We start from the raw sequence: 106841 nt of genomic DNA, 5'->3' as shown, positions 1-106841 counted from the left end.
CCGGGGCCAGGGGCGTATCCGCGTCACCGCGTCACTTGACGGAGCCGGCCATCACCCCTTGCACGAAGTGCCGCTGGAAGGCGAAGAAGACCGCCACGGGCACGATCAGCGAGAGAAAGGCACCGGGCGCCAGCACGTCCATGTTGCTGCCGAACTGGCGGATCTGCGACTGCAGTTCCACCGTGAGCGGCTGCGCGGAGCTGTCGGCGAACAGCAGCGCCACCAGCATGTCGTTCCACACCCACAGGAACTGGAAGATCGCCAGGCTGGCGATGGCCGGGCGGCCCACCGGCAGGACGAGCCGGGTGAAGATCCGCCATTCGCTGCCGCCGTCCATCCGGGCGGCTTCGAGCATTTCGCGCGGTATCTCGGCGAAGTAGTTGCGCAGCAGGAAGATGGCGAAGGGCAGCCCGTAGGCCACGTGGAAGAGCACCACGCCCGGGATCGTGCCGAACAGACCCAGCTGGCCGAAGAGTTTCGCCACCGGCAGCAGCCCTACCTGCACCGGCACCACCAGCAGCGCGACCACCAGCAGGAACAGCCAGTCCCTGCCCGGGAACTCCAGCCAGGCGAAGGCGTATCCGGCGAGTGCGGCGATCACCACGACGAGGGTGGTGGTGGGCACCGAGATCAGCACGGTGTTCCAGAACGCGTGGGTGATGCCCGCGTTGCCGAGCAGAGTGGAGTAGTTGTCGAAGGACAACTGTCCCGGGCTGGTCAGGACCGTCCACCAGCCGCTCGCCGAGTTGTCCTGCGTCGTACGCATCGAGGAGAGGAAGAGCCCGGCGAGCGGGGTGACCCAGACGAGGCTGACGACGACGAGGAACGCCTGGACCACGCCGTTGCCCAGCCACCCCCTCAGCCGCCCGGCCGGTCGCCTGCGCATGGGGGCTGGGGCCGGCCTTTGCTCCTTCGCGGGGACGGTGGCGGTGGCCGCGCTCATGACTGGCTCCTGCGGAAGCGGCGGACGTTGAAGACCATGGCGGGGATCACCAGGAGGAGAAGCAGGACGCCAAGCGCGCTGCCGAGGCCCTGGTTGTTGCCGCCGCCGAAGGAGACCAGCCACATCTGGGTGGCCAGTACGGTGGCGTCCTCCTGCACCGGTCCCGGCGCGATGATGTACACGAGGTCGAAGACCTTCATCACGTTGATCACCAGGGTCACGAACACCACGGTCAGCACCGGCGCGAGCAGCGGCACGGTGATCTTGCGGAAGACCTGCCACTCGTTGGCGCCGTCCATCCGGGCCGCTTCGAGCGTGTCGCGCGGCAGGGTGGACAGCCCGGCGCCGATGAGCACCATGGCGAAGCCGGTCCAGATCCACAGGTACGCGCCGATGATGGCCGGGGTGACGAGCGCCGGCCCGAGCCACGAGATGCCTTCGTAGGGCTGGGCGAAGTTCGCCGCCGGCAGCCGTACGGTGTACGAACCCGGCGCCAGATCCTGGAACCGGTAGGAGCCGTCGGCCGCGGTGGTGGCGGTGGCTACCGTCTTTTCGTCCCGTACGGCCTCGACCCGCATCTGCGGCAGTCCGCTCTCGGTCTTGTCGACCGTGCCCTGCTTGCCGCCGCCGCCCGGCGCGAAGTCCAGGTAGACGACTCCGCGCAGTTCGTCGCGGCCCGCCTGCTGGGTGGCGCCGGGGAGCGCGTTCTTCGCCCCGGCGGGAAGCTCTTTGGGCTGTACACCGACGAGCCCGAGGTTGACCGTACTGCCTGGGGACGCCGCTCGATCCGTACCGTACGAACCGTCGGCTGCCCTGGCCAGGCCCTGCCCGTCACGGGCGCGGGCGGTCGGGTAGGAGGAGGCGCCCTCGAAGGCGTCGTGCACGCCGACCACCGTCGCGTTGAGTACGCCCTTGTCGGGGTCCTCCTCGTACGCCAGCCGGAAGATGATGCCCGCGGCGAGGAAGGACACGGCCATCGGCATGAAAAGCAGCAGTTTGAACGCGGTGGCCCAGCGGACCTTCTCCACGAGCACGGCGAGGATGAGTCCGAGCCCGGTGAGCAGGGTCGGAGCGACGACCACCCAGATGGTGCTGTTACGGATGGCCGTGAGTGTGGCCGGGTCGCGGAACATCTCGGAGTAGTTCTCGCCGCCGACGAACCGGGTGCCCGAAGCGTCGAAGAAGCTGCGGCCGACCGAGAAGAGGACGGGGTAGACGACGAGTGCGCCGAGCAGGAGCAGCGCGGGCAGTACGAACGCCACGGCGACGATCCGCATGCGCCGCCGGGCGCGACGCCGGTGGTCCGTATGCCTGTTGTGCTTGTTGTGCTTGTCGTTGGACCGGGGGTCCTTCGCTGTGCCGGGTCCCGCCGTTGTGCCTGATGCGGTGACCGTGGTCATGACGGTCCCTCAGCCTTCGTACGACTTGGCTGCCGCGTCTTCCAGCCGGCTCGCGGTGGCGCGCGGGTTGGACGGGTCGCGCAGGAAGTCCTGGAGGATCTTCCACTCGCCGGTGCCCTTGGTGCCGCCGAAGGACGCCGGGGCCTGGTCGGACATGTCGAACCGGACCGAATCGCCGGCGTCCGTAAGGGACTTGGCGATCTTCCGGGTGGTGTCGTCACCGTAGGCGGCGGGTTCGACCTTCTTGTTCGGGGACAGGAAGCCGCCCGCCCCGGCCCAGACGGCGGCCGACTCGGGGCTCGCCAGGTATTCGAGGAACTTCATGGCGGCCTTCTGGTTCTTGCCGTCCTTCAGGACGACCGCCGCGTCGCCGCCGCTGACCACCGGTGCCTCGCCGCCCTCGACCGCGGGGAAGGGGAAGAAGGAGACGCCCTCACCGGGCTTCTTGCCGAACTGGTCCTTCGCTATGCCCGCGACGAAGTCGCCCTCGTACACCATCCCGGCCTCGGGCTCGGGGCCGAAGACCTTCTCGACCGAGCCGGGGAAGTCGGTGCTCAGGGCGCCCTTCTGGCCTCCGTTGATCAGTTGCTTGTCGGAGAAGAGCTTGCCGAGGGTGGTCAGCGCCTTCACGACGGTGGGGTCGGTCCACTTGATCTTGTGGGCGGCGAGCTGGTCGTACTTCTCGGGGCCCGCCTGGGAGAGGTAGATGTTCTCGAACCAGTCGGTGAGCGTCCAGCCGTCCTCACCGGCGACCGAGAAGGCGGACAGGCCCGAATCCGACACGGTACGACCGGACTTCAGCATCTCGGCGTACGTCGTAGGCGGCTTGACGCCGGCCTGGTCGAGGGCGTCGGGGCTGTACCAGACGGTCGACTTGTGGGCGGCCTTGAAGTACAGGCCGTAGAAGTCGTCGCCGACGCTGCCGTACTTCTTCCACACACTGGCGTAGTTGGTGTCGACGGACTCCTCGGTCGTACGGGAGAGCGGCTCGAGCCAGTCGTTCTTCGCGAACTGCTGGAGTACGCCGACCTGAGGCACCATCACCACGTCGGGGGCGTTGCCGCCCTCGATCTTGCTGCCGACGACGGTGGAGACGTTGTCCCCGGTGGACACGAACCGGGTCTTGGCGCCGGTCTTCTCGGTGAAGGCGTCGAGCACCTTCTGGAAGTTCTTCTGCTCGGTGCCCGACCAGACACCGGCGACGGTGATCGTCTGGCCGTCCAGTGCCTTGTCGCCGCCGCCCGCGGTGGTGACGGGGCCGCCGCCGCAGGCGGTCGCGCCGAGCGCGAGGACGAGGGCCGTGCAGCACGCGAGCGTGGTGGTGGTGCGTCGTTGCGTCGTCATCGTGAAAGTCCCATCGAGTCGTCGGTGTCGGTGTCGGTGTCGGCGTTGTGGGAGGTGTTGTCGCTGACCCACCAGGCGGCGGTGGATCCGGGCAGCAGGCCGGCCGGGCAGGGCCCGCTGGCCAGCAGAGGGGCTCCGGGGACGGGGGCGGGTACCGGGGCGGTCCCGAAGTTGACGGCGCAGACCAGGCCGTCGCCGCGGACGAAGGACAGCACTCCGGGTGCGCTGTCCAGCCAGCGCAAGGTGCCTTCGCCGAGCTGCGGCAGGCTGTGGCGCAGCTGAAGCCCGTCGCGGTAGAGGTGCCAGAAGGAGCTGGTGTCGGCGAGCGCGCGGTCGGTGGCGTGCTCGCCGAACCAGTCCGGCTGCGGCAGCCACGGCTTGACGTCCACGGCGTCCGCGCTGAAGCCGAACGGGGAGGCGTGGCCCGACCACGGCAGCGGCACCCGGCAGCCGTCGCGTATCCGGGCCCGGCTTCCGGTGCGGCGGAAGATCGGGTCGGTGAGCACCTCGTCGGGCAGGTCGAGCACTTCGGCCAGGCCCAGTTCCTCGCCCTGGTAGAGGTACGCCGCGCCGGGCAGCGCGAGCATCAGCAGTGCGGCGGCGCGGGCGCGGGCGGTGCCGAGGCCGCTGCCCTCGGTGCCGTGTTCGCCGTAACGGGTGACGGTGCGGACCTGGTCGTGGTTGTTGAGCACCCAGGTGACGGTGGAGCCGGTGCCGGCGATGTCCTGCATGGCCTCGGAGACGACCTTGCGGAAGTGGTCGGCGTCCCAGGGGGCGCTGAGCAGGTCGAAGAAGAAGGCCTGGTGCAGTTCGTCGGGGCGTACGTACAGGGCGTGTTCGCGGGTCGTCGGTACGGACACCTCGCCGACCAGCAGCCGCTCCCGGCCGTCGCGCCCGGTGTACTCCTCGCACACCGACCGCCAGTGCCGCCACACGTCGTGCACTTCGGGCTGGTTCCAGGCAAGCGGGTTGACGGAGTCGCGGGTGCGGGCGTCGGCCTCGGGGTCCGGCGAGTCGGGCAGTTCGGGGTGCTTGAAGAGTCCGGCGGCCACGTCGATGCGGAAGCCGTCGACGCCACGGTCGAGCCAGAAGCGCAGTACGTGGTCGAAGTGGGCCCCGACCTCGGGGTTGCGCCAGTTCAGGTCCGGCTGCTCGGGCGTGAACATGTGCAGGTACCACTGGCCGGGGCTGCCGTCCGGCTCGGTGACCCGGCTCCAGGCGGGGCCACCGAACATCGCGTGCCAGTTGTTGGGCGGCTCCTCGCCGCCCTGGCCGCGCCCCTCGGCGAAGTGGAAGCGGGCGCGCGCCGCGCTGCCGCGCCCCGAGTGGAGCGCCTCGCGGAACCACGGGTGCTCGCTGGAGCAGTGGTTGGGGACGATGTCGAGCAGCACCTTGATGCCGAGCCGCCGCGCGCCGGTGACGAGCCGGTCGAACTCGCCGAGGTCTCCGAAGACCGGGTCGACGTCGCAGTAGTCGGCGACGTCGTAGCCGTGGTCGTGCTGGGGCGAGGGGTAGAACGGGCTCAGCCAGATGCCGTCGACCCCGAGTTTCTTGAGGTACGGCAGTCCCGCGCGGACGCCGGCGAGGTCGCCGATGCCGTCCCCGGTGCTGTCCAGAAAGCTACGGACGTACACCTGGTACATCACCGCGTCGCGCCACCATTTGAGCATCACCCGTTGACCTGTTTTCTACGTGAAGGGGTGCGCGCGGCCGGAGACCAGAAGAGGTGAGCCGCGCTGTTATGCATGCATGTTAAGTAGGTGTGACGAGAGGGTGTCAACGACTGAACAGAAAGCGCCTCGAAGTTGGGGGATTATGCCCGTATTTGACCCTGACCTAGGCGCGTTCACAGACCGGGCCCTCTACCTAACACGTAACTAGGTGGTCGGGGTCAGCCCTGGCGGCGCGCGATGGCGGCCAGTTCCCCGGCCAGCCTGCGCACAGCCGCCGCCGGCGACTGATGCTGCGTCATCGCGTCGTGTACGACGGCCTGCACCGCCAGGCTCACCTGGTCGTAGCGCGGGCTCTTGGGGCGCGGCGCGGCCGCGAGCACACTCGTACGCAGGGCCGGCAGATACGGATATTTCCGTACCAGCTCGGCATCCCCGTACAGACCGGCCAGCACAGGCGGCAACGCGCCTTCGGTGAGTACCTTGCGCTGCACCGGTTCGCTGGTCAGATACGCGATCAGATCGGCCGCCGACTCCGGGTGCCGGGCATGCGCGTTGACCGCGAGATTCGAGCCGCCGAGCACACTCGTGCCCGGCCCGTCGGCGCCCGGCAGCGGCACCGCGCCGAACTTCCCCGCGACTTCGGAGTCCTTGCCGGAGATACCCGCGTAGGCGTACGGCCAGTTGCGCAGGAAGAGCAGCCGGCCGTTCTGGAACGCCTCTCGGGACTCCTCCTCCTTGTACGTCAGCGCTTCGCGCGGGATCCACCCGTCGCGCACACCACGCGCGAGGAAGCCGAGCCCGTCCCGGGCGCCGGCCGAGTCCACGGTGACGCGCTCGCCCTCGTCGCCGAGGATGCTGCCGCCCGCCGAGTACACCGCCTCGGCCGCGTTGACGGTCAGCCCTTCGTACGGCAGGAACTGACCGGCGTAACCGCCGAGCCCGTGCTTCGGGGCGATGGCGCGCGCCTGGCTTTCCAGCTCCTGCCAGGTGCGCGGGGGCCGTTCGCCCTCCCGGTCCAGGATGTCCTTGCGGTAGAAGAGCATCCCGGCGTTCGTGACGTACGGAACGGCGTAAAGCTTGTCGTCGTACGTCGCCGTGCCCACCACCGGCGGCAGGAAGCCCTTCAGAGGGAAGCGGCCTGGGTCGAGCGGGGAGATCCATCCGGCGGCGGCGAACTCCGGGGTCCAGGCGACGTCGATGTTGAGGATGTCGAACCGGCCCCGGCCGGAACGCAGCCCGGTGACCATCTGCGCGTGGGTCTCGTCGGCGGAGTCGGGGAGCTCGACGAGGGTGACCTTCTCGTCCGGATGCGTACGGTTCCAGCCGTCCAGCAGCGGGCCGAGGTAGTCCGTGAGGTCACCGGCCGTGGCGAGGGTCATCGGGCCACGCCCGTCGTCGCGCGCCCCGCCACCGGGCGCGTCCGGGACTGATGGGACGGATCCGGCCACGACGACCGCGGCGACCAGCAGGCCCCTACCGGCGGCACGTATCCACCGCATAGGTTCCTCCCTGTACACCGGCGCCGAGCACCCTCGGCGTGACGGGCCATGTATACCCGTTAGGCATGGGCGATACTAGGGCCTGCGGCAGAATGACGAGGCGATCCGGACCACACTGCGAACCGCGGCCGGAATCACTGCGCAACAAGCATGCAGACGAAGCCAAGGACGCGAAGGAGGAGAGCACGAGTGCGGCTGCCCCTCCTGGCTCTCCTCGCGCGCGGACCGGCCCATGGTTACGAACTGAAACAGGACCTTGAGCAACTACTGGGCGCCGAGTACCCTCAGCCGAACGTCGGCCAGATCTATGTGACTCTGGGGCGGCTGGAGAAGTCGGGCCTGATCGAGGGCGAAGAAGTCGCCCAGTCGAGCCGGCCCAACAAGAAGGTCTACCGGCTCACGGATGCCGGGCGGGAAGCGCTGCAGGCCTGGTTCGAGGAGACCTCGGACGAGCCCCGGGTGCGGGACGACTTCTTCATGAAGCTCGCCCTCGCTCCCCGGACCGGCCTCGCCGACCAGATCGCGCTGATCAACAAGCAGCGCCGTCAGTATCTGAACACCATGCGCAATCTGTCGAAACTGGCCGCCGCCGACAACCGGGAAAACCCCATCGCCCATCTGCTCGTCGAGGGCGCCATTCTGCATCTGCAGGCCGACCTCGACTGGCTGGAACGCTGCCAGGAGGAGCTGGAATGAGCGACACCCCCGTTCCCGCTCTGCGCGCAGAGGGCCTGGTCAAGACCCACCACGGCGAGGGCGCGCCGGTCCGTGCCGTGCGCGGTGTGGATCTCTCCGTACGGCAGGGTGAGTTCGTCGCCGTCACCGGGCCGTCGGGCGCCGGGAAGTCCACCATGCTGCATCTGCTCGGCGGGCTCCAGCGGCCGGACAGCGGCAGCGTCTGGCTGGACGGCGCGTGCACCGATTCCTACAGCGAGGCCCGCTGGGCGGTGGAGCGCCGCCGCCGGATCGGCATCGTCTTCCAGTTCTTCAACCTCGTGTCGAACCTGACCGTCGCCGACAATGTGGAGCTGCCCGCCCTGCTCGCCGGTACGTCCCCCAAGCGGGCCCGCGCCGAGCGCGAGAGCCTGCTGGCGGAGCTGGGTCTTCAGGGCAAGGCGCGCAGCATGCCGGGCGAACTGTCCGGCGGTGAGCAGCAGCGCGTCGCTCTGGCGCGGGCGCTGGTCAACCACCCCGGGCTGCTGCTCGCCGACGAGCCGGCGGGCAGCCTCGACAGCAAGGGCACCCGTGAGGTGATGCGGCTGCTGACCCGCTTCCACCAGCGCGGCCAGACGATCGTCCTGGTGACCCATGACGCGCGGCTCGCCAGCGCGGCGGATCGCGTGATCAGCTTCTACGACGGCCGGATCGCCGACGACGCGGAGCTCGACGACGACGCGGGCTTGCCGGGTACGGGCATATCCTCCGTGCTCGAACTGAAGGACTGAGCCGTGCGAGCCACCCTGCGCTGGGCGCACGCCGATCTGCGGACGCATCGCGGTGAAGCGCTCTTCATCGTCCTCGCCACCGCCGGAATCGTCGCCTCACTGCTGCTCGCCACCGCGCTGTTCGGTTACGCCACCAACCCCTGGCAGCGCGTCTTCAGCAGGGCCAACGGCGCTCACCTGTGGATCCACACCGGCCCGTCCGCCGACGCGGCCCGGCTCGCCGCGCTGGACGGCGTCGAATCCGTGTCGGGCCCCTACCGCACCGCGTCCGCCACGGTGGAGTCGCGCGGGACCCGGGCGACCGTCGAACTCCGCGGCGCCGATGACACCCCGCCCACCACCGGGCGTCCACTGCTGGATTCCGGGCGGTGGCTGGACCCCGGCACGCCGGACGGCGTCGTACTGGAGAGGGATCTCGCCCGCGCCCTGTGGGTGGAAACCGGCGACAGGCTTACGCTCCCGGGGAGCCCGCGCCCCCTGACGGTGCTCGGTGTCGCGAACCATGCCGAGCCGCGGTACAGCCCGGGTGAACGGTCCGGCACGGTGTGGGCGTTGTCGTCGGTCGTGGAACGGGTCGGCGAGCGCACCGGGCAGGTCGTGGGGCTGCGGCTGAGCGACCCCGGCGACACGGACTACGCCGTACAGCGATCCGTCACCGAGCTCGGGGCCGGGGCCGTCACCCAGGTCTCCAGCTGGCAGCAGGCGCGCGCCGAGGCGCAGGGCGACACCCGGCTGCTCGGCCAGGTCCTCGGACTCTTCGGGCTGGGCGCCCTTCTCGCCGCGGCGCTGGCCGTGTTCGGCGCGATCAGCACCCGGATCCGGGGTCATCTGCGGGACATTTCCGTACTGAAGGCGATCGGCTTCACGCCCGGCCAGGTGGTACGTGTCTTCCTCGCCCAGCATGTGGCGTTCGCGCTGCTGGGCGCCGTGCTGGCGACCGTACTCATCGAGACGCTCGGCAGCGGCATCCCGGGCAGGCTCGGCGACGCGGTCGGGGTGTGGCAGGGACTGCCCGGCCATGCCGCGGCGCTGCTCGCGGTGCCGGCCGGCGCGGTGCTGTTCATCGGCGCCACCACGTGTCTCGCCGCCTGGCGGGCAGGCCGGGTTTCGCCCGTACCGATGATGCGGTCGGCGGGTCCCGCCGGGCGCCGGCTCTCCGGTCCGGCCCGCAGGGCGCTGGGGCTGCGGCTGCCGCCGGCCCTCGTCCTCGGTCTGCACCGGACGTTCACCCGCAGTCCCCGCTCGATGGCCACGATCGCGCGCCTCGCCCTGCCGCTGGTGCTGATCACGGTCGCCCTCAGCGCGTGGACGACCGTCGAGCGGTTCGAGAGCGAACCCGAACAGCTCGGTCTCACGGCGGCGCTCACGGCCCGCGCGGACAGGGGACTCGACGACCGTGAGGCACGCGCCCTGCTCGAAGCCGACGACCGGGTCCTGGCCGCCCACCCGGGCGTGGAGGTGGCGGCGCTGGTACCGGGCCAGACCGGGACGATCGCGCTGCGCGGTCTCGGTACCCGCGAGGAGCCGTATCCGTTCACGCTGGCGGCGGGCCGGACGGCGCAGGGGCCCGACGAGGCGGTGGCCGGGCAGGGGCTGCTGGACCTGCTGGACGTACAGGTCGGTGACTGGATACGGATGACGGTCGGCGGGCGCCCGCAGATCCTGCACATCGTCGGCCGGAGCATCGAGCCGGAGAACGCCGGCCGCGTCATCTCGACGTCGCTCGACACCCTGCGTGAGAACGACCCCGGGCTCCGGCCGGCGCTCTATCAGCTCCAGTTGCGCCCGGGCGCGGACCCGCACGCCGTCGCCGCGGCGCTGACCGGGGCCTCGGACGGCCGGCTGGACATCCGCGAAGTGACCAACCCGGCCGGGGGTCCGGCCCCGCTGCGCGGCGTCGTACTCGGACTGATCGCCGTACTCGCCCTCATCGGGCTGACCGAACTGTCGACGGTGATCGGCGGCAGCGTACGGGAGGGCGAGCGGGACCTGCTGGCGCTGAAGGCCGTCGGACTGTCACCGCGCCAGATCACCGCCGTCACGGTGACGGCCGTCGCCGGCACCACACTGGCCGCCGCCGTCGTCGGGGCGGCTCTGGGAGTGCCGCTCGCCCGCCTGCTGATCGACGCCCAGGGCCGGTCGAGCGGCATCGGCGCGGGTATCGCCCAGACCCCGTCGCCGTGGCTGCTGCTCCTGCTGGGCGCTGCGGCCGTACTGGGCGCGGCCGCGCTCGCCACCCTGCCGGCCGCCCGCGCCGCCCACCGCCGGCTGGCGGACACCCTGAGCGCGGTCACCTGAGGCGGGGCCGGCCGCTCAGGACGATCTGGCGATGTGCTCGATCACGGCCATGGCCACGGCACCTACGTTCCCGGCGATCGGTGACCTGGCTCGGCGCAAGGGCGCTGAAGCCTGCCTGCTCGCGGCTTCGCAGGGCTCGAACGGCCCGTCATGCGTCGACGCCCGCCTGCTGGTTCTCGATGGTGAACGCGCTGCCGGTATGGGACAGCCGCAGGAGCCGGGCCAGCGCGCGCGGTACGGCGCACAGCCGCAGCTCGGTTCCGTTCGCTTTCGCCGTACGGGCCGCGGCCAGCAGCGCGTTCAACCCCGAGCAGTCGCAGAAGGTCAGTCCCGCACAGTCCACCAGGACCCGCCGACGCGTGGCCACGGCAGCCTGAAGGGCCTCCCTGACATCCGGCGCGCCGACGACATCGAGGTCCCCCGCCACGGTGATCCGGCAGCTGTCGGGTCCGGTGGCGTGAACGCCGACCTGGATCGTGTCGTTCACGGCGCCCCCTCGGAAAGGCGGACGGGTTGTTCATCCAGAGAAACCCCTGACCGGCTGTCCTGTCCACCCGTGAATATCTTGACAATCGCGTCGGTGCGTTCTATCCAAGGTTTTGAAGAAAGTTCCTCCATCTCCGCAGGTCAGAGCGGTTGGAGGTGGGCGCGAGGGCCAGCCCCGAGCCATCTGGCCACCGACGTGTGACCATGAAAACGACGACGCACGCGGCTCCGCCCGGGCATGGCGCGCCGCCGTGGAAGTGGAGCGCAGGGTGAGGAGAAGGCAATGGCACGTGCAGTGGGTATCGACCTCGGTACGACGAACTCTGTGGTCTGCGTGCTGGAGGGCGGCGAGCCCACGGTCATCACCAACACCGAAGGCGCCCGGACCACCCCGTCGGTGGTCGGTTTCGCGAAGAGCGGTGAGGTGCTGGTGGGTGAGATCGCCAAGCGGCAGGCCGTGACCAACATCGAACGCACCGTACGATCGGTGAAGCGCCACGTCGGCGAGGCGCAGTGGCGTTTCCCGGGACACGGGGACATCGACGGCAAGCGCTACACCGCGCAGGAGATCTCCGCGCGGGTCCTGCAGAAGCTCAAGCGCGACGCCGAGGCCTATCTCGGCGAGGACGTGACGGACGCGGTCATCACGGTTCCGGCGTACTTCAACGACTCGCAGCGCACAGCGACGAAGGAGGCCGGGGAGATCGCCGGCCTGAAGGTGCTGCGGATCATCAACGAGCCGACGGCCGCGGCGCTCGCCTATGGCCTCGACAAGGAGAACGACCAGACCATCCTCGTGTTCGACCTCGGTGGCGGCACGTTCGACGTATCGCTGCTGGAGATCGGTGAGGGTGTGGTCGAGGTGAAGGCCACCAACGGAGACACTCACCTGGGTGGTGACGACTGGGACCAGCGGATCGTGGATCACCTGGCCAAGCAGTTCAAGAACGCGTACGGCATCGACCTGTCCAAGGACAAGATGGCCACGCAGCGGCTGCGCGAGGCCGCCGAGCGGGCCAAGATCGAGCTGTCGGCCGCGACCGAGACCACGATCAACCTGCCCTACCTGAGTGCGTCGGCCGAGGGCCCGCTGCACCTGGACGAGAAGCTCACGCGCTCGCAGTTCCAGCAGCTGACCGCCGACCTTCTGGAGCGGTGCAAGGCCCCGTTCCACAACGCGGTCAAGGACGCGAAGATCAAGCTGTCCGACATCAACCACGTGATCCTGGTGGGCGGTTCGACCCGTATGCCTGCCGTGACCGAGCTGGTCAAGGAACTCACCGGCAAGGAGCCGCACAAGGGCGTCAACCCCGACGAGGTCGTCGCCCTCGGCGCCGCGCTCCAGGCCGGTGTGCTGAAGGGTGAGGTCAAGGACGTTCTGCTGCTCGATGTCACGCCGCTGTCTCTCGGTATCGAGACCAAGGGCGGCATCATGACGAAGCTCATCGAGCGCAACACGACGATCCCGACCAAGCGCTCGGAGATCTTCACGACGGCCGAGGACAACCAGCCGTCCGTGCAGATCCAGGTGTTCCAGGGTGAGCGTGAGATCGCGGCGTACAACAAGAAGCTCGGCATGTTCGAGCTGACCGGTCTGCCGCCGGCCCCGCGCGGTGTCCCGCAGATCGAGGTGACGTTCGACATCGACGCCAACGGCATCATGCATGTGGCCGCCAAGGACCTGGGCACCGGCAGGGAGCAGCGGATGACCGTCACCGGTGGCTCGGCGCTGCCGAAGGACGACATCGAACGGATGGTCCGTGACGCGGAGCAGTACGCGGAGGAGGACCACAGGCGCCGCGAGGCCGCCGAGACGCGCAACCAGGCCGAGCAGCTCGTCTACCAGACGGAGAAGTTCCTCAAGGACAACGAGGACAAGGTTCCCGGTGATGTGAAGAGCGAGGTCGAGACCGCCGTCACCGAGCTGAAGGAAAAGCTCAAGGGTGAGGACACCGCCGAGATCCGCTCGGCCATGGAGAGGGTCGCGGCCGTCTCCCAGAAGCTCGGCCAGGCCATGTACGCCAACGCCCAGGCGCAAGGACAGGCGCAGGGCTCCGGTGGGGCCACGGGCGGCGCCGGCGAGAGCGGGGCGCGCGCGGAGAGCGGCGCGGAGGAGGACGTCGTCGACGCGGAGATCGTCGACGACGACAAGCAGCAGGGAGGCGCGGGATGAATCGCCCGACCGACGGTCGCGGCCACCCCGGTGTGCCGTCGCTGGAGATGGTCCGGAACGGGCGAAGGCGCGGCTCCCAGGATTCGCTTCCGACCCGTGGCGCCGCCCGGCGCGAGGAGCAGGCCGAGCGGACTGAACGGGCTGAGCGGGCTGAGCGGGCTGAACGGGCTGAACGGGCTGAACGGGTGTCGGCCGGCCGGAGCGGGACCGACCTCGTACCTCAGCCGTCCCGTGAGGAGGCGCTGCGTGCACAACTGCGGGAGCGCACGGCCGACCTTCAGCGGGTGAAGGCCGAGTACGACAACTACCGCAAGCGGGTACGCCGCGACCGTCTGGCGGTCCGCGAGATCGCCGTGGCCAACGTACTCGCCCGGCTGCTGCCCGTGCTCGACGCCCTGGCGGAGGCCGACGAGCAGGGCGAGGTGGAGGGCGGCTTCGAGCGCGTCGCCGAGGTGCTGTGGTCCGAACTGGCCGCACTGGGCCTGGAGCCGTTCGGGACGGCGGGCGACCCCTTTGATCCGTTCGTGCACGAGGCCGTGTCGTACAGCGATTCCGACACGCTGGAACGCCCCGTCTGTACCGAGATCCTGCGCCCCGGGCACCGGGTCGGCGACCACCTCCTGCGTCCCGCCCAGGTAGCGGTCGCCGGACCTCCGACGGGCCCGTGAAACCAGAGGCCGGAGAGTCAGGGCGTACGACCACATCCGCCTGGGTGGTCAAGCGCCCTGGGCCGATCGCGTCCGCACCGCTGCGGCTCGTGGAGCGTGGGATTCCGGAGCCCGGCCCGTACGAGTTGTTGGTGCGTGTGCGCGTCTGCGGGGTATGCCGGACCGATCTGCACCTGGCCGAGGGAGACCTGGCCCCTCGCAGACCGCACTGCACGCCGGGCCACGAGGTGGTCGGGGAGGTGGTCGCGTGCGGGCCCGCCGACGGGCATGGGTTCCGCGTCGGTGACCGGGTGGGGGCGGCCTGGCTGGCGGGAACCTGCGGGCAATGCCGTTACTGCCGGACGGGACGGGAGAACCTGTGCCCCGGCTCGCGCTACACCGGCTGGGACATCGACGGCGGATTCGCCGGCCACATCATCGTCGACGCCCGGTTCGCCTACCGGCTGCCCGAGGGGTGGAGCGACGAAGAAGCCGCTCCCCTGCTGTGTGCGGGGATCATCGGCTACCGGGCACTTCGGCGGGCCGACCTGCCGCCGGGCGGCCGGCTGGGCATCTACGGATTCGGAGCCTCGGCGCACCTGACCGCCCAGCTCGCCATCGCCCGCGGAGCCGATGTCCACGTCGTCACCCGCTCATCGACGGCGCGGCGACTGGCCCTGGAACTGGGGGCGGCGTCCGCCGGAGCCGACGCGCCCCCGCAGCCGCTGGACTCCGCGATCCTCTTCGCCCCGGCCGGGGACCTGGTGCCGGTCGCGCTGGCGGCGCTGGACCGGGGCGGCACGCTCGCGATCGCCGGGATCCACCTGAGCTCCATCCCGCCGCTGGAGTACGCCCGCCACCTGTTCCAGGAACGGACCGTACGCAGTGTCACCGCGAACACCCGCGAGGACGGCCGGGCGTACCTCACCGAAGTGACGAAACTGCGCCCCACGGTGCGGGTGACGACCTATCCCATGCGGCTGGCCGACCACGCCCTGGAGGACCTGGGGGCGGGACGGATCACCGGGGTGGCCGTGCTTGTCGCGCAATGAACGCGCAGTGAGCGACTGCGCCACTCGGTGCATCTTGCCGACCGGCTCGGCAGAGCCACACCGCTGCGGGGTACCACTTCCGCATGGCTGGTATCGAACTCAAGAGTTCCGCATTCAACGACGGGGCGCTCATCCCGCGCCGCTACGCCATGGAAGGCGAAAACGTCTCCCCCGACCTGTCCTGGTCCGGAGTGCCGGACGGCACGTCGGAGCTGCTGTTGCTGTGTGAGGACCCCGACGCGCCGAGCGGGACCTTCGTGCACTGGCTCGTCACGGGCATCAACCCCGCGAGCACCGGCGTGGAGGCCGGACAGACGCCCGACGGCGGGCAGCCCCTGATGAACGGATTCGGCGAGTCCGGCTGGGGAGGCCCGCTCCCTCCCCCCGGCGACAAGGCTCATCGGTACTTCTTCCGCCTCTACGCGCTCGCGGAGCCCGCGGATCTGGCCGACGACGCGAGTGCGGCGGACGTGCACGCGGCCGTGGACAAGCAGCAACTGGCGAGCGGCACACTGGTCGGCCTCTACCAGCGCTGAGTCAGGGGCGTTCGCCATGGGCTTCCGGACCTGCGGCGGCCGGAGGACCGCGCGTAGTGTGTCGGCGGCGACGTAGGTCTGGTCGGTCGCACCGCCAGTCTCGACTGCTGCGAGGAGAGGACCGATGACGACAACGGCCCGTGCGAGCGTGCAGCACGAAGACGAGCAAGTGCGCGTCACACGCTGGGACTTCGAGCCCGGCACGCGTACCGGCCGCCATGTGCATGAGTATGACTATGTGGTCGTGCCCGTGGTGGACGGCCGGATCAGCGCGGTCGCGCCCGACGGTCGGTGACCGAGTCGCAGCTGCGGGCCGGTCAGTCGTACGCCCGCCCGGCGGGTGGCGAACACGATGTCGTCAATACCGGTGGCTCATGGCTGGCGTTTGTGGAGATCGAACTCAAGCCACTACGGTCCGTGACCACCTGATGCCGATAAAATTGGGGCATGGGCCAGGCCCTGGTGACGCTCCTGCTGAGCGGCGACGTGATGCCGGGCCGGGGTGTCGACCAGATCCTTCCGCACCCGGGCGATCCGGAGCTGCGTGAGGGCTACATCCGGGACGCCCGCGATTACGTCTCGCTCGCCGAGGCCGCCAACGGCCCGATCCCCGCGCCCGTGGACCACACCTGGCCGTGGGGGGTGGCGCTGGACGTGATGGAAGCAGTCGCACCCGACGTCCGGGTCATCAATCTGGAAACGAGCATCACGACAAGCGATGATTTCGCTCCCGGCAAGGCCGTGAACTACCGGATGCACCCGGCGAACGTACCGTGCCTGACCGTCGCGCGGCCCGATGTGTGCGCGCTCGCGAACAACCACGTACTCGACTTCGGATACCGCGGCCTGGAGGAGACGCTGGACGTCCTGCGCGCTGCGCGGCTCGGGCCCGCCGGCGCGGGGCGGGACGCGGCCGAGGCGCGGCGGCCGGTGGCGGTCGCCACGAAGGGCGGCGGGCGGGTGGTCGTGCTGTCGTGCGGGATGGCGTCCAGCGGGATCCCGTCGCGCTGGTCGGCCACGGAGAACCGGCCGGGCGTCGATTTCGTACCCGATCTGTCGGTCCGCAGCGCGGACGCCCTCGTACGGCGGCTGCGGGCGGTGCGCCGGGACGGTGATCTGACGGTCGTCTCGATCCACTGGGGGTCGAACTGGGGGTACGCGGTGGCACGGAGCCAGATCGCGTTCGCACGGCGGCTCGTCGACGGCGGTGTGGACGTGGTCCACGGTCACTCCTCGCACCATCCGCGCCCGATCGAGGTCTACCGGGGCAGACTCATCCTGTACGGCTGCGGGGATCTCGTCGACGACTACGAAGGAATCACGGGGTACGAGCGCTACCGGGACGACCTGCGGCTGCTGTATTTTCCGTCGCTGAACGCGGGCACGGGCGAACTGGCCGGTCTGCGGATCGCCCCCATGCAGGCCCGGCGGATGTCGCTGCACCACGCGTCGGCGCGGGACGCCGGGTGGCTGTGCGAGGTTCTGACCAGGGCAGGCGAGGCCTTCGGTACGGCGGTGGAGCCGGAGCCCGGCTCCGACGGCTTCCTCAGGCTCGGCTGGTCCGCCCCCGTCGTACGACGTCAGGAGAGTTGAGCCGCGAGGGTGTTGGCCGGGGGTCGGGCTCCGAGGTGGTGTGCGAGGTCGAGCAGGTGCGGCAGGCGCAACACCCGTCCGCCGGAGCCCGGCAGGGGGACGTGCAGGGGATCGGTCCAGCGCGTGGGTATCGAGTCCAGTCCGTGGTACGCGCCCGCCAGAGCGCCGGTGACCGCGGCGACGGTGTCCGTGTCACCACCGAGGTCGATCGCGGCGCGTACCGCCTGCTCGTAACTCGCCGTGGTACGCAGGGCCCAGACGGCGGAGCCCAGGCACGGCCAGACGGCACCGTTGAACTCGGTGGCCTGATCGGGGTGCCAGTCGTCGGCGAGGACCGTGGCGTATCGCGGGCGGTGGTCGGGGTGGACGTGGTCCAGGATGCCGGAGAGGGCGGCGAGGGGCTCGGTGCCGTCGAGGGTGACCCGGATGAGTTCGTGGAAGACGGCTGTTCCTTCCCAGGCGGCGCGGTCGCCGTGGGTGAGGGCAGCGATGCGGCGGGCGGCGTCCATGGTGTCCTCGCGGCCGCCGGCCGCGAAGTAGACCGCCGAGGTGGCTGCCCGCATCAAGGAGCCGTTGCCCGCGGCGTGTTGGCTGACCTGGAAGTGGGTTGCGGCGGCCAGGTCCCACGGCATGCCGTTGGTGAGGACGTCCTCGGTCTGCAGGCCGATGTCCTTGGGCTCGGACGCCGCCCATCGCTGGAAGCGCGCGAAGATGTCCGGCAGCTCCAGGCCGCCTCGCTCCAGCAGCGACTCCCCCACCAGAACGGCCATCTGTGTGTCGTCCGTGGCCTCGCCGGGGTCCCAGCCACCGCCGCCGCACATCTCGCTGTCTTCGCCGGGTTCCGGGAACCGCGCGGAGAACGCCCCCGCCGGCCCGAACTCGAAGGGGCCGCCGAGTGCGTCACCGACGGCGGAGCCGATGACCGCGCCGGCGGTCCGCTGTATTCGTTTCACGGCGTCAGCCTATGGGACCCGACATCGCACGGGATGAGGCCCGTCCGTTCAGTCCGCCGTCGGCACGCTTGCCGTGACGGGGAGGAGTAGCGCCGTAACGTTGTCGTGCCCACCTGCGTCCAGGGCGTGTCCGACGAGCGTTCGGGCGTCTTCCAGAAGCCCGCTGCCCGGCGAGGACGCGCGCCGGGAAGGGGAAGTCAGCGCACCCCGCAGTTCACCGGCATCGGGCAGATACCGCCACAGACCGTCAGTGCACAGCAGCAGCCGCCCCGGCACCGACGGCCGGTAGCTCCGGATGCTCGGTAGCGGTTCGCCGGCGTCGGCTCCCAGCCAAGCGGTGAGAGCCTCGTAGTCACCCGTGTCGTCCTCGGTCAGCGCCATCCCTGGCCCCTCGTCGGGCAGCCAGTAGGCGCGGCTGTCGCCGATCCAAGCGCACCAGATCCCTTCCGGACCGGCGATGCCCGCCACATATGTGCAGGCCGGTGCCGCATCGACCGATGCGGCCAAGGCGGTGACCGCGCGACTCGCCCGGACGGCGGCATCGCTGAGCGCGACCTCCGGCAGAGCAGCCGCCCCCAGCCGTGCCGCGAGGGTTGTCATGCCGACTTCGGCCGCGACTTGAGCGGCTCGTTCCGCGCGTGGCGACATGGAAACGCCGTCGCAGACGACACCGATCGTCCACCTCCCGGTCGTCGTCAACGCCATGGCGTCCGCGTTGGTGCCGCGTCGCTTGCCCCGGTCGCTGACTCCCGCCGCACCGTCATCCGCCGTAATCTCCATGTGCGAGCGGAAGGCCGGCTGCGCCTCACCGCAGTCCCAGCAATAGCCGTCGGGCGCAATCGTTCCGCCACACATCACACAGCCTGGATTTTCCGTCATCAATCGCGAATCCTGTCAGATCCGCCCTGCGGCGCCCTGGCGGCGCGGATCTCTTCGGCTCGCACCAGGCCGGCGTAGCGGAAAGTAGTGAACTCCCTACATGTCCGGTACGTACTGACCCACGAACACCGCTGACCGGTCACGCGACGAGGGGGCCCCATGCAACCGTTCGTACTCAACTACGCTCGCCAGAATGAAGGGACGGGGGCGGGCATCCCCGTTCCGTACGGATACAGCCCCGCTCTCCAGCTGAACGTGCTGTCCGACGGGCGTCCCGCCATCAGCGACCGGGCGCTGCTCCTGGCGACCAGCACCACGACGTCCACGGCCGGTTCCCAGACGCACTTCGACGACTGACCGGCCGGCACGCCGATGACGGTGTTGATTCTGACGTGCCATCAGGACGTTACGACCGACCTGGTGGTGGCCAGGCTGCACGAGCGGGGCGTCCCGCTGGTGCGCCTGGATCCCGCCGATCTCCCCGGCGAGGCCGGCCTGTCGGCCGAGTACGTCCGTGGTGACTTCCACTGCTACCTGTCGGCGGACGGGCGCGTGGTCAGCTCCGAGGCCCTGACCTCCGTTTGGGTACGACGGCCCGGTGAGCCCGCGGCGCACGCCCCGGAGCCGTCGCAGTGGCTCACCGCCGAGACCGGACAAGCCCTGTACGGGGCGCTGTACTCGACCACGGCACGCTGGATGAACCATCCCCGACAGGCGGCGCAGGCCCGCCTCAAGCCCTGGCAGTTGCGCTTCGCCCACCAGAGCGGCTTCGCCGTGCCGCCCACCGTCATCACGACCTTCCCGCGGGTGGCCCAGCAGTTCGCGGCGCAGTACGGGAAGGTCGTGGTGAAGTGCCTGTCCGGGCCGCCGCGCAGCGAGCCCCCGGTCTCCCTGCCCACCGCACTCGTCGAGCCCGGTACGGATTTCGCCGACGTCGCGGCCGGCCCCACGCTGCTTCAGCGGTACGTACCCAAACGGGCCGACATCCGGCTGACGAGCGTCGGTGACCGGACGTTCGCCGCCCGGAAGCTCTCCGCGCCCGGGCAGGTCGACGGACGCTACGGCGATACGGGCCACGTGTGGGAGCCCGTCGGCGTACCGGACCGCATCGCGCGGGCGGTTCGCGACTACACGGAGCTGGCAGGCCTCGCGTACGCGGCTTTCGATTTCGCCGAGGACACCGAGAAGGTCTGGTGGTTCCTGGAGTGCAACCAGGGTGGTCAGTTCGGCTTCGTGGAACTGGAGACCGGCCAGCCGATCGCGGAAGCGGTCGCGTCCTGGCTGGCTCCGCAGACGTGAGAGTCGTTCACGGCGGCGCCGCCGGCCCCCTGAACAGGGCGCCGTCACACCGCGTAGTAGGGAGCGGCAGGATGGACCGTACGGAGAAGGGCGAGCGTCTGTGATGCGTCGAATGGGACCGAAAGCGTGGGGGCGGCCGCACCCGCCTTCCGGCAAGAGCCGTCGGCTGCGCTTCGATTACCCGCGCCAAGGCCGTCGCGGACTGTTGCGGTTTGTTCCGTCGTGGCGCCAGTTGCTCGGTCTCTCGCTGATCTGTTGCGCGGCGGTCGCCGCTCTGGTCGGTTACGTCTACTCCACTGTGCAGATCGCCGATGTGAACGCCACCGCGCGAGCCGAAGCCAATGTGTATTACTGGGCCGACGGCACCCAGATGGTCAGTGTCGGGGCGATCAACCGGCAGAACGTCCCGCTGTCCGACATCCCGCCGTCTCTGCAGAACGCCGTGATCTCGGCGGAGAACGCCGACTTCTACAGTGACCCGGGATTCTCCGTCGGCGGCCTGGGCCGGGCCGTGGTGAACATGGCGCGCGGCGGGGAGATCCAGGGCGGTTCGACCATCACGCAGCAGTATGTGAAGAACACGTATCTGACGCCGGAGCAGACCGTGGACCGCAAGTTGCGTGAGCTGTGCCTGGCGGTCAAGCTGTCCAGTTCCCTGTCCAAGCGGGAGATCCTCCAGGGGTATCTCAACACCAGCTGGTTCGGCCGCAACGCCTATGGGGTGCAGGCCGCCGCGATGGCCTACTACGGCATGGACGCCCGGGAACTGGATCCCGGGCGCAGCGCGCTGCTGGCCGCGCTGCTGAAGGGAGCGGAGCAGTACGACCCTTCCTTGAGCGAGGCGAACCACCGCCGGGCTGAGGCCCGGTGGAAGTACGTCCTGGACCGGCAGGTGGAGCTCGGCCACATGTCGTGGCAGGAGCGGGCGAAGTACACCGTCTTCCCGGAGCCGCGCCCGCAGTCGGTGTCCACCGGGCTGTCCGGCCAGACCGGTTACCTGGTGGACGTGGCGAACAAGTACATCGAAAAACGTACCGGGCTGACCGCCGAGGATCTGGGCCGCGGCGGATACAAGATCCGTACGACCTTCGAAAGAACCAAGGTGGAGCAACTGCGGCAGACCGTGGACAAGGTCACGGCGCAGACACTGGATCCCGAACGCCGGGCCGCCGACCGGGATGTCCAGTTCGGCGCCGCGTCGATACGCCCGGGCGACGGGGCAGTGCTGGCGCTGTACGGGGGCTCCGACGCGACGGAACACTTCACCAACAACGCCGACACCGCGGGTGTGCCGGTGGGTTCGGCCTTCAAGCCGTTCGTCCTGGCCGCCGCTCTGCAGCACGGTGTCCGTTCGGCCGGTACGGTCCTGCCGCGGCTGCCGGTGACCGCCGACAGTTTCTACGACGGGACCGGCGCCTTGACCACCGGAACGCCGTGGCTGCTGCCGGAGCGATCCGCCACCGGCGCCCTGTCCTTCTCCACCGGCTTTCCCACCACTTTGCGCGAGGCGCTGGTCGCGGGCGGCGACGACGACGGCGACGGCGACGGCGGCAACGGCGGCGACAGTGTCTACAGCCGGCTCGGTGAGGACATCGGCCTGGAGAAGGTACGGGATCTCGCGGTCAGTACGGGCCTGCTTCCGCAGAGCATGGCCCCCTTGGAGCGGTCCTTCTCCGTCGGCACCTCCACCCCGAGCGCCATCCGGATGGCCGACGCCTACGCCACCTTCACCGAGGACGGCCGGCGGACGGACCCGTACTCGGTCACCGCGGTCACCTACCGGGGCACACAGCTGGAGGGGCTGGAGCTGCCGCCCGGCAGGCAAGTCCTGGAAACCGAGGTGGCCCGTGAGGTCTCCAGGGCGATGCGGGACGTGGCGGTGGACGCCCTGGGCCCGGACACGCTGCGCGCACTGGCGACGCCCATTGCCGCGGGCCGCACCGGCGACACCGACCGGCTGCCGGCCGCCTGGTTCATCGGCTGCACCGAAGACATGTCGACCGCCGTGACCGTCTTCCGGGACAAGCCGGGCGAGGGTGGTCTGCTGCCGGTGACCGGTGTGGGTGGGTCCGGGGCGGAGCGGGGCGACTTCCTGCCGCTGCAGGTGTGGTCGTCGTACATGACCGCGGCACTGTCCGGACCGTAACGCTGTACGAGAAAGAGGCCGACGTCCGAAAAGGACGTCGGCCTCGGCTTGTTCCACCGCTGCACATGGCCGGCGTCGTGGTGGCGGCGGCGTACCGCCTGCGGCCCGCGGCGACTACCGCGAGTGCGAGGGCTGCGCGGGGGCGGAGTGCGGCGAGATGGACGCCACCGGGGCCGTCTCGCTCAAGTGCCCCACGTGTGTGCGGGCCCGGTCGGCGGTCTGGGCACCGGCAATGGCAGCGGTCGCCGGAGCCGACGCGGGCACCTGACTCTTGCGCTCGTCAGGCGCGTTCGCCACCGAAGACCACGTACGGAGCCGGTGGCTGGCGGCCTCGTCGAGAGTCACGGGCGCTCCGCGCTGCTCGGCCAGCCGGCTCGCCTCCCGGCCGAGCGCGGCCACGTCGTCCCAGCGCAGGGTCAGCACTACGGAGAGCTCAGCACCGCCACCCGGAAGCCCTTGCATCATCGATTCCATGCGATCAGCCATGTCCGCTCCTGTCGTTGGCACAGAGACGTACGCAAGGTGTGGGCGACATGTTCAAGGAGCGTTCTGAGCCATGGCCGGGAATGCCCGTTGACAGTTCGTACGCACCCACTGATCGTAAGCACATGCTTACTAATTCTGAGTACGCGGACTTCGACCGCACACGACGCCTCCACGCGCGGGCGGTTCGGGACAGCATCGCCCTCGTACGCCGGGTGACCCCCGAGGACATACCCCGGCCGACCCCGTCCCCGAATGCGGCCACCGGCCTGCCCCACGGCGCCGCAGTGCGCGACATGACATGTTGAGGTCCTCCTGGACGCCTGGCCAGGACCACGGCCGCGGCGGCCCGGTGCTGGTCAGCGTCACCGACTTCAGGCTCCACAGGATCACGGACCTGCCCGGTGTCTACCGCGCGGCCCGCCGGCTCGTGGCGGACTGGCCGGAGCTGGAGGGGGCACACGGGCTGTGGCTGTGGACCGTCCCCACAGCCCGTCGGTGCGGCGCCGTGGCCGTCTGGCGCGACGCGGCCGCCCTGCACGGCTTCATCGCCTGGCCGCCGCACGTCGCGATCATGCGCCAGTACAAGGGACGCGGCACCCTGGCCTCAACCACCTGGCAGGCAGCGGGATTCGACCCGGTAAAGACCTGGCACCGCGCGCGAGCCACCCTCCGGGACGGGCGGACAGGCGCCCTCTGAACACTGCGCATCCCTCATCACGCGGTGGGTGGCGCGGGGCTGCGTAGCGAGTTGCGCGGGTCAGCCGGCGTGCGGCCGTGGCAACGAGCGCGAGACGCTGCGGCGCCGCCTCGGGCAGCCCCATTGCCGCGGGCTGCCCCTTCCAGGTGGCGAGCCGGGAGGCGGCGTGGGCGCCGGCCCGCGCCGCCGCACCCTGGCCTACCGCATCCGCCGTTTCACGGAACTGACCGGGAAGAACCTCGCGTCCACGGCCGACCACACCGAGGTGTGGCTCGCCGTGCGGGCGGCCCAAGCCCTCGGTGAACTGATATGAGGGTGGCTGTGTCACCGCCCTCAGGGTGTGTGCCGGTTACGCGCTCGCTGTGCTGGGCGCCGCAGCCGGCTCCTCCGTTGCCTGGTCGTTCTTGACGACGCGGTAGTAGACGGACTTCTGCTGCTTGGTTCGTTCGCTCTGGTTCTTGGCGACCGATGCCTCAAGGGCGTTGCGCACCACCGTGACGCTGAGCGTGCGTTCGGGGTGTGCCTGTGCCAGCTCTTGGGTGACTTCGGCTGCCGACCGGGGCTCCTCGTGCTTGGCAAGGACGGCGACGACGAGTTCGCGCAGGGGAGGCGAAGTCTTGTTCGCCTTCGCTCCGGTATTCGACTCCGCCGTCTTCCTGGAACGCTTGTCGGTGCCGGGGTTTGCCTTTGCGCGGCGCGCGGCGGGAACCGTTACGGCCGGTGCCGCCGCGGCCGCCTTACCCGCCTTGGCGGTCTTGGCGGGCTTGGCCACCTTGGACGCCCTGGCTTTCTTCACGTGCGAAGTGCCCAGCGCCGCCTGCATGCTGACCAGCAGTTCATGGTCCTTCTGCAGTGCCGCGAGCTGGTCCTGGAGGGCGGCAACCTCGGCCGTGATGCGTTCTTGTTCTTTGGTGTTGCGCTCCAGGTCGGTATCGACCTGCTGTGCGTATTGGGTCTGCAGAGTGGGGTTGCCTTCTGGCATGACAGCTCACTTTCCTTGTACAACTGTTGGGGCCGGATGCTACTCACTTTTGTGGCTCTTGCAGAACCTCCGGTGCGGAACTCCCGTGCCACCCCTGATGACAAACACCCAACCGGCAAGCGCCGGAATACCCAAATCGGCTGCTACCACGCTTCTTTGAACGGTGACTTCGCTAACGGGCGTACGGAGCACGGACAGCTACGATCGCGGGTCGCCGTGAAGATCGATCTCAGGGGTAACCAAGATGGCAAAGCGCACAAAGGGCAGGCTGGCGGTCCTCGGGACCGTGAGCGTACTGACCGGGGCTCTGGTGGCAGGGGCCGGTCTCATCGACTCGCGTCCCGAGGCGAAGGCGGCGGATGTGTCCGGCCGGGCCACGGCCGAACTGCGGCACTGGCCCAAGCCCGTGGCGGACCGACTCGGCCACGTCATCTCGAAGAACGCCCACAAGGGCGCGTACGCCGTGTTCGACGCGGACAACACGACCTACCGCAACGACCTTGAGGAATCCCTCCTCCCCTTCCTGGAGATGCGCGGGATCGTCACCCGCGAGTCGATGGACCCGTCGCTGAAGACCATTCCCTTCAAGGACACCACCGGCCACAAGGAGAGCCTGTACAGCTACTACAACAGGCTGTGCGAGATTGACGACCAGGTCTGCTACCCGTGGGTGGCCCAGATCTTCTCGGGGTTGACGCTGAAGCAGCTCAAGGGGCATGTCGATGACCTGCTCGCGTACGGCAAGCCGATTCCGGCCGAGTACTACGAGGACGGGAGACTGACCAGGACCGAGGTCAAGGCCCCCGAGTTCCTGACGGGCATGCAGGAGTTGTACAAGACACTGCGGCACAACGGCATCGAGGTCTACGTCGTCAGCGCGGCCAGCGAGGAACTGGTCCGCATGGTGCTGGCCGACCCCCGGTACGGATACCACGTCAAGCCGCAGAACGTCATTGGTGTATCGATGCTCCTGAAGGACCGTGCGACCGGCGATGTCACCACAGCCCGCAAGGAGATAGCAGCCGGCGCATACGATCCCGCCAAGCTGAGTGACCGCGAGCTGACCCCGACGCTGTGGGCGCCGCTGACATGGTTCGAGGGAAAGCCCGCGGCGATCAGGACCTACATCGACGAGTGGCGCAAGCCGATTCTGGTGGCGGGTGACACGCCGGTGAGCGACGGCCCTATGCTGTTCCACAGCACGGATTCGAAGAATGCCGGCACGAGGCTCTGGGTCAACCGCAAGGACAAGTACCTGAAGCAGATCCAGGACATGCAGCGGTCCAACGCCGCCCGCCAGCGGGAGCTCGGTGGGCCGGTGACGGCCGACAAGCGGTGGCTGGTCGTCAAGCCCGAAGAGATTCGCTAGTGGCCTGACCGGCCGCATGTTTGGAAACTCGGCTGAGGCCTACGCGCTTACGAGAAACCCGTCGAGTGACACGTAACGACACTTGGAGGTGCCCCATGGGCATCATTGCCTGGATTCTCATCGGCCTTCTCGCCGGTCTCATCGCCAAGGCGCTGCTGCCGGGCAAGGACCCCGGAGGCCTCATCATCACCATGCTGATCGGAATCGCCGGCGGACTGCTCGGTGGCTGGCTCGGCAAGGTGATCTTCGGCGTCGACTCCATCGACGGCTTCTTCGAGGTGTCGACGTGGGTCGCCGCCATCGTCGGATCGCTCATCCTCCTGGTGCTGTACCGCTTGGTGGCAGGAGGCCGCAGCCGGTCGCGCGCTTGAGCACGCCGCTACAAGGCGTCGTTCTCGTTCTCTGCGTTGTCTTCCGCCGCATCCACGTGCATCGCGGCTTCCTCAGCCGATGCCGCACCGCCGTCGATGCCGACATCCCGTCCCAGTACGCCGATGTTGCGCCTCGGTGCCTCCTCAGGCACCGGGGCGATGCGGCCCGCACGCGTGTCGGCGGACTGCTCGTCCAGAGGTTCGCCCTCGCTCTCCGGCAGGTCGCCGACCTCGTCGCCCTCGGGCGGCCGTACGTCGGGCGTCTCCTGCGCCAGGCGCTGATCGAGGGACTCCCCCTCACGCTGCTCCTCGCCCGTGGTGCCGTACTTGGTCACTCCCAGGGGCCGCTCGGGCGGGGAGTACCCCTCGTCCAGCATCTCGTCCAGGTCCCGCTCCCCGACCGCGTTCTCCAGGTCGAGGTCGTCAGTCGGCCTGTTCTGTACGTCGGAGTGTCCGGGCTGGTAGACGTCGTCGCCTCGTGCTGCTTCTTCAGACATCAGCTGGTTCCTTTCCGCATCGAGGTGTTCCCCTCCAAGCGCGCTGATCTGAGTACCCGGGCCGGACCCACACCACACCGCATTTCCCGCATTTCCCGCATTTCCGTGATGGTCACCCCACATACCTCCGCGCGGTGGAGGCACGCTGTGCCTTCTCCAGCGCCCACAGGCGCTCCTCCAGCTCGGCCGGTACCGGTTCCCGCTGCTTGAGCACCCACGGCATACCCGCCGCGGCGCGGGCGAAGGCCCGCAGGGACGCCACGTCCCGCGGGACTGTCCGCAGCAGATAGCCGGTACGGCGCAGGGCCGGGAACAGAGGCCGGCGCAGCCAGGTGAACCACAGGGTGTTGCGCAGCCCCACGATCCGCCGCGCCGTACTGTCGCGAGCCCTGGACGCGGCATGGTGCACCGTGAGACTCGGTACGTAACTCAGCCACCACCCCCGCCGCAGCAGGTCGGTGGCCAGCAGTTCCTCTTCGCCGCCGAACCACAGGCCCGGGTGGAATCCGCCCACCGCGCGGAAGGCGTCCGTACGCATGACCGTCGCGCCGGCGAGGAACGATCCCAGCGCGGGGCCGGGCAGCCAGTCGGGGCCGGACAGCGGTGAATCGCGCATGTCGGCGACGATGGGGTCCTCCTCGCCCGACGGCTCGACGACGATCCGGGCCGTGACGGCGGCCAGCCGCGGCCGTTCGTCGAGGATGTCCGCCGCGTGCCGCAGGGAGTGCGGCTGCCACCATGTGTCGTCGTCGCAGAAGGCGACATAGGGAGTACGCACGTGGCGCACTCCGAGGTTTCGGCCGAGCGCGCCCAGATTGTGCCCCGGCCGCAGCAGGAGGACGTCGGGGAAATCCCGCGCGACGGCTTCGGCCGTGCCGTCGCCCGACCCGTTGTCCGTGACGATCACCCGTGGCCGCTCCGGAAGTTCGCACAGTTTCCGCAGGGTACGGAGCAGTTCCGTGCGGCGGTCCTTGGTGATCACCACGACGGTGGTACGACCGTCCACGGCGTCCTGGGGGGCCCGCCGGCCCGGTCCCGCCGGTCCCGTCGTCGTACCCGAACGTTCTGGACTCACGGCGCTCCCGGGAGTGTTTGTTCCGTCCAAATGGTCTTTCCGTGGCGCGTGTACCGGCTGCCCCACCGCTCGGTCAGCTGCGCGATCAGGAAGAGGCCGCGCCCGCCTTCCTCCGTGGCGCGTGCGCGTCGCATCCTGGGCTGCGTACTGCTCGGGTCGGACACCTCGCAGATCAGCGTCGTCGTACGGATGAGCTTGAGCTCGACGGGGCCGCCGCCCGCGTAGCGGATGGCGTTGGTGACCAGCTCGCTCGCCACGAGTTCGGTGGTGAAGACGAGTTCGTCCAGGTCCCAGCGGGACAGCTGCCCCACCACCAGCGCCCGGGCGTCGGCCACCACCGCCGGATCCGGTTCCAGTACCCACATCACGCTGTCCTGCGCGGGAACCCCACGGGTACGGGCAAGCAGCAGGGTCACGTCGTCCGACAGCGGGCTCGGGGCCAGATCCGCCACCACCTCGCGGCCGACCTCCCGCAGCGGACGGGCCAGGACGTCCGCAGCCGCCAGCCGGCTCTTGAGGGCCGCCATTCCCTCGTCCAGATCGGCCTGGGGCCGCTCGACGAGGCCGTCGGTGTAGAGGGCCAGCACGCTGCCCGGTTCGACCTCCATCTCCACGGGCTCGAAGGGCAGTCCGCCGACTCCCAGGGGCGGCCCGGGGCTCACATCCACGTAACCGACGGTCCCGTCGGGGGCGACCAGGGCGGGCGGGGGGTGTCCGGCGCTGGCCATGGCGCACTGGCGCGACACCGGGTCGTACGTCACGTACAGACAGGTGGCACCGAACGAGTCGTAGGCGCTCCGGCGTTCGGGAGCCTGCGTGCCGTTCTCGTAGCTGCTGTTCTCCACGGTGAGCTGGGAGACAAGGTCGTCGAGATGGGTGAGGAGCTCGTCGGGCTCGAGATCGAGGTCGGCCAGCGTGCGTACAGCGGTGCGCAGCCGTCCCATCATCGCTGTGGCCTGCAGGCCGTGGCCGACCACGTCGCCGACCACGAGGGCGACCCGGGCGGAGGACAGCGGGATGACATCGAACCAGTCCCCGCTCACTCCGCCGGCCGTATCCGTGGGGAGGTAGACGCTGGAGCTCTGCACCGCGGCCGTCTCGGTCGTCATCGGCGGCAGCAGGCTGCGCTGCAGGCTCACGGAGGCGTGGCGCTCGCGCGCGTACCGGCGCGCGTTGTCCACCACCAGGGCCGCGCGGGAGGCGATCTCCTCCAGCAGGTCCAGGTCGTCCGCGCCAAAGGGTGCGCGGTCGCCGTCGCGCCACACCGTGACCCGGCCCAGGAGCCTGCCTCTGGCTCGCAGCAGCGCGCTCATGGCCGAGTGGATGCCCGGCCCGGGCAACGAACCGGGCCAGGCGTCGGCGCCTGTATCGCCCTCGGCATCGGCCGACGGCTGCTCCGCGAGTCGCGGCCATACGCGGCCCCGCAGCCCGCCGCCGACATCCACCCGCATGGACCCACCGGTCGGCAGCCGCCCGGCGCCCGCTCCCCCGGCAACCGCCGCCCGCCGCATGACGTGATGTCGCTGATGCTCCGCTCCGGGCTCCTCGTGGGCGAACACGGCCTCCGCTATGTCGACGGCCGCCAGATCGGCAAGCACGGGAACCAGCACATCAGCCAGGTCCTGCGTGGTTTCCGCGACCGACAGCGAGTTGCCGAGCACGGCGGTGACACGGTGGAGCAGGTCGAGGCGTTCACGTGCGCCGCGCTGTTCCGTGACGTCGGTGAAGAGCGCGGTGACGCCCATGACGCGCCCGTCCGACTCCTGCAGGCGAAACGCGGACAGTGCCATGATCCGGCCCCTGCCCGGGTCGACCCGAGTGCGTACGAGCGCGTCCATCGCCACCAGCGGGGTGCCGGTCGTGAGCACCTTCCCCAGCTGCTCGTCGATCACCCGCGCGTCCTCGGGCCACAGGAACTCCGCGAGCCGCAGGCCGCTCAAGTCGGGGGGCACGCCCGTGTACGGAAGAAGCTGAGTGTTCGTCCGCACCAGTCGCAGCTCCCGGTCGAACACCGCGAAGCCGACGCGTTCCTGGAGGAACAGTTCCTGCATGAAGGCGTGATCCTGGCGCCACTTCAACACCAGGGCCCAGGGCGCTCCCAGCAGGAAGAAGCGCGACGCCTGCCGGTCCGGCTGCCCCCGGTCCAGCGGAAGGACGCGGAACATGACCTCCGATTCCCCGCCACCGCCCTCACGCACTACAGCCCGGCCCTCCCACACCGGGCCGTCCCGCTGCGCCATGACGTCCCGCCATCTGCCGGGGTCGGCCAGCAGGTCCCGGACCCGTCGGCCGCACAGGTCGTCGGCCCGCCGGTGCAGAAGGGTTTCGGCCGCCGGAGTGCAGCCGAGGATGGTCCCGTTGCCGTCCACGAGAAGCCCGGCCGCGTTGCCTGCGTCGAGGGGATCGTCGTTGCTGCGAGCAATGCGCACACGCACCCCCGGGATCAGCGTCTCTCCGGTCTTGATCCGGCCGTCGTTCTCCTGGCTCTTGGCCAGGCTATCCATCACCCCGCTTGTCCGCCCGCCCGGAGGGCTGAGGACCGGCCAATGGATCCGCTCACGCCGAAGACGCCGACGTGCGGTCGTGGTGGGGCTGTGTGACCCTTGCCGCGAGAAAGGCCGTGCCGACCGAGGGAGACAGGGATGGATCAGCTCGGAGACAAGCCGGAAGAGGTCCGCAAGCGGCTGGAGGAGGAGAAGCGGCAGGCCAGGGAGCAGGAACGGAAGTCCCCTGACCGGGGCTCCGAGTCAGGTGAGACGTCCGGTGAGCCGTCCGTGGAGCCGGGTGCCGCGACGTACCCGGACGATCGCGATGCGGACTGACGTGAGCCGGTGTCCGTACTCATCCTGACCACCCCTCCTTCACGCCGGTCGCGGATGCGGCCACGAATGCGAGACTTGGACTATGGGCTGGGCTTCATGGACGACGCTCGGGGTGCTGACGGGCCGCGGCGGGGTGCTCACCGACGAGGTGGGCGTTCTGACCGGTGATCTCACAGTGCACACCACGTGGGCCGATGGTGAGGCACGGATCGCTGTGCAGTACAGCGGGTCGTCCGACTGGTTCACCATGTCGGGCAGTCCCGTGTCTTCTCCTTCGGAGGGTGACAGCCGCGACCTGCACGACGCCGTGGTGGCGGCGATACGTGAGGGTGGCGCCGCCACCGTCCCCTCCCCGCCGCACAGCCCCTCGGCACAGTAGCGCCGCTTGCTGCCCCGGTCCCAGGGTCGGCGCACTCAGGAGAACGGCCATGCTCGCGCGTGATCTCGCGGAAACCTACCCCTACGTATCGGTCGACGCCGACGCGATGGACGCGGCCCGGCTGCTCGCCGGGCACAAGCTGCCCGCGCTGCTCGTTGTCGACGCCGATCAGCGGCCGTACGCCATCGTGCCCGGCTCCCAGCTCGTCAAGCAGCTGGTGCCCGACTACCTCATGGAGGAACCGCTGCTCGCCGCCGTGATCGACGACCGGCACCTCGGTGAGGTCGCGGAGAAGATCTCCGGGCTCACGGTCGCCGAATGGCTGCCGAAGCGCACGTACACGCCGCCGGTGGTCGGGCCCGATGCCGGTCTGCTGCAGATGGCGGCGCTCATGGCCCGTACCCGCAGTCCGCTGGTCGCCGTGATCGAGCGCGACGGCGACCGGATCACCCTGCTCGGCGCCATCACGGCCGCCTCCCTGATGATGCATCTCGTCGGAGAGGCGTGAACGACTGGCAGAGCTGGGCCGCGGTCGTCGTATTCGCTTCTACGTACGCGCTGATCATCAGCGAGAAGCTGCACCGCACGGCCGCCGCCCTGGGGGGCGCCGCGCTGATGCTCGTGATCGGGGCGACCGACGACAAGGCGGCGTTCTACTCGGAGCACAGCGGGGTCGACTGGAACGTCATCTTCCTGCTGCTCGGCATGATGATGATCGTCGGCGTGCTGAAGAAGACCGGCATGTTCGAGTACCTCGCCATCTGGTCCGTGAAGAGAGCGCGGGCCAAGCCCTTCAGGGTCATGACGTGGCTGGTCGTCATCACGGCCGTCGCCTCGGCCCTCCTCGACAATGTCACCACCGTCCTGCTGATCGCCCCGGTGACGCTGCTGGTCTGTGAGCGGCTAGCACTGCCGGTCGCCCCTTTCCTGATCGCCGAGGTGCTGGCGTCCAACATCGGCGGCATGGCCACCCTCGTCGGTGATCCGCCGAACATCATCATCGCCAGCCGCGCCGGTCTGACCTTCAACGACTTCCTGGTGCACCTCGCCCCGCTCTCCGCGGTGCTGATCCTGGTCCTGATCGCGCTGTGCCGCTGGCTCTTCCGGAAATCCTTCGTGTACGACGAGGAGCGCGCGGCCGAGGTGATGTCGCTGGAGGAGCGCGAAGCGATCCACGACCCGCGCCTGCTCGTCCAGGGCCTGGTCGTGCTCGTGCTCGTCGTCGCGGGATTCGTACTGCACCCCGTGCTGCACTACGAACCCAGCGTCGTCGCCCTGCTCGGCGCCGGGCTGCTCATCGCCGTCTCCAGCGTGCGGACCAGTGATGTGCTGGCCGACGTCGAGTGGCCCACACTCGCCTTCTTCGCGGGGCTCTTCGTGATGATCGGCGGGCTGATCGAGACCGGTGTGATCGGCCAGGTCGCCACGAAACTCGCGGACACCATCGGCGACAACGAGATCGGCGGGTCCATGCTGCTGCTCGGCTCCTCCGCCGTGCTCTCCGGCATCGTCGACAACATTCCGTACGTCGCCACCATGGCGCCCGTCACCAGCGACGTCGTCGAGGCCATGGGCGGCTCCGGCAACCACGTCATGTGGTGGGCGCTGGCCATCGGCGCGGACCTCGGCGGCAACGCCACCGCGATCGGGGCCAGCGCCAATGTCGTCGTGCTGGGCATCGCCGAACGCAACCGCACACCCATCTCGTTCTGGCAGTTCACGAAGTACGGCCTCGTCGTCACCGCTGTCACCTCGGCGCTCTCCGCGGTGTACGTCTGGCTGCGCTACTTCGTCGCGGCCCAGTAGCCGGGCGGCCAGGGTCTTCTCGTACTTTCCGCATCAATGGCCTGGCCAGAACGCGGGATGTGAATGAGGCTGGAACGAGGAGCCTTCCCCCAGAGGAGCCTTCCCACAGACGGGAGCCGACCGTGCGCGCGCGAGACCTGGCAGAGGAGTACGAAGCCGTGAGCTTCGACAGCGACGCCCTGGACGCTGCCCGGCTGATGGCCGAGCACCGGCTTCCCGCACTGCTGGTGCTCGACGAACGCGGCGAGCCGAAGGCGATCCTGCCCGCGTCCCAGATGGTCAAGACCCTGGTCCCCTCCTACGTGATCGACGATCCGGCGCTCGCCTCCGTCATCGACGAGAAGCACGCCGACCGGCTGTGCGCGTCCCTGGCCGGGCGCCGCGTCGGCGATTGCCTGCCCCGCACCACGGCCCCGCCGCCCATTGCCGCTCCCGACGACACCGCGCTGGAGGTGGCCGCGCTGATGGGACGGGTACGCAGCCCGCTGGTCGCGGTGGCGGAGAAGACCAAGGGCGGGACCCGCCTCATCGGCGTGATCACCGCCTCGCACCTGCTGCACGAGCTGCTCCGCTCGGCGAGCGCGCCCGCGGCGGGGACCGGCCCGTAGGCTCGGTCCGGCCTTGGTGCTGCCGGGTGGAGTGTGCGGTGGCAGTGCGCGGCTGTCGTGCCCGCCGGAGGTGCGGCGCGTTGACTGGTGGCGAGATTCACCGAGTCGAGGAGTCACCGCCATGACACTGCAAACACCCCCTCTCCCCCAGCCGTCGGACAACGGCTGGGGGATCGTCGCTGCCGGCAGCCATCCCTGTCAGGCGCACGCCTGGACGGCCCGGCTGACAGGGTTCGGCCCGCAGGACTCCTTCTTCTTTGAGGCACACGCTCCCGCGACGGCCGACGCGCCGGGGCATGCGTCGGGGCGGCAGACCCTGCACGAGCTGGAGGCGTCCGGTTCGGCGCTCGGGAAGGTCGCGGCCCCCATGTCGCGCGCCGCGCAGAACGCCCTGCTGTCGCCCTCGGCCGGTCCCGATGTCTCGGCGGAGCGCGGCACGGCCCACGCCGACAGCCGTCTGGCGAGCGGGGATGTCGCCATTGCGTACGTGGTGAATCCCGATGGCGGCGCGCCGCTCTCGCCCTTCGGTGTGCATGTCGAGGCGGCGACGGCCGAGGCCGTCACCAAGCCGGGCCAGCCGGTCACCCTCGCCAGCGGTGCCCGGCACGCCTATGTCACGTCGGCCGGGCAGAAGGTGGCCACCGTGCCGGCCGAGTGGCCGGTGAACTTCTCGGTACGCATTCCCGCCGACACCTCCCAGCCCGTCGCCGCACTGGTCGTCTTCAACGAGCAGGTCACCACCGACGCGCTGGGCCGGCCCACTCTCGGCAAGGACGGCCGGTACGCCTTCGACACGAAGGCCACGAGCGGGTACGTCAACGCCGTGCGCCTCACCGTCTACGGTGAGCGCCCGGCGGAGCTGACCATTGGACACGCCGCTGTTCTGCGTGTCTCCCCGTAGCAGGCGGCAATCTTTGTTGCTCTTTCCGGAACGAGCTTGTGCAATGGACGCGTGGAACACTCACCCGCCATCGCCCAAGTCCTCACCGAGGTCGGCCCTCGCCTCAAACGCCTGCGCACCGAGAACGGTGTGACGCTGACGGCACTGTCCGAGACCACCGGCATCTCCAAGAGCACCCTGTCGAGGCTGGAGTCCGGCCAGCGGCGCCCCAGCCTGGAACTCCTGCTTCCCATCGCCCAGGCCCACCAGGTTCCGCTGGACGAACTGGTCGGCGCCCCCGAGGTCGGCGACCCGCGCGTCCGCCTCAAGCCCAAGCGCGTCAACGGCAGCACCGTGCTGCCCCTGACCCGGCAGCCGGGGCCGCTGCAGACCTTCAAGATGATCCTCCCGGCCACCCGCAGCACCCCCGAGCCCTGCACCCACGAGGGGTACGAGTGGCTGTACGTCCTCTCCGGACGCCTGCGTCTGGTCCTGGCCGACCGCGACCTCGTCCTGGGCGCCGGCGAGGCCGCCGAGTTCGAGACCCGGCTGCCGCACTGGTTCGGCAGCACCGGCGACGGCCCTGTCGAGGTCCTCAGCCTGTTCGGCCGCCAGGGCGAGCGCATGCACGTACGCGCGAAACCCCGCCCCCGCGACAAGCCCGGCCACTGACTGTGCCCGGCGCGCACCCAGCACGCCGGGCGCAGTGGTCATGTGCGGCGGATCAAGTCACGTCCGCCGCCGGCAGCGTGCCCGTACGTGCCACGTCGGCGTACCAGCGCGCGCTGGCCTTCGGGATGCGCCGGCCGGTCGGGTAGTCGACGTACACCACACCGAAGCGCTTGCTGTACCCGTACCCCCACTCGAAGTTGTCGAGCAGCGACCACAGGAAGTAGCCGCGCACGTCGACCCCTGCCTGGATCGCCCGGTGCACCGCCGTGAGGTGGCCGTGCAGGAAGGCGATTCTGTCCGGGTCGACCACCTCGCCCTGCGGGTTGACGTAGTCGTCGAACGCCGCGCCGTTCTCCGTGATCATCAGGGGCAGGTCCGGGAAGTCCGCCTTGAGCCCGAGCAGCAGGTCGTACAGGCCGCTGGGGTCCACGGCCCAGCCCATCGCCGTCCTGTCGCCCGGCGGCAGGTGGAACTGCACGTTGTCGGCGCCCGGCCACGGGCTGTGCGCGCTGTTGCCGTGTCCGTCGGAGCCGTGGCCGGCCCCGCCGGTGGCGGCCGATACGAGAGTCGGCGTGTAGTAGTTGACGCCCAGGAAGTCGAGCGGCTGCCGGATGGCGGCCGTGTCGCCGTCCTGTACGAAGGACCAGTCCGTCAGGTGGGCGGTGTCGCGCAGCAGGTCGGCCGGGTACGCGCCGCCGAGCACGGGGCCGGTGAAGACCCGGTTGGCCAGCGCGTCGATGCGACGGGCGGCGTCCACGTCCTCGGGGCTCCCGGTCAGCGGGCGCACATGGTGGATGTTGAGGGTGAGGGCGATCTGCGCGTCGCCCGGAAGGCCGGCGCGCAGTGCCTGTACGGCCAGGCCGTGGCCCAGGTTGAGGTGGTGCGCGGCGCGCAGGGCGGCGACGGGGTCGGTACGGCCGGGTGCGTGGACGCCGGACGCGTAGCCGAGAAAGGCGCTGCACCAGGGCTCGTTGAGGGTTGTCCAGGTGCGGACCCGGTCGCCGAGTGCGTCGGCTGCCAGGGCGGCGTACGCGGCGAAGCGTTCGGCGGTGGCACGCTCCGGCCAGCCGCCCATGCTCTCCAGTTCCTGGGGCAGGTCCCAGTGGTAGAGCGTGGCGACGGGCTGGATGCCCTTCTCCAGCAGCTCGTCGGTCAGTCTGCGGTAGAAGTCCAGGCCCTTCTGCACCGCGGGGCCGCGGCCGGTGGGCTGGATGCGGGGCCAGGCGAGGGAGAAGCGGTAGGCGTCGACGCCGAGGTCGGCCATGATGGCGACGTCCTCGCGCCACCGGTGGTAGTGGTCGGTGGCGATGTCCCCGGTGTCGCCGTTGCGGACCTTGCCGGGGGTGCGGGCGTAGGTGTCCCAGATGGACTGGGTACGCCCGTCCTCCGCCGCCGCTCCTTCGATCTGGTACGCGGCGGTCGCCGTGCCCCAGAGGAATGCCGGGGGGAACGCGCGGCTGTCGGCGGCGGCGTGGGGGGCGGGCGCGGTGCGTCGGATTGCGGTGGCCACGTACGTAGGTCCTTCCGGGGTGGGGACACGGTGTCCGGTGCGTGCGTGCGTGAGGGTGGGCTCAGCCCTTGACCGCGCCCTGCATGATGCCGCCGACGATCTGGCGGCCGAAGACGATGAACATCGCCAGCAGTGGCAGGGTGCCGAGGAAGGCGCCGGCCATGATCAGGGACTGGTCGCGGATGTAGCCCGCGCTCAGCTGGGTGAGGGCGACGGGGACCGTCGGGTTGGTCATGTCGAGCACGATGAACGGCCAGAAGAAGTCGTTCCAGGCGTGCACGAAGGTGATCATGAACAGGACCGCCATCGGCGGCCTGGCGATCGGCAGGACGATGCTCCAGAAGATGCGCAGCGAATGCGCGCCGTCCACCCGGCCCGCCTCGACGAGCTCGTCGGGCAGCGCCTCTGACAGGTACTGCCGCATGAAGAACACGCCGACGGCGCTGACCAGGGTGGGGAAGATGACGGCGGGAAGTTTCTGACCCCAGCCGAGGTCCGTCATCATCATGAACAGGGGTACGACGCTGAGTTGCGGCGGCACCATCATCGTTCCGATGACGAGCATGAGCAGGATGTTGCGGCCCTTGAAGCGCAGCTTGGCGAAGGCGAAGCCGGCCAGGGTGGCGAACAGCACGGTGGACAGCGCGATGACACCGGCCACGATAAAGCTGTTGATCATGGCCTTGCCGAGCGCGGCGTCCTGCCACGCCTTGCCGAGGTTCTCCAGGAGGTGCGGTCCCGGCAGGAACGGTGGCGGGGCCTGGCTGACGCGGGTGTTGTCGCTCGATGCCGCGACCATCGTCCAGTACAGGGGAAAGAGGGAGACGAGCGCGGCGACGGTCAGCAGGATGTAGGTGACGGGGCCCGCGTGGTGCTGACGGCCGGCGCCGGGCCGCAGTGCGGTACGCAGCCGTCGCCGGGGGCCGGGCGCACTGTCCTTCGGCGGCTGCGGGCGGACGTCCGTACGGACGTGGAGGCTGTCGGGGGTCATGGCTGGCTGGCTCCTGGTCACGACGTACGTACTGAGGACGCTCGGCGGGATGCGAGGTGTTTGACGACCCGCTGGACGACGAAGACGAGGATCAGCAGCAGGAACATCACCCAGGCGACCGTGGCCGCCCGCCCCATCTGGTAGTTCTTCCAGCCCTCCTCGTACAGCAGCAGTCCGAGGGTCTGGTACTGGTTGTCCGCTCCTCCGGTGACACCCATCGGGCCCTGGCCGAAGATCAGCGGTTCGCCGAAGAGCTGTGTGGCGCCGATGGTCGACAGCACGATGGTGAAGACGATGGTGGACCGGATGCCGGGAACGGTGACCGAGATGAACTGCTGCCAGCGCGAGGCGCCGTCGATGGCGGCCGCCTCGTACCGGTCACGCGGAATGGCCTGCATCGCCGCCAGGTAGAGGAGGGCGTTGTAGCCGGTCCAGCGCCAGATCACGATGACCGAAATGGCGTTCTGCGCGGCCCACTTGTTGTTCTCCCAGTCGACGTTGTCGACGCCGGCCAGGCTCAGCATCCAGTTGATCATGCCGAAGTCGCGCTCGAAGAGCATGGTGAAGACGAGCGCCGCCGCACCGACCGATGTGGCGTACGGGGTGATGGCGGCGACGCGGAAGAACGTCGAGCCGCGAAGCCGGTAGTTGAGGAGGTGCGCCAGCCCGAGCGCCATCATCAGCTGCGGCACGGTGGAGATCACGCCGAGGGTGATGGTGTTGAGCAGCGCGTTCCAGAAGCGTTCATCCGCCCACAGAGCGGTGTAGTTGTCGAACGCGACCCACTCCATGACGTTCATGGTGGCGAGTTCGACGCGGTGCAGGGAGATCCAGGCGGTGTATATGAGCGGGTAGAAGCTGAAGGCCGCGAACACCACGAAGAACGGAGTGACGAAGGCGTACGGCGCTCCGCGAAGGTCGAGGCGGTGGAGCAGCGTACGCCGCCGCTGGCGCGGGCGTTCCCGTCCGCCGGTCGGGGCTGTCGAGAGGGAGGTGGCCACCAGAGGGCATCCTTCGTGAGACGTGGGCGGGGCTGCGGGGCCCGGCGACCGCGCTGCTTTTCGGGGCGCGCGGTCGCCGGGTCACCGGGGCGGCTGGTCTCAGCCGGTGGCCTTCTTGATCCGGTCCTCCGTGGACTTCCAGGCCTCGTCCGCGCTCTTGTTCTGCGACTCGATGAGCGTCAGACCCTGCGAGAAGATGTCCTTGATCGTGCCGTCCTTGCGACCGAGAACCTGCTTGTCGGGAATCTCCTGGGCGGCGTCACCGAAGATCTTGCCGATGGGCGCGTCACTGAAGTACTCGGACTTGGCGTCGGCGACCGCGGGGGCCTTGAGGGCTTCCTGAGAGGACGGGAAGTTGCCGACCTTCGTGAAGACGAACTCCTGCTGCTCGGGTGCGGTCAGCCAGGCGACCAGCTTCTTCGCCTCTTCCTTCACCGGGCTCTTGTCGATGACGCCGAGGAACGAGCCGCCCCAGTTGGCACCCTTCGGTGCCTTGGCGACATCCCACTTGCCCTTGTTCGCCGGGCCGGCCTTCTCACTGATGTGTCCGAGCATCCAGGCGGGGCAGACCGCCGTCGCGAACGTGCTGTTGGCCAGGCCGGGGTCCCAGCCGGGCTGGAACTGCCGCAGCTTTGCCGTCAGTCCGGTCCCGCCGGCCTCCGAGGCGAGCTTCCAGGCCTCGGTGATGGCGGGGTTGTCCTTGTAGATCAGCTCGCCGGACTCGTTGTAGAACTGCTCGGAGTTGCCGTAGATCATGGCGTTGAACAAGCCGCTGGAGCTGTCCATGAAGGCGACCTTGTCGTTCTTGGTGCCCTTCTTGAAGTCCTTGCCCGCCTCGACATACTTCGACCAGTCGCCCTCCCACAGCTTGGCGACCTCCTCACGGTCGGTCGGCAGACCCGCCTGCTCGAACAGGTCCTTGCGGTAGCAGACCGCCATGGGGCCGATGTCCGTACCGAAGCCGATGACCTTGTTGTCCTTGGCCGTGACCTGGCTCAGCTTCCAGGGGAGGAAGTGGTCGGCGCCGGGGACACCGGACAGGTCGGTGAACTTCGCGGCCTGCGTGTCGGCCAGTTCCTTGGCGCGCCCGATCTCTATGCCCTGGATGTCCTTGAGGCCGCTGCCCGCCGACAGGTGGGTCTGCAGGGCGGTGTAGTACGTCTGCTCGTCCCCCGCCACCTCCGCCTCGATGCGGACGTTCGGGTTCTCCTTCATGTACCGGTCGAGGAGGCCGGTCTCCTTGTATCCCATCACGCCGAACAGGCCCATGGTGATGGTGACTTTGCCGTCCTTGACTCCACCGCCGGTCCCTCCGTCGCCGTCGCCGCCGCCGCTGCAGCCGACGACCAGGCCCAGTGCGGCAACAGCCGAAACACCGGCCACAACCCTTGTACGCAACAGCTTGCGAGCCCTGCTCATTTAGCCCTCCCAGTGGCGGCGCCGAACGCACGGAGTACGAGCCGGTCAGTCCGCTCTGTGGCTTGGAATAGTGGAGTGGGTACGTTCCCACTAGCCGGGTGGGAACGTACCCACCAAGGTTCCCGAAGACTGGCCGCCGCGCGTACCCTCTGTCAAGAACTTGAATCGACTTCGTTGCGCGGAGATGTCCGCCGACCATCCGCTGACGCCCGCGCCGCCCCGGCGACCGTCTGGCACAATGCGCTGGTGAACGGCGTCCGGACGTCGCTCTACGAGGAGGAAGCCATGGGGGGAAGGCAGCGCCCGACCATCAAAACCGTGGCCGCACGAGCCGGAGTCGGGCGTACGACCGTTTCACGTGTCATCAACGGCTCGACGCTCGTCAGCGACGAAGCACGCGCCGCCGTCCTGGCCGCGATCGCCGAACTCAACTACGTGCCCAACTCCGTCGCCCGCGGCCTGGTGACCAGCAGGACCAATTCCGTCGCGCTGGTGATTCCCGAGTCGGAGAGCCGCCTGGGTTCGGAGCCCTACTTCTCGGCGGTCATCCGTGGCGTCAGCACCGCGCTGGCCGATACCAGGACCCAGCTCCAGCTCATGCTCGTACGGGACAAGGGCGAGCAGGACCAGCTGACCGACTCGGTCGCCGAACGGCGCGTGGACGGCGTACTGCTGGTCTCGGTGCACGAGCACGATCCGCTGCCCGGCCTGCTGGAGGACATGGGTCTGCCGACCGTACTCGCCGGCCGCCGCTCCCCCAACGAATCCCTCAGCCACGTCTACTCCGACAACCTCGGCGGCGCGACCGCCGCGGTCCGCCATCTGCTGGCGCGCGGCCGGAAGACGATCGCCACGATCACCGGTCCGCTGGACATGGATGTGGGCCGTACCCGGCTGCGGGGCTGGCAGGACGCGCTGGAGGAAGCGGGCCGGGCGACAGAGCAGCGGCTGGTGGCCACGGCCGACTTCACCGAGGCCGGGGGCGAACACGCCATGCGTTCACTTCTTGAAGCAGCCCCGGATCTGGACGCCGTCTTCGTGGCATCCGACGTCATGGCCGCGGGCGCGATGATGGAGCTGCGCAGGCAGGAACGGCGCGTTCCGGACGACGTGGCCGTGGTCGGCTTCGACGACGCCTTCTTCGCCCGCCACACCGACCCGCCCCTGACGAGCGTGCGCCAGCCCATCGAGGAGATCGGCACCACGATCGCCCGGACGCTGCTCCGCGAGATCGCCGACCCGGGCGCACCGCGGCAGCACATCGTGCTCCCGACCGAGCTGATCGTCCGCGGCTCATCCTGAAAGACCACTGACTGACCTGTTCACCCGATCCGATGTGTGAGATGCCTCTGACGAGGAAGGCGACCGGGACGATCCGAACGAAGGAGAGTCAGTGAGCGATCGCAAGAACATATTCGTGATCGGCCTGGACGAGGCCAATCTGCCGACCCTGCGAGCCGTGCCCGACGCGCAGAGGTACGACTTCCACCCTCTGCTCACCATCGAGGAGCTTCAGCACGGCGAAGTGTCGGTGGCGGAGCTGTTCGACAAGGCGCAGGCCGCCCTCGACGCCTTCGAGGGCAGCATCGACGCGATCGTCGGCTACTGGGACTTCCCCGTGAGCACGCTCGTCCCCATGCTCAGCGAGCGCTACGGCACCCGCAGCACCGGCCTGGAGTCCGTGGTCAAGTGTGAGCACAAGTACTGGAGCCGGCTGGAACAGCAGAAGGTCGTCGACGAGCATCCGCGTTTCGGCCGGGTCGATCTGGAGGCGGACGATCCGCGCCCGCCCGAGGGCGTGCGCTTCCCCATGTGGCTCAAGCCCGCCCTGTCGTACTCCTCGGAGCTCGCCTTCGGCGTCAAGGACCAGCAGGAGTTCCGCGAAGCGGTCGACGAGATCCGCAAGGGCGTCGCCCGGGTGGGCCGGCCCTTCGAGTACATCCTCGACCGGCTCGACCTGCCCGACGAGATGGCCGGTGTCGGAGGTCAGGTCTGTCTGGCCGAGGAGGCACTCTCGGGTATCCAGGTCGCGGTGGAGGGGTACGTCCACAACGGCGACGTCACCGTGTACGGCGTCCTGGATTCGATCAACTACCCCGACTCCTCCAGCTTCCTGCGTCACCAGTACCCCTCCGCCCTGCCCGAGCCGGTCGTACGCCGGCTGCATGACGTCTCGGAGCGGGTGATGCGGCAGATCGGCATGGACGCGGCAACCTTCAGCATCGAGTACTTCTACGATCCGCGGACCGACGCGATCAATCTGCTGGAGATCAACCCCCGGCATTCCCAGTCGCACGCCGAGCTGTTCGAGTACGTCGACGGAGTCCCCAACCACCACTGCATGCTGGCTCTCGCGCTGGACGAGGACCCTGCCCTTCCGCACCGGGCCGGGCCGTACGAGGTGGCCGCGAAGTGGTACTACCGGTGGTTCGCCGACGGCGCGGCGCACCAGGTGCCCACGCCTGAGGACATCGCGCGCATCGAGCGCGAGATCCCCGGAGTACGGGTCGACGTCGTACCCGACGAGGGGCAGCGCCTGTCCGAGACTCCGCATCAGGACAGCTACAGCTACGAGCTGGCCCACATCTTCACCGGTGGGAACAGTGAGAAGGAGCTGCGGGAGAAGTACGACCGCTGTGTGGCGGCTCTCGGTCTCGCCTTCGACGAGACCACACCGGGCGGACGCGACCAGAAGAACGTCTGAGGACCTCCAAGTCCCCGAGGGAAGGGAGCGGCCCCGCCGTATGCGTTTCGTGAGCAATCTGCCGCACGCGACGAAGGAAGAAGAACACGTCGTCGTCCCCATGTCCGACGGCACGCGCCTGTCCGCCCGCATCTGGCGTCCGGTCTCCTCGGACGAGGAGCCCGTGCCGGCGGTGCTGGAGTACATCCCGTACCGCAAGCGCGATCTGACCGCGGTGCGCGACTCGATGAACCACCCGTACATCGCGGGTCACGGCTATGCGTGCGTACGCGTGGACCTGCGCGGCACCGGCGATTCCGAGGGCGTACTGGCCGACGAGTACCTGGAGCGGGAACAGGCCGACGCCGAGGAGGTCCTCGCCTGGCTGGCCGAGCAGCCGTGGTGCGACGGCAGTACGGGAATGATGGGCATCTCCTGGGGTGCCTTCGCCGCCCTCCAGACCGCGGCCCGCCGGCCGCCGAGCCTTCGCGCCCTCGTCATCGCGTCCTTCACGGACGACCGGTACGCCGACGACATGCACTACATGGGCGGTGCGATGCTCTCGGACAACCTCGCGGAGGCGGGCACGATGTTCGCGTACGCGACGTGTCCGCCGGACCCCGCCGTGGTCGGTGACCGCTGGCGCGACATGTGGCACGAGCGGATGGAAAACACCCGCCCGTGGGTCCTGGAGTGGCTGCGTCACCAGCGCCGTGACGCCTACTGGCGCCATGCCTCGGTCTGTGAGGACTACGCGGCCGTACGCTGTCCCGTCCTCGCGTCCAGCGGCTGGGCCGACGGCTACTCGAACGCCGTCACGCGGCTGCTGGGGCATCTGGACGTACCGCGCAAGGGGCTGATCGGGCCCTGGTCCCACAAGTTCCCGCATCTGGGCGAGCCCGGTCCGGCCATCGGCTACCTCCAGGAGGTCGTGCGCTGGTGGGACCACTGGCTGAAGGGTGTCGACAACGGCGTCATGGACGGGCCGATGCTCCAGGCGTGGATGCAGGACAGCGTGCCGCCCTCGACGTCGTACGAGGAGCGGCCCGGCCGGTGGGTCGGCGAGCCGCACTGGCCCTCGCCGCACATCAAGCCCGTCGGGCATCCGCTGCTGAGGCACCGCATCGTCAGGCCGGGTGAGGCGTTGCCCCCGGCGGACGACAGCGACCGCAGCGACGGGGCCGACGGCGTGATGACGGTGCAGTCGCCGCTGTCCGTCGGCCAGTTCGCGGGCAAGTGGGCCTCGTACAACGCCCCGCCGGACCTGCCCTACGACCAGCGCGAGGAGGACGGCGGCTCCCTGGTCTTCGACACCGGGCCGCTGGACGAGCCGGTCGAGATCCTCGGCTCACCGACGGTCGAACTCGACCTGTCCGTCAGCGAACCGGTGGCCACCGTCGCCGCCCGCCTCTCCGACGTCGCGCCCGACGGGCGTGCCACCCGGGTCACCTACGGCGTGCTGAACCTGACCCACCGCGACGGCACGGGCGAGCCCGAACCGCTGGAGCCCGGCCGGCGCTACCGCGCCACCGTGCAGCTGAACGGTGTGGCCCAGGTCTTCCCGCCCGGCCACCGCATCCGGCTCTCCCTGTCGACGTCGTACTGGCCCCTGGCCTGGCCGCCGCCCAGGCCCGTCCTGCTGAGCGTTCACGAGCGCTCCAGCACGCTGACCCTGCCGGTGCGTCCGGTGGAGGAACCGGACGAGCTGCCGCAGCGCCCCTTCGGCGAGCCGGAAAGTGCCCCGCCGATCACGACCACGCGGCTGTCGGCACCCGAGCAGCGCTGGGAGGTCAAGCGCGACCTGATCGGGTACGACTCCGCGCTGGAGATCGTGAAGGACCGCGGAACGGTGCGCATCGACGACATCGGGCTCGACGTGGGGTGCCGTGCGTACGAGCGCTACACGGCCACCGCCGACGACTTCACCTCTGTCGGCGGCGAATCGGCCTGGACCATGCGTTTCAGCCGTGACGACTGGGACGTACGCGTGGAGACCCGTACCGAACTGCGGTGCAGCGAGACGGAGTTCTTCGTCGACGCGACCCTCGACGGCTACGAAGGAGAGCGGCGGGTCTTCTCCCGTACCTGGAACGAGACCCTGCCGCGGGACTGGCTGTAACCCGCCCCCCTTCCGGGTGATCCTCACGGAACCGACGCGGCGCGGCGTAGTTGATCCACTACGCTGCGCCGCGTCATGTGTTGGACGCAGTAGTCCGAGGGGACCTTGAGTGAACCGAATCCGCACCGTACTCGCCGCACTCGGCATCACCGCCGCGACGGTACTCGCGCCCGCCGCGAGCGCCGCTCCACAGCCGCCCGAGAAGTGGCCCGCCGCCGGTGCCTCCCGGCCCGGGCCGTGCACCGGCTCGTACGAGGACGACGCACGGCTCGGGCCGAAGTGGCTTCCGCGCAAGCACGAGAAGCCGGTCGGCCCGCTGCTGAAGGGCTACAAGCGGACCGGGAAACTGTCGTCGGAGGAATTCCTGAAGGAGTACTGGCAGGGTCCCGCGGACTCGGGTGGCTGGAAGTATCCGCCCAACGACGGGTTCGGTGAGGTCAACGGAGAGGTGGACAAGGCACCCACCGAGCTGCGGAGCGGCCAGCACCTGGACCGGTTCGGTTCGGAGTACGGCGCCTATCTGGCGCCGGCCGGCGACCCGTACGCCAAGCGTGCGCTGCCCCCGCAGAACCTGAACACCCGCGAGCCGTCGGTGCCGTGCGACTACCGCGTCTACAAGGTCGCCAAGCCCTTCCGGGTGTGGCAGGGCAGCATCGCGCCCTGGTTCGAGCAGCCGGGCGGCGGACAGCAGATCAAGCTGGACCGGGTGTTCCTGGATCCGGGCGAGGGGCAGCGGCTGAATGTGAAGTGGCTGCTGGAGCACGACTACCTCGAACCGGCCGGCGCGTAGCCTCACCCTCATGGACCGCCACGAACTGCGGGCCGCGCTGAGCGCGGCGGGAGTGCCCGACGACTACTACCGCATCGAAGGCGTCCACGAACCGGCCCCCACGCCCCCCGACTTCCTGTACCTGGCCAGGAGCCAGGACGAGCAGGGGGCGTGGGAGACCGGTGTGTACGAACGCGGTGTGTACGAGACCGTCACCCGTCATGCGAGCGAGAGCGAGGCTTGCGCCCAGCTGCTGCGCCTGCTGGCCTAGTCATTCCCACTCCACCGTCAGCGTCGCCGACGCTCCCGATTTCAGGAACACGTACGCCGTGGTGGCGGGCGCGGAGGTCAGACGCAGGCGCACCTGGGTCGTCCCCGTGTCGTTGACAGCCGTGAAGTCGGTCGACGTCTGCGCGCCGGATGTGAACCGGCCGATCTCCGCCACTTCGGACGCCGACGCGGCGGCGCTCCAGTCGTCGCCGCCCGTCGCGCACGCGGCGCCGAAGCAACCGGATCTGACGTCCACAGCCATACGGTTTCCGGACGCCCAGGGGTCACCGCTGCCACTGGCGTACGTCACGCTCACGTAGGCGCGCTTCACGGTGGCCCCGTCGGGGACGGACGACGTGTCGAACGACAGCAGCGCGCGGTTGTGCTGCCCGTCCGCACCCCTGCCCACCGCCACTCCGTACGTGCCCTCCAGCGTGCCGACGGCGGGTGCGCCACCGGTCGCCGATGCCTTCACGTAGCCATCGTCCGCGGCCCGGCTCGGCACGACCACTGTCTTCGTACCGCCTCCGGGGGGTGGTGTTCCACCGCCACTGAGGCCCCAGAACTGGCCGATGCGGTACGAGGCGCACAGGTTGACGTCGAGTATGTACGCGCCCGCGGTGCCGCACTGCTCCGCGCCCGCTCCGGGGTCGACCGGCTGGCCGTGGCCCATGCCGGTGATCGAGTACGTCTCCACCACCGGCCGTCCGGCGGTGTCGCGGTACACCGCGTGCGGGTAGCCGGCCACGGTGTCCGTGGTGTCGGCCGTGGTGTCGGTGGCGTGGACATTGGTCCACTGCTCGACGGTCTCGGTCATGTTGGCGGGCACGACCGTCGTGTCGCTCGTCCCCTGCCAGACGGAGACGGCCGGCCACGGGCCCGCGTAACCGGGGTACGCGGCGCGGACCTTGTCGCCCCAGGCGGCGGGCGAGTGGTTGGTGCCGGGGCTCATGCAGGTGTAGGCGGCCGCGACGGTAGTGGCGCAGGCGTACGGCAGGCCGGCCACGGGTGCTCCGGACGCGAAGACGTCGGGGTAGGCGGCCAGCATGACGTTGGTCATGGCCGCACCGGCGGACAGCCCGGTGGCGTGGACACGGGCGGGGTCGCTGCCCAGGTCGGACTTCATCCGGTCCGTCATCTGCTTGATCGACAGCGCCTCACCGGAGCCGCGCTTGATGTCCGCCGACTCGAACCAGTTGAAGCAGGAGTTGAGGTTGTTGCCCGACTGCTGCTGCGGCAGCAGGAGCGCGAATCCCCACCGGTCGGCCCAGGTCGTCCAGCCGGTCTCTGTGTCGAACGCGGCGGCCGACTGCGTGCAGCCGTGCATCGCCACGACGAGGGGCCGACCGGCCGGCAGGCCGTCCGGAACGTACCGGAACATCCGCAGATTGCCCGGGTTCGTTCCGAAACCGGTGACCTCGGTGAGCGAGGCGGCCCGGGCCGCGGGCGCGAAAGTGGTCCAGCCGGCGCCGAGCAGCGTGGCGAGCAGTGCCAGCAGCACGGTGACGGCGGAAAGTCTCCTCTTCGTGCGGGGTGGACCTGTGTGCATGGCGACTCCTTCAAAGGTCTCCCCCGTACGTCCGGAATGACGGACCGTAGCGCCGCTCGTACACAACGCAGGACGGGGCGGCGCCACCGTCAATCGCCACGCGCGGTGTGGTCCGGGCACGTTGCCGTCCGCCGGGAAACCGTCCCGAAGCGATGCTTTCCAGTCGAAGCGGCGTAAGTGAGCGATGAACCACTTACTCATGACTGCAGGTCAGCGGGTCGTTTTGCGTTGTACCACTGAGGCTTGTCCACATGATGGACGCCCCGTCGGGTGGCACGCACACCACCCCCGAGCTGCCCGAACGACCATTCGGTCACCGACTCCGGATCGCGTAAGGCCGGAATGAGGTGATCAGTGTGCACTCACCGGCCGCGTCAGCAACACTCCAAACCGCAACACCCCAGCAACTTGTCCGCAATCAGAGGAGAGTCATTCATGCGTCACCTCCGGAACACGCTCGGCGCCGTCGGCGCGGCCATCGTCCTCGCACTGACGGGCGCTGCCACCACGAGCCCGGCGCACGCACAGCCGGCCGGAACGACGAGCCTCTACGCACCGTCGGCCTTAGTGCTCACCGTGGGTACGGGCGAGGAAGCCGGCACGGCGACCGTCGTACGCGCGGTGACCCTGACCTGCGAACCGACGCCCGGCGGCACCCATCCGTCGCCCGCGGACGCCTGCGCCGAACTGCGCGACGTCGGCGGCGAGTTCTCCGGCCTGATCGATACGGCGCCGCAGCGGAACTGTACGCGCGAGTGGGACCCGGTCGTGATCACCGCCCAGGGCGTGTGGCAGGGCAAGCACGTCTCCTGGTCGACCACCTTCGGCAACCGCTGCCTGATGGAGGGCGGCCTGGCGGAAGGCGCACTGTTCGCCTTCTGACCGAGTCGATTCCGTCCACTGACCGGCGCCACGCGGAAGCCCCGCGTGGCGCCGGTTTCGCGCCCAGGGCGAGGGTCCGCGCGGGCGACGACGGCTTCATGCCGCACTGCTGACGCGCTTTGTCCTGTGCGCGGAAGAAGTTGCGAAAGCTGATGCGAAAGGGGTTACGCGGCGGGACCAAGCCCGCTAACTTCCTTGAAATGAACCGGACATGAATGCGTGACCGGTGACCTTTCCGGCGCGACGGCGCGCGCCTGGCTCCCCCGGCAGGACTCCCATCCTGGTCCGCCGGACACCCCCACCCCCTTCGGGAGACTTCTGTGCGCAAAAAACCTTTCAGACCCCGTGTGATACCGGCGTTCCTGCTCACAGCGTTACTCACCGCCGGATTTCTGGCGCCCGCAGGATCCGCCTCCGCCGTCCGCCCGGACGCGGACCGAGGGACCGCGAAAGCGGCGTCGGCCGCAGCCGCGGCCGAAGAGTTCCAACAGCTCACTCTCGCCAAGGGTGTCGCGGAAACCGGCGAGCCGATGACGATGGCGGTCCTCCCCAACCGCTCGGTGCTGCACACCTCGCGCGACGGCACGCTGCGCCTCACGGACGCGGCGGGCACGACAAAGGTCGCGGGCAAGCTCGACGTCTACAGCCACGACGAGGAAGGCCTCCAGGGCATCGGCGTCGACCCCGGCTTCGCCTCCAACCGCCTGGTCTACCTCTACTACGCTCCCAAGCTCACCACTCCGGGCGGCGACGCACCGGGCGACGGTACGGCCGCGGACTTCGCCCCCTTCGACGGCGTGAACCGGCTCTCCCGCTTCTCCCTCACCGCCGACGGAACCCTGGATCTCGCCAGCGAGAAGAAGATCCTCGACGTACCGGCATCGCGCGGGATCTGCTGCCACGTGGGCGGTGACATCGACTTCGACGCGCAGGGCAACCTCTACCTCACCACCGGCGACGATTCGAACCCCTTCGCGTCCGACGGCTACACGCCGATCGACGAACGCGCGTCCCGCAACCCGGCGTACGACGCCCAGCGTTCCTCGGGCAACACCAACGACCTGCGCGGCAAGGTGCTGCGCATCAAGGTGAACGCCGACGGCACGTACTCCACCCCCTCGGGCAATCTCTTCGCGCCCGGCACCGCGAAAACCCGCCCCGAGATCTACGCCATGGGCTTCCGCAACCCGTTCCGGATGAGCGTCGACAAGGCCACCGGCACGGTGTACCTCGGCGACTACGGGCCCGACGCGGGGACGGCGAGCGCGGCCCGAGGCCCCGCGGGCCAGGTCGAGTTCAACCGCATCACCAAGGCCGGCAACTACGGCTGGCCGTACTGCCACGGCAAGAACGACGCGTACACCGACTACAACTTCGCCACCGGCACATCGGGCGCGAAGTTCGACTGCGCCGCCCCGAAGAACACCTCGCCCCGCAACACCGGCCTCACCGACCTGCCCCCGGCCCAGCCCGCCTGGATCCCGTACGACGGCGGCTCGGTCCCCGAGTTCGGCAGCGGCTCCGAGTCCCCGATGGGCGGACCGGTCTACCGGTACGACGCCTCCTCCACCTCCGACGTGAAGTTCCCCCAGAGCTACGACGGGAACTTCTTCGCCGGGGAGTTCGGCCGCAAGTGGATCAAGCGGATAGCGCAAGGAACCGACGGCACCGTCCAGTCCATCAACGCCTTCCCCTGGAGCGGCACCCAGGTGATGGACATGGCCTTCGGCCCCGACGGCGCGCTGTACGTCCTGGACTACGGCACCGGTTACTTCAACGGTGACGCGAACTCCGCGCTGTACCGCATCGAGCACATCACCGGCGGCCACTCCCCCGTCGCCCAGGCCAAGGCCGACCGCACCTCCGGGAAGGCGCCACTCGCCGTCGCGTTCTCCTCGGCCGGCAGTTCCGACCCGGACGGCGACCCCCTCAGTTACGCGTGGAAGTTCGGCGACGGCGGCACGTCGACCGCCGCGAACCCGTCCCACACGTACACGGCCAACGGCCAGTACACCGCCGAGCTCACGGTCTCCGACGGCACCGGCAAGAGCGCCACCGCCTCCGTGCAGGTGACCGTCGGCAATACGGCGCCGACCGTGAAGCTGGAGCTTCCGGTGGACGGACGGATCATCGACCCCGGCGCGGCCGTCCCGTACAAGGTGACCGTCACGGACCCGGAGGACGCCGCCATCGACTGCTCCAAGGTGAAGATCACCTTCATCGTCGGGCATGACAGCCACGGCCACCCGCAGACCTCCGCGACCGGCTGCTCCGGCACCGTACAGACCATCGCGGACGGCGAGCACGACCCGAACGCGAACATCTTCGGCGTCTGGGACGCGGAGTACACGGACAAGGGCGCGAACGGCCAGCCCGCCCTGACCACCCACGCCCAGCACATCAGCCAGCCCAGCCACCGGCAGGGCGAGCACTACGGCGGCTCATCGGGCGTCCAGGTCGTCAGCCACACACCGGCCCACGGCGGAAAGACCGTCGGACACATCGACAACGGCGACTGGATCTCCTTCAAGCCGTACGCCCTCGACGACGCCACCCGGTTCACCGCGCGGGTCGCCTCCGCGGGCATCGGCGGCACCATTGAGGTACGGGCCGGCTCCCCCACCGGCACGGTGCTGGGCACGGCCACCGTGCCCCTGACGGGCGGCTGGGAGACGTACCAGGACGTCAGCACCGCGCTGACGAACCGGCCCGCCGGTACGACGACGCTGTACCTCGTCTTCAAGGGCGGCCTCGGCGCGCTCTTCGACGTCGACGACTTCCGCTTCACCACAGCGGGCGCAGGTCCCCGGACGGGTCAGGTGAAGGGTGTCAACGGCAAGTGCCTTGACGTCGCGAACGGTTCGTCCGCCGACGGGACACAGGTCCAGCTGTGGACGTGCAACAGCAGCGGCGCCCAGCAGTGGACGCTGCCCGGCGACGGCACATTGCGGGCCCTGAACAAGTGCCTGGACATCAGCGGCGGTGGCACCGGCGACGGAACCAGGATCCAGCTGTGGACGTGCAACGGCACCGGCGCGCAGCAGTGGGCGCCGCAGGCCGACGGAACCGTACGCAACCCGCAGTCCGGCAAGTGCCTCGACGCCGAGGGCGCCACCTGGAACGACGGCACCCGCACCCATCTGTGGACCTGCCACACCGGAGCAAACCAGAAATGGACCCTGCCGTAGCAGGAGAGGAGGCGTAACCGATATGCGTACCACTCTCACCAAGGCCGGCTGCTGGCTGGCCGGAGCGCTGCTCTGCGTGGCCGCCGCGCCCACTGTGGCCGCGAGCGCCGCACAGACACCGGAGGAGCCGGCTCGTACGACCACCATCGCGGCCGATCCGGCGTACAAGGTCCTCGCGTTCTCCAAGACGGCGGGCTTCCGTCACTCGTCCATCGCCGCCGGCCATGCCGCTCTGCGCGAGCTCGGCGGCGTGAACAACTTCACCGTGGACGCCACGGAGGACTCCGCGGCCTTCACCACCGCCAACCTCGCGCAGTACAAAGCCGTCGTCTTCCTCTCCACGACCGGAGACGTGCTGAACGCCGCGCAGCAGACGGCGTTCGAGCAGTACATCAAGGGCGGCGGCGGTTACGTCGGCATTCACGCGGCCGCCGACACGGAGTACGACTGGCCCTTCTACGCCGGTCTCGCCGGAGCCCTGTTCCACTCCCACCCCCACAATCAGACGGCGACGGTCAAGGTCGAGGACCGGGCCCACGACGCCACCGCCCATCTCGGCGCCACCTGGCAGCGCTTCGACGAGTGGTACAACTACCGCACCAACCCCCGTACGACGGCCCACGTCCTGGCCTCACTCGACGAGTCCAGCTACACGGGCGGCAACATGTCCGGCGACCACCCGATCTCCTGGTGCAAGGGCTACGAGGGCGGCCGGGCGTTCTACACCGGCGGCGGTCACACCGACGAGTCGTACACCGAACCGGCCTTCCGCAGGCACCTGCTCGGCGGCATCCGCTGGGCTGCGGGCATGACGGAGGCCGACTGCCGCCCGGAGACGGGATACACACCACTGTTCGACGGTACGGGCACGACCGGCTGGAAGCAGGCCGGACCAGGTTCGTTCACGCTGGCCAACGGCACGCTCACGTCCCAGGGCGGGCTCGGGATGCTGTGGTACTCCGCCAAGGAGTTCACCGGCGACTACTCCCTCAAGCTCGACTGGCGCATGGACGGTGACGACAACTCCGGTATCCTGGTGGGCTTCCCGGCGTCCGACGACCCCTGGTCGGCGGTCGACAACGGGTATGAGATCCAGATCGACGCCACGGACACCGCGGACCGGACGACGGGATCCGTGTACGGGTTCAAGTCCGCCGATGTCGCCGCCCGCGACGCCGCGCTCAACCCACCCGGCGAGTGGAACACGTACGAGATCCGCGTGACGGGCGAACGGCTGGAGGTCTTCCTCAACGGCCGCAAGGTGAACGACTTCACCAACGCCGACCCCGCCAGGAGCCTGCGCCAAGGCCACATCGGAATCCAGAACCACGGCGCCGACGACCAGGTGTCGTTCCGTAACGTCCGCGTCAAGACATCCGGCGGTACGCCGCCGGGTCCCCAGCCGGGGGAGGTCAGGGGCGTCAACGGCAAGTGCATGGATGTCGCCGGCGGCGCGACCACCGACGGCACCCAGATCCAGCTGTGGACCTGCAGCGGTGCGAACGCACAGAAATGGACCCGGCCCGGCGACGGCACGTTCCGGGCGCTGAACAAGTGCCTCGACGTGAGCGGCGGCGGGAGCGCCAACGGGACGAAAATCCAGCTGTGGACCTGCAACGGCACCGGTGCGCAGCAGTGGGCGCCCCAGGCCGACGGGACCGTACGCAACCCGCAGTCGGGCAAGTGCCTGGACGCCGAGGGCGCCACCTGGAACGACGGCACCCGCATCCATCTGTGGAGCTGTCACACCGGACCGAACCAGAAATGGGTCCTTTCCTGAATGGTGGTCAGGACTGAGCGCCGGGCGCGGCCATGACCGTCGCCCGGGCCATGAGCAGCGCCACGTCGTCGTGGTCTCCTGGTTGACGCAGGGCGTGCAGCAGGAGGTCGCACGTCTCTTCCAGTGACCTCGGAGGGTCGGTGAGGTGGCTGAGGAGGGTGTCCAGACGTACATCGATGGCCCGGTCACGCGTCTCGACCAGGCCATCGGTGTACAGGACCAGCCGGTCGCCGGGACACAGGGCGAGCCTCGTGGTGTGGAAGGTGACTTCACCGACGCCGAGCGGGGCGCCGGTGGGGAGGTCCAGCAGCTCGGGGGGCCGGCCGGGGCGTAGCAGGACGGGTGGCAGGTGCCCGGCGTTGGAGATGAGGCACTGGGCCTGGTGCGGATCGTAGACGGCGTAGATGCACGTGGTGATGGGCTGCCCCATGCGGTCGGTGATGCGGTCGAGGTGGTGCAGCACCTGGGCCGGGTCGAGGTCGAGTTCGGCCAGGGTGCGGGTGGCGGTGCGCAGTTGACCCATCGTGGCGGCGGCGCTGATGCCGCTGCCCATCACATCGCCGACGACGAGCGCGCTCTTGTCGCCCGTCAGCGGGATGACGTCGAACCAGTCGCCGCCCACCTCGTCCGCCGCCTGCGCGGGCTGGTAGCGGCTGGCGATCTCCAGGCCCGGTTGGTCCGGTGGCTGCTGGGGCAGGAGGCTGCGCTGGAGGGTGAGAGCGGTGTTGCGCGCCTGGCGGTACCAGCGGGCGTTGTCGATGCACACCGCCGCCCGCGCCGCGAGTTCGCCGGCCAGGACCTCGTCGTCGGCGCTGAAGGGTTCCGGGTTACGGGTGCGCTTGAGGTCGAGGGCGCCGAGGACTTTGCCACGCGCGATCAGCGGCACGGCGAGGTAGGAGTGCAGTCCGGCGGTGGCCAGGAGCGCGGCGGCTTCGGGGCTGCGGGCGATGGACGGCAGGTCGTCGTCGCTCACGTGGGCCACGCGGACGGGGCGGGCGGTGTTCACGCACTGGGTGACGAGCCGGTCGGCCTCGTACTGGGCGACGTCCCCGGGCGGGTCGGCCGCCCGTACCGCCTCGCTGGGGTAGGCGCTGGCCACGGCGAGAGCACGGAAGACGGCGGGCCCCGAGGTCGCGGCGGAGCGGCCGTTGAGCACACTGTCGAGCACGTCGACGGCCGCTACGTCGGCCAGTTGCGGCACCGACACGTCCGCCAGCTCGCGAGCGGTCACGTCGAGGTCGAGTGTGGTGCCGATGCGAATGGAGGCGTCGGCCACGAGCGCGAGGCGCTGGCGGGCCTGGGCGGCCTCGATGGTGGCGCGCCGCCGCTCGGTGACGTCCACGACCGAGGTGGCCACCCCGAGGACCTTCCCGTTGGATGCCTCCAGCCGGTAGAAAGACACCGACCAGACGGCTTCACGGTCCGGGGCGGCCGGGGTACGCCCGACGGATTCCTGGTCGAGGATCGGCACACCATTGGCCAGAACCTCACGCATGGAGGCCTCGATGCGCTCGGCGTCCAGGAAGGGCAGGGCCTCGTGGACTATACGGCCGACATGCTCGGCGGCGGACAGCCCATTGATGCGTTCGAGTGCTGGATTGACAGTGACGTACCGCAGGTCGGTGTCCACGACCGCCAGGCCGATCGGGGACTGGGAGACCAGCCGGGTGGACAGGGCGAGGTCGCGCTCCACCTTCCGCAACGTGACCTGGTCGGTGGCCAGGCCCAGGGCGTAGAGATCTTTCCGGTCGTCCTCCAGCCGCATGTTGCGGAACTCCACCAGCCGCGTGCTGCCGTCCCTGTGGCGCATGGGAAAGACGCCCGCCCAGCCGGACGCTCCTTCTCCTGCCTTGCCGGCCATGACCTGCTGGAACAACCCGTTCACCAGCTTCAGGTGCTGCTCCTGCACCAGCAGCCGGCCCGCGTACCGGCCGAGCGCCTCATCGGCGGAGTAACCGAACAGTTCTTCGGCCTGCGGGCTCCACAGCACGATCCGTCCCTCGGCGTCCAGCACCACGGCGGCGACGCTCAGCAGATCCAGCAGGCCCCCCGACGCGGACGAAGTACCCCCCGGCTGGTCCGGGTGGGCAGGGACGGGTTCGGTTGCGCGCATCCCGGGCTCCTTCCGCCCGCCGCCGTTATCTCCCATCGTCTCTCTACCCACGATGGGCCCGCATCCCCTGCCCTGCTCGAGGTAAGGGCCTACTGTTGCGACCTTCCACACCAGAGTGTTACGGGTGCATGACAGGCCAGTGCCGAGATGGCGTGATGATTGATGTGGAACGACTCGGAAGGGTGGCAGCCATGCACGCAGCCGGCGCCAAGAGATCAGCCGCAGCCTCACTCGCCACGCTGGCACTGCTCCTCGTGACGGCGTGCGCAGGCGGGGGAGGAATCGCAGGCGGCGGGCAGCAGACCACTCCCCCGCCGGACAACCGGGTCTCGTCCAGTGCCCGCGTCCTCGCGGTGAAGATCGACAACGTCGTGCCGGCCCGGCCGCCGACGGGGCTGGACAAGGCGGACATCGTCTACGTGGAGCAGGTGGAGGCCGGCCTCAGCCGCATACTCGCCGTTTATTCGTCCGCTGTGCCACCCGTCGTCGGCCCGGTGCGCAGCGCCCGCGAGACGGACCTGGAGCTACTGCGCCAGTTCGACCGGCCCACGCTCGCCTACTCCGGCGCGCAGAGCAGGCTCACGCCGCTCATCGAGGCGGCGCCGCTGAATCCGCTGCCCCCCTCGAAGGACCCGGACGCGTTTTTCCGCAGCAATGACCGGCAGGCGCCGTACAACCTGTATCTGCGGCCCGGGAACATACCGCACCGGGGCTCCGGCTCGAACGCCGCCGAGGACATCGGGATGCGCTTCGCAGCGGCGCCGGCCGGTGGCAAGCCCGTCAGCGAGCAGACGGTTCGCTATCCGGCGGCGCACTTCGCCTTCACGTGGTCGGCGGACCAGAAGCGATGGCTGGTGGAGATGGACGGCGCACCTGCCCGTACGGCCGACGGGGGACGGCTGGCCGCCGCCACGGTCGTCATGCAGGAGGTCACCGTGCGCCCGTCGCAGTTCAGGGACCGGTCGGGCCATGCGTCACCGTTCACCGAGACCGTCGGCTCGGGATCCGCGACCGTTCTGCGCGAAGGCAAGGCGTACGACGCCGAATGGGCAAGGGACGCCGCCGAGTCCCGGACCGCGTTCACGACCCCGGACGGCAAGCCCATGACGTTCGCCGCCGGTCAGATGTGGATCGTGTACGTCGCGCGCTGAGCCCGCTTCGCTGTCCGGCCTCAGACGCGTTCCGGCGCTCCGAGCAGTGCCGACGCGGTCTCGAGCGGGGTCAGGACAGGGGGCACGGCCGGTGTGGGTACGGCGCGGCAGGTGAAGCCCAGGCGGGTCAGCGCCCTGGTCACTTCACTGGCACTGAAGTCGCGGCGGTCCTGTCCGGTGATCACTTCGCCCACCTGCTTGACGGGGTAGTGACGACGGCCGATGATCACGGACTCGCCGGTGACGGGTTCGGGCTTGATGCCCTTCATCGACTCCTGCACGTCGCTCTTGATCAGGTCGAAGGGGAAACGGGCGATGACGCAGCGCATAATGCCTCAGCAAGGTTGAAGAGAGCCGGAGATGGTTGACGTCCTCACGGACGGCATGAAGGACGAAAAACTGAGGCTTGTGCGGCACGGCGAGCCAAGAAAATACGAAATGAAGCAGGACCGCCGGTAATCGGCCACGGCAATACGCCCTCAAAATGCAGCGAGCTGGGACCCGCACCCCAAGGTGCGGGTCCCAGCTACGCCCTACGCTTCAGCGTCAGGCGGGAACGATGTTCTCGGCCTGCGGGCCCTTCTGGCCCTGCGTGACGTCGAAGTTCACCTTCTGGCCCTCCTGCAGCTCGCGGAAGCCCTGGGCGGCGATGTTCGAGTAGTGAGCGAAGACGTCAGCGCCGCCGCCCTCCTGCTCGATGAAGCCGAAACCCTTTTCCGCGTTGAACCACTTCACGGTGCCAGTAGCCATGTCATATCTCCTTCGGGGCAGTGCCCGGGTCCGCACTGTGCGGACCCGGTGTCGCGCGATGATCGCCCCTCCGGAAAAAGCACCGGAAATACAAAAGTGCACCCGTCGACGCGAACGCCGACAAGAGCACTTGAAGTCTTTGGGAACCACAACTGCAACTGATATTTACCGTAGCACGACTTGGGCACGGGAGGGCGGCAAGTAATATCATTTCGCCCGGAATCCCTAAAACCTTCGTTTCATATCGCACCATTTTCTGTGCCGACGGCCGCAGATATTCGCTCGGGCGCATGGAGGGGCCCCGGTGCGTCCGGCACCGGGGCCTTAGGGGTTCAACACCATCTATCGGCGCTTGGCGCCGACTGCTGTTTTTCCGCATGTCCGCCGGGGAGGCCGGAGATGCGGGGTTCTTGGATGCCTAACCGGGGACCACCTTCCAATCCGGGGTCTGCGGTACCTGAGCGACCTGGTTCCTCACTCAAGTGATCCTGATGGCGTCTGCTCCTCCCTTGCTGATCAATTCCGGTTCACTGTCCTTCACGCGGTGCCGTTGCACCGCTGCACGGTCGTCTCTGCCGCGCTGTGCTGACTCCGTTGGCTACGTCAGAAACTCTAATCACCGAGAACCCGGATGTCTACCATCGTCACGACAGATATTGGCGTGGAGGCCCGGCGCCCCGCTCAGGGCAAGGAGGACAGCTCCTCGTCGCGGCCGGAGGCGTACGCCCAGATCATGTGGCGTACGTACGGCTTGGAGCCGGGACGGGTCAGCGCCATGGCCCGGGCCTCCAGCTGCTGGTCCCACTTGTTCCCGCGCTCCATGATCAGGCGCAAGTGCTCCCGCTCCGAACCGACGGTGAACGTCTCCAGGAAGAGCGTCGGATCCGCCATGTCCTCGAAGAGCCCCCACATGGACGCGCCCGTACGCCGGCGCGACTTGCCCACGTCGCGCATCGCCTCGATGAACGCCTCGGCGTTCTCCGGGTCCACCCGCCACTCGACAGTGACCAGAACCGGGCCCGTGTCCCGTCCCGGCATCGCGACGTCGGGCACATCCGCCCAGACCTGGGCCGGTCCCACGTCGACCGGGCCGGACGGCATCGGAAGCGGCCGCATGCTCAGCAGCGTGGTCACCAGCAGGCCGATGCCCGACACCACGAACGCGGTGCCCACGCCCAGCCAGTCAGCGACCATGCCCCATCCCACACCGCCGATCGCCTGGCCGCCCATGAAGACCAGCTGGTAGTAGGCGAGACCGCGGGTCCGCGCCCACGCGGGCAACAGCACCTGAGCGGAGGCGGAGAGCGTCGACAGGACCGCCACCCACGCCAGGCCGGACACGATCAGAGCGGCGGCGACGCCGAGCGCGGACGGCACCAGGCCGATCGCCGCCATCATCGCCGCGTAGATCACCATGGCGCCCGTCACCAGGGCGTTCGTCTGCAGATGCGCCCGGACCGACGGAAGCACAAGCGCCCCCAGGACGGCCCCGAGCCCCACGCTGGCGAGCAGCAGCCCGTAGCCGCCGGCGTCGAGACCGAGCGGCCCCCTGGCAATCGTCGGGAGCAGTGCCCACAGACCTCCGGCGAAGATCATGAAGAGGCCCGAGCGGCCGATGACCGCTCCGAACAGCGGCGCGCTGCGGACGTACCGGGCGCCCGCCCGGATGGCATCACGGATGTGCTCCGAGCCGAGCGGCCGGTGGGTCGCCGGGCGCTTCCAGGTGTACAGCACCACGAGCACGCCGAGGAAGGACAGCGCGTTGAGGGCGAACGTGGCCTCGGGGCCCGTGGCGGCGATCATCGCGCCGCCGAGAGCGGGCCCCGCGGCCCGCGCGACATTGCCGTTCGCACTGTTGAGGAGGGCGGCCTGCGGGATCTCCTCACGGCTGACCAGCTCGGGCTGGATGGCCTGGAAGGAGGAGATGCAGAACGCCTCGCCCACGCCCATCAGCGCGGTCAGCCCGAGGAGCAGCCCCTGGGTCGCGGCACCGGCCGCCGTCACGCCGGCCAGCCCTGCCGCGCCGAGGAACATCAGAAACTGCCCGCCGAGCAGCAGTCTTCGCTGGTCGAGGATGTCCCCCAGCGCCCCTGCGGGCACCACCAGCAGGAAGACCGGCAGTGTGGTGGCCGTCTGCACCAGGGCGACCTCGAAGGCGCCGCCGCCGAGGTCGCCCATCAGCCACTGGGCTCCGACGGTCTGCATCCAGGTGCCCATATTGGCCGCCAGTTGGGCGATCCACAGGGCCCGGAACACCGGTCGGCGCATGGGTGCCCACGCCGACGGTTCCGGGCCCCAGTCCTGGGCAGGTGACTGCTTCACCTGAACGCTCTCCTCATCGTCGGAGTCATGGAGCGGTCCACGCCCTATTCGATAAGGGATGTTATTGCCCGAAACGTCTCAGGTCGGTGCAGTTACGCCCGCGCCGTCGCCTCACGCCTCCAGTTGCGGCTCGGCGGTCGCGGTCGGCGCCGGAGTGGGGATCCTGGTGCCGATACTCCGGTACCGGATGGGGAGGCCGGCCATCCGCTCCGGAGGCAGGCAGTTCTTGCCGTCGATGAGCAGGCGCGGCTCGGCGAGTCGCGAGGACAGCTGCTGCCAGTCCGCCTCGATGGCCTGCGGCCATTCGGTGAGCAGGACCACCGCGTGTGCGCCGCTGAGCGCGTCGGGCAGTTCGGCGACGGTGTCCGCGGCCGGGAAGAGCCCGGCGACGGCCGCCGCGTCGGTGGCCGGATCCCAGACCCGTACATGCGCCGCTTCACCCAGAATCGCCGGGACGACGCTGCGGCTGGGAGCGGCCCTCAGATCGTCGCTCCAGGGCTCGTAGCGCACGCCGAGCACGGCGACCGTCGCGTCACGCAGGGCAACGCCGAGTTCGGTGCGCAGAATCTGCAGGGCCAGGCCCGCCTGCGCCTCGTTGACGGCGATCGTCGCTTGCAGGAGGGGAGCCGGTATACCCACACTGCTCGCCCAGTGGGCCAGGGCGGCCGTGTCCTTCGGCAGGCAGGAGTCGCCGTAGCCCAGGCCGGGCTGGAGAAAGGCGTGTCCGATGCGGGGGTCGTAACCGACGCCCTGCAGGACGCGGTCGACGTCGACGTCGGGCCCGCAGCACATCCGGGCGATCTCGTTCGAGAAGCTGATCTTCATGGCGAGGAAGGTGTTGCTCGCATACTTGATCATCTCGGCGCTGGTGGGGGTCGTGGCCACCCATGGACTGGCCACACCGGCGTACAGCTCACGCAGCGCCCGCAGGCTGTCGTCACTCCAGGTGCCGGCGACGACCCGTGCGGGGACGGCCCAGTCCTCCAGGGCGCTGCCCTGATTGAGGAACTCGGGGTTGTACGCGTAACGCTCGCGCAGCCAGGGGTGCGCGTCGGCCAGTCTGCTGCTGGTGCCGGGCGGCACGGTGGACTTGAGCACCACCCGGGGTACGGGCAGCAGATTCCTGATCTCCTCCAGCACGGCGCTCACCTGGGACAGGTCCGCGGCCCCGTCGGGTCCGGGCGGCGTACCCACGGTGATCAGCACGATGTCGAAGGGCGTCCGCCAGTGGCTCTCCGCCAGCCCTCCTACGAACCGCAGCCTGCCGGTGGCCAGCGCGGCAGCCAGCTGCTGGGGCAGGCCCGGCTCGAACACCGGCGCCTGGCCGGCGTTCAGCATGCACAGCCGGCCCTGGTCCTGCTCGACGCCTGTGACGCTGTGCCCCTGCAGGGCCAGCGCGACGGCACCCGTCAGTCCGACGTAACCCTGTCCGACGACTGCTACTCGCATCACCAACCACCTCCTCTTCGCGGCAGTGCACCGACAACCCTGACCGGCGCCCGGCGGGGCTGGTCAGGTAGAGGGCTGGGAAAACGCCTCGAAGCCCTGTGGAATTCGCCCGCGTCTCGCGCGGCGGGAAGCAACTCGGCAGCCAAGTTCCGAGGTCTGCTTCCCTCATAGCACCCCAACAGAGCCGTGATCGCATCCGGTGCGCGGTTCGCTGGGGGCGCTCGTCAACAGCCGCACGCCTGCCCCCTCCCAGGGGCAAGATGGAGGCATGGGTGAGTGCGTGGTGCCCGCCGAAGCGGAGCAGCACCTTCGACTGCTGGTGCTGCGAGCCGCCTGGCTGAACCAGGCGTTCGTGCACTGGCGCTACCGGCCCGCCGACGTTCAGGCGCTGCTTCCCGGAGGGCTGACGGCAGACACCTACGACGATTCGGCCTGGGTCACCCTCTCCCCGTTCCTGATGGCTGATGTACGCCCCGCAGGTGTGCCCCCTCCCGTCCCCGCGGCCGGCAGCTTCCTGGAGACGAATCTGCGCACGTACGTCCGAGGGCCCGGCGGGCGTCAGGCGCTGTGGTTTCTGACCATCGAGGTGTCCACTGCGGCCATGCTGGCTGCGAGGGCCATGGGGGCGCCGTACCACTCGGGCTCGCTGACCCTGCGGCGCGACGACAGGACGTACTTCTACTCCGGCATGCGTCACGGCGGCGGAGCCTCGTACCACCTGGCTGTACGGCGCGGTGAACCGGTCACGGCGCCTTCGGAGCGCGATGTGTGGCTCACCACCCGGTGGCACGCTTTCACGCGCCGCGCCGGCCTGATCTGGGACACGCCCGTGGAGCACGCGCCGTGGCCCCTTCACACCGGCACGGTGGAGAACCTGGCGCAGTCGCTGACCACGGCCGTCGGTCTGCCCGCACCCGCCGGCGAACCCCTGGTGCACTTTTCGCCGGGCGTGACGCCGGTACGCATCGGGGTTTCCCGGCCACGCCGGCGCGAAGCCCGTACCGCCCACGCCGTTACTGCGGTGCCCCCTGCATCGTGACCAGGTCGGTCACTGCCCGCACGCCGCCCTCGGCAAGAGCACGGCGCTGCAGGTCCGCGGCGGTGCCCTGCCGCAACAGCCGATGGACCAGGGAGGACACCTCCCGTGCGTCTCCGGATTCCTCCAGAGCGGGTGCGATGTGATCCATCAGCCGGCAGAGCACATCGCCCGCGCTGCGCAGCTTGCCGTCGGGGTCCACCAGCGAACCGCTGATGCCGTCACGTGCGGCATACCAGTTCGCGCCGTGCAGCAGTTCCGGCGCGCACACGGTCAGCGGCACGCCGGCCTTCTCGTCGCTGACGGCTGTCGCGACCAGAGCGCGCACGATGCCCGCGAACATGACGGCGTCATCGGCCCTCAGCTGCACGTCCATGCACCGCACCTCGACAGTGGGGTACTTGTCCGACAGACGGGCCTGCCAGTAGATCTGACCGGCGTCGCTGACGATCCCGGCGGCCAGCAGCCCCTGGACCCGCCGCTCGTGGTCGGCCAGATCGGCGAAGTGCGGCGGAGGCCCGCTGACCGGCCAGCGGCCGAAGATCACCGTGCGCCAGCTGGAGAACCCGGTGTCGTGGCCGTCCCACAGCGGCGAATTCGCCGACATGGCCACCAGCACGGGCAGCCACACCCTGATCCGGTTCAGGACAGCGACGCCCATCTCCGGATCGGACACGGCAGCGTGTACGTGCATGCCGTTGACCAGCTGCTCCGCGACGAGTTGCGGAGCCTGGGCCTGCATGGCGAGATAGCGCGGGTGCCGGGTCACCGGGACCGGCGCCACCTCCCGGAACGGCGCCGTCCCACAGGGGGCGAGCCGGCATCCGAACTCTTCGGCCGCGGCGCCGACCGCGTGGCGCAGGCGCAGCAGATGGCCGCCGACCTCCTCGAGCTCGCTGCAGATCGGAGTGGCGATCTCGACCTGTGCCTGCAGCAGCTCACTCTGGACCTCCCGCCGGTCCACCGCCGGCTCCAGAGCGGACGATCCGCGTACCTCTTCTGCCAGCGGCACCGGCAGGCCCGTATCCGGGTCGAGAAGGAAGTACTCCTCCTCGACTCCCACAGTTATCACGCCGGCCCCGGTTAGCGGCCCGCGCCGGCTCGGGGGCGGCGGGTGAGCAGGACGCCGAGGGCGATCATGGCCAGGCCCAGAGCGAAGTGGAGCCAGTTGTCGGCCGTGTTGAGCGGTACGAAGTTGGCCGAACTGTCGTGGTCGATGAACAGGCCGTACAGCCACAGCGCGAGGTAGATGACACCACCGCCGATGAGGAAGTTACGGGCGGTGAGCGGGGCGCGGGCCATGGCCACACCGGCGATGCCGAACAGCAGGTGCACGATGTTGTGCAGTACCGACACCTGGAAGACGCCGAGCAGTTTGGCCCCGGAGCCGTGCTCGGCGAATTTCATCGTGTCGTAGTCGGTGGTGATCCCGGGGATGAAGCCGAGGACGCCGACCAGCAGCGCTGCCTGTTGCACAGGGGTCCGGGCGATCGATGCCGTACGGTGCTGAGCGCTCATTACCGCACTTCTTTCTCCTGAGGGCAGCCCATCGGGCCGCCCGATCGGTCCCAGTACTGAGCAGCGTGTACCCAGTACTTTCGCGGTTAGCCGGTCCGCTCGATCGGGCACTCTTCTGCCGGTGCCGGGCCGCTCACCATCGGGCGCGAGCATAATCCGCGCCGCCACGGTCCGCTATGCGGCGAAATTGAGCCGATCCCGGCAGTCAGCCGCACCAGGCGACCAGGCGGGCCCGTCGGCCAGTGGCGCGTCCCATTCCACTGCGGCGGCTTCGGCCCCTCGATCACACCGTCTATGTCTGCCCCATGCCGGACGGCCCTAGGCCATGTCCGGCACCCGGCACGCCCGGGCCCTGCCCCCGGGCCGACGCTTCAGGGGCAGGGCGACGAGTCGCGCCTCAGGTGCGGTTGACCCGCTCCGCCTGCGGCCCCTTGGGCCCCTGGGTGATGTCGAACTGGACCTTGTCGCCCTCCGCGAGCTCCTTGAAGCCGGAGCCCTCGATCGCGGAGTAGTGGACGAACACGTCCGGGCCGCCGCCGTCCTGCTCGATGAAGCCGAAGCCCTTGTCGGCGTTGAACCACTTCACAGTGCCTGTTGCCATCAGTTCAATCCCTATCCCATGCCTCGGCGCGGCCCACGCCGCGCAAGCCGCAGCCCCGTCGTGACTCCGGTTCCTGAACCATGCCATCCGCAGTCGGCTCCGTCGGTGAACTCACCGCTCACCGAAGCGGCGCGTCGTCAGGTGTGGACGATGCTGTTGTGACCGTCCTGGTCGTCGGCGTGGCCGTCGTTGAACCAGTAGTCGCCGTGGGCGAGGTAGCGGAAGCCGTAGCGCTGTTCCTTGGGGAGCGTGACGGTGACGGAGCGCGTGCCGTCGGGCCGTTCGGTGAAGGGGTGGGCTCCCGGCTGCCAGTCGTTGAAGTCGCCGACTACGCTGACCTGCCCGCAGGCTTGGCCTGCCGGGATGACGAAGGTGATCTCGGTGTGCTTCTTACGTCGGCTGCGCTCCAGCATCGCTGAACCTTTCCTCGGGGGAGTGATTCAGGATCCCCACCCCATAGCCCTTCCAGCACGTCTTGTTGCGCCGACGGCGCCGCCCGTCGCCCGTACGGACGCACACGGGCGCCGCGTCAGGTGACGGCCGCGCCCTGCCGGAGCAGCATCGCGACATCGACCGCCGCGACGATGATCGCCGCGAGGAACGGCAGCCTCGGGCGCCGGCGGCCCAGCAGTGCGCCGCCGGCCGCCAGGACGAGAGCGATCGACACAGCGACCGCCCCGGCGGAATCGAGAGCACCGGGGCGGGCGAACGCCAGCAGCGCGGTGGCCGTCACGAGCGGCACCGGCAGCAGCAGGCGCGCCCGGGCGGGTCCCAGTCGCTGGGGCCAGCCGCGTACACCGGTGGCCAGGTCGTCGCCGATGTCCGGGAGCACATTGGCCAGATGCGCGCCGACGCCGAGCAGTGCGGCCGAGGCGACGATCCACCAGGGAGGCCAGGGCCGCCCCTCAAGCCCCAGCGAGACGAAGGAGGGAAGCGCCGCGAACCCGACGGCGTACGGCAGCCAGGACAGTGCGGTCGCCTTCAGGCCGAAGTTGTACGCCCAGGCCGCGGCGACCCCGACGAGGTGGACCGTACCGGCGAGTGGTCCGTACGCGAGGGACAGCGGTACGCACAGGGCCACGGCGGTGACCGCCGCCCCGCGCACGGCGCCGACGCCGACCGAGCCGGCGACCACGGGTTTGGTACGCCGCCCGACGGCGCGGTCACGCGCGGCGTCGACGGCGTCGTTGCTCCAGCCGACGGACAGCTGTCCCGTCAGCACCGCGGCGGCCACCAGCAGGCACCCGGCCGCGTCCTGCCCGCAGGCCACCGCCAGCGCGGTCATCAGGAGACTGACCGCGACGGTCGGGACGGGGTGGCATGCCCTCAGAAGCCCGCTCGCCCCGCTCGCCCGTGGCGGGCGACGCCTCACTGCGACAACGTCAGCGTCCACGCGCCCATGCTAGACAGCCGCGCACACCGCCGCCGGACGAGCGACATGGCGTGAGGACGATGGCGAGCCGGGGCACTCATTGCAAGGTCCCCGCAGGTCCCCCACCCGACTTCGGACCCAGATGACCCGGATCGCAGCTGTTCACGGAGCTCTCGCTCCGCACCGGCACGCCCAACGCGAGATCACGGACATGGTCGCCGGGGTGTGTCTGCCCGAGGGAAGCGACCGCCGGGTTCTCGACCGGCTCCATGACAGCGCGAAGGTGCGCACCCGCCATACGGCGCTGCCCCTCGACGCGTACGCGGGACTACAGGACTTCGGCGCGGTCAACGACGCCTTCATCGAGGGGGCGGTGAGCCTCGGCGCCGAAACCGTGGGCGCGGCGCTCGACACGGCCGGGCTCTCCCCGCGCGACGTCGACCTCCTGATGTTCACATCGGTGACCGGCATCGCCGCGCCTTCGGTGGACGCGCGTCTCGTGGGGCCGCTCGGGCTGCGCCCGGACATCAAACGCGTCCCCGTTTTCGGCCTGGGCTGCGTCGCGGGCGCGGCCGGTATCGCGCGCCTGCACGACTACCTGCTGGGCCGCCCCGACGACGTAGCCGTGCTGCTGTCCGTGGAGCTGTGCTCGCTCACGTTCCAGCGCAGCGACGCCTCACAGGCCAACCTCGTCGCCACCGCGCTGTTCGGGGACGGCGCCGCGGCTGTGGTCGCGTGCGGGGGCCGCCGGTCGGCGGGCGCACACGGACCGGCCGTGGTGGACACGCGCAGCCATCTCTACCCGGACAGCGAGCATGTGCTCGGGTGGGACATCACCGGCTCGGGCTTCCGCGTCGTACTCGACGCCAGTGTCTGTGACGTCGTACGCAAGAACCTCGCCGCGGAGGTCGACGATTTCCTGATCGGTCACGGTCTGCGCCGCGAGGACATCACCGCCTGGGTGTGTCATCCCGGCGGGCCGAAGGTGCTCGAGGCGGTCGAGGACGCGCTCGAACTGCCCGTCGGCGCGCTCGATGTCACCTGGAGGTCCCTGGCGGCCGTGGGCAACCTCTCGTCGGCCTCGGTGCTCCACGTCCTGCGCGACACCCTCGCCGAGCGCCGCCCGCCGGCGGGCACCGCCGGACTGCTGCTCGCCATGGGGCCGGGATTCTGCTCCGAACTCGTCCTGCTCCGCTGGTAGTCGCCTGGTAGTCGCCGAGGGAGAGGAATTCATGCTCTGGTACGCCTTGCTGGTCCTGGCGGTCGGCGTGGAACGCGTCGCCGAACTCGTCGTGGCCCGCCGCAACGGACGGTGGAGCCTGGCCCGCGGCGCCGTCGAGGCGGGGCGGCGGCACTATCCGGTGATGGTCGTCCTGCACACCGCGCTGCTGGTCGGCTGTGTGACGGAAGTCCGGTGGGCGGGGCGGCCGTTCGAGCCGGTGCTGGGCTGCTTCATGGTCGCCGTCGTGGTGGCCGCGCAGGCACTGCGCTGGTGGTGCGTCCGTACGCTGGGGCCGCGGTGGAACACCCGCGTACTGGTCGTGCCGGGCCTGCCCCTGGTGACGGGCGGACCGTACCGGTGGCTGAGTCACCCCAACTACGTCGCGGTGGTCGCCGAAGGGCTGGCTCTGCCCCTGGTGCACGGCGCCTGGCTGACCGCCCTGCTCTTCACCACCCTGAACGCGGCGCTGCTCACCGTACGGATCCGCTGCGAGAACGAGGCGCTCGGACTCACTCCGGGGCGCATGGCCGGCAGCGGCGCCGGGGCGGGACTGTGATCGACCTGCTGGTGGCGGGCGGCGGGCCGGCCGGGCTGGCCACCGCCATCCACGCGGCGTCGGCCGGTATGGAGGCCGTGGTGATCGAACCGCGCGGCACGCCGGTGGACAAGGCGTGCGGTGAGGGGATCATGCCCGGCGGCGTGCGGGCCCTGGAAGGGCTGGGCGTACGGGTCGGCGGTCACGCGTTGCGCGGTATCCGTTACGTCGACGGGCTGCACCGGGCGCAGGCCCTCTTCAGCGACGGTTCGGGCCTCGGTGTGCGGCGTACGGAGCTGCACGCGGCGCTGGCCCGGCGGGCCGCCGAAGTCGGCGTCGTAGTCCTCAGCGGCCGGGTCGGTGAGGTGCAGCAGAGTGCGGACGCGGTGAGCGCCGGAGGGCTGCGAGCACGCTGGCTGGCGGCCGCGGACGGCCTGCACTCGCCGCTGCGCCGCTCGCTCGGCCTGGATCTGCCCAGCCGCCGGCCCCGGCGCTTCGGGCTGCGACAGCATTTCCGGGTCAGCCCGTGGACGGACTTCGTCGAGGTGCACTGGTCGGTCTTCGGTGAGGCGTACGTGACACCGGTCGGCGACGGCCTGGTCGGAGTGGCCGTGCTGAGTACGGCGAGGTGCGGCTTCGGCGCGCACCTGGCCCACTTCCCCCGGCTTTCCCGGCTCCTGGACGGGCCCGCCGCCGGCCCGGTGCGGGGCGCGGGTCCGTTGCGCCAGCGGGCTCGCCGTCGTACCGCCGGCCGGGTCGTGCTCGTGGGCGACGCGGCGGGCTACACCGACGCGCTGACCGGTGAGGGCGTCGCGCTGGCGCTGGCGTCGGCCGAAGCGGCCGTGCGGTGCCTGAGGGCCGGACGGCCGCAGGCGTACGAGCGGTACTGGCGGCGGCTGTCCCTGCGGCACCGCCTGCTGACCGAAGGTCTCGTACGGCTGAGCGCTCACGCGGCCGGCGCCCGTCTGGTCGTACCGGCGGCGGCCAGGATGCCTTCGGTCTTCTCAGCGGCCGTCCGCGCCCTCCAGTGACGCCGGTGCCTGACGCGCCGTGAAGCAGCCCGCCGCCGCCATCGGCCCGGGATGCGGATCACGGCGGGCGGGGGTGCCATGGATGCAGAAGGAGGTGGCGGCTGCCATGGCGCGTCCGGTGTGGAGTGGTGCTCTGACGTTCGGTTTGGTGTCCCTGCCGGTACAGATGTTCACCGCGACGGACAGCCACACCGTCCACTTCCATCAGCTTCAGCGCGGAACGCCGGACCGGGTCCGCAACAAGCGGGTGAACGAACGCACGGGCGACGAGGTCCCGCTGGACGAGATCGTCAAGGGCTACGACGCCGGGGACGAGTACGTAATCATCGAGCCCGGCGAGCTGGAGGACATCGCTCCGGGCCGCTCCCAGGCGGTGGAGATCAGCGGATTCGTGGACCTTGAGCAGGTCGAGTCGATCTTCTTCGACAAGACGTACTACCTGGCTCCCAAGGGCAAGGAGTACGCGAAGATCTACGCCCTGCTGGAGCGGGCTCTGGCGCAGGCTGACAAAGCCGGGATCGCCACGTTCGTGATGCGAAATCGTCAGTACCTGGTTGCCGTGAAGGCCCAAGGCGGCCTCTTGACGCTGCACACCCTGCACTGGGCCGACGAGATCCGGGATCCGCGCGAGGAAATCGGCACCCTGCCCGAAAACGCCGACGTCACGAGCCGCGAGCTGAAAATGGCCGAGCAGCTCATCGAGACGCTCAGCATGGAGTGGAGGCCCGAGGAGTTCCACGACACCTTCCAGGAACAGGTGACGAAGCTCATCGAGGCCAAGCGCGCCGGCGAGTCGGTCGAGAAGGCGGAGCCCCCGGCCGAGGCCACGAACGTGGTCGACCTCATGGAGGCACTGCGGGCCAGCGTCGACCAGGCCAGGAGCCCCAAGGACCGGGGCAAGGGCAAGGGCAAGTCGGCCACCGGCGACGCCGCCGTCGCCCGGATCACGGACGCCGCCGGAAAACGCCGGACCGGCGGTGCGGCGAAGCCCGAGCCCAAGGCCGGGAAGAAGGCTTCGTCGCTCGAATCTCTGACCAAGGCGGAGCTCTACCAGCGCGCCGCGGATGCCGATGTGCCCGGCCGTTCCTCCATGACGCGCGAAGAGCTCATCAAGGCCCTGAGCGGCAGACGCGGGCGGCGCAAGGCCCGGGCCTCCTAGCCGGGGCATCCGTCGGGCGGTACCTCTCGCGAGCCGGTGAGTTCGCGGCATTAAGACCCTGACGCGGGGCAGAGGCAAAGAAACCGCAACGCGGAGAGGCAGTCGTCGTGCGTAGTGTCGGAGTGGAGGAGGAGCTCCTCCTGGTGGATGCGCGGACCGGCGAGCCGCGGGCGCTGTCGGCAGCGGTACTGGCAGCCGTGTCCCGGGAGGGCGGCTGTGAGCCCCCGGTCTTCGAGGCTGAGCTGCAACGGCAGATGCTGGAGATCGCCACCCGGCCGCACACCGCGATGGGAGATCTCGCGGAGGAGATCGTCCGCTGGCGGGCCGAGGCGGCGCGCCATGCGCGGGATCTGGGCGCGGCCGTTGCCGCGCTGGCGACGTCTCCGCTCCCGGCCAGTCCGGCCGTCGGAAACGGCGAGCGCTACCGGTGGCTGGAGGAGCAGTTCGGACTGACGACGCAGGAGCAGCTGACGTGCGGCTGCCATGTCCATGTGTCGGTGGACTCCGACGAGGAGGGTGTCGCCGTCCTGGACCGCATCCGGCCGTGGCTGTCCGTGCTGCTCGCGATGAGCGCGAACTCCCCCTTCTGGCAGGGCAAGGACACCGGGTACAGCAGTTATCGCAGCCGGGTGTGGGGCCGGTGGCCGTCGTCGGGCCCGGTGGAGATCTTCGGCAGCGCGGACCGGTACCACGAGCAGGTCAGCGCCATGCTGGGCACGGGTGCGCTGCGGGACAAGGGAATGGTGTACTTCGACGCCCGGCTCTCGCACCACTACCCGACCGTCGAGGTACGGGTCGCCGACGTCTGTCTGGATCCCTCCACGACGGTGCTGCTGGCCACGCTGGTCCGCGGCCTGGTCGAGACGGCGGCCCGCCAGTGGCGGGCGGGCGAGCCGCCCGCACAGCATGCCGTGGTGCTGCTGCGGCTGGCCGCGTGGCGAGCCGGGCGGTCAGGCCTGGAGGCGGAGCTGATCCATCCGGTCACGATGCGTCCCGCACCGGCCGAAGCGGTGGTGCGGGCGCTGTTCGCTCATGTCCGGGACGCGCTGGAGGACAGCGGTGACGCGGCTGCCGCTCAGGAAGGTCTCGCGGCGCTTCTGAAGAGCGGGAACGGCGCGCTGGTCCAGCGCGATCTCCTGCACCGCAACGGCGGCCTGCGGGGTGTGGTCACCGAGTGCGTACGCAGGACCCAGGGCTAGCCCCGGTCACGGTTGTCAAGTCACGGGTGGTCGGCGCGCTGGTCCGGCGGTGTCCCGCCGCCCTCTCCGCCGCCCTTGTTCCCCTTGTCGGTCCCGTGGGCCTGCTTGCTGCCGCGCTTCCCCGCCTGGTCGGCCTGCGACGCCTTCAGTTCGGCGCTGTCCTGCGAGGTGGCGCCGCCCTTGTCGCTGCGCCGCTGTTCAGGCTGCTGCGGATTCGACATTCCGATCCCTGCTCTCTGATCGAGACGTACGTACCTACGCACTGCGCGTTCCCGCGCAAAACGGAGGCAACACATCCGAACAGGGCCAAAAGTGGGAGCGCCGGCCGGCGAGTGGCGTCGGCCGGCGCGCTCAGGGTCACAGGCTCAGGGAGCGGGAGGCGCTCAGATGACGCCGGACTCCGAGATGGTGACCTTGGCCTTCGGCTTGCCGCCGGACGTGCCGAAGCTCTCGATCTTCTTGACGAGGTCCATGCTGGCCTGGTCGGCGACCTCGCCGAACACGACGTGCTTGCCGTCCAGCCACGGCGTCACCACGGTGGTGATGAAGAACTGGGAGCCGTTGGTGTTCTTGCCGGCGTTGGCCATCGACAGCAGGCCCGGCTTGTTGTGCGTCAGCTTGAAGTTCTCGTCCTCGAACTTCTCACCGTAGATGCTCTTGCCGCCGGTGCCGTCGCCCCTGGTGAAGTCGCCGCCCTGGAGCATGAAGGCGGGGATGATGCGGTGGAAGGAGGACCCGGCGTAGCCGAAGCCCTTCTCGCCCGTGGCCAGCGCGCGGAAGTTCTCCACCGTCTTGGGAACCACGTCGTCGAACAGGTTGAAGGTGATGCGCCCCTCGGGCTTGTCGTTGATGCTGATGTCGAAGTAAGCCTTGATCGTCATGGTTCTATCCTGACATCCCGGACGACTTCTCGTGCATCCGGCATCCCGTGGAGCGTATCCGGCCACCTCCAGGGAGGCTTCTGGCATATGCCAGAAGCACCACCGTATCGAGTGTTGCCAAATCCCTTACGGGCCTTTCCCGGCTGTGCCACAGTCGTATCTGGTCCATCCATCAGACCTGGCCTGGCCGCGCCTGTATCGGAGTACGACATGCCGTCCCATCTCTTCGCGGACCGTCCTGCGCCACAGCCTCCCGAGCGGGGCTCTGGCGGCGAGGTCGTCGACGCACTGATTTCGCAGACCCGTCGGCTGCGCGTCGATGTGGCAGCGGTGCGCCGGGACACGGTCGCGGTGGACGACGAGGACCCGCAGGGGCGCTGGCAGCGAGCTATCTGCGACCTGGCGGTCCATCAACTCGATGATTTGGGCGCCCACTTGGGGCAGCTCAAGGCCGGATTGCCCGCCGAGCCCGAGCCGGCACCCGCCAGCCCGCCCCCGGCCCCCGCGAGCGGCACGTCATTACTCAGCCGGGTCGGCAGCGCCGAGTGGAACCTGCTGACCGACGAGGCGCACTGGTCGGACGAGCTGTACGAGATCTTCGGCCGTCCGCCCGAGAGCGGGCCACTGACCCTGGACGAGCTGCCGTCCATGCTGTTCGCCGAGGACCAGGGCTTCCTCGCCTCGATGGTCACGGACTGCCTGGTCGACGGGAAGCCGATCGACGGCGAGTTCCGCATCGTGCGCACCGACGGCGTCGTACGGACCCTTCACATGATGGGTGAGCCGGTGCTCGACTCCGACGGCTGCACCGCCTCGATGTGGGCGGTACTGCGCGACGTCAGCGAGCTGCGCCGCAGCCAGCGGGTCGTACGCGAGACCCGTGACTCGCTCCAGCGGCAACAGCACATCGCGCGGACCGAGCACCGGATCGCGGTCGAGCTGCAGGAATCCGTGCTGCCGCCGCGGCACGGTTCCCTGCGGCTCCCGCACGGCGGGCCCGCCGCGCTCGATCTCGCCGCCCACTACCTGCCGTCCGCGTCGAGCGCGATGATCGGCGGGGACTGGTACGACGCCCTGGAACTGCCCGACGGCCAGACGCTGCTGACCGTCGGCGACCTGACCGGCCACGGGGTCGCCGCCACCTCCGGCATGGCCATGCTGGTCGGCGCGCTGCGCGGGATGGCCGTGGCCGGCATCGCACCCGGAGTGCTCATGGGGCACCTCAACCAGCTGCTGGAAGCCTCGGCCCAGCCCGCGCTCGGCAGCGCGATGTGCTGCCGTTACGACCCGGTCGGCCGGCTGCTGACCTGGGCGCAGGCGGGTCACCCCGCCCCGCTGCTGTTCCGCGACGGGACGGGGCGCTCGCTGACGCCGCCCCAGGGCGTCCTGCTCGGGGCGACATCCGGTGCCGCGTACGAGCAGGCCGAAGTGCGGCTTCGCCCCGGCGACCTGCTGGTGCTGCACACCGACGGGATCTCGCGCCGCAGCGCCACCGACGACGCGGGCCCCTCCAGGCTGCTGGACCTCGCGCCGCGCTTCGCCGAGGCCCGAAGCGCGCAGGAGTGCGTGCGGCTGACCGTGGAGGAGTTCGGCGAGGCGGAGCGTCAGAACGACGCGTGCCTGCTGATCGCCCGGATCGCGGCTTAGGCGTATGAGTGGGGAGTAGTCGGGCGTAGTTGTCGTACGGGGCAGCCGGTCTAGATGGTGGTGCTCCTGTTCGTCTTCTTCACCGGCAGTGCCAGCTGGATCTCCTCGCGGAGGTCCTCGATCTTCGGGTAGCCCGCGTACTCGCCGGTGAGCCGGTACATCTGGCGCAGCCGGTCCCACGTGCGGTGCGAGGAGGTCTCCCCCATCGACACCAGTGCGAGGCGTGCGTAGCGGTCGGCCTGTTCCGGGTCGTCCGCGATGAAGCATGCGGAGGCCAGCGAGAGGTAGTCGAAGATCTTCGACCGCTGCCTGCCGCCCGCCCGGAGATCGAGCGCCTGCTTGGCGTGCCGCTGGGCCGTGATCGCCGCCGAGGGGTCGTGCTCCGCGAGCGTACGGAAGGCGAGGGCCTGCATCCCGTGCATGTCCGCCTCGTCGAACATCTGCATCCAGCTCGGCGGCGGGACATCGCCCTTGTCCGATACGAACAGTTCCTCCGCCTCACCCAGCGTGCGCCGCATGGCCTGGCCGCGGCCCAGGGCGGCCTGTGCCCAGGCCTCGATGGTGTGCAGCATGGCGCGGGTGCGGGGCAGCATCTCGTCGCCGGATCCGGACTTGGCGAGCTTCATCAGGTCGAGGGCGTCGTCGGGCTTTCCGAGGTGCACCATCTGGCGGGCCGCCCGGGAGAGAGCTTCGCCCGCGCGAGGACGGTCGCCACCCTCACGGGCCGCGTGGGCGGCGATGACGAAGTACTTCTGGGCGGTGGGTTCGAGGCCGACGTCGTGCGACATCCAGCCGGCGAGAACCGCCAGGTTGGCGGCGACGCCCCACAGGCGGCGCTGGAGATGGTCGGGGTGATGGTAGGCGAGCATGCCGCCCACTTCGTTGAGCTGGCCCACTACCGCCTTGCGCTGGAGCCCGCCGCCACGGGCGGCGTCCCAGGCGCGGAACACTTCGACGGAACGCTCGAGCTCTTCGATCTCCTGCGACCCGATGGGGGCGGCCTCATAGCGGTCGTACCCAGCGGGGTCGGCGTGCAGGGGATCGTCGAGGCGTGGAGCGTCGGACGTCAGAGCGGGGTCGGTGTGCAGCCAGTCGTGCATGGCGCTGCTGAGTACGGAGCCTGTGGCGAGCGCGGCGCCCGCGCCCACCAAGCCGCGTCGGTTGAGCATGAGGTCCATTCCCGTGAATTCGGTGAGGACCGCTGCCGTCCGTTCGGGCGCCCACGGAAGGCCGTCGGGATTCTCTGCGTTCCTGACGTCCCGCCGTTTCCCCGTGCGCCCGTGCCGGTCGAACCCGAGGTCCTCGATGGTCACGACACGGCCGAGTCGCTCGGTGAACAGAGCTGCCAGCACTTTGGGCACCGGATCGCGCGGGGCTTCCCCCATGTCGATCCAGCGTCGTACGCGCGAGGTGTCGGTCGCCAGCTGCGCATGGCCCATGGCCGCCGCCTGCCGGTTCACCAGTCTCGCGAGTTCGCCCTTGGACCAGCCGGCGAGGCCGAACAGGTCTGCCAGGCGGGTGTTGGGTTCTCCGGTCACGTCAAGCCCCCAGGTTCTCGGCTGATTTCGACAGTAACCCCGTGTCAGATGCGTCGGGGATATTCGCCAGGGTTCGCCAGGGTCCGCCAGATGGTGTGCCACCCGCGGGCGGGTGTCAGGTAAGAAAGCGCCACCCCGTTCCGGCGACCGGCCGGTACTCCCCAGGGTGTTGCCCGGTTGCCGGGGCGGGTGGCGCACGTAACTCGTCGGCGCGCGAAGGGATCTGTCCCATGTACACAGCATCGTCCTCCGTGTCCGCCCCGCCTCGGCCGTACCGTCCAGTGGCGACGGGCAGCGGACCGTATCTCGACCCCAACCACGCCGGCGGAGCGTCACTCGGCGCGGGCCGGGCCCGGCGCGCGGCGGCGGGGCTGGGCACTCAACCGCTCAGCGGGAGACTCGACTTGTCCGGCCCTCAGGGCGCGCAGCTGCGGATGGCGATCGCTTCGGTGCACCGGATCTGCCCGGAGTTCAATCCGGTGCAGGTACTGCGCCGCAGCGGACGGTCCGTACTGCTCGTCGGCACCACAGGCCGCGCGACCGCGGTCGCGAAGTGCTTACTGGACCACTCCCCCGCGTGGGCGGAGCGGTTCCGGCACGAAATAGCTGCCTATCGCGCGTTCGTCCGGCACCGTCCACCGGTGCGCGCACCCCGGCTGATCGCCGCGGATCCGGACAACTGCACTCTGGTGATCGAGCGGATGCCGGGCCGGGTCGCGGCTCTCACGCGGCATCCGGCCGAGGCTCCGCCGCGTGCCGATCTGCGAGCGGTCCTCGGTGCGATCACGCGGGTCAACTCGTGGCGGCCGCCGCCCGGAACCTTCGACGCGCCCCTCGACTACGCCTCGCGGATCTCCCGGTACCACGCACTGGGTCTGCTCACGGACCGCGATCTGGGGGATCTGCAGAAGCTGCTGCACGGGGTCGCGCACGCGGCCGGCGGGCGGCAGAGCATGGGGCAGTTCTGTCACGGCGACGCGCTGCTCTCCAACATCCTGCTGTCGCCGGCCGGGCCCGTCCTGGTCGACTGGGAGCACGCGGGCTGGTACCTGCCCGGGTACGACCTGGCGACGCTGTGGGCGGTGCTGGGCGACGCCCCGGCGGCGCGGCGGCAGATCAGCCAGCTGGCGCAGGCACCGGGCACCGCGGCGCGGGACGCGTTCCTGGTGAACCTGATGCTCGTACTGACGCGGGAGATCCGTACGTACGAGACCGCTGTCCAGCGCACCATGCGCGAGGCCGCTCCGGTGAGCGGGGCGGCGGGGCAGGCGCCGGCGGGTGCGCTGCCGACCGGCGAGGAGCAGCGGTTGTTGCTGCGGCGGCTGCACGACGACTGTGGGATGGCCCGGCGGGCGGTGCGCGCGGCGGTCGGCACCCGCTGATTGAAGAGGGGGAACCCACTGGCCCACCCAGTGATCGTCAGCCGGGTGGGCCGGCGGCTTGGGGGCGGCGTCCTGAGCGTGGTGGCGGGGGAACGCGGTGGCGGGGTGACCGGCGGCACAATGGCGGTGTCACCCGTCTGCGATGCCGGAGCAGGGGGATCGGGCGCTGAGGGGGAAGGCTCGCACTACCCGACCGGGAAGGAAAGTCACGATGAGCACGGACGGCAACGCCGCGTACGGGAAGAAGTCCTTCACGCGGTCGAAGAGCCACTTCGCGAACCGCATCACCGCCGACGGCAAGGACGGCTGGCCCGTCGAGGCGGGCCGCTACCGGCTCGTGGTGAGCCGCGCGTGTCCCTGGGCGAGCCGCGCGGTGATCTCGCGGCGGCTGCTCGGCCTGGAGGACGCCATCTCGCTGGCCGTGGCCGATCCGATCCAGGACGACCGCAGCTGGCGGTTCACTCTCGACTCCGGCGGCCGCGATCCCGTACTCGGCATCCGGTACCTGAGCGAGGCCTACGACGCGCGGGAGACGGAGTACCCGGGTGGGGTCAGCGTGCCCGCGATCGTGGACGTACCGAGCGGGAAGCTGGTGACCAACGACTACCAGCGGATCACGCTTGATTTCGCCACCGAGTGGAAGGCGCTGCACCGGCCCGGTGCGCCCGACCTCTATCCGGAGCCGCTGCGCGGGGAGATCGACGAGGTCGTGGAAGGCGTCTACCGGGACGTCAACAACGGGGTGTACCGGGCGGGCTTCGCGACGAAGCAGGAGGAGTACGAGGACGCCTGCCGGGACGTGTTCCGCCGGCTCGAACTGGTGTCGCGGCGGCTCGCGGACCGCCGGTATCTCGTCGGCGACAGCATCACGGAGGCGGACATCCGGCTCTTCACGACGCTGGTGCGCTTCGACGCGGTCTACCACGGACACTTCAAGTGCAATCAGTGGAAGCTGGCCGAGAACCCGGTGCTGTGGGCGTACGCGCGTGATCTCTACCAGACGCCCGGGTTCGGGGACACGGTCGACTTCGACCACATCAAGCAGCACTACTACCGGGTGCACACGGGCATCAATCCGACCGGGATCGTGCCGCTGGGGCCGGAGCTCTCGGGGTGGCTGAGCCCGCACGACCGGGAGGCGCTGGGCGGTCGGCCGTTCGGGGACGGTACGCCGCCGGGGCCCGTGCCGGTGGCTGAGCGGGTGCCGGGAATGGGGCTGCCGTAGGGGGATGGGGTGAAGCCGTCCGCCGTAGCCGGACGTGCGCGCCGGTAAAGGCCGGGGGAAGCTGGACACCCCTGCTGCCCGGGTACGTACGAGAGGTGCCGATGGATCCCGTCGAGGCGCTGGAACGGATCGCGTTCCTGCTGGAACGGTCCCAGGCACCCACCTACCGCGTACGCGCGTTCCGCACCGCCGCCGCCACCGTCGCCGCCCTCCCCGAGGGGGAGGCGGAAGGCCGAGCGGCCGCGGGGTCGCTCGAAACCCTCAAAGGCCTCGGGCCCAAGACCGCGCAGGTGGTGCGCGAGACGCTGGCCGGCGGGATGCCCGCCTATCTGAAGCGGCTGGAGGAGGAGAGCGGGGGACCTCGGACCGAGGGTGGCGAGCAGCTGCGCGCGCTGCTGCGCGGCGACTGCCATCTGCACTCCGACTGGTCGGACGGCGGAAGCCCTATCGAGGAGATGGGACGGACCGCCGCGGCGCTGGGGCACGAGTGGGCGGTCCTCACCGACCACTCCCCCACCCTGACGGTCGCGAGCGGGCTGTCTTCCGAGCGGCTGCGCGAACAGCTGGAAGTGGTGGCCGGGCTCAACGAGCGCTGGGCGCCGTTCCGGCTCCTCACCGGCATTGAGTGCGACATCCTCCTCGACGGCTCGCTCGACCAGGAACCCGAGCTGCTGGACCAGCTCGACATCGTGGTCGTGTCCGTGCACTCCAAACTGCGGATGGACGCCGCCGCCATGACCCGCCGTATGGTCGCCGCCGTCAGCAACCCGCACGCGGACGTCCTCGGTCACTGCACCGGCCGGCTGCTGACCGGTCGCGGGCGGCCCGAGTCGCAGTTCGACGCGGACGAGGTCTTCGCCGCGTGCGCCGCGTCGGGCACGGCCGTGGAGATCAACTGCCGGCCCGAGCGCCTGGATCCGCCCCGGCGGCTGCTGCGGCAAGCCGTCGACGCGGGCGTGCTGTTCTCCGTCGACACCGACGCGCACGCGCCCGGACAGCTCGACTGGCAGATCTACGGGTGCGCAAGGGCCGAGGAGTGCGGGGTGCCTCCCGAGCGTGTCGTGAACACCTGGGCCATGGACGACCTGCTGACATGGGCCCGTACGCGCGATGTGCCGTCGTCCGGTGCCTGAACCGCCCCGCGTACGGGCAGACGGTGAGAGTGCGAGAGAGTGTGCCCTACGCGAGCCGCCCGGAGGTCTCATGAGCACCGAAGCCTGGATCCTGCTCGCCGTCGCCGTGTTTCTGGTGGTGGCGACGCTCGCCGTGGCGGTCTTCGTGCTCGTACGGCTGGTCCGGGCCCGCCGGAGTCTGCGAGCGGCGGGAGTTCCGGAAGACCGTCCCTGGGTCTTCTGGGCCGCTGTCGCCTACCTCGTCCTGCCGACGGATCTGATGCCCGACCCGATGTACCTCGACGACATCGGCGTGCTGCTGCTCGCCCTGAAGTCGGTGCGCGCCGGCCGCGGGCGCGGGGGCCTGAACGCGGTTATTGGTTCACACCACTGACGCGTCGCAGGCCCGTACGCCGTCGCTGCGAAACTCCGCCACACCGGGCTGACGTGCGAAATCGGCTGCTGCCCGCGCTCATTGACGGATCGTCCGGGACCCGATACGCCTGTAGGCGAGTCCCAGCCCGCAGGCCCTTCGCGTACCACTCGTCCCTGGAGGCCGCATTGCAAGGATCCGTCACGTCACGGTCCATGCGCGTCGCACGCAGACGTGCCTGGCAGGCAGGGGGCTTCGTGGCGTCCGCCGCGCTCGTTCTGCCGCTCCTGTCGGCCGGCCCTTCCGCCACCGCGGAGCAGCCCGCGTCCGGCGCGTTGCAGCGCGACTTCGCCGCTGCCGCCGCACAGTACGGAGTGCCGCAGAGCGTGTTGCTCGGCGTGTCGTACTTACAGTCCCGCTGGGACTCGCACGCCGGCGCGCCGAGTGTGACCGGCGGCTACGGCCCGATGCACCTCACCGACGCCGATGCCGCGCTCCACGTCGCGCGCGAAGAAGCGCCGCACCACACGGACTTGGACGAGGATCCGCGCGGTGACGACTCGCGCGCGGTGCGGACGGGTGGCGAGGTCCAGCTGCCGACAGCGTCCGAACTCCCTGCCCGGCTCAAGACCTTGGAGCGGGCCGCCGCCCTCACCGGGCTGCCGGACGCGGAGCTGCGGCAGAGCCCTGCCGCGAACATCCGGGGCGGGGCGGCGCTGCTGGCCGCCGCGCAGAAGCAGCTCGGGCAGCCGCTCAGCGCGGATCCGGCCGACTGGTACGGGGCGGTCGCCCGCTTCTCGGGGGCCGACGACACGGCGACCGCGACGACGTACGCCAATGAGGTGTTCGACGTGATCGGGGCGGGCGAGCGGCGCATGACCGACAGCGGTCAGCAGGTCGCGCTGGTCGCCGACCCGGGGCTCGTACCCGACCGTACACAGGTCGCGGACCTTGGGCTGCGGACCGCCGACGCCGGGCTCAGCGAGTGTCCGAAGACGGTGGCGTGCGAGTGGATTCCCGCGCCGTACGAGGAGTTCGGGGACGGCGACTACGGCAACCACGACAAGGCCGACCGGCCCGCGAGCCAGGGCATCGACTACATCATCGTCCACGACACCGAGGCCACCTGGGACACGACGCTGAAGCTGGTCCAGAACCCGCGGTACGTGTCCTGGCAGTACTCGCTGCGTTCGTCGGACGGGCACATCGCGCAGCACGTGCCGCTCAAGGACGTGGCCTGGCACGCGGGCAACTGGTACATCAACTCCAAGTCCGTGGGTCTGGAGCACGAGGGTTTTCTGACGTCGCCGGACGCCTGGTACACCGAGGCGATGTACCGGACGTCGGCGCGGCTGGTGAGGTACCTGGCGAAGCGGTACGGCATCCCGCTCGACCGGCAGCACATCCTGGGCCACGACAACGTGCCGGGAACGACCACCGCGAACATCCGCGGGATGCACACCGACCCCGGTCCGTACTGGGACTGGGCGCACTACTTCCAACTGCTCGGCAGGCCCTTCACCCCCTCGGCGGGTCCGAACAGCGGTGTGGTGACCATCCGGCCGGAGTACGCCAAGCACCAGCCCCCGTACACCGGTTGTGTGAAGGCCGGCCAGCCGTGTGCCCCGCACGGCTCGGGCGCCGTCCGGCTGCACACCGCGCCCGCCGCCGACGCTCCGCTGGTGAAGGACATCGGGCTGCGGCCCGGCGGCCAGGACTCGACGACCGGCGTCAATGACACCGGCGCCCGCGCGTCGACCGGTCAGCAGTACGCCGTCGCCGAGCGCAGGGGTGACTGGACCGCGATCTGGTATCTGGGGCAGCGGGCGTGGTTCCACAATCCCGGCACGCAGCCGACCGCCGTGAATTCCCGCGGTCTGCTGCTGACGCCGAAGGACGGGGCCTCCGACGTTCCGGTGTACGGGCGGGCCTACCCGGAGGCGGCGGCGTACGCGGGGACGTCCGTACCGGTGCAGGCGGTGTCGCCGCTGCCGTACAAGCTGCTCGCGGGCCAGCGCTATGTGGTGGGCGACCGTGTACCGGGCGAGTACTTGTTCGCTCCGACGTTCGAAACTACCGGGCACCGGGTGATACGCGGCAAGGAGGCGTACTACGAGATCCAGTTCGGGCACCGGGTGGCCTATGTGAAGGCCTCTGACGTGCGCGTACTCGCCTCGTAGCGGGTCACGGCAGGAGAGGGGCGCCATCGGCCACGAGGGGCGGTGGCGGCCTTTTGTATGACTAGTCGGTGTGGCGAATGGGGGACAGCGGCGACGGGTAGGGCTGGGCGGAATTGACCTGTCCGCGCCCACGGTGGGTCGCGGACGTCCTGGAAAGGCCCGACGTACATGGCACAGCAGCCCTTCACACTGCCGGACTTCTACGTTCCGTATCCGGCGCGGCTCAATCCCCATGTCGACGAGGCACGTCGGCACACGAGGGAGTGGGCACGCCGGATGGAGATGCTGGAGGGCTCCGGCATCTGGGAGGAGCGCGACCTGGAAGCCCATGACTACGCGCTGCTCTGTGCGTACACCCATCCCGACTGCTCGTCCGAAGTGCTGGCGCTGGTCACCGACTGGTACGTGTGGGTCTTCTTCTTCGACGACCACTTCCTGGAGACCTTCAAGCGGACCCTGGACCGCGAGGGCGGGAAACGCTACCTCGACCGGCTGCCGGCCTTCATACCGATGGATCTGGCGGACGGCACTCCGGAGCCGGAGAATCCGGTCGAGGCGGGGCTCGCCGACCTGTGGGCGCGGACCGTGCCCAGCATGACGGGCGCGTGGCGGAAACGGTTCGCCGAATCGACCAGGAATCTGCTCAACGAATCCCTGTGGGAACTCTCCAACATGGACGAGGGGCGGATCGCCAACCCTGTCGAGTACATCGAGATGCGCCGGAAGGTCGGCGGCGTTCCTAGTCGGCGGGGATCGTCGAGTTCGCGTCGAACGCCGAGGTCCCGGCGTCGGTGGCCCACTCGCGGGCGCTAGGCGTGCTGCGCGACGCCTTCTCGGACGCCGTACACCTGCGCAACGACCTCTTCTCGTACCAGCGCGAGGTCGAGGACGAGAAGGAGAACAGCAATGGCGTGCTGGTACTTGAGCATTTTCTGGGGTGTACGACGCAGGAGGCGGCCGAGGCCGTCAACGATCTGCTGACGTCACGGCTCCAGCAGTTCGAGAACACCGCGCTCACCGAAGTCGGGCCGCTCTGCGCCGAGAAGGGCCTGAGCCCCGCCGAGACCGCCGCCGTACTGGCGTACGCGAAGGGGCTGCAGGACTGGCAGTCGGGCGGGCACGAGTGGCACATGCGATCCAGCCGGTACATGAACGGCGGCGGGGCGGCGGCCAGGGCGGCCGCGCCGGCCGCGCCCGGCGAGAGCGGCTGGGGCATGGCGGCGGCGACGATCCACTTCACCGCGCGGGCCGAGGCGGCGCGCCCGCGTCGGCACACCCATGTGCCGTACCAGCACGTCGGTCCGTCCATCGTTCCTGATCTGGACTTTCCGTACGCGCTTCAGCTCAGTCCGCACCTGCCGGGCGCGCGGGAGCGGAACATCGCCTGGGCGCGGCGGATGGCCATGCTGGAGCCGGTGCCGGGGCGGCCGGCGTCTCAGATCTGGGACGAGCGGCGGGCGCGCAACTTCGACCTGCCGCTCTGCTCGGCGGGCCTGCACCCGGAAGCGACGCCGGAGGAACTGGATCTGTCGTCGAACTGGCTGACCTGGGGAACGTACGGGGACGACCTGTACCCCGTGATCTACGGGCGCACCCGCGACCTGGCCGGGGCCCACGCGGCCAACGAGCGGCTGAGGCTCTTCATGCCGCTGGACGGGGAGCCCGCGCCGGAGCCGTCCGACCCGATGGAGCGGGGGCTGGCCGACCTGTGGGAGCGGACGGCGGGGCCGATGGACGAGGCTTCGCGGCGTACGTTCCGCAAGGCGGTCGAGGACATGATCGCGAGCTGGGAGTGGGAGCTGGCCAACCAGGCGCTGCACCGCATTCCCGACCCGGTGGACTACATCGAGATGCGGCGGTTCACCTTCGGCGCGGACATGACGATGCGGCTGTGCCGGCTGTCGCACGGGGACCGGGTGCCCGACGAGATCTACCGGAGCGGCCCCATCCGCTCGCTGGAGAACTCCGCCGTCGACTACGCCATGCTGTTGAACGACTTTTTCTCGTACCAGAAGGAGATCGAGTACGAGGGCGAGGTGCACAACGCCGTCCTGGTCGTGCAGAACTTCTTCGGGGTCGACTATCCGACCGGCGTCGACATGGTGCACGAGCTGATGAAGGGCCGGATGGAGCAGTTCCAGCATGTCATCAAGGTCGAACTGCCCATCCTTTACGACGACTTCGCGCTGAACGCCGAGGCACGCGACGTACTCGACGGGTACGTGCGTGAGCTTCAGGACTGGATGGCCGGAATCCTGAACTGGCACCGGGAGTGCGTCCGTTATCGCGACGAGGACCTGCGGGGCGGCACCGGCGGCACGAGCGGCGCCACGTGGCAGCTGAGCGGCCCTACGGGGGTGGGGACTTCGGCCGCGCAGATCGTCACCCTGCTGGGCAGGCCGGCCGCGGCGCACGCGTAGCTCCGACCGGCCTGCCGCCGGTGAACAGGCCGCTGTGTACGGCCTGTTCACCGGCGGCGCCGGAAGACTGAGGGCGCGGTCAGGGTCGCGCGTCGATGCCCGTCTGACCGAAGGTGGCGGGCACCGGCAGGTTGTCCAGCCGGCCGAGCGGCCAGGCGACCACGACCGCGCGCCCCACCACGTCGTCCACCGGCACCATGCCGGCGCCGGGCTCGTGCTGGTGGTAGCGGGAGTCGCCGGAGGCCTGCCGGTGGTCGCCCATCACCCAGATGTGACCGGCGGGCACCGTGACCTTGAACTGGCCGCCGTCGTCCGTGCTGCACGCCGTGTTCCCCGGGAAGACGTACGGCTCGTCGAGTGCCTTGCCGTTGACCTTCAGCGGGCCCGTGCCCTCGCACTCCACCGTGTCGCCGCCGACTCCGACGACCCGCTTGATCAGGTCCTTCTCCTCGGCGGACGGCATCAGCCCGATGAAGCTGAGCGCGTCCTGGACGACGTTCGTCCGCGGGATCGGCTCATTCTTCAGCCACTCGCCCGGGTCGTGGAAGACAACGACCTCACCGCGCTGCGGCTCGGAACCGAACCACGGGGTCAGCTTGTCGACGAGGACGCGGTCACCCTTGAGAAGGGTGTTCTGCATGGAGTCCGAGGGGATGGAGAAGGCCTGCAGCAGGAACGTCTTGATCAGCAGCGCCAGCAGCAGCGCGATCCCCACGAGAAGCGGGAACTCTTTCCAGAAGGGGCGCTGCTTCTTCACTTTCGAATGCCGGGCTTGCTGCGTGTCCGGTGCCCCGACTGCCACATCTCCCACAACCACTCCTCGCCTCACAGGGTCCTCAGCCCTGCTGGAACAGCTCCGCGGGCAAGGGCTTCAGCAGCGCGTACAGGTCGTCGGTGATCGGCCGGTCCCAGCTGGCGATGGTGACGAGCACATTGTCGCTGCGGTCGAACTGTACGCAGGAGATGCGGGTTTCGGAGAGTTTGATACGGCGCACGATCAACAGATTGTCACCCTGCATGACCGGCATGTCCTCGCTGCCGGTCACCTCGACGGGCTCGTCGTTCTCGAGCGCCAGGAGCAGCTGCGCCACCTCGAAGGGCACCTGGCCCTCCTCGAGCTCCCTGGCGGGCGAGCCCTCCGGCAGGTTGCCGATGATCATCGCGGGGCCCCGGCCGCCGAACAGGTCGTAGCGCAGGAAAACACCCTGGCAGCTGCCGTCGGGCGCGGGCAGCAGGCCCGCTCCGAGGTTGCCCGGCCAGTCGCCCGGATCCATGGCCAGGACATCGAATTCCGGGCCCGCGGGCGTGGCGGAGGGGCGGCGGCGGAGGAAGGACATGCCGCCATGGTACGTGGCCCGGGGGCCCTTCCGGCGTCGGGGCACGGCAGTGTCTTGCGGCGCAAGGTAGCGGCGACTATCTTGTACCGCATGACAGAGAAGCCGCCCGCCGCCGCAGGTGACCAGCGGCGCAGTCAGCTGCTTCGTGGCGTGCTCGACCTGTGCCTGCTGGCGCTGATCGCAGAGCGGCCGCGTTACGGCTTCGAGTTCGTCGAAGCGCTGGCCGCGAGCGGGCTCGACCTGGTCAGTGAGGGCAGCATCTATCCGCTGCTCGCCCGGATGGAACGAGCGGGTCTCGTGGAAACTTTCCGCGCCCCTTCGGCCACCGGCGGCGCGCCGCGCAAGTACTACCGGCTGACCGACGAGGGGCGGGCCGAACTGACCGTCGGCCGCTCCGCCTGGCGGCGCTTCTCCGAAGCGGTCGGGCGGACCTTGAACCACGACCCGGGGGAAACACACCATGACGCGTGAGCACGTACTGGCCATATGCAGGAGCAACTGGGAGTTCCGAGGCATCGACGACGTCTCCGTACGCGAGATGCTCGACGAGCTCTCCGCGCACCTGGACGACGCCGCGGCGGCCGGGCGCGGCGCGAAGGATGTCGTCGGCCAGGACGTGAAGTCCTTCGCCGCCGCGTGGGCGCGGGCGCGCAAGCCGCTGCGTCAGCGGGCTCTGCGCATGGTGGCGCTGATCCCGTGCGTCTTCGCCCCGATGCTGCTGCTCTCCCACCTGCTGCACTGGTCGTACGAGCGGCCCGTCATCCCGAGCCGCCTCATCCTCTGCGCCGTGCTCGCGATGGTCGTGGTCACCTGGGAGACGCGGCGAGGGAGCCTCGGGTTCAGGAAGCTGTTGCTCGTCCAGCTGCTGACCGGGCTCTCCGCCGCCTTCCTCACGGCCTGGCTGACCGGCGACGATCCGCTAATCGAACTGCCGCTGTGGGTGCCCCTGCTGATGATGGTTCCCGGTCTGCCGTACCTCGTGGCCGACCATCGGGCCGACTCGAAGAGCTCAACAGGCTCAGGTCAGGTCGAAGGCGCCGGCCCGCGCGTTCAGGACGAAGGCTCGCCACTCGGCCGGGTTGAAGATCAGTGACGGGCTGCCGGGGGCCGTGGCATTGCGCATCGCGATGAATCCCTCGACGAACGCGATCTGAACGTCGCCCGCCCCATGACTGCCCGACTGCCAGTCCGCTTTGCTCAGGTCCAGTTGCTCCGGCTTGTCCCAGCCCGGAAACCGCCGCTGCGCAGTGATGCTCTCGGCCACGTCCCTGCTCCTCCCGGTTCGTCGTCCGCCGGTCAGCCTAGCGATCGTCCCCGCCGACGGACAGGCCGCGGCGGCTCTCAGCCGGCGGGTGGTTCGGTGCCGACCAGCCACATGGAGAAGAACTGGGCGCCGCCGCCATAGGCGTGGCCCAGGGCCCTGCGGGCGCCGTCGACCTGGTGCTCTCCGGCCTGTCCGCGCACCTGGAGGGCGGCCTCGGCGAAGCGGATCATGCCGGAGGCGCCGATGGGGTTGGTGGACAGGACACCGCCGGACGGGTTCACGGGCAGGTCGCCGTCGAGTTCCGTGGCGCCGGACTCGGTGAGCTTCCAGCCCTCCCCCTCGGCGGCGAAGCCCAGGTTCTCCAGCCACATCGGCTCGTACCAGGAGAAGGGCACGTACATTTCGACGGCGTCGATCTCCCGGCGCGGATCGGTGATGCCCGCCTGGCGGTAGACGTCGGCGGCGCAGTCCTTGCCCGCCTGCGGGGAGACGAAGTCCTTGCCGGCGAAGAGGGTGGGTTCGCTGCGCATGGCGCCGCCGTGCACCCAGGCGGGCGGGTGCGGCGCGCGGGCGGCGCCGGCCCGACCGGTGAGGATCATCGCGCACGCGCCGTCGGAGGAGGGACACGTCTCGGAGTAGCGGACCGGGTCCCAGAGCATCGGGGAGGCCTGGACCTTCTCAAGAGTGATGTCGGGCTCGTGGAGGTGGGCGTAGGGGTTCTTGAGGGCGTTGCGGCGGTCCTTGTACGCGACCAGGGAGCCCACGGTGTCGGGTGCGCCGCTGCGACGCATGTACGCCCGGATGTGCGGCGCGAAGAAGCCCCCGGCCCCGGCGAGCAGCGGCTGCTGGAACGGGACGGGCAGGGACAGGCCCCACATCGCGTTGGACTCGGACTGTTTTTCGAAGGCGAGGGTGAGGACCGTGCCGTGGACGCGGGCGGCGATCAGGTTGGCGGCGACCAGCGCAGTGGACCCGCCGACGGAGCCCGCCGTGTGGACGCGGAGCATGGGCTTGCCGACGGCGCCCAGCGCGTCCGCAAGGTAGAGCTCCGGCATCATGACGCCCTCGAAGAAGTCGGGGGCCTTGCCGATGACGACGGCGTCGATGTCCGGCCATGTCAACTGGGCATCGTCCAGGGCCCGCTGGGCGGCTTCGCGTACGAGACCGGCGATGGAGACGTCGCGGCGGGCGGCTACGTGCTTGGTCTGGCCGATGCCTACGACGGCGACGGGCTCCTTGGTCATCATTCCCCCTCCAGGACGGCGACGAGGTTCTGTTGCAGGCAGGGCCCCGAGGTGGCGTGCGCGAGCACCCGGTCGGACTGTCCGCGGTGGATACGGGCCGCTGCCTCGCCGAGCCTGATGAGTCCGGCCGCCATGACGGGGTTGGCGGCGAGCGGCCCGCCGGACGGGTTGACGTTCACGTCACCGCCGAGTCGCAGGGCCTTGCGCAGGACGACCTCCTGGGAGGTGAAAGGCGCGTGCAGTTCGGCGGTGTCGACGGGCCGGTCGAAGGCTCCGGCGCGCTCGGCCGCCTGCCGGGCCGACGGGGAGTCGGTGAGGTCGCGTACGCCCAGGCTGTGCGCCTCGATGCGGTGGTCCATGCCGCGGATCCAGGCGGGCCGCTCGCACAGCCGGCGCGCGGTGTCGCCCGCGGCCAGGATCACCGCGGCCGCGCCGTCGCCGATGGGCGGGCAGTCGCCCGTACGCAGCGGCTGTACGAGGTAATCACCTGCGGGGACGGCTCCGCCGAGCTGGGCGTGCGGATTGGCCGAGGCGGCGCTGCGGCTGCGGGCCGCGACCGCCGCGAGGGCGGGCTCGTCCGTGTCGCCCGCGTCGATCAGCGCCCGCGCCTGGAGAGCGGCGAGGGACACGGAGTCGGGCCAGAGGGGGGCGACGTAGTACGGGTCGAGCTGGCGGGTGAGTACGTCGCGGAGCTCGCCGGGCGAGGACTTGCCGTACGCGTAGACGAGCGCGGTGTCGGCCTCGCCGGTCAGGAGCTTGACCCAGGCCTCGTAGAGCGCCCAGGCGCCGTCCATCTCCACATGGGACTCGGAGATCGGCGGCCAGGCGCCGACGCCGTCGAGGGCCATGGTGAAGGAGAAGGCGCGGCCCGCGAGGTAGTCGCACGATCCGGAGCAGGTGAAGTCGATGTCGCTGGTCTTCAGGCCGGTCCGCCCGAGCACGTCGTGCAGCACCGGCATCAGCATCTCGACTTCGGAGAGCTCGTCGGTGCGGCGGAGGTGATCCGTCTGCGCGAAGGCCACGATCGCGATCTCGCGCATCAGATCAGCTCCTTGTACGCGTCGTAGTCTGCGTCCGGTTCGCCGGTGGGCCGGTAGTGGTCGGGGTAGCGGCCGCCCTCGGTCCACACCGGCTCGACGCGCAGCCCCATCCGCACCTGGTCGTACAGGAGGCCGCCGATCCGGCCGTGCAGGGCCAGGTCGGCGCCGTCGAGTGCGATGTGCCCGTAGACGTACGGGACTTCGATGTCGAGATTGCGCGCCTTGATGTTGACGATGCAGAAGGTGGTGACGGTGCCGCGCGGGCCGACCTCGACCCGCTCGGCGGTCGCGATGCCGCAGGTGGGGCAGGCGCCGCGGGGCGGGACGTACACCTTGCGGCAGGAGGGGCAGCGCTCGCCGACGGTGCGCTGCTCGGCGAGCGCGTTGATGTAGTCGGTGGGGGCGCGGCCGGGGCTGTACGTGTAGTCGAGGCGGGCGGGGGCGGTGATGCCGGTGACGGGGTCGGCGAAGCTGCCGTCGTGCGGGGCCGCCGGTCCGCTGTTCTCGCTCTCGTACGGCTCGAAGCAGGCGATGTCGGTGATGGCGCCCGTGCATTCGGCGGCCCACCGGATACGGACGCGCATTCCGGTGCGTACGGCGTCGGGGCCCGGCGCGTCCAGTACGTGCAGGAGGGCGGTGTCGGCGCCGTCGAGCTTCACCAGGACCCAGGCGAAGGGGGTGGCGAGGGGCTGGTCGCGGCGCGGGGCCGGGTTCCAGGCCCAGGTGGTGACGGTGCCGGTGGGGGCGACTTCGACCAGGTCGCGGATCTCTTCGGCGGTGACCGGGTCGTACTCGACGGGCGGCACGAGGACCCCGCCGCCGGCGGTCTTCACGCCGAGGACGGTGCGCTCGCGAAGGCCGGTGAGGAAGGCGCTCTGTACGGGGCCGAGGGAGCGGGTGAAGGGGAACTCGACCACGAGCGGGGCACTGAGGACTTCGGGCATGTACGGCTCCTTCTCAGGCTTCCTTCTCAGGCGCGCCGGTAGAGGGGATCGCGCTTCTCGGCGAAGGCGCGGGCGCCCTCCTTCGCGTCGGCGGTGTCGAAAATGGGCCAGCCACGCTTGAGTTCGGCGGCCAGGCCTTCGGTTTCGGTCATCTCCGCCGTCTCGTACACCGACGCCTTTATTGCCTCGACAGCGAGCGGGCCGCAGGCATTGATCTGCCCGGCGATGGCGAGGGCCTTGTCGAGAGCGGTGCCGTCGGGGACGACATGGCCGACGAGTCCGATGCGTTCCGCTTCCGCCGCCGGGTACGGGCGGCCGGTGAGCAGCATCTCCAGGGCGTGCGTGCGCGGGATCTGGCGCGGCAGGCGTACCGTCGAGCCGCCGATGGGGAACAGGCCGCGCTTGGCCTCGAAGAGGCCGAAGGTGGCGCTTTGTCCGGCGACGCGGATGTCGGTGCCCTGGAGGATCTCCGTACCGCCCGCCACGCAGTACCCCTCGACGGCGGCGACGACCGGTTTGCGGGGGCGGTGGTGGCGCAGCATCGCCTTCCAGTGGAGGTCGGGGTCCGCCTTCATACGGTCGCGGTACTGGTCGCCGCCCATCCCCCGGTCGCCCGCGAGGGCTTTGAGGTCCATCCCGGCGCAGAAGTCGCCGCCCGCGCCGGTCAGCACGACGGAGCGGATCTCGTCGTCAGCGTCGGCGGCGAGCCAGCCGTCGTACAGCCCTACCAGCATCGGCAGCGACAGCGCGTTCTTCGCCTCGGGCCTGTTCAAGGTGAGCACCAGCGTGGCACCTTCGCGCCGCACGGTGAGGTGTTCTGTACCGCCACCCATGTGACTGCCTCCTGTCTCAGGAACGAGAACAGGTTGCAGTAGGGCGGCGCCCACTTCAATAGCTTTCTGACAGTCAGTCAGATTTATCGGGCGCAGCCCCTTCCCACTTGTGGCGCCCTTTGCTCTGATGAGAATTCCGCAGCCTGGGTCAGGAGGAACGGTGGAGTACAACCTTGCCGACCTGTTCGAGTCGGTCGTCGACGCGGTCCCGGACCGTGAGGCGCTCGTGTACGCCGACCATCCCGGTACGGGCGCGGAGCGCAGGCTCACGTACGCCGAGCTGGACGCGGCGGCCAACCGCATCGCCCACCATCTGATCGAAGCGGGCGTGAAGCCGGGGGAGCACCTGGGGCTGCACCTCTACAACGGCATCGAATACCTCCAGACCGTGCTGGCCTGCCTGAAGGCGCGGGTCGTTCCCGTGAACGTCAACTACCGCTACGTCGAGGAGGAACTGGTCTACCTCTACCGCGACGCGGACCTGGTGGCGCTGGTCTTCGACGCCGAGTTCACCGAGCGGGTCGCGGCCGCCCTGCCGCGGACGGACAAGCTCCGGCATCTCGTACGGGTCGGTACGCCGGCCGGCGGCACGCCGGAGCCCGCGGTCCTGCCGGTGCCCTTCGCGGAGGCCGAGGCGTCGGGTGCGGCCGGGCGGGGGTTCGGGCCGCGCTCGACCGACGACCAGTTCATCATCTACACCGGCGGCACGACCGGCATGCCGAAGGGGGTGATGTGGCGCCAGGAGGACCTGTTCTTCGCCGGGCTCGGCGGCGGCGCGCCGACCGGGGAGCCGGTGAAGTCCCCGCAGGAGCTGGCGGAGCGGGTGGCGGCCGGCGGCGACGGAATCACGTTCTTCCCCACTCCCCCGCTGATGCACGGCACGTCGACGCTCACCGCGTTCATCGGGTTCTTCTTCGGCCAACGCGTGGTCATCCACCGGAAGTTCGCGCCGCAGGAGGTGCTGCGTACGATCGAGAAGGAGAAGGTCACCAGCGTGTCTCTGGTCGGCGACGCGATGCTGCGGCCGCTGATCGACGCGATGAACGGCCCGATGAAGGGCACTGACTGCTCATCCCTCTTCAGCGTCTCCTCGTCGGGCGCGATCATGTCGGAGACGGTGCGCGAGGAGTTCCAGGCGCTGGTGCCGAATGTGATGCTGCTGAACAACTTCGGGTCCTCGGAGTCCGGCTTCAACGGCACGGCGACGGACGACTCGGGTCCCGGCAAGGGGTTCAGGCTGCGCGTCAACTCCCGTACCGCCGTGGTCGATCCGGCGACGTACGCCCCGGTCGCACCCGGCGAGGTGGGCCGGATCGCGCAGCGCGGGCATGTCCCGCTGGGCTACTACAACGACCCGAAGAAGACCGCCGAGACGTTCTTCGAGGCGGGCGGCGAGCGGTGGGTGCTGCTGGGTGACATGGCCACGGTCGACGAGGAAGGCATCGTCACCGTGCTCGGCCGGGGCTCGCAGTGCATCAACACGGGCGGCGAGAAGGTGTACCCGGAGGAGGTCGAGCAGGCGCTCAAGTCCCATCCGGATGTGTACGACGCGCTGGTGGCCGGGGTACCGGACGACAAGTGGGGCAATCGGGTGGCGGCCGTGGTGCAGCTGCGCGAGGGCGCGGACGCCCCCGGCCTGGACGCCATCCAGGCGCACTGCCGGACCCGGCTCGCGGGATACAAGATCCCCCGCCAGATGGTGATCACCCCGGAGATACAGCGCTCGCCGAGCGGTAAGGCGGACTACCGGTGGGCCCGTACCGTCGCGGCGGGCTCCGGGGGCCGTTAGGGCCGCCTGGCCGCCCACCGCGCCCGAGTGGGGTGGGACGCGACCGCGTCAGTCGCGGTCCACGTCCTCGCTCAGGACCTCGCCGGTCGTCGCGTCGATGTCGAACGTGGACTTGTTCCAGTCGTCGGTGGTCACTACCTCGACGGACCAGATGACGTCACCGCTGTCGGCGTCATCCAGTTCCATGGAGGTGACCGTGCCCTTCTTCCGGTCGGTGGCGGCCTTGGCCACCTGCTCCGGAGACTGCTTGATCTTGGTGAGCCATTCGGCCCGTTCCGCCTTGTCGTCGGCGTCCTGACCCGCGTCGGTCCGCGTCCGGATCACGTCACCGGACGCGGCGTCGATGCGGACGGTGTGCTCCGTGCCGTCCTTCTCGGAGACCTCCGCGACCCATACCGACCGCTGGGCGCCGGGGCTCGGGCTGGGACTTGGGCTGGGACTTGGGCTCGGGCTGCCTGTGGGGCTCGCCGTGGGGCTCGCACCACGGGCCGCACGCTTCAGCTCGATCGACAGGAGCGTGCTTCCCGGCACCTCGCCCACCGCCGTGGCGGCCGCCTTCTCGGCCGTCACCCTGGCGGTCGGGACCAGGTCCTTGCGCGCGGCCTGGTCCTCGGTGAGCCGGGGGGAGCCCGTGGGGCTCGGCGAGGGGGTCGGCTGTACGTCCGGCTGCCCGGCGGCGGCGCGGGCCGTCTTGTCGTCGCCGCTGTTCCCGCAGCCGCTGAGGAGCGCGGCGGCCGCGGCGGCGGCCGCGACGTACAGGACGCCGGCAGTACGGACACGCCGGGCACGCGGGGTGCCGGCGCGGTGCACGTGAATGGGCTGAAGGTTCATGACCGCACGATTAACCTCCCGGCCGCCCTCGCATGTCGGCCGACCGCAAGAGTCACCCGATCGCACGGCCGTTCGCCCTCCCGGCCCGGCGGTGGAGAAGGCGGGCGGTCCGGCAAGGCGGTTATCGGCCGGGCCGGTAACCGATCAGGCCCTTGACCGCCCGGCCGAAGACCAGTCGGCCCGCGCGCTCGATCACCCCGTCGAGCGCCCGGGGAAGCCCCCGCAGCCGCAGGTCCTCGGTCCAGACGACCACGGCCCCGCCCGGAGCCGGGCGTACGTCGATCTCGGCCCACCCGAGAACCACCGCGCCCCGCTTCTCCAGCCGGCAATGGCCTGAGCCGCCTCTCTCCGGCGGATCCCAGGCCACGACCTCCATGCGGTCGTCGAAGCCGAGGCGCCCCAGGCCCGTGCGGGCCACGAGCACCGTCCCCGCGGCCGTCGGCGGCGGGGTGGTGACGGTGATGCGGGTGAGCGGGACCTGGGCGGCGTGGTCTTCCCACACGGTCAGGCGCCGCCATGCCTCGTCGACGGAGAGCGGCGTTCGGCGTTCGATACGGAAGAGGGCCACAGCCCGACCTTAGGGCTGAGGGGGCGGGGTGGCGGGACGGCGGGACGGCGGGACGGCGGGCAGCGTTGCAGGATGGAGGCATGCTGCTGGCCACACTCGCCCGCGTCTCGCGGGAGATCGCCTCGACGTCCGCGCGCTCGCGCAAGACCGCGCTGCTGGCGGAGCTCTTCCGCAGCGCCGGGCCCGACGACGTACCGATCGTGATCCCCTATCTGGCGGGCCGCCTCCCCCAGGGGCGCATCGGGACCGGCTGGAGCCTGCTGCGGGAGCCCGTCACGCCCGCCGTCGAACCCACGCTGACCGTGCGTGAGGTGGACGACGCGCTGACCGCGTTCGCGGGCGTCGCCGGGCCGGGCGCGCAGGCGCAGCGGCGGCGGCTGGTGCGGGAGCTGATGGGGGCGGCGACCGACGAGGAGCAGCAGTTCCTGTTCGGTTTGCTCACGGGTGAGGTGCGGCAAGGGGCGCTGGACGCGCTGGCGGCGGAAGGGCTGGCCGCGGCGGCGTCGGTGCCCGCCGCCGATGTGCGGCGGGCGGTGATGCTGGGCGGTTCGCTGGTGACCGTCGGTCAGGCGTTGCTGGCCGGAGGGCCCGCGGCGCTCGCGGAGTTCAGCCTTCAGGTCGGCCGCGCCGTGCCGCCGATGCTGGCGCATCCCGGGCAGAGCGTCGGTGCGGCGGTCGGCAAGCTGGGGCCGTGCGCGGTGGAGGAGAAGCTGGACGGCATCCGGGTGCAGGTGCACCGCGACGGCACCCGGGTACGCGTCTTCACCCGCACCCTGGACGACATCACGGACCGCGTACCGGAACTCACCTCCGTAGCCGCCGACTTGACCGGTGATGCGTTCATTCTCGACGGCGAGGTCATCGCGTTCGGCCCGGACGGCAGGCCGCTCCCCTTCCAGGACATCGCGGGCCGCGTCGGCTCCCGCCTCGACGTGGCGGCCGCGCGGGAGGCGCTTCCCCTGGCCCCCGTCTTCTTCGACGTACTGGCGCTCGACGGCGAAGTCCTCCTGGACCTGCCCTACGCGGACAGGTACGAGCGGCTGGCACGGCTGGTGCCCGGTCCGATGCGCGTACGCCGGACGGTGGTGACCGGCCCTGACGACGCGCCGCAGGCCGAGGACTTCCTGGCGCGGACGCTGGAGCGCGGCCACGAAGGGGTGGTGCTCAAGGCGCTGGACGCGCCGTACCAGGCCGGGCGGCGCGGCACGTCGTGGCTCAAGGTGAAGCCCGTCCACACGCTCGACCTGGTGGTTCTGGCCGCCGAATGGGGGCACGGCAGGCGGACCGGCAAGCTCTCCAATCTGCATCTCGGGGCACGGCGGCCCGACGGTACGTTCGCCATGCTCGGGAAGACATTCAAGGGCCTCACCGACGCGATGCTGGACTGGCAGACGCAGCGGCTGCTGGAGCTGGCGATCGGTGACAACGGCCATGTGGTGACGGTACGTCCACAACTCGTCGTCGAGATCGCGTACGACGGGCTTCAGCGGTCCACGCGCTACCCGGAGGGTGTGACGCTGCGTTTCGCGCGCGTGGTGCGCTACCGGGAGGACAAGCCGGCCGCCGAGGCGGACACGGTCGAGACCGTGCTGGCGACGGGTCCGGTGCGGGCCCAGGACTGAACGGCCGTACTCGGCTCGCCTAGGGCCTGTCGTCGGCGGACGTGATCCGGGTGAGGAGGGCCGTATAGAGGGACCGTTTGTCGGGGCGGGCGTGGTCGGCGGCGTGTCTGAGAGCAGGGACGACCGACGTGCCCATCCGGGTCAGTCCCTCGCGTGCCGCCTTGCGGACGACGGGATGTGTGTGCTGGAGCATGTCGATCACGGTGGGGATCGCGGGTTCCCAGGCGGCGTGGCAGAGCGTCCGGATGGCCAGGCGCGCCACGTCGGGCTGGGCGTCGTCCAGCAGGACCGCCGTGTGGTGCAGGTGGGCCGGCCGGTCGAGCATCGCCCGCGAGGTCCGGTGGGCGTGGAGACGGACCTTGGGCCTCGGGTGCTTCAGCAGCTCACCGATCAGCAGCCGCAGCGCGGGGTCCTGGTCCGGGCCCGGCCCGTGGTGCTCCTCGGCCAGGCGGTTGAGTGCGCGGCGTATCTGCTCGGCGTCGCCTGTCCGGGCCAGGTGCAGGAGGTCCTTCCGGGACGGACGGTCCGCAGGGCCGGGCGCCGTTCGTGCGCGCTCGCGCAGCTCCGCCAGCACGGCGGCGTCCCGCTGTTCGGCGTCGGGGCCGCGCAGCGGGCCGTCGACGAACCGGAGCCGGTCCGCCAGGTCGTCGCGACCTTCTGCGCGCAGCCGCCGGTTGACCCGGTCCAGTTGGGGAGTGCGCAGCACCGGACGGCCGGCGAGCAGGTCCAGGAGCCCTCGGGCGCCCGCGTCGAGGCGATCGGCAAGGGCTGCCGCCAGCGTGTCAGCAGGGACACCGTGCAGGGCTTGTCCGGCTTCCGGGCGGACGGCGGGCGGGCCGTGCTCCCACCATCGCAGCAGCAGGGGCAGGAGCGGCCGCAGGGCCTCCGGGTCGTCGAGTCGCCGGGCCGCGAAGGTCACCCTGTCGGGCAGGATGTCGTCGCTCCTGAGTTCCGTCTCGCTGAAGGTGTTCAGCGTTCGGGCCAGACCGGCGTCGACGGGCACGGTGGCACGGCCGCGGAGAAACGCTCGCAGCACGTGACGGGCGATCTCGGGCTCCGGCCACTTCGCGAGCGCCAGGGCGGCGGCGTCCCGGCGGTCCGGGGTCGCGGCGTCCAGCATGGCCAGCAGACGCTCCCGCTGTGCGCCCGAACGTGGCTGGTCGAGATCGTCAATGTGCACGACTCGCGGCACCGGTGTGCCGGGGGTCTCCGTGATGGTCCAGGGCGGTGCGTCGAGGGGCTGAAGAACCGTCATCCAGTCGAGGAGAGCGTCGCGGACGTCCGGACCGGCGGCCGCATAGGCGTCGATCAGGGCGCTCAGCCGGTCCCGGGAGCCCGGAGCGCCGTCGACTGCGGCATCGCGGCGGAATTCCTCCAGGCCGGCGGGCGTACGTACCGCTTCCCTCAGCCGGGTCCGCCATGCCTCGGCCTCGGCCTCAGGGTCTGTCCCGGCAGGAACTGGTGGGCGCGGGACGGCGAAAGCGTCGCGCAGTACGGCCGTCTCCGCCTGCCACGGGTTGGCGCCGAGCCGTACGGCGGCCAGGGCCCGGTTGAGGTCGGTGCGGACCAGTACCGCGCCACAGCGTCGCAGCAACGGCACAACGGACCGGCCGCTGGCAGCTTCGGCGGGCAGTGCGCGTACCGCGTCCGCCACCGACAGCTTCTCGACGGCCGGCAGGATCGGCGCGACCGCTTCGAGTAGCGCGACGAGGTCGTGACCGTTCCCGCCCTGGGCGTCGCTGAGGCCGTTGAGCAGGACGTGAACGAACCTGGCGAAGGTCGCCAGTTCGCCGGCCGACCGCGGTGCGGGGCAGAGCCGGAGCGTGAGCTTCAGTACACGGCTTCGTACGGTGGGCGCGGAGGCCGCCAGGCGCAGCCAGTCCGCCAGCATGGGCCGCAGTTCCCGGAGGCGGTCGGGGTGCGGCGGCTCGTGGCGCTCCGCGATGCGCAGCGCGACCGAGGGGTTCCAGCCTTCGGTCAGCAGCGACGTGACTTCGGGGTCCGTTCCGTTTGTGTCCGGTGCAGGCTCGGGGTCCGGCTGCGGTTTCCGGGCCGCGGGTACGGTGATGCCGTGTCTGGCCAGCGGTATCGCCAGATCCGCGACCGTCCCGGAGGCGAGAGCCACCCGCCCGGCCGCCACCAGGGTGAGCAGCGTCGGTGCGACCGGTGACGCCTGGCTGTCCAGAGCGAGAACCGAACGCGCCGGCAGTACGCCGTCGAGGCCGGCCAGGAGCAGTTCGCGCGTGCGGCTGTCCTCGCCGCGTTCTGCGGCGGCGAGGAGGGTCGCGGCGTATGCGGCGCCGAGGATGCCACGCAGCGCTTTGACGAGTGTGGCGCGCAGGCCCGGATTGTCGTGGTGCCCGAGCCAGAAGAGCAGGGCGGGCGCCGCCGCCGATGTGCCCGCCTGGGCCAGGACCTCGGCGGCGGTCTTTTTGACGTTCATGTTCGGGTGGTTCAGACACGCGGCGATCGCGGCCGAGGCCCAGCCGGCCCGCGCATGACCGAGAGCCAGGAGCGCCTGGCGTACGGTCTGGATGTCGCGGGCGGCGGTCAGGGTGATCAACGTCGCCGACAAGGCCCGGGCATCGTCTCCCGTGGTGTCCTGGGCGAGCAGCGCGATGACGCGCTTGCGCACATGCCGGTCATGGGAGCGCAGCAGTCGGTGCACACGCGGGCGGGTGCGCGGGCCGGGGGCGGCTAGCAGCATGCCGAGCAGAATCGACTGCTCGGCGCCGGACAGCCCTGGCCGGTCCAGCAGATCCAGCGCCACGCTCGCGACGAGGGCGTGACCGGCCTCCGGCACATCGGCGGCGTCGAGCAGGCAGGACGGTCTGATCTTCCCCCGCTCGTGGAGGCGGCAGCCCAGTGCGTACAGGGCGTCAATCACCTCCTGAGGCACCGCGGGTTCGCCGGCCGGCTCTCCACCGGCGGGCGGGCGGGTGCCTGCGCCGCCCGGCTCCGAGGCTGCCGCCAGCTCGCGCACAACGGCGAGCAGCAGGTCGGCGATGAGCGGCAGCGTGCCGGCGCCGCCGTGGGCCGCCAGCCTGCACAGGGCCTCCGCCGGTTTGTCCGGGTCCAAGTGGGAACTGAGGAGGGCCAGTTCCCGTTCGTCGGGGGCGCCCAGGTCGGTGGCGATGCGGGCCGGGAGATCGGCGGGGTCGAGACGGACGAGGATGCGGTGCCGCTGGTGCGGATCGTGACTCAGATGCCACAGGACCTCAAGGGCCCGGTTCCGTACGGCGCGAAGGTGCGGCACGATCATGCACTCGCCCGCGGCGGGGTACGGCGCCCCGTCCGGCGGCAGGCCGAGCCCTTCGGCCAGCGCCGTAACCGTCCGGTGCCCGCCCATGGCCTCCAGGGCGTGCAGGGCCGCCAAGGGGGCCGAGGGCAGGAGAGCGATCACGGCTTCTTCGGCATCGGCGTGGCGCAGCTGACGGATGGCGTCGAGAAAAGGACCGGGTGAAGGTGACAGGGGAAGCAATCGCGTGATTTCCTCCCCGATCGGCAGTTCCCCCGGCCCCTGCCCGGCGAGGGCGACCAGCAGGGCGAGCCGCCGGGGCCAGCTCGGATCGTCGGCGGCCACGTCCACCAGCACCCGGAACATCACCTGACGGCAGGTGAAAAGGACCGTCGCGATGTCGTCCGGGGCGATCGTGTGGTCGGCGAGCGCCAGGCCGACGATGGACGGGACGGCCTGGTCGTCCGGGAAGTGCCCGCGCCGGTGGAGACGGCGCAGGCAGGTCACCGCCGGCCCGCCGAGCAGCAACGGGTCCCGTGCGGCGACGGTCGCCAGTTCACGGATGTCGCCGCGTTCGGCCAGGTCACCGAGCAGTTCCAGGGCCCGCCGCCGAAGACGTGGCGGCAGGTCCGGATCCCCGACAGCCTGCCGCAGTACGTCACGGTGACCGTGATGGGCAGCGGCCGCGAGCGCGGCGTCGGCTACTCCGGGACGTGTGGCCGCCTGGCTGGGGGCGAGAAAGGGGGACAGGAGTACAGGCGGCAAGGGGTGCTGCGCGGCCCATGGCTGGGTGAGTTCGCCCAGTGCGGCGGCCACGACTTCGGCACTTTCGGCGCCGAGCAGGCCGACCAGGTGTTCGCGGACCAGCGCGGGGGCCAGCAGTCCGGCGTGCAGCCCCTGCCGGGCCAGGCGCAGCGCATCGGCCTGGAGCACGGGGTCGCCGCTGCCCGCCAGTTCGGCCACGAGGCGGGTGGGCCGGTGCGCACTCGTGATGCTCGCCTGCCGCACGGCCTGGTAGAGGAGTTCGCCGGGAGGCTCCTGCCGCACCACCGCCGGTTCGTTGAGCAACTCGGCGCGCAGCCAGGCGATCCGTACCTTTACCGGCGATTCAGCCGTACGCCACCCCAGCGCGGGCGGTCCGCCGATGCGGGACCCCAGTCGCTCGTACAGCCCGGCCAGGGCGAGCGCCGCCTCCGGCGGCTCCACCATGGGGCCCGCCATCAGCCCCGCCAGTTCAGCGAGTTCCCGCTCGTCGGGCGTGCGGCCCGACGCCACTCGTTCTGCCAGCAGGACGAGACGCCGGACGACGGCCGGGGGGCGGGTTTCGGCGGGTTCGTCCGTCGGCGTGGTCACGGTCGGATACTAAGCAGGCCAGTTTCCGTTCCACCAGCGAGATTTGGCGGGCAGGCAGGGCGGGCGGGGGTGGCATGGCGCGGGCCGGACGGGAAACCCGTACAGCAACGCATCCCATCCAATCCCCTCCCATCCCACAAGGACGTCACACATGCCGATCACATTCCGCAAGAGCTTCCGGATCCTCCCGGGCGTGCGGCTGAACATCAACCGCCGCTCCTGGTCCATCACCACCGGCGGCAGGAACGGCCCCCGGCGCACCACCAGCAGCACGGGCCGCCGCACCACCTCGGTGGATCTGCCCGGCCCCTTCGGCTGGCGCAAGACCACGCGCACGCACCGGCGCTGAGTCAGCGGGCGGCGTCCCGCCCCACCTTGGCGGCCCAGAGCACCAGCGGGACCTGGAGCGGGAGCCGCGCGTAGGCGAGGGCCCTGAGCGGGGCGGGCTTGTGGCGCCAGTCGTACGCCATCTTCACGTTGGCCGGGAAGACGCCCGCGAAGAAGCACGCGGCGGCGACGGCGCTGACCTGCCGCGTACGGGGCACAGCCAGACCCGCCGCCAGCAGCAGCTCTGCGACGCCGCTCGCGTGCGTCCACGCGCGGGGGCTTCCCGGCAGCACCTCGGGCACGATCGCGTCGAACTGCTTGGGCGCCACGACGTGGGCGGCGCCCGCCGCGGCGAGGAGACCCACGAGAAGACGCGCGGAACGGTCGGTGGCGGTCAAGGTGAGCCTCCTGGGCGGTCGTGGCAGTCCGGCAGCATGATTATTACCAGTCGGTACGCGGCATTGCTAGACATCCCGTCAGTAACAGTCGGCCGTCTTGAGCTCCGCGAGGAACGCCCGTACGTCGTCGCGCATCCGGGGGTACGTGTAGCTGCCCGGCCAGTCGCTCACGCGATCCGGATGCCGTTCACCCGTACGCTCCGCAGCCCGGCGTCGAAGAAGGCGCCGACCGTACGGGCGAACCAGCCCGGGTCGTCGAGCCACGGAAAGTGCCCGCCGCCGGGCTGGACCGCCAACTCGGCGTCGGGGAAGAGGGCGGCCATCTCGGCGGCGCGCTCCGGGGTGGGCACGCCGTCGCGTTCCCCGGCGAGCACGAGAACGGGCGCCGCGAGCGCGGCGAGCGCGGTGCGCGTCGCCGGCGGATCGAAGGTGCTTTCCGTGGCGAAGACCGTTGCCGCCGCCTGGTTGAGCTGCTGCGGGCTTGCCGCGGCGTGCGCCCGGGCGGCCGCGTCCCAGCGTCCGTAGAAGAAGGGGTACGCCGAGCCGGGCGTGTCGACGCCGCGCAGTTGTGCGTCGAGGGCGGCGTACGCCTCCTCGAACCACGGCTCTCCCTTTCGCATCCGCGCCGCCGCCAGCCGGTCCTCGGCTGTCACCGGCACCCCCGCGGCCCACGCGGTCGGCGTGACGAGCGCCAGGCGGCGGACGCGGCCGGGGTGGGCGGCGGCGTACAGCATGCCCAGGTTGCCCGCCGCCGAGTGCGCCAGTACGTCCATGCTCTCCAGGCCCAGATGCTCGCGCAGCGCCTCGACGTCGGCGACCAGCCGCTCGCAGCGGTACGTCGAAGGGTCGGCCGGGACGGCGGAGCCGCCGGTGCCGCGCAGGTCGAGGAGGACGAGCTGCCGGTGCGCGGAGAGTCCTCCCAGGTCACCGAGGTAGGCGGAGGCGCGCATGGCGCCGCCGGGGAGGCAGATCAGCGGCTCGCCCTCACCCACGAGGTGGTAGGCGAGAGTTGTCCCGTCGTGCGCGGCGAATGTTCGCGTGGCCGTCATGCCCAAGATCATTACAACTGCCGGGCGCTCAAAGCAATGCTCTCCTCTTGACGCCCGACCGGCCTCCTGGATTACTGGCTCCACAGAAGATCGACCGAATGATCGGTTGTCCGGTCGGTACGGGAGAGTCATGGAGAGTCACTTATGACGGTTCTGCTGGACGCCGCGGAGGAGCTCGGCCGCGAGGAGCTCGGCGCTCTGCAACTGGAACGGCTGCGGGCGACTCTGCGACACGCGTACGAGAACGTCCCGTTCTACCGGCAGTCCTTCGACAAGGCCGGACTGCGTCCCGACGACTGCCGGTCGCTCGCCGACCTCGCCCGCTTCCCCTTCACCGTCAAGACCGATCTGCGTGACAACTACCCCTTCGGCATGTTCGCCGTACCGCAGTCCGACATCCGTCGCATCCATGCGTCGAGCGGTACGACGGGCCGCCCGACGGTCGTCGGGTACACCGAACGGGACCTGGACATGTGGGCCGACATGGTCGCCCGCTCGATCCGCGCGGCGGGAGGCCGCCCCGGCCACAAGGTGCATGTGGCGTACGGGTACGGCCTGTTCACCGGCGGCCTCGGCGCGCACTACGGGGCCGAGCGCCTCGGCTGCACCGTCATCCCGGCGTCCGGCGGCATGACCGCGCGCCAGGTGCAGCTGATCCAGGACTTCAGGCCCGAGGTCGTCATGGTGACGCCCTCCTACATGCTGACGCTGCTCGACGAGTTCGAGCGCCAGGGCGTGGATCCTCGTACGACATCCCTCAAAGTCGGCATCTTCGGTGCCGAGCCGTGGACCGAGGAGATGCGGCGCGAGATCGAGGAGCGGTTCGCGATCGACGCCGTCGACATATACGGGCTGTCGGAGGTCATCGGTCCGGGAGTGGCCCAGGAGTGCGTGGAGACCAAGGACGGTCTGCACATCTGGGAGGACCACTTCTACCCGGAGGTCGTCGACCCCGTCACGGGCGAGGTACTGCCGGACGGCGAGCAGGGCGAGCTGGTCTTCACCTCGCTCACCAAGGAGGCCATGCCGGTCGTCCGTTACCGCACCCGAGACCTCACGCGGCTGCTCCCGGGAACGGCGCGTCCCGGCTTCCGGCGGATGGAGAAGGTCACCGGCCGCAGCGACGACATGGTCATCCTGCGCGGAGTGAACCTCTTTCCCACCCAGATCGAGGAGATCGTGCTGCGTACGCCCGGCGTCGCCCCGCACTTCCAGCTGCGGCTGACCCGCGAGGGCCGGATGGACCGGCTGACCGTACGGGCGGAGGCGCGGGCGGCGGCCACCGGGGATCAGCGGGCAGCAGCCGAGGCGGCCATCGCGACCGCCGTGAAGGACGGCATCGGGGTCTCGGTCGGGGTCGAGATCGTCGATCCCGAGACGCTGGAGCGGTCGGTGGGCAAGCTCAAGCGGATCGAGGATCTGCGGACGAAGTGAACGAACCGAAGCGGTCCCGCAGCTCACGCTTGAGGATCTTCCCGCTGGCGTTGCGCGGCAGCTCGTCCACGAACAGCACCCGTTTCGGGGCCTTGAAGTGGGCGAGCTTCTCGCGGGCGTACGCGAGGAGTTCGGCCTCGGTCACCTCGCCGCGCGGCACGACGACGGCGGTGACGGCCTCGATCCAGCGCTCGTCGGGGAGCCCTACGACCGCGGCCTCCGCTACGCCGGGGTGGGTGTAGAGCGCATCCTCGACCTGCCGGGAAGCGACCAGCACGCCACCGGAGTTGATGACGTCCTTCACTCGGTCGACGACGGTGAAATACCCCTCCACGTCCCGTACGGCCAGGTCGCCGGAGTGGAACCAGCCGTCACGGAAGGCCTCGGCGCTCTCCTCCGGCTTGTCCCAGTACCCCTCGCACAACTGCGGTGAGCGGTAGACGACTTCGCCCGCCGTACCGTCCGGGACCTCCTTGCCGCTCTCGTCGACGACCTTCGCCTCGACGAACATGACGGGCCGCCCGCACGACTCCATCCGCCCCTCGTGCTCGTCGGGTCCGAGGACGGTGGCGAGCGGGCCGATCTCGCTCTGCCCGAAGCAGTTGTAGAAGTCGAGCCCCGGAAGGCGCGTACGCAGCCTTTCCAGTACGGGTACGGGCATGATCGACGCCCCGTAGTACGCCTTGCGCAGCGCCCCGAGGTCGCGGGTGGCGAAGTCGGGGTGGTTGGAGAGGCCGATCCATACGGTCGGGGGCGCGAAGAGGCTGTCGGCCCGTCCCGCTTCTACGAGGTCGAAGATCTGTGCCGCGTCGGGCGCGTCAAGGATGGTGCTCTCGGCGCCGACAGCCAGGTACGGCAGCAGGAACACATGCATCTGCGCGGAGTGATAGAGCGGCAAGGAGTGCACGGGCCGGTCCGCGGCCTTCAGATCCAGGGCGGCGATGGCGCTGACGTACTCGTGCACGAGCGCCCGGTGGGTCATCATGGCGCCCTTGGGCAGGGCTGTGGTGCCGGACGTGTAAAGCAACTGGACCAGGTCTTCGGACCGCGGGGCCCGTTCGGGCGTAAACGGCTGCGGTGTGTCCAGCGCGCGCAGCAGTGAGTCGTCCCTGTCACCGTCGCCGCCGTCGCCGTCGCCGTCGCGTAGGAGGCGTACGGGAAAACCCTCCGGGACGCGGCCGGCCAGGTCCGGGTCGGTGAGGACCAGTGCGCTGCCCGACTGGCCGAGGATGTACGCCAGGTCCTCACCGGTGAGGTTCTGGTTCACCGGGACGTGGACGAGGCCGGCGCGGGCGCAGGCGAGGAAGCCGATCAGGTACGCGTCGGAGTTGTGGCCGTACGACGCGGCCCGGTCGCCGGGCCGCAGGCCCTGGGCACTCAGCCACGCCGCCGCGGTGGACACCGCCGCGTCGAGTCCGGCGTACGTCCAGGTGCGGCCGGAGTACCGGAGCGCGGTGCGCTCCGGGGTCCGGCGGGCGCTGCGGCGCACGATCCCGTCGACTGTGCTGCTGCGTACGTCTGTCGTCATGGCGCGATCCTGGGTCGCGGCGCTGACCGGGGTCAAGGGGCTGAACGGGCCTGGACGGCCCTGGACAGGACGGGATCCGGCTGGATACCGAACGGGATGTTGACATGAGCGCGCCCGGCTGCGTGCATGGACCAATCACTCTGCCAACCACTTTGCCCACACTGCCAACCACCTTGCACCGCAGTCCCTTTGGGAGACACGTTGCACCTCCGCACCCGCCTGAGACAGCTCACACTCACCTCAATAGCCCTCGTCACGGCCGCGGCCGGGCTGCCACCGGCCACCGCCGGAGCCAGCGATGCCGCGTCCCGTGACCGGCATCCCTCGTCCGGCGGACTGTCCGCCCTCATCCGCTACACGGAACACGGCATTCCGCACATCGTGGCCAAGGACTACGCGAACCTCGGCTTCGGCACCGGCTGGGCCCAGGCCGCCGACCAGGTGTGCACGCTCGCCGACGGCTTCGTGACCGTGCGCGGCGAGCGCTCGCGCCACTTCGGCCCGGACGCGGCGCCCGACGGCTCACTGTCGTCGGCCACCAAGAACCTTTCCAGCGACCTGTACTTCGCCGGGGTACGGGACGCCGGCACGGTCGAGAAGCTGCTCGCCACGCCCGCCCCCGCCGGTCCCAGCCGGCAGATCAAGGACTCGATGCGCGGCTGGGCCGCCGGGTACAACGCGTGGCTCAAGCAGAACCGCATCACCGACCCGGCCTGCAAGGACGCCGACTGGGTACGCCCGGTGACACCGCTGGACGTCGCCAGGCGCGGGTTCGCGGTCTCCGTCCTGGGCGGCCAGGGGCGCGGCATCGACGGCATCACGGCCGCGACGCCGCCGGGCGCCGCGCCCGTCGGCGCGGTCGATCCGGAGCGGGCGGCTGGTGCGGCGCGCGAGATTTTCGCCTCCGACAAGGCCGACATGGGTTCCAACGCCGTGGCGTTCAGCGGCAAGACGACCGCCAACGGGCGCGGACTGCTGCTGGGCAATCCGCACTACCCCTGGAAGGGCGGGCGGCGCTTCTGGCAGTCGCAGCAGACCATTCCGGGCGAACTGAACGTCTCGGGCGGCTCGTTGCTCGGCACGACCGTGGTCAACATCGGCTTCAACGACAAGGTGGCCTGGAGCCACACCGTCGCGACGGGCGTCACGCTCAACCTCCACCAGCTGACGCTGGATCCGGCCGACCCGACGGCGTATCTCGTGGACGGCAAGCCGGAGCGTATGACGAAGCGGACGGTGTCCGTGCCGGTCAAGGGCGGGGCCCCGGTCACGCGGTCCCAGTGGTGGACCCGCTACGGGCCGGTCGTCACCGGGCTCGGCCCCTCGCTGCCACTCCCCTGGTCGGCGACGACGGCGTACGCCCTCAATGACCCGAACGCCGCCAACATGCGGGGCTCCGACACCGCGCTCGGCTTCGCCAAGTCCCGCTCCACACGCGACATCCAGGAGACCCTGCGCCGCGTGCAGGGGCTGCCCTGGGTGAACACCGTCGCGGCGGACTCCGCCGGGCACTCGTTCTTCAGTCAGTCGCAGGTCCTGCCGAGGATCACCGACGAGCTGGCGCAGCGCTGCTCGACGACGCTCGGGAAGGTGACGTACCCGGCGTCAGGGGTCGCCGTACTGGACGGGTCGCGCACGGACTGCGCGCTGGGCTCGGACAAGGACGCGGTGCAGCCGGGGATCTTCGGCCCGTCGAAGATGCCGACGCTGGGGGACGCGCCGTACACCAACAATTCCAACGACAGCGCCTGGCTGACCAACGCGGACCGTCCGCTGACCGGTTACGAGCGGATCTTCGGCACGGTCGCGACTCCCCGCTCCATGCGCACGCGCGGAGCGGTCGAGGACGTGTCGGCCATGGCGGAGAAGGGCGGGCTGACGGTCGGCGATCTCCAGCGGCAGCAGTTCGCGAACCGGGCGCCCGCGGGTGACCTGGCGGCGGCCGATGCGGCGAAGGGGTGCACGGCGCTGGCGGCGGACCGTCCGGATCTGCGGGACGCGTGCGAGGTTTTGGGGCGATGGGACAGGACGGTGAACACGGGCAGCAGGGGCGCGCTGCTCTTCGACCGGTTCTGGCGGAGGCTGGTGGCGTCCGTGTCTCCGGCGCAGCTGTGGAAGGTGCCGTTCTCCGCGGCTGATCCGGTGCGTACGCCGAATACCCTCAACACGGCCGCACCCGGCTTCGAGACCGCCCTAGCCGGCGCGGTGGCGGAGCTGAAGGCGGCGGGCATCACGCTCGACGCACCGCTGGGCAAGCACCAGTTCGTCGTACGGAACGGGAAGCGCGTCCCACTCCACGGCGGCACGGAGTCGCTCGGCATCTGGAACAAGATCGAGCCCGTCTGGGACTCCGCGGGCGGCGGCTACACGGACGTGACGACCGGATCCAGCCACATCCAGGCAGTGGGCTGGGACGGCGGCCGGTGTCCGGTGGCGCGCACGCTGCTCACCTACGCGCAGTCGTCGAACCCGTCTTCGCCGTACTACAGCGATCAGACCGAGCTGTACTCGGGCGAGCGCTGGGTAACGTCCCGGTTCTGCGAGAAGGACATCCTCAGGTCACCGGAGCTGCGGGTGGAGCGCGTGCGAGAGCGCTGACGGCACGACGTTGCATGGCGAGGGGCCCTCACCGGTGCGGACGCTGTTGGTTTATTC

96 protein-coding genes and 1 pseudogene are annotated in these 106841 nt (G+C 70.1%); 53 read left to right on the top strand and 44 right to left on the bottom strand.

The features are described from left to right. Positions 1–31: 31 nt before the first annotated feature. The 5 genes from J7E96_RS21370 to J7E96_RS21350 all read right to left on the bottom strand — a co-directional run bounded on the left by J7E96_RS21370 (position 32) and on the right by J7E96_RS21350 (position 6859). Positions 32–886 carry a carbohydrate ABC transporter permease gene (locus tag J7E96_RS21370; RefSeq protein ID WP_215133274.1) on the bottom strand — a complete coding sequence of 285 codons (855 nt, stop codon included), beginning with the start codon at positions 884–886 and terminating at the stop codon, positions 32–34. 53 nt (positions 887–939) lie between these two features. Then, positions 940–2220, bottom strand: a complete 1281-nt coding sequence (locus tag J7E96_RS21365) for a carbohydrate ABC transporter permease (RefSeq protein WP_251070233.1) — start codon at positions 2218–2220, stop codon at positions 940–942. A 132-nt stretch (positions 2221–2352) separates the two neighbouring features. Next, positions 2353–3687, bottom strand: coding sequence for an ABC transporter substrate-binding protein (locus tag J7E96_RS21360; protein ID WP_215133263.1), 1335 nt, complete (start codon positions 3685–3687; stop codon positions 2353–2355). Further along, entirely contained in the window at positions 3684–5357 is a 1674-nt protein-coding gene (locus J7E96_RS21355; RefSeq protein WP_215133262.1) for a glycoside hydrolase family 13 protein, read from the bottom strand. The genes J7E96_RS21360 and J7E96_RS21355 overlap by 4 nt, the downstream gene beginning before the upstream one ends. 221 nt (positions 5358–5578) lie before the next feature. After that, on the bottom strand, positions 5579–6859 hold the full coding sequence (locus J7E96_RS21350; protein WP_215133261.1) for an ABC transporter substrate-binding protein: 1281 nt from the start codon (positions 6857–6859) through the stop codon (positions 5579–5581). 189 nt (positions 6860–7048) lie between these two features. Here J7E96_RS21350 and J7E96_RS21345 point away from each other — a divergent pair, with 189 nt between their 5' ends. The 3 genes from J7E96_RS21345 to J7E96_RS21335 are packed head-to-tail and all read left to right on the top strand — an operon-like array spanning position 7049 to position 10602. Beyond that, positions 7049–7555 carry a PadR family transcriptional regulator gene (locus J7E96_RS21345; RefSeq protein WP_215133260.1) on the top strand — a complete coding sequence of 169 codons (507 nt, stop codon included), beginning with the start codon at positions 7049–7051 and terminating at the stop codon, positions 7553–7555. Then, the gene (locus J7E96_RS21340) at positions 7552–8304 is read left to right on the top strand and encodes an ABC transporter ATP-binding protein (protein WP_215133259.1); all 753 of its coding nucleotides are present in this window, start codon (positions 7552–7554) and stop codon (positions 8302–8304) included. Before J7E96_RS21345 ends, J7E96_RS21340 begins: the two co-directional genes overlap by 4 nt. A gap of 3 nt (positions 8305–8307) precedes the next feature. Next, positions 8308–10602 carry an FtsX-like permease family protein gene (locus J7E96_RS21335; protein WP_215133258.1) on the top strand — a complete coding sequence of 765 codons (2295 nt, stop codon included), beginning with the start codon at positions 8308–8310 and terminating at the stop codon, positions 10600–10602. Between the two features lie 148 nt (positions 10603–10750). On the opposite strand, the gene J7E96_RS21330 is transcribed toward J7E96_RS21335, so the two are convergent. Then, entirely contained in the window at positions 10751–11089 is a 339-nt protein-coding gene (locus J7E96_RS21330) for an STAS domain-containing protein (RefSeq protein ID WP_215133257.1), read from the bottom strand. A gap of 282 nt (positions 11090–11371) precedes the next feature. Between J7E96_RS21330 and dnaK the strand changes: the two genes are divergently transcribed. The 6 genes from dnaK (at position 11372) to J7E96_RS21300 (ending at position 17089) form a co-directional block, all read left to right on the top strand. Beyond that, a complete protein-coding gene (gene dnaK / locus J7E96_RS21325; RefSeq protein WP_215133256.1) occupies positions 11372–13261 on the top strand; it encodes a molecular chaperone DnaK in 1890 nt (629 codons plus the stop codon). Continuing rightward, entirely contained in the window at positions 13258–13929 is a 672-nt protein-coding gene (gene grpE, locus J7E96_RS21320; RefSeq protein ID WP_215133255.1) for a nucleotide exchange factor GrpE, read from the top strand. The genes dnaK and grpE overlap by 4 nt, the downstream gene beginning before the upstream one ends. 44 nt (positions 13930–13973) lie before the next feature. Next, on the top strand, positions 13974–14960 hold the full coding sequence (locus tag J7E96_RS21315; RefSeq protein ID WP_308296066.1) for a zinc-dependent alcohol dehydrogenase family protein: 987 nt from the start codon (positions 13974–13976) through the stop codon (positions 14958–14960). Between the two features lie 83 nt (positions 14961–15043). Further along, positions 15044–15496, top strand: a complete 453-nt coding sequence (locus tag J7E96_RS21310; protein WP_215133253.1) for a YbhB/YbcL family Raf kinase inhibitor-like protein — start codon at positions 15044–15046, stop codon at positions 15494–15496. 124 nt (positions 15497–15620) lie between these two features. Beyond that, entirely contained in the window at positions 15621–15791 is a 171-nt protein-coding gene (locus J7E96_RS21305) for a hypothetical protein (protein ID WP_215133252.1), read from the top strand. A 152-nt stretch (positions 15792–15943) separates the two neighbouring features. Continuing rightward, positions 15944–17089 carry a CapA family protein gene (locus tag J7E96_RS21300; RefSeq protein ID WP_215133251.1) on the top strand — a complete coding sequence of 382 codons (1146 nt, stop codon included), beginning with the start codon at positions 15944–15946 and terminating at the stop codon, positions 17087–17089. Here J7E96_RS21300 and J7E96_RS21295 read toward each other — a convergent pair. Together J7E96_RS21295 and J7E96_RS21290 are read right to left on the bottom strand one after the other, a co-directional pair. Further along, positions 17077–18042 (bottom strand): ADP-ribosylglycohydrolase family protein, encoded by a 966-nt coding sequence (locus tag J7E96_RS21295; protein ID WP_215133250.1) that lies wholly within the window; start codon positions 18040–18042, stop codon positions 17077–17079. The genes J7E96_RS21300 and J7E96_RS21295 overlap by 13 nt on opposite strands. A 48-nt stretch (positions 18043–18090) precedes the next feature. After that, a complete protein-coding gene (locus J7E96_RS21290; RefSeq protein WP_251070214.1) occupies positions 18091–18921 on the bottom strand; it encodes a PP2C family serine/threonine-protein phosphatase in 831 nt (276 codons plus the stop codon). A 159-nt stretch (positions 18922–19080) separates the two neighbouring features. On the opposite strand from J7E96_RS21290, the gene tgmA reads away from it, so the two are divergent. The 3 genes from tgmA to J7E96_RS21275 all read left to right on the top strand — a co-directional run bounded on the left by tgmA (position 19081) and on the right by J7E96_RS21275 (position 22366). Further along, the gene (gene tgmA, locus J7E96_RS21285) at positions 19081–19278 is read left to right on the top strand and encodes a putative ATP-grasp-modified RiPP (protein WP_215133249.1); all 198 of its coding nucleotides are present in this window, start codon (positions 19081–19083) and stop codon (positions 19276–19278) included. A gap of 15 nt (positions 19279–19293) precedes the next feature. Continuing rightward, positions 19294–20220 carry an ATP-grasp ribosomal peptide maturase gene (gene tgmB, locus J7E96_RS21280; RefSeq protein WP_215133248.1) on the top strand — a complete coding sequence of 309 codons (927 nt, stop codon included), beginning with the start codon at positions 19294–19296 and terminating at the stop codon, positions 20218–20220. 112 nt (positions 20221–20332) lie between these two features. Next, positions 20333–22366 (top strand): transglycosylase domain-containing protein, encoded by a 2034-nt coding sequence (locus J7E96_RS21275; RefSeq protein WP_215133247.1) that lies wholly within the window; start codon positions 20333–20335, stop codon positions 22364–22366. 114 nt (positions 22367–22480) lie between these two features. Here the strand turns inward: J7E96_RS21275 and J7E96_RS21270 are convergent, their stop codons facing one another. After that, positions 22481–22852, bottom strand: coding sequence for a hypothetical protein (locus J7E96_RS21270; RefSeq protein WP_251070213.1), 372 nt, complete (start codon positions 22850–22852; stop codon positions 22481–22483). 122 nt (positions 22853–22974) lie between these two features. Between J7E96_RS21270 and J7E96_RS21265 the strand changes: the two genes are divergently transcribed. The 3 genes from J7E96_RS21265 to J7E96_RS37570 all read left to right on the top strand — a co-directional run bounded on the left by J7E96_RS21265 (position 22975) and on the right by J7E96_RS37570 (position 23862). Continuing rightward, positions 22975–23157, top strand: a complete 183-nt coding sequence (locus J7E96_RS21265) for a hypothetical protein (RefSeq protein ID WP_215133246.1) — start codon at positions 22975–22977, stop codon at positions 23155–23157. Continuing rightward, on the top strand, positions 23151–23549 hold the full coding sequence (locus J7E96_RS21260; protein ID WP_215133245.1) for a hypothetical protein: 399 nt from the start codon (positions 23151–23153) through the stop codon (positions 23547–23549). Before J7E96_RS21265 ends, J7E96_RS21260 begins: the two co-directional genes overlap by 7 nt. Before the next feature lie 166 nt (positions 23550–23715). Beyond that, positions 23716–23862: a helix-turn-helix domain-containing protein gene (locus tag J7E96_RS37570; protein ID WP_308296065.1), complete on the top strand. Its 147-nt coding sequence runs from the start codon at positions 23716–23718 to the stop codon at positions 23860–23862. Positions 23863–23898: 36 nt separating this feature from the next. On the opposite strand, the gene J7E96_RS21250 is transcribed toward J7E96_RS37570, so the two are convergent. Beyond that, a complete protein-coding gene (locus J7E96_RS21250; RefSeq protein WP_215133244.1) occupies positions 23899–24531 on the bottom strand; it encodes a hypothetical protein in 633 nt (210 codons plus the stop codon). A gap of 244 nt (positions 24532–24775) precedes the next feature. Here J7E96_RS21250 and J7E96_RS21245 point away from each other — a divergent pair, with 244 nt between their 5' ends. Both J7E96_RS21245 and J7E96_RS21240 read left to right on the top strand, forming a co-directional pair. After that, positions 24776–25900: a haloacid dehalogenase-like hydrolase gene (locus tag J7E96_RS21245; protein ID WP_215133243.1), complete on the top strand. Its 1125-nt coding sequence runs from the start codon at positions 24776–24778 to the stop codon at positions 25898–25900. Between the two features lie 95 nt (positions 25901–25995). Further along, positions 25996–26271, top strand: coding sequence for a GlsB/YeaQ/YmgE family stress response membrane protein (locus J7E96_RS21240; RefSeq protein ID WP_215133242.1), 276 nt, complete (start codon positions 25996–25998; stop codon positions 26269–26271). Between the two features lie 8 nt (positions 26272–26279). Here the strand turns inward: J7E96_RS21240 and J7E96_RS21235 are convergent, their stop codons facing one another. From J7E96_RS21235 to J7E96_RS21225, 3 genes are all read right to left on the bottom strand, one after another. Then, positions 26280–26768, bottom strand: coding sequence for a DUF5709 domain-containing protein (locus tag J7E96_RS21235; RefSeq protein WP_215133241.1), 489 nt, complete (start codon positions 26766–26768; stop codon positions 26280–26282). A 112-nt stretch (positions 26769–26880) separates the two neighbouring features. Further along, positions 26881–27774, bottom strand: a complete 894-nt coding sequence (locus tag J7E96_RS21230) for a glycosyltransferase family 2 protein (RefSeq protein ID WP_215133270.1) — start codon at positions 27772–27774, stop codon at positions 26881–26883. Between the two features lie 65 nt (positions 27775–27839). Continuing rightward, positions 27840–30347, bottom strand: coding sequence for a SpoIIE family protein phosphatase (locus J7E96_RS21225; protein ID WP_215133240.1), 2508 nt, complete (start codon positions 30345–30347; stop codon positions 27840–27842). A gap of 138 nt (positions 30348–30485) precedes the next feature. Between J7E96_RS21225 and J7E96_RS21220 the strand changes: the two genes are divergently transcribed. The 7 genes from J7E96_RS21220 (at position 30486) to J7E96_RS21190 (ending at position 35010) form a co-directional block, all read left to right on the top strand. After that, the gene (locus J7E96_RS21220; protein ID WP_215133239.1) at positions 30486–30665 is read left to right on the top strand and encodes a hypothetical protein; all 180 of its coding nucleotides are present in this window, start codon (positions 30486–30488) and stop codon (positions 30663–30665) included. 82 nt (positions 30666–30747) lie between these two features. Beyond that, positions 30748–31044: a hypothetical protein gene (locus tag J7E96_RS21215; protein WP_215133238.1), complete on the top strand. Its 297-nt coding sequence runs from the start codon at positions 30748–30750 to the stop codon at positions 31042–31044. Positions 31045–31093: 49 nt separating this feature from the next. Next, complete coding sequence (locus J7E96_RS21210) at positions 31094–31552, top strand: CBS domain-containing protein (protein WP_215133237.1); 459 nt, start codon at positions 31094–31096, stop codon at positions 31550–31552. After that, positions 31549–32850 (top strand): SLC13 family permease, encoded by a 1302-nt coding sequence (locus J7E96_RS21205; RefSeq protein ID WP_215133236.1) that lies wholly within the window; start codon positions 31549–31551, stop codon positions 32848–32850. The genes J7E96_RS21210 and J7E96_RS21205 overlap by 4 nt, the downstream gene beginning before the upstream one ends. 122 nt (positions 32851–32972) lie before the next feature. Next, entirely contained in the window at positions 32973–33458 is a 486-nt protein-coding gene (locus tag J7E96_RS21200) for a CBS domain-containing protein (protein WP_215133235.1), read from the top strand. A gap of 121 nt (positions 33459–33579) precedes the next feature. Beyond that, the gene (locus J7E96_RS21195) at positions 33580–34359 is read left to right on the top strand and encodes a hypothetical protein (RefSeq protein WP_215133234.1); all 780 of its coding nucleotides are present in this window, start codon (positions 33580–33582) and stop codon (positions 34357–34359) included. Between the two features lie 51 nt (positions 34360–34410). Beyond that, positions 34411–35010: a helix-turn-helix domain-containing protein gene (locus J7E96_RS21190; RefSeq protein WP_215133233.1), complete on the top strand. Its 600-nt coding sequence runs from the start codon at positions 34411–34413 to the stop codon at positions 35008–35010. Between the two features lie 52 nt (positions 35011–35062). Here J7E96_RS21190 and J7E96_RS21185 read toward each other — a convergent pair whose 3' ends face one another. From J7E96_RS21185 to J7E96_RS21170, 4 genes are all read right to left on the bottom strand, one after another. Further along, positions 35063–36520 carry a GH1 family beta-glucosidase gene (locus J7E96_RS21185; protein WP_215133232.1) on the bottom strand — a complete coding sequence of 486 codons (1458 nt, stop codon included), beginning with the start codon at positions 36518–36520 and terminating at the stop codon, positions 35063–35065. A gap of 61 nt (positions 36521–36581) precedes the next feature. Continuing rightward, positions 36582–37511 carry a carbohydrate ABC transporter permease gene (locus J7E96_RS21180; protein ID WP_215133231.1) on the bottom strand — a complete coding sequence of 310 codons (930 nt, stop codon included), beginning with the start codon at positions 37509–37511 and terminating at the stop codon, positions 36582–36584. 17 nt (positions 37512–37528) lie between these two features. Next, positions 37529–38512 (bottom strand): carbohydrate ABC transporter permease, encoded by a 984-nt coding sequence (locus tag J7E96_RS21175; protein ID WP_215133230.1) that lies wholly within the window; start codon positions 38510–38512, stop codon positions 37529–37531. Between the two features lie 99 nt (positions 38513–38611). Beyond that, positions 38612–39931: an ABC transporter substrate-binding protein gene (locus J7E96_RS21170; protein ID WP_215133229.1), complete on the bottom strand. Its 1320-nt coding sequence runs from the start codon at positions 39929–39931 to the stop codon at positions 38612–38614. 285 nt (positions 39932–40216) lie between these two features. On the opposite strand from J7E96_RS21170, the gene J7E96_RS21165 reads away from it, so the two are divergent. The 5 genes from J7E96_RS21165 (at position 40217) to J7E96_RS21145 (ending at position 45773) form a co-directional block, all read left to right on the top strand. After that, on the top strand, positions 40217–41233 hold the full coding sequence (locus tag J7E96_RS21165) for a LacI family DNA-binding transcriptional regulator (protein WP_215133269.1): 1017 nt from the start codon (positions 40217–40219) through the stop codon (positions 41231–41233). A 91-nt stretch (positions 41234–41324) separates the two neighbouring features. After that, entirely contained in the window at positions 41325–42635 is a 1311-nt protein-coding gene (locus J7E96_RS21160; protein ID WP_215133228.1) for an ATP-grasp domain-containing protein, read from the top strand. 40 nt (positions 42636–42675) lie between these two features. Then, positions 42676–44733, top strand: a complete 2058-nt coding sequence (locus J7E96_RS21155; protein ID WP_215133227.1) for a CocE/NonD family hydrolase — start codon at positions 42676–42678, stop codon at positions 44731–44733. A gap of 109 nt (positions 44734–44842) precedes the next feature. Further along, positions 44843–45523 (top strand): TNT domain-containing protein, encoded by a 681-nt coding sequence (locus J7E96_RS21150; protein ID WP_215133226.1) that lies wholly within the window; start codon positions 44843–44845, stop codon positions 45521–45523. Positions 45524–45533: 10 nt separating this feature from the next. Further along, positions 45534–45773 carry a hypothetical protein gene (locus tag J7E96_RS21145; protein WP_215133225.1) on the top strand — a complete coding sequence of 80 codons (240 nt, stop codon included), beginning with the start codon at positions 45534–45536 and terminating at the stop codon, positions 45771–45773. On the opposite strand, the gene J7E96_RS21140 is transcribed toward J7E96_RS21145, so the two are convergent. Then, entirely contained in the window at positions 45774–47321 is a 1548-nt protein-coding gene (locus tag J7E96_RS21140; RefSeq protein WP_215133224.1) for a PHB depolymerase family esterase, read from the bottom strand. Between the two features lie 435 nt (positions 47322–47756). Between J7E96_RS21140 and J7E96_RS21135 the strand changes: the two genes are divergently transcribed. From J7E96_RS21135 to J7E96_RS21125, 3 genes are all read left to right on the top strand, one after another. After that, the gene (locus J7E96_RS21135; RefSeq protein ID WP_215133223.1) at positions 47757–48203 is read left to right on the top strand and encodes a subtilase-type protease inhibitor; all 447 of its coding nucleotides are present in this window, start codon (positions 47757–47759) and stop codon (positions 48201–48203) included. A gap of 347 nt (positions 48204–48550) precedes the next feature. After that, positions 48551–51391 (top strand): PQQ-dependent sugar dehydrogenase, encoded by a 2841-nt coding sequence (locus J7E96_RS21130; protein WP_215133222.1) that lies wholly within the window; start codon positions 48551–48553, stop codon positions 51389–51391. Between the two features lie 22 nt (positions 51392–51413). Next, positions 51414–53171: a ThuA domain-containing protein gene (locus J7E96_RS21125; RefSeq protein ID WP_215133221.1), complete on the top strand. Its 1758-nt coding sequence runs from the start codon at positions 51414–51416 to the stop codon at positions 53169–53171. A gap of 7 nt (positions 53172–53178) precedes the next feature. Here J7E96_RS21125 and J7E96_RS21120 read toward each other — a convergent pair whose 3' ends face one another. After that, the gene (locus tag J7E96_RS21120; RefSeq protein ID WP_215133220.1) at positions 53179–55284 is read right to left on the bottom strand and encodes a SpoIIE family protein phosphatase; all 2106 of its coding nucleotides are present in this window, start codon (positions 55282–55284) and stop codon (positions 53179–53181) included. Positions 55285–55475: 191 nt separating this feature from the next. Between J7E96_RS21120 and J7E96_RS21115 the strand changes: the two genes are divergently transcribed. Then, positions 55476–56435, top strand: a complete 960-nt coding sequence (locus J7E96_RS21115) for a DUF3048 domain-containing protein (RefSeq protein ID WP_215133219.1) — start codon at positions 55476–55478, stop codon at positions 56433–56435. A 20-nt stretch (positions 56436–56455) separates the two neighbouring features. Here J7E96_RS21115 and J7E96_RS21110 read toward each other — a convergent pair whose 3' ends face one another. From J7E96_RS21110 to J7E96_RS21095, 4 genes are all read right to left on the bottom strand, one after another. Beyond that, entirely contained in the window at positions 56456–56764 is a 309-nt protein-coding gene (locus tag J7E96_RS21110) for an SCO5918 family protein (protein ID WP_215133218.1), read from the bottom strand. A 217-nt stretch (positions 56765–56981) separates the two neighbouring features. Then, a complete protein-coding gene (locus J7E96_RS21105; protein WP_006604711.1) occupies positions 56982–57185 on the bottom strand; it encodes a cold-shock protein in 204 nt (67 codons plus the stop codon). A 681-nt stretch (positions 57186–57866) separates the two neighbouring features. Next, the gene (locus J7E96_RS21100; RefSeq protein ID WP_308296064.1) at positions 57867–59507 is read right to left on the bottom strand and encodes an MFS transporter; all 1641 of its coding nucleotides are present in this window, start codon (positions 59505–59507) and stop codon (positions 57867–57869) included. Positions 59508–59618: 111 nt separating this feature from the next. Then, positions 59619–60956, bottom strand: coding sequence for a UDP-glucose/GDP-mannose dehydrogenase family protein (locus tag J7E96_RS21095; protein ID WP_215133267.1), 1338 nt, complete (start codon positions 60954–60956; stop codon positions 59619–59621). Between the two features lie 268 nt (positions 60957–61224). Here J7E96_RS21095 and J7E96_RS21090 point away from each other — a divergent pair, with 268 nt between their 5' ends. Next, on the top strand, positions 61225–61995 hold the full coding sequence (locus tag J7E96_RS21090; RefSeq protein WP_215133217.1) for a YqjF family protein: 771 nt from the start codon (positions 61225–61227) through the stop codon (positions 61993–61995). Here the strand turns inward: J7E96_RS21090 and J7E96_RS21085 are convergent. The 5 genes from J7E96_RS21085 to J7E96_RS21065 form a co-directional block, all read right to left on the bottom strand. Continuing rightward, entirely contained in the window at positions 61970–63064 is a 1095-nt protein-coding gene (locus tag J7E96_RS21085; RefSeq protein WP_215133216.1) for a glutamate--cysteine ligase, read from the bottom strand. The genes J7E96_RS21090 and J7E96_RS21085 overlap by 26 nt on opposite strands. 11 nt (positions 63065–63075) lie before the next feature. Further along, positions 63076–63510, bottom strand: coding sequence for a DUF4383 domain-containing protein (locus J7E96_RS21080; protein ID WP_215133215.1), 435 nt, complete (start codon positions 63508–63510; stop codon positions 63076–63078). Between the two features lie 397 nt (positions 63511–63907). After that, entirely contained in the window at positions 63908–64111 is a 204-nt protein-coding gene (locus tag J7E96_RS21075; RefSeq protein WP_215133214.1) for a cold-shock protein, read from the bottom strand. A 137-nt stretch (positions 64112–64248) separates the two neighbouring features. Beyond that, positions 64249–64524, bottom strand: a complete 276-nt coding sequence (locus J7E96_RS21070) for an isoamylase early set domain-containing protein (protein WP_215133213.1) — start codon at positions 64522–64524, stop codon at positions 64249–64251. Between the two features lie 116 nt (positions 64525–64640). Continuing rightward, entirely contained in the window at positions 64641–65396 is a 756-nt protein-coding gene (locus J7E96_RS21065; RefSeq protein WP_215133212.1) for a UbiA family prenyltransferase, read from the bottom strand. Positions 65397–65625: 229 nt separating this feature from the next. Here J7E96_RS21065 and J7E96_RS21060 point away from each other — a divergent pair, with 229 nt between their 5' ends. The 5 genes from J7E96_RS21060 to J7E96_RS21040 all read left to right on the top strand — a co-directional run bounded on the left by J7E96_RS21060 (position 65626) and on the right by J7E96_RS21040 (position 70629). After that, positions 65626–66684: a type III polyketide synthase gene (locus J7E96_RS21060; RefSeq protein WP_215133211.1), complete on the top strand. Its 1059-nt coding sequence runs from the start codon at positions 65626–65628 to the stop codon at positions 66682–66684. Between the two features lie 31 nt (positions 66685–66715). After that, positions 66716–67261, top strand: a complete 546-nt coding sequence (locus J7E96_RS21055; RefSeq protein WP_215133210.1) for an isoprenylcysteine carboxyl methyltransferase family protein — start codon at positions 66716–66718, stop codon at positions 67259–67261. Next, on the top strand, positions 67258–68271 hold the full coding sequence (locus tag J7E96_RS21050) for an NAD(P)/FAD-dependent oxidoreductase (RefSeq protein WP_215133209.1): 1014 nt from the start codon (positions 67258–67260) through the stop codon (positions 68269–68271). The genes J7E96_RS21055 and J7E96_RS21050 overlap by 4 nt, the downstream gene beginning before the upstream one ends. 82 nt (positions 68272–68353) lie before the next feature. Beyond that, positions 68354–69430, top strand: coding sequence for a Ku protein (locus J7E96_RS21045; protein WP_251070211.1), 1077 nt, complete (start codon positions 68354–68356; stop codon positions 69428–69430). Positions 69431–69537: 107 nt separating this feature from the next. After that, complete coding sequence (locus tag J7E96_RS21040) at positions 69538–70629, top strand: glutamate--cysteine ligase (protein WP_215133208.1); 1092 nt, start codon at positions 69538–69540, stop codon at positions 70627–70629. Positions 70630–70649: 20 nt separating this feature from the next. Here the strand turns inward: J7E96_RS21040 and J7E96_RS21035 are convergent, their stop codons facing one another. After that, positions 70650–70850, bottom strand: coding sequence for a hypothetical protein (locus tag J7E96_RS21035; RefSeq protein ID WP_215133207.1), 201 nt, complete (start codon positions 70848–70850; stop codon positions 70650–70652). Positions 70851–71012: 162 nt separating this feature from the next. Continuing rightward, a complete protein-coding gene (locus J7E96_RS21030) occupies positions 71013–71510 on the bottom strand; it encodes a peptidylprolyl isomerase (protein WP_215133206.1) in 498 nt (165 codons plus the stop codon). Between the two features lie 210 nt (positions 71511–71720). Here J7E96_RS21030 and J7E96_RS21025 point away from each other — a divergent pair, with 210 nt between their 5' ends. Then, complete coding sequence (locus J7E96_RS21025) at positions 71721–73157, top strand: PP2C family protein-serine/threonine phosphatase (RefSeq protein ID WP_215133205.1); 1437 nt, start codon at positions 71721–71723, stop codon at positions 73155–73157. A gap of 50 nt (positions 73158–73207) precedes the next feature. On the opposite strand, the gene J7E96_RS21020 is transcribed toward J7E96_RS21025, so the two are convergent. After that, positions 73208–74695 (bottom strand): hypothetical protein, encoded by a 1488-nt coding sequence (locus tag J7E96_RS21020; RefSeq protein ID WP_215133204.1) that lies wholly within the window; start codon positions 74693–74695, stop codon positions 73208–73210. 230 nt (positions 74696–74925) lie between these two features. On the opposite strand from J7E96_RS21020, the gene J7E96_RS21015 reads away from it, so the two are divergent. From J7E96_RS21015 to J7E96_RS20990, 6 genes and pseudogenes are all read left to right on the top strand, one after another. Next, positions 74926–76077: an aminoglycoside phosphotransferase family protein gene (locus tag J7E96_RS21015; RefSeq protein WP_215133203.1), complete on the top strand. Its 1152-nt coding sequence runs from the start codon at positions 74926–74928 to the stop codon at positions 76075–76077. 211 nt (positions 76078–76288) lie between these two features. After that, positions 76289–77302, top strand: a complete 1014-nt coding sequence (locus J7E96_RS21010; protein ID WP_215133202.1) for a glutathione S-transferase family protein — start codon at positions 76289–76291, stop codon at positions 77300–77302. A gap of 101 nt (positions 77303–77403) precedes the next feature. Continuing rightward, on the top strand, positions 77404–78435 hold the full coding sequence (locus tag J7E96_RS21005; RefSeq protein ID WP_215133201.1) for a PHP domain-containing protein: 1032 nt from the start codon (positions 77404–77406) through the stop codon (positions 78433–78435). Positions 78436–78505: 70 nt separating this feature from the next. Then, on the top strand, positions 78506–78808 hold the full coding sequence (locus tag J7E96_RS21000) for a YkvA family protein (protein ID WP_215133200.1): 303 nt from the start codon (positions 78506–78508) through the stop codon (positions 78806–78808). A gap of 194 nt (positions 78809–79002) precedes the next feature. Continuing rightward, on the top strand, positions 79003–80967 hold the full coding sequence (locus tag J7E96_RS20995; RefSeq protein ID WP_215133199.1) for an N-acetylmuramoyl-L-alanine amidase: 1965 nt from the start codon (positions 79003–79005) through the stop codon (positions 80965–80967). Positions 80968–81135: 168 nt separating this feature from the next. Then, positions 81136–83387, top strand: a pseudogene (locus J7E96_RS20990) (germacradienol/geosmin synthase). A 79-nt stretch (positions 83388–83466) separates the two neighbouring features. Here the strand turns inward: J7E96_RS20990 and lepB are convergent. Further along, positions 83467–84189 (bottom strand): signal peptidase I, encoded by a 723-nt coding sequence (gene lepB, locus J7E96_RS20985; protein WP_308296067.1) that lies wholly within the window; start codon positions 84187–84189, stop codon positions 83467–83469. Positions 84190–84223: 34 nt separating this feature from the next. After that, complete coding sequence (locus J7E96_RS20980) at positions 84224–84724, bottom strand: hypothetical protein (protein WP_215133197.1); 501 nt, start codon at positions 84722–84724, stop codon at positions 84224–84226. Between the two features lie 90 nt (positions 84725–84814). On the opposite strand from J7E96_RS20980, the gene J7E96_RS20975 reads away from it, so the two are divergent. After that, entirely contained in the window at positions 84815–85195 is a 381-nt protein-coding gene (locus J7E96_RS20975) for a PadR family transcriptional regulator (RefSeq protein ID WP_215133196.1), read from the top strand. Beyond that, positions 85185–85817: a hypothetical protein gene (locus J7E96_RS20970; RefSeq protein ID WP_215133195.1), complete on the top strand. Its 633-nt coding sequence runs from the start codon at positions 85185–85187 to the stop codon at positions 85815–85817. The genes J7E96_RS20975 and J7E96_RS20970 overlap by 11 nt, the downstream gene beginning before the upstream one ends. Here the strand turns inward: J7E96_RS20970 and J7E96_RS20965 are convergent. The 5 genes from J7E96_RS20965 to J7E96_RS20945 form a co-directional block, all read right to left on the bottom strand. After that, complete coding sequence (locus J7E96_RS20965; RefSeq protein WP_215133194.1) at positions 85743–85988, bottom strand: DUF397 domain-containing protein; 246 nt, start codon at positions 85986–85988, stop codon at positions 85743–85745. The two genes, J7E96_RS20970 and J7E96_RS20965, sit on opposite strands and share 75 nt — an antisense overlap. 77 nt (positions 85989–86065) lie before the next feature. Further along, positions 86066–87232: a thiolase domain-containing protein gene (locus J7E96_RS20960; RefSeq protein ID WP_215133265.1), complete on the bottom strand. Its 1167-nt coding sequence runs from the start codon at positions 87230–87232 to the stop codon at positions 86066–86068. Further along, positions 87232–88272 carry a thiolase domain-containing protein gene (locus tag J7E96_RS20955; RefSeq protein WP_215133193.1) on the bottom strand — a complete coding sequence of 347 codons (1041 nt, stop codon included), beginning with the start codon at positions 88270–88272 and terminating at the stop codon, positions 87232–87234. Before J7E96_RS20955 ends, J7E96_RS20960 begins: the two co-directional genes overlap by 1 nt. Continuing rightward, on the bottom strand, positions 88272–89216 hold the full coding sequence (locus J7E96_RS20950) for a Zn-ribbon domain-containing OB-fold protein (protein WP_215133192.1): 945 nt from the start codon (positions 89214–89216) through the stop codon (positions 88272–88274). The genes J7E96_RS20955 and J7E96_RS20950 overlap by 1 nt, the downstream gene beginning before the upstream one ends. 26 nt (positions 89217–89242) lie before the next feature. After that, positions 89243–90049 (bottom strand): crotonase/enoyl-CoA hydratase family protein, encoded by an 807-nt coding sequence (locus tag J7E96_RS20945; RefSeq protein ID WP_215133191.1) that lies wholly within the window; start codon positions 90047–90049, stop codon positions 89243–89245. 160 nt (positions 90050–90209) lie between these two features. On the opposite strand from J7E96_RS20945, the gene J7E96_RS20940 reads away from it, so the two are divergent. After that, positions 90210–91838 carry an acyl-CoA synthetase gene (locus J7E96_RS20940; RefSeq protein WP_215133190.1) on the top strand — a complete coding sequence of 543 codons (1629 nt, stop codon included), beginning with the start codon at positions 90210–90212 and terminating at the stop codon, positions 91836–91838. Between the two features lie 48 nt (positions 91839–91886). On the opposite strand, the gene J7E96_RS20935 is transcribed toward J7E96_RS20940, so the two are convergent. Next, positions 91887–92669 carry a PepSY domain-containing protein gene (locus tag J7E96_RS20935; RefSeq protein ID WP_215133189.1) on the bottom strand — a complete coding sequence of 261 codons (783 nt, stop codon included), beginning with the start codon at positions 92667–92669 and terminating at the stop codon, positions 91887–91889. Positions 92670–92790: 121 nt separating this feature from the next. Beyond that, positions 92791–93237, bottom strand: a complete 447-nt coding sequence (locus J7E96_RS20930; RefSeq protein WP_215133188.1) for an SRPBCC family protein — start codon at positions 93235–93237, stop codon at positions 92791–92793. Between the two features lie 80 nt (positions 93238–93317). On the opposite strand from J7E96_RS20930, the gene J7E96_RS20925 reads away from it, so the two are divergent. Next, complete coding sequence (locus tag J7E96_RS20925; protein WP_215133187.1) at positions 93318–94859, top strand: ATP-dependent DNA ligase; 1542 nt, start codon at positions 93318–93320, stop codon at positions 94857–94859. Positions 94860–94878: 19 nt separating this feature from the next. Here the strand turns inward: J7E96_RS20925 and J7E96_RS38495 are convergent, their stop codons facing one another. Further along, positions 94879–99450, bottom strand: a complete 4572-nt coding sequence (locus tag J7E96_RS38495) for a HEAT repeat domain-containing protein (RefSeq protein WP_215133186.1) — start codon at positions 99448–99450, stop codon at positions 94879–94881. Positions 99451–99601: 151 nt separating this feature from the next. On the opposite strand from J7E96_RS38495, the gene J7E96_RS20915 reads away from it, so the two are divergent. Continuing rightward, entirely contained in the window at positions 99602–99799 is a 198-nt protein-coding gene (locus tag J7E96_RS20915) for a DUF4236 domain-containing protein (protein WP_214972726.1), read from the top strand. Between the two features lies 1 nt (position 99800). Here the strand turns inward: J7E96_RS20915 and J7E96_RS20910 are convergent, their stop codons facing one another. Together J7E96_RS20910 and J7E96_RS20905 are read right to left on the bottom strand one after the other, a co-directional pair. Beyond that, positions 99801–100175 carry a DoxX family protein gene (locus tag J7E96_RS20910; RefSeq protein WP_215133185.1) on the bottom strand — a complete coding sequence of 125 codons (375 nt, stop codon included), beginning with the start codon at positions 100173–100175 and terminating at the stop codon, positions 99801–99803. 167 nt (positions 100176–100342) lie between these two features. Continuing rightward, positions 100343–101224: an alpha/beta fold hydrolase gene (locus J7E96_RS20905; protein ID WP_215133184.1), complete on the bottom strand. Its 882-nt coding sequence runs from the start codon at positions 101222–101224 to the stop codon at positions 100343–100345. 144 nt (positions 101225–101368) lie between these two features. Between J7E96_RS20905 and paaK the strand changes: the two genes are divergently transcribed. Further along, positions 101369–102658 carry a phenylacetate--CoA ligase PaaK gene (gene paaK, locus J7E96_RS20900; protein ID WP_215133183.1) on the top strand — a complete coding sequence of 430 codons (1290 nt, stop codon included), beginning with the start codon at positions 101369–101371 and terminating at the stop codon, positions 102656–102658. On the opposite strand, the gene J7E96_RS20895 is transcribed toward paaK, so the two are convergent. Then, the gene (locus tag J7E96_RS20895; protein WP_215133182.1) at positions 102627–104186 is read right to left on the bottom strand and encodes an acyl-CoA synthetase; all 1560 of its coding nucleotides are present in this window, start codon (positions 104184–104186) and stop codon (positions 102627–102629) included. The two genes, paaK and J7E96_RS20895, sit on opposite strands and share 32 nt — an antisense overlap. A 201-nt stretch (positions 104187–104387) precedes the next feature. Between J7E96_RS20895 and J7E96_RS20890 the strand changes: the two genes are divergently transcribed. Further along, positions 104388–106784 (top strand): penicillin acylase family protein, encoded by a 2397-nt coding sequence (locus J7E96_RS20890; protein ID WP_215133181.1) that lies wholly within the window; start codon positions 104388–104390, stop codon positions 106782–106784. The last annotated feature ends 57 nt before the right edge of the window (positions 106785–106841 follow it).

The organism is Streptomyces sp. ISL-96 (genome assembly GCF_018614035.1).
GTDB lineage: Bacteria > Actinomycetota > Actinomycetes > Streptomycetales > Streptomycetaceae > Streptomyces.
The sequence above is the reverse complement of the archived record's forward strand: the minus strand, read 5'-3'. Positions and strand labels throughout refer to the sequence as shown.

Excerpts from the sequence above, each read along its gene's own strand:
- J7E96_RS21110 (WP_215133218.1), bottom strand. The coding sequence starts at position 56,764 with ATGCGCTGCGTCATCGCCCGTTTCCCCTTCGACCTGATCAAGAGCGAC.
- paaK (WP_215133183.1), top strand. The coding sequence starts at position 101,369 with ATGACGGTTCTGCTGGACGCCGCGGAGGAGCTCGGCCGCGAGGAGCTC.
- J7E96_RS21365 (WP_251070233.1), bottom strand. The coding sequence starts at position 2,220 with ATGCGGATCGTCGCCGTGGCGTTCGTACTGCCCGCGCTGCTCCTGCTC.
- J7E96_RS21120 (WP_215133220.1), bottom strand. The coding sequence starts at position 55,284 with ATGCGCGCAACCGAACCCGTCCCTGCCCACCCGGACCAGCCGGGGGGT.
- J7E96_RS21170 (WP_215133229.1), bottom strand. The coding sequence starts at position 39,931 with ATGAGCAGGGCTCGCAAGCTGTTGCGTACAAGGGTTGTGGCCGGTGTT.
- J7E96_RS20950 (WP_215133192.1), bottom strand. The coding sequence starts at position 89,216 with ATGCCCGAAGTCCTCAGTGCCCCGCTCGTGGTCGAGTTCCCCTTCACC.
- J7E96_RS20980 (WP_215133197.1), bottom strand. The coding sequence starts at position 84,724 with ATGTCCTTCCTCCGCCGCCGCCCCTCCGCCACGCCCGCGGGCCCGGAA.
- J7E96_RS21035 (WP_215133207.1), bottom strand. The coding sequence starts at position 70,850 with ATGTCGAATCCGCAGCAGCCTGAACAGCGGCGCAGCGACAAGGGCGGC.
- dnaK (WP_215133256.1), top strand. The coding sequence starts at position 11,372 with ATGGCACGTGCAGTGGGTATCGACCTCGGTACGACGAACTCTGTGGTC.
- J7E96_RS20905 (WP_215133184.1), bottom strand. The coding sequence starts at position 101,224 with ATGACGGCCACGCGAACATTCGCCGCGCACGACGGGACAACTCTCGCC.
- tgmA (WP_215133249.1), top strand. The coding sequence starts at position 19,081 with ATGCAACCGTTCGTACTCAACTACGCTCGCCAGAATGAAGGGACGGGG.
- J7E96_RS21030 (WP_215133206.1), bottom strand. The coding sequence starts at position 71,510 with ATGACGATCAAGGCTTACTTCGACATCAGCATCAACGACAAGCCCGAG.
- J7E96_RS21350 (WP_215133261.1), bottom strand. The coding sequence starts at position 6,859 with ATGCGGTGGATACGTGCCGCCGGTAGGGGCCTGCTGGTCGCCGCGGTC.
- J7E96_RS21000 (WP_215133200.1), top strand. The coding sequence starts at position 78,506 with ATGAGCACCGAAGCCTGGATCCTGCTCGCCGTCGCCGTGTTTCTGGTG.
- J7E96_RS21340 (WP_215133259.1), top strand. The coding sequence starts at position 7,552 with ATGAGCGACACCCCCGTTCCCGCTCTGCGCGCAGAGGGCCTGGTCAAG.
- J7E96_RS21290 (WP_251070214.1), bottom strand. The coding sequence starts at position 18,921 with ATGACGGAAAATCCAGGCTGTGTGATGTGTGGCGGAACGATTGCGCCC.
- J7E96_RS20895 (WP_215133182.1), bottom strand. The coding sequence starts at position 104,186 with ATGACGACAGACGTACGCAGCAGCACAGTCGACGGGATCGTGCGCCGC.
- J7E96_RS21065 (WP_215133212.1), bottom strand. The coding sequence starts at position 65,396 with ATGACCGCGCTGGCGGTGGCCTGCGGGCAGGACGCGGCCGGGTGCCTG.
- J7E96_RS21210 (WP_215133237.1), top strand. The coding sequence starts at position 31,094 with ATGCTCGCGCGTGATCTCGCGGAAACCTACCCCTACGTATCGGTCGAC.
- J7E96_RS21215 (WP_215133238.1), top strand. The coding sequence starts at position 30,748 with ATGGGCTGGGCTTCATGGACGACGCTCGGGGTGCTGACGGGCCGCGGC.
- J7E96_RS21155 (WP_215133227.1), top strand. The coding sequence starts at position 42,676 with ATGCGTTTCGTGAGCAATCTGCCGCACGCGACGAAGGAAGAAGAACAC.
- J7E96_RS21090 (WP_215133217.1), top strand. The coding sequence starts at position 61,225 with ATGGGTGAGTGCGTGGTGCCCGCCGAAGCGGAGCAGCACCTTCGACTG.
- J7E96_RS21145 (WP_215133225.1), top strand. The coding sequence starts at position 45,534 with ATGGACCGCCACGAACTGCGGGCCGCGCTGAGCGCGGCGGGAGTGCCC.
- J7E96_RS21195 (WP_215133234.1), top strand. The coding sequence starts at position 33,580 with ATGACACTGCAAACACCCCCTCTCCCCCAGCCGTCGGACAACGGCTGG.
- J7E96_RS21015 (WP_215133203.1), top strand. The coding sequence starts at position 74,926 with ATGTACACAGCATCGTCCTCCGTGTCCGCCCCGCCTCGGCCGTACCGT.
- J7E96_RS20925 (WP_215133187.1), top strand. The coding sequence starts at position 93,318 with ATGCTGCTGGCCACACTCGCCCGCGTCTCGCGGGAGATCGCCTCGACG.
- J7E96_RS20960 (WP_215133265.1), bottom strand. The coding sequence starts at position 87,232 with ATGACCAAGGAGCCCGTCGCCGTCGTAGGCATCGGCCAGACCAAGCAC.
- J7E96_RS20970 (WP_215133195.1), top strand. The coding sequence starts at position 85,185 with ATGACGCGTGAGCACGTACTGGCCATATGCAGGAGCAACTGGGAGTTC.
- J7E96_RS21310 (WP_215133253.1), top strand. The coding sequence starts at position 15,044 with ATGGCTGGTATCGAACTCAAGAGTTCCGCATTCAACGACGGGGCGCTC.
- J7E96_RS21250 (WP_215133244.1), bottom strand. The coding sequence starts at position 24,531 with ATGCCAGAAGGCAACCCCACTCTGCAGACCCAATACGCACAGCAGGTC.
- J7E96_RS21220 (WP_215133239.1), top strand. The coding sequence starts at position 30,486 with ATGGATCAGCTCGGAGACAAGCCGGAAGAGGTCCGCAAGCGGCTGGAG.
- J7E96_RS21355 (WP_215133262.1), bottom strand. The coding sequence starts at position 5,357 with ATGCTCAAATGGTGGCGCGACGCGGTGATGTACCAGGTGTACGTCCGT.
- J7E96_RS21305 (WP_215133252.1), top strand. The coding sequence starts at position 15,621 with ATGACGACAACGGCCCGTGCGAGCGTGCAGCACGAAGACGAGCAAGTG.
- J7E96_RS21360 (WP_215133263.1), bottom strand. The coding sequence starts at position 3,687 with ATGACGACGCAACGACGCACCACCACCACGCTCGCGTGCTGCACGGCC.
- J7E96_RS21225 (WP_215133240.1), bottom strand. The coding sequence starts at position 30,347 with ATGGATAGCCTGGCCAAGAGCCAGGAGAACGACGGCCGGATCAAGACC.
- J7E96_RS21300 (WP_215133251.1), top strand. The coding sequence starts at position 15,944 with ATGGGCCAGGCCCTGGTGACGCTCCTGCTGAGCGGCGACGTGATGCCG.
- J7E96_RS20995 (WP_215133199.1), top strand. The coding sequence starts at position 79,003 with ATGCGCGTCGCACGCAGACGTGCCTGGCAGGCAGGGGGCTTCGTGGCG.
- J7E96_RS21240 (WP_215133242.1), top strand. The coding sequence starts at position 25,996 with ATGGGCATCATTGCCTGGATTCTCATCGGCCTTCTCGCCGGTCTCATC.
- J7E96_RS21125 (WP_215133221.1), top strand. The coding sequence starts at position 51,414 with ATGCGTACCACTCTCACCAAGGCCGGCTGCTGGCTGGCCGGAGCGCTG.
- J7E96_RS21060 (WP_215133211.1), top strand. The coding sequence starts at position 65,626 with ATGACCCGGATCGCAGCTGTTCACGGAGCTCTCGCTCCGCACCGGCAC.
- J7E96_RS21045 (WP_251070211.1), top strand. The coding sequence starts at position 68,354 with ATGCAGAAGGAGGTGGCGGCTGCCATGGCGCGTCCGGTGTGGAGTGGT.
- J7E96_RS20975 (WP_215133196.1), top strand. The coding sequence starts at position 84,815 with ATGACAGAGAAGCCGCCCGCCGCCGCAGGTGACCAGCGGCGCAGTCAG.
- J7E96_RS21180 (WP_215133231.1), bottom strand. The coding sequence starts at position 37,511 with ATGACCCCCGACAGCCTCCACGTCCGTACGGACGTCCGCCCGCAGCCG.
- J7E96_RS20935 (WP_215133189.1), bottom strand. The coding sequence starts at position 92,669 with ATGAACCTTCAGCCCATTCACGTGCACCGCGCCGGCACCCCGCGTGCC.
- J7E96_RS21265 (WP_215133246.1), top strand. The coding sequence starts at position 22,975 with ATGCTTACTAATTCTGAGTACGCGGACTTCGACCGCACACGACGCCTC.
- J7E96_RS21075 (WP_215133214.1), bottom strand. The coding sequence starts at position 64,111 with ATGGCAACAGGCACTGTGAAGTGGTTCAACGCCGACAAGGGCTTCGGC.
- grpE (WP_215133255.1), top strand. The coding sequence starts at position 13,258 with ATGAATCGCCCGACCGACGGTCGCGGCCACCCCGGTGTGCCGTCGCTG.
- J7E96_RS21105 (WP_006604711.1), bottom strand. The coding sequence starts at position 57,185 with ATGGCTACTGGCACCGTGAAGTGGTTCAACGCGGAAAAGGGTTTCGGC.
- J7E96_RS20945 (WP_215133191.1), bottom strand. The coding sequence starts at position 90,049 with ATGGGTGGCGGTACAGAACACCTCACCGTGCGGCGCGAAGGTGCCACG.
- tgmB (WP_215133248.1), top strand. The coding sequence starts at position 19,294 with ATGACGGTGTTGATTCTGACGTGCCATCAGGACGTTACGACCGACCTG.
- J7E96_RS21260 (WP_215133245.1), top strand. The coding sequence starts at position 23,151 with ATGTTGAGGTCCTCCTGGACGCCTGGCCAGGACCACGGCCGCGGCGGC.
- J7E96_RS21235 (WP_215133241.1), bottom strand. The coding sequence starts at position 26,768 with ATGTCTGAAGAAGCAGCACGAGGCGACGACGTCTACCAGCCCGGACAC.
- J7E96_RS21370 (WP_215133274.1), bottom strand. The coding sequence starts at position 886 with ATGCGCAGGCGACCGGCCGGGCGGCTGAGGGGGTGGCTGGGCAACGGC.
- J7E96_RS21080 (WP_215133215.1), bottom strand. The coding sequence starts at position 63,510 with ATGAGCGCTCAGCACCGTACGGCATCGATCGCCCGGACCCCTGTGCAA.
- J7E96_RS21245 (WP_215133243.1), top strand. The coding sequence starts at position 24,776 with ATGGCAAAGCGCACAAAGGGCAGGCTGGCGGTCCTCGGGACCGTGAGC.
- J7E96_RS21095 (WP_215133267.1), bottom strand. The coding sequence starts at position 60,956 with ATGCGAGTAGCAGTCGTCGGACAGGGTTACGTCGGACTGACGGGTGCC.
- J7E96_RS21055 (WP_215133210.1), top strand. The coding sequence starts at position 66,716 with ATGCTCTGGTACGCCTTGCTGGTCCTGGCGGTCGGCGTGGAACGCGTC.
- J7E96_RS21135 (WP_215133223.1), top strand. The coding sequence starts at position 47,757 with ATGCGTCACCTCCGGAACACGCTCGGCGCCGTCGGCGCGGCCATCGTC.
- J7E96_RS21140 (WP_215133224.1), bottom strand. The coding sequence starts at position 47,321 with ATGCACACAGGTCCACCCCGCACGAAGAGGAGACTTTCCGCCGTCACC.
- J7E96_RS21005 (WP_215133201.1), top strand. The coding sequence starts at position 77,404 with ATGGATCCCGTCGAGGCGCTGGAACGGATCGCGTTCCTGCTGGAACGG.
- J7E96_RS21070 (WP_215133213.1), bottom strand. The coding sequence starts at position 64,524 with ATGCTGGAGCGCAGCCGACGTAAGAAGCACACCGAGATCACCTTCGTC.
- J7E96_RS21165 (WP_215133269.1), top strand. The coding sequence starts at position 40,217 with ATGGGGGGAAGGCAGCGCCCGACCATCAAAACCGTGGCCGCACGAGCC.
- J7E96_RS21275 (WP_215133247.1), top strand. The coding sequence starts at position 20,333 with ATGGGACCGAAAGCGTGGGGGCGGCCGCACCCGCCTTCCGGCAAGAGC.
- J7E96_RS21270 (WP_251070213.1), bottom strand. The coding sequence starts at position 22,852 with ATGGCTGATCGCATGGAATCGATGATGCAAGGGCTTCCGGGTGGCGGT.
- J7E96_RS21010 (WP_215133202.1), top strand. The coding sequence starts at position 76,289 with ATGAGCACGGACGGCAACGCCGCGTACGGGAAGAAGTCCTTCACGCGG.
- J7E96_RS20915 (WP_214972726.1), top strand. The coding sequence starts at position 99,602 with ATGCCGATCACATTCCGCAAGAGCTTCCGGATCCTCCCGGGCGTGCGG.
- J7E96_RS21115 (WP_215133219.1), top strand. The coding sequence starts at position 55,476 with ATGCACGCAGCCGGCGCCAAGAGATCAGCCGCAGCCTCACTCGCCACG.
- J7E96_RS20955 (WP_215133193.1), bottom strand. The coding sequence starts at position 88,272 with ATGCGCGAGATCGCGATCGTGGCCTTCGCGCAGACGGATCACCTCCGC.
- J7E96_RS21025 (WP_215133205.1), top strand. The coding sequence starts at position 71,721 with ATGCCGTCCCATCTCTTCGCGGACCGTCCTGCGCCACAGCCTCCCGAG.